The following is a 92,731-nucleotide window of genomic DNA, read 5'->3' as shown; positions in this document are numbered from 1 at the left end:
AGGCGCTTGAACATCGGCGCTCCTATCGGGGTGGCATGGACGGCACGGCCGCGCCGTTCCTCCAGCAATTCCCGTCGGATAGGGAAGTTTCGCGCGTCATTCCATGGCAGAGGGCCGGAGCGCCTTATGTTGCCCCACCGCGCCTGCGGGTTTCGGCTTTGTCACGCTGGCGATGACGGGAGGGTAAAATCAAAACGGGGGGAGCGATCGCCGCATCGCTCAACCCCCGTCCCGATCGTCCGCCGGTGCCGGTCTTCCCGGCGGCTTCCACTCCCGATTATCGATTCGTCTTTATATTGGCTGACGACGCACGCATTCCGTAGGGGAAATCGAGGCCAAAAAAAAGGCCGGTCTTGCGACCGGCCAAAAGTTTTTAGGAGAGGATGCCTGAAAGGCCCGATCCTTTTGCGCTGCAGCACGAACAGATGCAAATGCAAGGTGATCAAATACACTTGCAGGAAATGCAATCGTATGCCGCTAGCCGTTCGATCGGCCTGGCAGGGGAATGGCGGTGCTGTGCTTGATCTCCTCCATCGCGAAGGCGGCACTCACGTCGACCAGACGGACGCGGTCGATCAATCGCTTATAGACCCGGTCATAGGCCTTGATGTCCGCCACGCGGATCTTGAGCAGATAATCGATCTCGCCCGCCATGCGGTAGAATTCGACCACCTCGGGCATATCGCTGACGGCGCGGGCGAACTCGTCGAGCCAGGCGGCGCTATGCTCGGCGGTGCGCACGCTGACGAAGACCGTCATGCCCGCATCCAGCTTCTCGGGATCGAGCAGCGCGACGCGACGCAGGATGATCCCCTCCTCCTCCAGCCGCCGGATGCGCCGCCAGCAGGCGTTTTGCGAGAGGTTCACGCGCGCGGCGATCTCGGCGACCGACAGGTCGGCGTCCACCTGAAGCTGCGCCAGGATCGCGGTGTCAATTTTATCGATCATTGGCTTTCCATACGGGATTTTTACGCGATGATCACGCCATAGAACGCCAACTTTGGTATGATTTGGCGCGGCAGTTGGCATATCCTTTGGCACAGAAGGGATACCATCATGATCACGACCGCTCCGCCCCGCGCCAGCGCGCTACCCGCGCATGAGGCTCTGGGCATCACCATCGCGCAGCGTTCGGTCGATCAGGATTTCATCGCCACCGCGCTGGCCGTGCTCGATCGCGACCGCCGCCGCTGCCCCGAGACGCCGCTGCTGGCTCTCAACCTGCCCGCCGCGCCGCTGGTCGATTTGTATCTGAAGGACGAGTCCGCGCATCCGACCGGCAGCCTGAAGCATCGGCTGGCGCGGTCGCTGTTCACCAGCGGGATCGTCGCGGGAGTGATCCGCCAAGGCCGTCCATTGGTCGAGGCGTCGTCCGGATCGACCGCCGTGTCGGAAGCCTATTTCGCGCGGCTGCTCGCCCTGCCCTTCCATGCCGTCATGCCGATGACCACCGCGCGCGCCAAGATCCAGGCGATCGAAGCGCAGGGCGGGCAATGCCATCTGGTCGAGCCGCACCGCCTCTACGACGAAGCCCGCGACCTCGCCGACGCGCTGGGCGGCGTTTATATGGACCAGTTCACCAATGCGGCGCCCGCCACCGATTGGCGCTGCGACAATATCGCCTCCGCCATCCTGGCGCAGATGGCGGGCGAGCCGCATGCCATACCCGCATGGATCGTCGCGGGGGCGGGCACCGGCGGCACGGCCACGACGATCGGACGGCATTGCCGGTATCGCGGTGTCGCCACCCGGCTGTGCGTCGCCGATGTCGAGCATAGCGCCTTTTATCAGGGCTATCGCGATCAGGAGCCCTTGGCGCGCTGCCCCCTGCCCTCGCGGATCGAGGGCGTCGGCCGGCCGCGGGTCGAGCCGTCCTTCCTGCCCGGCACGGTGGACCGGATGATGAAGCTGCCCGATGCGGTGTCGATCGCCGGCATGCGGGTGGTCAGCGATCTGCTCGGCCGGCCGGTCGGTCCGTCGACCGGTGCGAACTTCGTCGCCGCCGCCCTCCTGGCGCTCGAGATGACCGCCGAGAGCCGGGCGGGATCGATCGCCACGCTGATCTGCGACCATGGCGCGCGCTATGCCGATTGTCACCACGACCGGCGCTGGCTGGACAGGCAGGGGCTTGCCGAAAGCGTCGACGCTGCCGAAATGGCCTTGCGAACCATGTTGCTCAAGGACGCCGAATGACGACCAACCCCCTTCTCGCCGATACCGATCTGCCCGACTTCGCCGCCGTGCGGCCCGAACATCTGGTGCCGGCGGTCGAGACGCTGATCGCCGACGCCCGCGCCGCCGCTGATCGTATCGGTGGATCGAATGCCAGCGACTTCGACGGCGTGGTGCTGGCCAGCGAGCGGGCGGGCTTCGCCATCGCGCGCGGCTGGTCGCCCGCCAGCCATCTTCATTCGGTCGCCGACACACCCGAACTGCGCACCGCCTATGCCGAGGCGCAGGCGATGCTGGCCGAATATGGCATGGAGGCGGGCCAGGACCCGCGCATGTTCGCCGCGTTCAACCGGGTCGATCTGGCCCCCCTGAGCGAGGCGGAAGCGCGCAGTGTCGAACTGACCCGCCGTGATTTCCGCCTGTCGGGCGTCGCGTTGGAGGAGGATGCCAAGGCCCGGTTCCGGGCGATCGGCGTCGAGCTGAACCGGCTGGCCACCGAATTCGGCAACGCCGTGCTCGATTCGACCGAGGCATGGAGCGAGCACATCACCGACGAGGCGATGCTCGCCGGCCTGACCGACAATGCCAAGGCGATCCTGGCGACCTATGCCGCCGAGAAGGCGTTGGACGGTTGGCTGGTGACGCTGCGCGAACCCAGCGTGCAGGCGATCCTGACCCAGGCGGACGATCGCGATCTGCGCGCCCGCGTCGCACGCGCCTTCGCCACCCGCGCCTCCGACCAGGCCGCCGATCCGAGCCATGACAATTCGGCGCGGATCGACGAGATCCTGGCGCTGCGTCACGAGGCGGCGCAGCTGCTCGGCTTCTCCGACGCCGCCGCACGCTCGGTCGAAACCAAGATGGCGCAATCGGCGGACGAGGCGCTGACGTTCCTCTCCGACCTCGCCGCCCGCGCGCGTCCGCTGGCGGAAGCCGAGATCGCCGAGGCGACCGCTTACGCCACCGAGACGTTCGGCATCACCAAGCTGCAGCCCTGGGACATGGGCTATGTCGCCGAGCATATGCGGCGCGAGCGGTTCGGCGTCGATCGCGAGGCGATCCGCGCCTATTTTCCCCTGCCCCGCGTCATGGACGGCACGGTGGCGCTGATCGAGCGGCTTTACGGTATCCGGCTGGTCGAGCGGGCCGATGTGTCAGTGTGGAACGACGATGTCCGCTATTATGACGTGCAGGACAAGGACGGTACCGTCGTCGCGGGCGTCTATTGCGACTTCTACGCGCGCGCCGGCAAGCGCGGCGGCGCCTGGATGGATGTGTGCCGGCCGCGTTTCCGCGATGCCGACCGGTTCCACCGCCCGATCGCCTATCTGGTCTGCAACTTCCCGCCGGTGACCGGGGACAAGCCCGCGCTGCTGGCGCACAGCGACGTCGTCACGCTGCTACACGAGTTCGGCCATGTGCTGCATCACCTGCTGACCGAGGTCGACCTGCCGTCGATCGGCGGCATTTCGGGTGTCGAATGGGATGCGGTCGAGCTGCCCAGCCAGTTCATGGAAAATTTCGCCTGGGATCGCGACACGCTGACCTCGCTGTCGGCGCATGTCGATACCGGCGAGTCGCTGCCCGAGGCGCTGTTCGCCAAGATGCTGGCGGCGCGGCGCTTCCAGGCGGGGCTGTTCCTGCTCCGCCAGATCGAGTTCGCGACCTTCGACCTGACGCTGCACCGCGATTACGACCCCGCCCGGGGCGGCCGGGTCATGGACATATTGAACGCCGTTCGTGCCCAGGTGGCGGTGATCCATCCGCCCGAATGGAACCGCTTCCCGCACAGCTTCAGCCATATCTTCGCGGGCGGCTATGCGGCGGGCTATTACAGCTATCTGTGGGCGGAACTGCTGTCGGCGGATGCCTTTGCCGCCTTTGCCGAGGAAGGTCAGGCGGCGGGCGATCGGTTCCGTCGCGAAGTGCTGGCGCGCGGGGCGAGCCGCCCCGCCGCCGAGAATTTCAAGGCGTTCCGCGGTCGCGCGCCGCAGCCGGACGCCCTGCTGCGCCATCACGGGCTGGCCGCCTGACCATCATGACGGGATGGGGTCGCAAGACCCTGTCCCGTCATTCAAAATCGAAAATTATTTTTTGTTCCCCGCGTTAACGCAGATTATGACAAAAAATCTGTAGGCGACGCGCCTTCTGTACCGCCCGTTAACCCTCCACAGCCCATTCTGCCGGCAGGAGGATGTGCCGTGAGCGGATCGGAACATATTGATTTTGAACAGAGACTTGCCGCGTTCGACTATAGCGCGGGGAGTTATCGGACCTTCCCCATGGTCAAGCGCGCGATCGAGCGCCATGCGCCCGCGGCGCTGACCGCGCTCTATCGCCACATCGCCGCCACTTCCCAGATACGCGGCCTGTTCGCATCGCAGGCGCGGATGGATCATGCGCGCGACAAGCAGATGGAGCATTGGCGCAAGCTGTTCTCGCGCCCGCTCGACCGCGACTATGCCGCGTCGTCGACGCATATCGGGCAGATCCATGCCAAGATCGGGCTGGCGCCGACCTGGTACATCAGCGGCTATGCGCGGATGCTGGAATATGTCCTGCCCAAGCTGATCCTCGGCCGCCTGCTCTGGCCCTTCGGCACTCGCCGCCGGGCGCAGGCGGCGACCGCGCTGGTCAAGGCGTCGCTGATCGACATGGACATCGCGCTCGCCGCCTATTTCGAGGCCGAGCAGGCTGGGCGTCGCGCCGTCATCCAGCGGTGCGAGGCCGTGTTCGAACGCATGGCGAAGGGCGACCTGACCGCCTCGCTCGACGGCCTGCCCGCCGAATATCAGGCGCTGGCCCATAGTTTCGAGGCGATGCGGACCCAGCTCTGCCAGACGCTGGGTGTCGTCACCCATTCGGGCGAGCAGATCCGCGTCGGCTCCGGCGACATCCGTCAGGCCTCCGACGACCTGTCCGACCGCACCAGGCAGCAGGCCGCCTCGCTGGAGGAAACCGCCGCCGCCATGCAGCAGATCACCACCACGGTCCGTCAGACCGCCGATGGCGCGTCGCAGGCCAACCGCATCGTCGGCGAGGCGCGCAGCGAAGCCGAGGAATCGGGCCAGATCGTCCGCCGCGCGGTCGAGGCGATGAGCGGGATCGAACGCGGCTCGGCCGAGATCAGCGAGATCATCTCGGTCATCGACGGCATCTCCTTCCAGACCAATCTCCTGGCGCTGAACGCGGGGGTCGAGGCCGCACGCGCCGGTGAGGCGGGCAAGGGCTTCGCCGTGGTGGCAAGCGAAGTGCGCGCGTTGGCGCAGCGCTCGGCCGAGGCCGCCAAGGACGTGAAGACCCGCATCATGGCCTCGTCCGATCAGGTCGCCGCCGGCGTCGCACTGGTAAACGAGACCGGAGAGGCGTTGCAGCGGATCATCGGCCGGATCGGCGAGATCAGCGAACTGGTCTCGCGCATCGCCGACTCTGCCGGCCAGCAATCGGTCGGGTTGCAGCAGGTCAACACCGCCGTCTCCGAAATGGATAGCGTGACCCAGCGCAACGCCGCCATGGTCGAGCAGGCCACCGACGCCGCACGCAGCCTGGCGCAGGAAGCGGAGATCCTGGCGACCGAAGTGGCACGCTTTCAGCTGTCGACCGTGCAGGGCGATCCGGCCAACCCCGTCCACCGGCTGCAACGGCGCCTGGCCGCCGCCTGATCGGCCGCGTTCCTTACCCCACCCCCTCTGGCCTCCGGCGAAACCCGGGGGCCGTTTTTTATCGTCTGTATGCGTTTCGCATCAGGCCAGCGAAGGCCGGGGCTAAGCGCGATGCGTCGGGTCTTACTGTAGCCGGAGAAGGCCGCCCTCGTTCCTCCCCTGCAAGGGGAGGGGGACCATCCGAAGGATGGTGGAGGGGTGTCCCCGGTCGCGAGTTTGTTCCTACCTCACCAGCCACGACACCCCTCCGTCAGGCCTTCGGCCTGCCACCTCCCCTTGCAGGGGAGAAATAGCGTGGATGTCGATCGGGCAGCGGGAAGGCATCGTTAGGGTGCGTCACGAACGATATTGAAAGCTGCAACGGCGCCTGGCCGCCGCCTGATCGGCTGCGTTCCTTACCCCACCCCCTCTGGCCTCCGGCGAAACCCGGGGGCCGTTTTTTTAATCCTCGGTATCCGTGTCGCACCAGGCCAGCGAAGGCCGGGGCTAAGCGCGATGCGTCGGGTCTTACCGTAGCCGGATAAGGCCGCCCTCGTTCCTCCCCTGCAAGGGGAGGGGGACCATCCGAAGGATGGTGGAGGGGTGTCCCCGGTCGCGAGTTTGTTCCTACCTCACCAGCCACGACACCCCTCCGTCAGGCCTTCGGCCTGCCACCTCCCCTTGCAGGGGAGGAATGGCATGGATGTCGATCGGGCAGCGAGAAGACGTCACAGGTTGCGTCACGAACGATACCCGGCCTTCGCGGGGGTGGTGCTGTAAGGTGAAGGTGCCGCGTATTCGCGATGGCCAACACGTCGAGACGAACGGCTCTCCCTCCACGCCACCAATAAATGGACCAGAACGCCAAAAACCGCCCTCCGGCATGGCCGTGGCGGTCATCGAGCATCATGCTGTCAAAAGGATGGTGGAGCCGAGGGGGATCGAACCCCTGACCTTCGCAATGCCATTGCGACGCTCTCCCAGCTGAGCTACGGCCCCATCGATATACACAGACCAGAGTGGGATCAGGTCTGGCGGTCAGCGTGTCGGGACACGCTGTATGTTCCGGCGGAATGGTGGAGCCGAGGGGGATCGAACCCCTGACCTTCGCAATGCCATTGCGACGCTCTCCCAGCTGAGCTACGGCCCCGTTCCGCTGTGGAGGCAGCCCACTAGCGGGGCTGTCGGGGCTCGGCAAGTACTTTTTTCAGGTCACTGCCGAACCCCGTCGAACCTCTTAGTGTTCGTCTTCCTCGCTGGACGTTTCCACGCCCAGGTCGTCGTCGCCACCCAGATCGACCTCATCGTCGGGCGAGGGCTCTTCGTCCTCACCGGTGATGTCCAGATCTTCGTCGTCACCGCCCGCCAGATCGCTGTCGGCTTCCTTGTTCTCGGGCTTGTTCTGCTCGAAGGGCAGAGGCTGCTTCGACTTCAGGATGGGCTCTGGCTCCCACTGCGTCCCGCAATTGATGCAGGTGACGGGGTCGTCCTTTTCGAGGTCGTAAAAGCGCGTCGCGCATTTCGGGCACGTACGCTTCGTGCCCCATTCCGGCTTGATCATGCCGTTCATCACCTTTCGGATTGGGTTTTCCGCCGGAGCGAAAAGTGGGCGCGCCTTGCCACAGCGCAAGGCCCCTGTCAAAAGCCCGCGCCATCATGGCGCATACCCTTCCCCAGCCTCGCACCGTGCGAGCCGCCGCCGCCCTTCGCGGCACCATCGCCGTTCCGGGCGACAAATCGATCAGCCACCGCTCGCTGATGCTCTCCGCACTCGCGGTCGGTGAAAGCCGGGTCGAGGGCCTGCTGGAGGGCGAGGACGTGCTCGCCACCGCCGCCGCCATGCGGGCGATGGGCGCGGACATCGTCCGGCAGGATGACGGGGTCTGGGTGATCCACGGCGTGGGCGTCGGCGGCCTGCTCCAGCCCGAGACCGCGCTCGACATGGGCAATTCGGGCACCTCGACGCGCCTGCTGATGGGGCTGATCGCCAGCCATCCGATCACCGCGACCTTCATCGGCGACGCCTCTCTGTCAAAGCGCCCGATGGGCCGTGTCATCGATCCGCTGTCGCAAATGGGCGCGCAGTTCCAGGATACGCCGGGCGGCCGCCTGCCGATGATGGTCCGGGGCATCAATCCGGCGGCGCCGATCCGCTACACCCTGCCCGTCGCCTCGGCGCAGGTGAAGTCGGCGATCCTGCTCGCGGGTCTCAACACGCCGGGCGAAACCACGGTGATCGAGCCGGTCGCGACCCGCGACCATAGCGAGCGGATGCTGGCCGGCTTCGGCGCTGACCTGACCGTCACCCCCTCGCCCGAAGGCCGGGTCATCACGATTCGTGGGGAAGCCGAACTGAAGCCGCAGAATATCGTCGTGCCGGGCGACCCCTCCTCGGCGGCGTTCTGGCTGGTCGCGGCCTCGATCGTGCCGGGCGCGGACGTGACCGTCACCAATGTCGGCATGAACCCCACCCGCACCGGCATCATCGCCGCGCTGAAGATGATGGGCGCCGACATCACCGAGTTGAACGCGCGCATCGTCGGTGGCGAGCCTGTCGCCGATCTGCGCATCCGCCACGCGCCCCTGTCGGCGATCGAGGTCCCGTCCGAGCTGACGCCGAGCATGATCGACGAATATCCCGTGCTGTTCGTCGCGGCGGCCTATGCCAAGGGCACGACCATCGCGCGCGGCGCGGAGGAATTGCGCGTCAAGGAATCCGACCGCATCACCGCCATGGCCGAGGCGCTCGGCGCGTGCGGCGTCGTTTGCAAGGAGTTCGAGGACGGCATGGCCGTGACCGGCACCGGTGGCGAGTCCATCCCCGGCGGCGCGACCATCGCCACGCTGCTCGACCACCGCATCGCGATGAGCATGACCATCGCCGCGCTCCATGCGCGCGAGCCGATCACGCTGGACGATGCCGCGCCGGTCGCGACCAGCTACCCGATCTTCTTCGACACGCTGGAAAAGCTGGGAGCGCTGGCATGATCATCGCCGTCGATGGCCCCGCTGCCAGCGGCAAGGGCACCATCGCCCGCGCGCTGGCCCGCCATTATGGCCTGCCGCATCTCGACACCGGTTTGCTCTACCGCGCGGTGGCGGCGACGGTGCGCAACATGCATCTCGACCCAACGCGCGAGGCCGATGCGGTCGCCGCTTGTAGCTTCGACGACAGCCTGCTCGCCGATCCGGCGTTGCGCGATGACGAGACGGGCAAGCTCGCCTCGGTCGTGTCGGCCCATCCGCTCGTCCGGTCCGCGCTGCTCCAGCGGCAGAAGCGGTTCGCGCAGCAACCGGGCGGCGCGATCCTCGACGGGCGCGACATCGGGACCGTCATCGCCCCCGACGCCGACGCCAAGCTGTTCGTGAAGGCCAGCCCGCAGGTGCGCGCGCGGCGGCGGCATAACGAGTTGGCGGCGAACGGCTCGACCGCCACCTTCGAACAGGTGCTGGCCGACATCCGCGCCCGCGACGAACGCGATAGCGGCCGGGCGACGGCGCCCCTCACCCAGGCGGCGGATGCGGCGGCGCTGGATACGTCCAGCCTGACGATCGACGCGGCGGTCGCCCGCGCGATCCAGTTTGTCGACGCGCAGGTCGCGGCGAAGGTGCGCCCCTGAAATTCCTCCCCTCCCAGGGGAGGGGGACCGCCGCGAAGCGGTGGTGGAGGGGTGTCCCGCTATCGAGAGGGTGACACCCCTCCGTCATCGCTGTCGCGATGCCACCTCCCCTTGCAGGGGAGGATTGTCCCGCCCCGCCCTCTCCTTGCGCCAAACCCCCTTTTCGGCTATAGGCGCCCCGCTCGCGGACCCTGTTCCGCGGAGAGGCTGACGCAGGGCCCTGCCCTCAGCGTCCTTTCCGCATTTGTCGCGGACCGCCGCTTTTCCGTGTTTCAGTCACATCTTCGGGCCTGGTGGCGTCGACATGGGGTCGGCGCGGCCATCGTCGAAGGTCTTGGGTTCGCCCGGGCCGGAGGCGAAAAACTCTCAGGAACCTAACCCTTTTATGGCAACCAACCCCCAGCCCACGCGCGACGATTTCGCGGCGATGCTCGATGACATGTTCGGCGGTGCCGACAGCTTCGAGGGTCGTGTCGTGCATGGCACCGTCACCGCGATCGAAAACGACATGGCCGTCATCGACGTCGGTCTGAAGTCGGAAGGCCGTGTGCCCCTCCGTGAATTCGCTGCCCCCGGCCAGAAGGCCGACCTGAAGGTCGGTGACGAGGTCGAGGTCTATGTCGACCGCGTCGAGAACATGCACGGCGAAGCGATGCTCAGCCGCGACCGCGCGCGCCGCGAAGCCGCCTGGGACAAGCTGGAGCTCGAATTTTCGAAGTCGGCCCGCGTCGAAGGCGTGATCTTCGGCCGCGTCAAGGGTGGCTTCACCGTCGACCTGAACGGCGCCGTGGCGTTCCTGCCCGGCTCGCAGGTTGATATCCGCCCCGTCCGCGACGTCACCCCGCTGATGGACATCCCGCAGCCGTTCCAGATCCTGAAGATGGACCGCAAGCGCGGCAACATCGTCGTGTCGCGTCGCGCAGTCCTGGAAGAGACCCGCGCCGAGCAGCGTTCGGGCCTGATCCAGAGCCTGGCCGAGGGCCAGATCATCGACGGCGTCGTCAAGAACATCACCGATTACGGTGCGTTCGTTGACCTGGGCGGCATCGACGGCCTGCTGCACGTCACCGACCTGTCGTACAAGCGCGTCAATCATCCGTCGGAGATGATCGCGATCGGCGACACCGTGCGCGTTCAGATCATCCGCATCAACAAGGACACGCAGCGCATCTCGCTCGGCATGAAGCAGCTCGAGAGCGATCCGTGGGATGGCGCCGGCGCCAAGTACCCGGTCGGAGCCAAGCTGTCGGGCCGCGTCACGAACATCACCGAGTACGGTGCGTTCGTCGAGCTGGAGCCGGGCATCGAAGGCCTGGTCCACGTGTCGGAAATGTCCTGGACCAAGAAGAACGTCCATCCGGGCAAGATCGTGTCGACCTCGCAGGAAGTCGATGTGGTCGTTCTCGAAGTCGATCAGGAAAAGCGCCGCATCAGCCTCGGCCTCAAGCAGGCTCAGGCCAATCCGTGGGAAGCGTTCGCCGCGGCCCATCCGATCGGCTCGACCGTCGAGGGCGAAGTCAAGAACGCGACCGAGTTCGGCCTGTTCATCGGCCTGGACAACGATGTCGACGGCATGGTCCACATGTCGGACATCGCCTGGGGCGTGTCGGGTGAGGACGCCCTCAACCTGCACCGCAAGGGCGAAGTCGTTCAGGCCGTGGTTCTGGACATCGATCCGGAGAAGGAGCGCATCTCGCTCGGCATGAAGCAGCTCGAGCGCGGCGGCCCGGTCGCCGGCGGCGTGGCTGCGGCTGGCGATCGCCTGAACAAGAACCAGGTCGTCACCGTGACGGTCCTCGAAGTCCGCGATGCGGGCCTCGAAGTCCAGGCGGGCGACGATGGTGCGACCGGCTTCATCAAGCGCACCGATCTGGGTCGCGACCGTGACGAGCAGCGCCCCGAGCGCTTCCAGGTCGGCCAGAAGTTCGACGCGATGGTCACCGGCTTCGATCGTTCGAAGAAGCCGACCTTCTCGGTCAAGGCGATGCAGATCGCCGAAGAGAAGCAGGCCGTGGCTCAGTACGGTTCGTCCGATTCGGGCGCATCGCTGGGCGACATCCTGGGCGAGGCTCTGAAGGCCCGCACCCAGAAGTAAGGTCCTGGAACCGGGGCATGTTTACGTTAACATGTCCCGGTTCTGTCCAAATCGGGCAGACAGAAGCCGATCGTATAATAAAATCGCTTTCAGGAGCGAGAAACACAGGTTAGGAACGGCCGGTCTGTAGCTTGGGACTAGACGATGATCCGTTCGGAATTGGTGCAAAAAATCGGTCAGCAAAATCCGGGTCTTAACCCGCGCGAAATCGAGCTGATCGTCACGATATTCTTCGATGAGATCACCAAGCGACTGGCGGCGAACGGCCGCGTCGAACTTCGCGGTTTTGGTGCCTTTTCCACCCGCGCCCGCGATGCCCGCACGGGCCGCAACCCCCGCACCGGCGAGGCGGTCGATGTCTGCGCCAAGCGCGTTCCCTATTTCAAGCCCGGCAAGGAAATGCGCGCCCGCCTGAACGTCGAGGGCTAACTGTACTGGCCCGGAACGGCAGAAAGCGCATCGCCGCGCCGATGACGTGTGCGCCACGGTCGCTCTTCGCTTGACCTGCGCGGCATCCTCGTCTCTTCCTATTCCCGTGCGCGGACGTGGCGAAACCGGTAGACGCTGCCGACTTAAAATCGGCTTCCTATGGAGTGCGGGTTCGAGTCCCGCCGTCCGCACCAACTCCTAACCGTATGGGGTTGCTGGCTTTTCTGAAAAACCGGCAACCCCATCTGAACCGTCGAATCAGCGGTCTGTGTAATTACCGTGTAATCGCTACGGGAAACGCCTTGTTGATGACGGCAATGCCCGCATCGATATGACTGCCATGGACATGCACGTATCGCATCACCATCGCCAAAGTTTTATGCCCGCTGATTTTTTGGATGGTGGGTATATCTACCCCCGCTTTCACCAAATTAGTGATGGCGGAATGACGCATAATGTGCGGCGTCACCTTGCTTGGCAGCAGCCCCGCTCGAATCACGGCACGCAGAAATTGCTTCGAAAGATTGGTTCGATGCGGTCCTTTGGCTCGAACGCTTTGACTCGGGAATAGCCAGTCCGCCGCAGCACCGTCCTTTTTTTCCTGCCTTTTTATCATATCAGTCAAGGCCAAGGTTATAGGCTGCTCACGCTCCCCCGCCTTCGCATCGGGTATAAAAATTCGCCGCGCTTCGTAGTCGACATGTTCGTATCGGACTTTCAGAATTTCGCTATGTCGCATGGCAGCGTTCAACCCGAACGCAACGAAGAGCCATAGACGCGGGTCACGATCTTCGACCGCCGCTGCCATCAGCTTGGTCGCGTCTGCCTCGGAAAGCACGGTGATCGGCTTTCGGGCTTCCGCACCCTTTTCAATTTCTGGAACATGCTCCGGCTTAATCCAGCCCCATTTCGCCATACGACGCATGCAGTGAGACAGGGTCGCCAGTTCGCGGTTGATTGTCGCTTGCCGCAATCCCGCCGAAAGGCGGCTCTTCACATAATCCTGCACAAGGGTGACCGTGATCCGATCTGCACGGTGCGCTCCGAAGAAGGGGATCAGCAGCGTAGGAATATGCTGGCGCTTCGCCTTCATATTTTTACCGCCAATTTCTTCCATGCGCTTCATATAGGCAGCAGCCTGTTCAGCAAATTTCGGGTGATTCTTACGCCGGACAGGAAGGTCCAATCGGCCTTCCCTTGCCTTGGTCCGAAGCCCTTCAATCGCCTTTTCAACGTCGCTCCGGGTAACGCCATCGCGTTCGCGCCCGATGACACGATGGATACGCTGCCCATCGACCATAACGTTAATAGCCCAGCGAATATCGCCGTGGATCGCACGTTCTGCCACGATTCCATGCTCGGACAGCTTTTCGCCGGGAGAAAGGAGTTTGAGCTTAGGCTCAGGACTCATTGATTGATCCAAAAGATGATGGATGCGGCGAGGGCAATGGCTGACATGAAGGCGTGAGCGCATCGGTCGTAGCGGGTGTGGATGCGTCGCCAGTCCTTGAGGCGGCCGAACATGTTCTCGATCCTGTGGCGACGCCGGTAGAGGGTGGCATCATGCGGGATTGGCACCTTGCGGCCCTTGCGTGACGGGATGCAGGCGGTGGTGCCGCGCGCGGCAAGCGCTTGGCGGAACCAGTCGGCGTCGTAGCCGCGATCTGCGAGCAGCACCGGTGCTCCGGGCATCGCTTCGAACATGAGCGCCGCGCCCTTATAGTCGCTCATCTGCCCTTCGGTAAGCAGCATGACGCGCGGGCGTCCCCGATCATCGCAGACGGCGTGCAGCTTGGAGTTCAAGCCGCCCCTGGTGCGCCCGATACATCGGGGAAGAGCCCCTTTTTGAGCAGGCTAGCGGCCGTGCGATGCGCCTTCAGGTGCGTGGCGTCGATCATCAACTGATCCGGTGGCCCGCCCTCGGCTGCCAGCCCGGCAAAGATACGGTTGAAGACACCCATCCGGCTCCAGCGGATGAAGCGGTTATAGATCGTCTTGGGCGGACCATAAGCCGCAGGGGTGTCGCGCCAGCGTAGGCCGTTGCGGATCACGAAGATGATCCCGCTGACGATCCGCCGATCATCCACTCGCGGCACGCCATGCGATAACGGGAAGTACGGCTCGATCCGGCGCATCTGCTCGTCCGTCAGCCAGAACAGGTCACTCATCTGCGGCTCCTCCACCGCCAATGAATCAACCCACCACCGCTCACGCAAGCGATTTAATAGGTCCTGAGCCTAGGAAGCGCCACCCTATCTCAAAGACGCGAAAAGAGATATTAAAGCATTTTCCTATCATTGAAGAATGGTGCAATTCCCATTTTGATTGGTCTGACCTATTCTTTATTGAAAGCCAGATCATAGCTGACTTAATCGAATGCCTCGTATTTGATCATCGAATTGCCGCGTTACCCATTCACGATTCTATTATTATCTCGAACGAATATGAAGGCATAACTAAAGCCCGTTTTAGTGATATGTTTTATAAGCACACTCAAATTAGACCTATAATAAAGTAACTCTACCCCCCCCTCTCCCCTCAACCCACCATACGAGTAGACGTTAGTGGGTTAAGGTTGAGGGAGGTATGTCGATTGTCTGTAGGGTCTGATAACTAAAAATGTCATGCCACGGCATTCATAAAGCGCTGATACAGCTTCACTACATGCAGGCGACAGCACCCTATTCCTGATATGCCGTTTTTCAATTTTAAGCGCCCTTGGAGCATGAATTTGTTACGCACGGTCCAGAGCCGTCCAAATTTTCAGATAGGCGCTCTGACAGGCTTTCAGCCCAAACTAAACGCATTCACGCACGCCATACGGATTATTAGGTAGACGAACGCCTATCTTACTATTCAAACTCTAAGTGTGAGGACAGGGTAATGCGGCACCTACACTATGAATTGACTGGTATGAGCCACCCCGGATTGTTTTAGGACATACCTCCGAAGTACAGGCCAACCGGTACAAAAATTTGCCTTTACATTGCATTTTGTTGGAGATTTGTAGGATAATTTTTGTGACAACATACCAATAAGAAGGGGAATTTGAGGTATGTTGCTTTTGGACATTGAGCGCTTCTTGCGAGCGACAAAAATGGCTCCAACGCGATTTGGGCGAAACGCCATAGGTGATCCATGGCTTGTAACACATTTGAGAAACGGTCGTATTCTAAGACCCGCTACCGCCGATCGCGTACGCGAATACCTCAAAATATCCGAAGAAAAATTTAAGTCATCGTACCAAGACTATATGTCTCATTATCTATAACTTAAAATTATCAACAATTAGAATGAACCCGTGTTCATATCGGCCTGCCTCTTCGCAGAAATTCTATCAATCAAGCGCAACAGAATCACATCCTGATATTGATTTCCGTCGCTCCAAAACTGGCGCATCGATTCTATATTCAATTTTACCGCCGGGCGATCTACTATAGGAATATCGCCGTTCCTCAAAAGATCGTCCATCCTTTTTATGCACATATAAGAATGATGACGCCCTTCCACAAAAGATAAGACAACTTTTCTTGCACTCTGCCATTGCGCGGACCCTATACTTTCAGTCAAATCCGCCGTCGCTCGCTCTGCATCAAACCGGTCGGCAAACCCTGACTTTTTAGGATATGTGACGCAATCTCTGGCCTGTTCGATGGCGTGTACCGCTACCGGTGTGGATGCAACCGGAGGGGCAGGCGGAGGGGGTGGGGTTGGGATAGTTTGGTCGGACTGCCCCGGCTTAGCTAAGGCAGGTGACGTCCAGGCCGCACAGGTAAGGCAGATTATAACACCCAACCTTTGTTTCATCGCGCTCATATAAGTTTCGCCTTATCTATTAATGGCGATAGTGTCATGGATAGGGCGACTGGTCAACGCACCACCCTTTTATGTCATTGAAACATAAGAATTATAATTCCTACAGCTTAGTAAGACACATGTAGGAAAACCTCGGCCATAGGCTGTCTGCGCCCTAGAACAAAACGGAAACATATTGTTCCGTGGTCTGGGTGGGGAGATTTTTGATGGCTACTACCGATATCGTCGTTGTTGGTCGGCGCATTACATCCGGTGGCGTGTTGCAGGAAAATTCGAGGGTTATCAGAGATACCAATTCGCCCGTCGAAGGTGGGTCAGGCGGCGGGGATGGCGTTCAGCCCGAGCCGAATGTTTTTACTGCAAGCGTCAACGTTCTGGTAGACGACCCAAACAATCGAGAGAAGGCATTGGAGGCAGCCAAAAACGTAGCAGCTGCCGTTGCTCAAATTATCGAAGGCGGTAGCAAGCTACCCTACGATACACTGATTCCACTGCCCAATGGTAAGACAATGAAGGTCGGGGATTTGGTCAATCTGGCTAAATCGACAAAGTTTGTTGTAACGGATCGCCAGCCTCCCGCCAATAGGCTTAACGGCGGTGTTGGAAGTGCTGATGCTCCAAACAAAACGGATACGCTCCAATTTGGTAGCTTTGTAGAGGGTCTAGAATTTAATACTTATAGCGCACCCGGCTATCAAGGGCAGGGCATGCTGGGTATCATGCTCCACGAATTAGGACACATGAGCCCGGAGGGGTACGCAAACTTTCTACTAGAAAGTAAAGCGCATACGCGAGAAATTACTGTGCACCGGCTTCCGCAAAACCCTTTCAGGAATTCTGATTATCACAAAGATAATGAAGCATTTGCGCACCAGTTTGCAATTTCTGCGGGCAGAGTTTTGAATATAGAGCTTGGAATCTACGATAATTACAACAAGCCGCCCGTTCCGTATTCCAGTGCCGAAGGGGTTAAGCGTCGTCGGGAAGAAGAAAATGGCTGGTAAAATGTAGTTAAACACAAAAAATCCATTGGGTGGGGGCGGGTAAACCCGCCCCCTTTCTCGTGTTTATAATGGGCAACCGCCCCGCTTATTCTTCCATGCTCACAATCCGCATGGTGCAGCCCGGCGTAACATGAGCAATGACCCGCCCGATGTTCATCCCGCCAAATCCATTCCGGGCGCGATAGATCATAATCAGGTAGTGGAAACCCTTGGAGTTGACGGGCGTGATGGTGGTTTTGACATGTTCAAAGCTACCGGGGTCACGGAGCGTCCCCTTGACAGCCTCCACCACGTCCGGTTCGCTGCCATCCCATGGGCTAAGGCAGTGAAAACCCTTCCGCTTATTTTCCGCATCCTCATCCGCTTGCTTCTTTGCGGCTTCGGCCTGTGCAACTCGCTGCTCCGCTTCGATCCGGTTTGAGCGCTGTTCCCACTTGACCATGACGAACAAGAAGCCCGCGATGAACAGCGCTACGAGAAAGCCACAACCGACAATTGGACCATTTTGACCGCCAAACGTCCGCGAAAGCCAATCCGGCTTAGGTTCACCTAAAACTTTCCGATCTTGTTGGGCTTCCTGTTCCGGCGTCGCGCCTTTGGATATGTAGACGATAAGGAACATGGCGATCGCCGCCATGGCGACGATGGATATGACTGGAATCACTGATTGCCTTCCCGATGCGTTACGGGAATGCTGATTACACGGTTTTTGTGTAGAATCTATCAGAGCCGACAGCAGCGCTATGACAGGCGCAGCTTCTACAACTGGCAAAGGCTTTTTCGACCCTCGTTATCGCGATTTGATCGGGTTGCTTGTAGAGGCTCGACAGCGGGAAGGGCTTAGCCAAGGTGCGCTTGCAAAGCGGCTAGGTCGCCATCAGCAATTTGTGTCGCGCTATGAAATTGGCGAACGGCGGTTGGACGTTGTTGAGTTCGCCGATATTGCAAGGTCGTTGGGCTGTGACCCGGCAGCGATGGTCGGCGCTATGCCCCACCCACCCTTACTCAAGCTTGACATCTAATATCATGTTATGGATTGATTTTTTATTTCTATCGTAAACCATGTTTACGGGCTTACCATCATCTATAAGGCAAGAGTGCTCTGTGCATTCGCCAACTTTTACGACTCGTGATTTCTCTAATTTTTCGATCTTGAACACATAGAGAGGTTCTTCCGGAAGTGCGCCAGGTCCGGTCCAGCGATAATTGATAATTATTCTTCCCTTTGCTTTCACTACCACAAAGCCTTGACGCTGACCGTCCTCAATTAGCGTTTGCAATTTGTTGTCCGGATATGACAGCGGGACATTTGCCTTACACTTCGTGCTCGACATTAAGTATCCGTATTCGTCTATGCCCCATACCACACCGCTTAGGGTGAGCGTTGCGCCGCGCCAACCCGCCAAGTTTTTAGGTAGGTCGCATATGGTGACATTGCGCAATTCTGGTGCGCAACCCGCGATTAAAAGCAATAGGGGGCATAAAGAGGAAGATATGCCGAAATGAGTAAATCTCTTTGGCCACCTATGCAAAAGAGCCTCCCCCAAACAAATCGCGTATCAATCCATGGACCGTGACTTACGACGACTTGCAAGCCCCATCACACGGGCCATTATGGCAAGCGATTTGGAATACGGCAACCAAGTCAGTCTGACCGGTGGACAGCCCTTGTGGAATTTCCACATAAATGCGCGGGGTCGCGGCCATGCCCCGTACAATCATTCATCCGGACATTAAGAATGATACCGCGATACCAACCGCTTCCATGTAATATCATCGGGATAAGGCGGTTGGTCATCGTCTGGACGATCACGGGTTATCCGCCAGCGTATTGCCCCTCTGTTTGCCGTTTTGGGGCAGCTAGAGCATCGAAAGCGCTTGGCGGCATCCGTCAGGCCATCGTCCCAATGCCGCTTCTCGAAGAGCCACCACAGGGCAACGGCATCGAACCGCCTTACCCTGTTGCACCGTAAGCAGGTAACCTCAATCGTTCGCCGATGAAGGGCGCAATGTTCTAGGTTCCGAAGTTTCCGGTTTAGGTGGTCGTATTCGTCGTCGTTCAGCACACAAGCTTATAGGACGGCGGTTAGCTGCAACTGTACTCCCGCATCGGACAACACCGCCCTTGCCCGCTGTGCTGCCCCTACCGCCTGTCGATAGTGGATCGTGCCGAACCGCTCGGCATCCTCGAACGGCAACGGACTCCACTCTTCGGAAGGGTAGACGGTTTCATAAATTGCCTTTGCCGCTGCCCTTAGCCGCGTATCGTGCTGCATGACCGATGCTCCGTTGTTCCAAAGAGGTTAGAACAGAGAGGGAACGATTCGCAATAGGTTGGCATACGTATGGATCGCGTCGCCGATCGGAGCGCCCCCATAATCAAGGCAACGCAATCCTACGGCATGGGCGACCGGTGAACCCGAAGCGACCTTACCGGTGGAGCAAAAGCTGTTCCGCTTTTTCCTTGATCGTGTCCCATCCCCAATATTCGAGGACGGGGAAGAATCCCCGGTCAGCTACCGTTCATTTCCGAACAATATCGTAGCCCCGAAGGATATGCTGCCCACCGTCACGCCAAATGATTGGCGAAGGACGATCATCGCTAGCGAGGTTTCCGAGTACCTGCCCATAATTTTTGATAGCAAGAATGTGCATGTATCCCTGCGCAAGCACAGTTCGATTTGCCAAAGCGGCTGGATCAGGATCAGTTCGCCCGTTCCAGTCGAGAAGCGCACCGCAAAAGCTTACGCGAACAGCGGGTGTGCCGGGCGGTGCCAATTGTAAAACTAGGGTCAGGACTCGTTGATCACAGCCAGAAGATGACCGTGGCAGCGAGGGCGACGGCGGAAAAGAAGGCTGTGGGGCAGCGATCGTAGCGGGTGGCGACGCGTCGCCAATCCTTGAGGCGGCCGAACATGATCTCGATGCGGCTGCGGCGTCGGTAGCGGCGCTTGTCATACCTGATCGGCTCGTTGCGTGATCGCCGACCTGGGATGCATGGCTGAATGCCCTTTGCCTGGAGAGCGTCCCTGAACCAGTCGGCGTCATAGCCGCGATCGCCAAGCAGCCACTGCGCCTTGGGCATGTCGTCGAGCAGCGCTGCCGCGCCGGTGTAGTCACTGACCTGGCCAGCGGTCATGAAGAAACTCAAGGGCCGGCCGTTCGCGTCGGCGACGGCGTGGAGCTTGGTGTTCATGCCGCCCTTGGTGCGCCCGATCAGGCGGCCGAGACCCCTTTTTTTACCCGCAGGCTTGAGGCCGTGCGGTGCGCCTTCAGGTAAGTCGCGTCGATCATGACCGTCTTCGGCTCGGCACCTTTTGCCGCCAGCCCCTCCATCATGCGCGTGAACACGCCTGCCTCACCCCAACGCTTCCACCGATTGTAGAGCGTCTTGTGCGAACCGTAGGCGGCGGGTGCATCTCGCCAGCGCAGCCCGTTCTTGTTGACGAACACGATGCCACTCAGCACCCGCCGGTCATCCACACGCGGCTTGCCGTGACTCCTGGGGAAGAACGGCCGCAACCGCTCCATCTGCACATCAGTCAGCCAAAACAGGTCGCTCATTCCGGTCTCCTTGCGGAGCCTGAATCAGATCGTGACGCTCACATCAATGGGTCCTGACCCTAGGGCATTGGCAGATGCGCTACCGATTATGGCGTCACGGTCATTCTTTAAATCAATTCCAAATCGCCGTGAGTCACCTGCTCTGACTACTTGCGCAAGGCCATTTGGTGAAAATGCCGAGTACCCCACTGCCGCCCCTTACACCGTTATACAATTTGCGTGTCGGCTTTAGACCGGACCGCTGATCAATCTCGAAGATTATATATAATTGCGCGTCTTTCAATTATTTATACGGCAGGGGCTGCTCGCCGGTGGGTCTTATCCTCTATGTTATGACGCATATGATTGCGGGTATAGCCAAAATGCCTGATCGCTTATTAGCCATCCTCCGCGAACAGCCGGTTGACGTATCAGTGGACAAGCTCGCCATTTGTACGTGTAAATTTCGTGTAATCGATCCGGGAAAATGGGGGTAAAAGCGGGTAATCCCGGTCACTCCCATTCACCACGGAAGAACGCTAAACGCATGAATCTAGGTCGAAAAGGGTACTTTAGGGCAAGTGCCCAGCATCGACTTAAAATCGGCTTCCTATGGAGTGCGGGTTCGAGTCCCGCCGTCCGCACCATCTTGCTCGGCGCCGCCCTGGTTTCCGCAACCGCCTGTGGGCGGCGCGCCGATACCGGGCCGGTCGTCGTCAGCGCCGTCGAACGCCACGATCCGAAGGTCGGCGCGTCCTTGTCGCCGATACCCGGCGATGGCGGCATGCCACACCGCCTGTTGCGGGATTCGCTGGCGCAAGGGCTGGTACGGTTCGACGCCAATGGCCAGATCGAACCGGGCCTCGCCGAGCGCTGGATCGTCATCGACGATGGCGGCAGCTATATCTTCCGGCTCCGTGATACGAAATGGAATGACGGCACGCCGGTGACCGCCGAGCAGGTGGTCGCGATCCTGCGCCGGATGGTGGCGGGCCGGTCGGCCAGCCCGCTCGCCCCCTTTCTGACCGCGATCGACGAGATCGTCGTCATGACGCCGCAGGTGATCGAGGTACGCCTGTCGCGCCCGCGCCCCGATCTGTTGAAGCTGTTCGCGCAGCCCGAAATGGCAATCATCGATCGCAGCCGGCATGGCACCGGGCCGTTTCGCATCATCCGGTCGGGCGTTCCGCTGATGCTGCGACCGATCGTCGATCCACGCCGGGCCGATCCCGATGACGACGACGCCCCCTCCCCCGAGGATGATGTCGCGCTGTTTTCCGAGTCGGCGGCGCGGGCGCTGCTTCGCTTTTCGCAAGGCCGCTCGGACGCGATGCTGGGCGGGCGGTTCAGCGACTGGCCGCTGCTCGACCAGCTACGGGTCAGCCCGGCCACGATCCGGGTCGACCCGGCGGCCGGACTGTTCGGCTTCTCCATCGCCAATCGCGACGGATTTTTGGCCGATCCCGCCAATCGTCAAGCGCTGTCCGCGCTGTTCGACCGACAGGCGATCCTGGGCGCCATCGCGCCCAATTGGGAGGCGACCGACCGGTTGCTGCCCGACACGCTGGACTCGGACGCGCCGCCGCAGGTGCCCAATTGGGCGTTGCTGACCCTCGACGCGCGGCGTGCCGCCGCCCGGGCGCGGGTCGTCGCCTGGGGACAGCCCGTGGCGCTGCGCATCGCCCTGCCACGCGGGCCGGGGGCCAATTTGCTCTATGGCCGGATCGGTGCGGCGTTACTGGGCGCCGGCATCACCCCCGAGCGGGTCGCTCAGGATGCCCCCGCCGACCTGCGACTGGTCGACGCGGTCGCACCGTTCGACAGCGCACGCTGGTATCTCGCTATGGCCTGTGCCCCCTGTGGTGACGCGGCGCGTATCGCGATCGATCGGGCCAGGCTCGCCCCAACGCTGGCCGAACGCAGCGCCGCCATCGCCGCCGCCGACGCCGCGGTGAACAGCGACGTATCCTATATACCGCTCGCCCGCCCCTTGCGCTGGTCGCTGGTCACCAACCGGCTGCGGCAATATCAGGCGAACAGCCGGGCCTGGCATCCATTGAACCGGCTGCGCGCCGACACCAATTGATCGGGATGGCCAAAGCTTCCCCGATCGACCCGACGACCTTCGATGCCCTGCCGCTCGACAAGAGCATCACCGCCAGCCGTCAGCGGATCGAGGCGATGGAAAGGCTGCTAGAGCGGGTGGTCGTGCTGCCCGGCATCAACCGCCCGATCGGGCTGGACGTGATGCTGGGACTGATCCCCATCGTCGGCGACATCGCGGCGGCGGCGCTGGGCAGCTATATCATCTGGGAAGCGCGCAATTTGGGCCTGTCGAAATTCCACATGGCGCGGATGATGGCCAATGTCGGGTTCGACGCGGTGCTGGGCTTCATCCCGATCGTCGGCGATGCCGCCGACGTCATGTTCCGCTCGAACACCCCGAAACCTGCGGATCATCCGCAAGCATCTGGACAAGCACCACCCCTCCACCGTGACGGTGGAGGGATAGGCCGATCGCTTCAGCGGCCGCCGCGCCAGATCTTGATCGGCGCGTTCGGCTGGAGCCCGCCCTGATGCGCCGGGCAGCGGGTGTAGCGGAACGCCTTGTTCAGGCAGATCCAGATTTCGTCGAGCCAGCCGTCGCGCGTGGCGGTCACGCGCATCATGTCCGCGCTCATGCCCCGGTTCGCCGAGGCGACCGCACTCGCCAGACCGCCAGCGGTCAGGCCATTGCGCCGCGACAGCGCGTTCATGTCGGGGAAGCGCAGCGCGTGGTAGAGCGCGTTCGACTGCTGGAAATAGCGCGCGGGGCTGTAGCCGGGCATGCAGGTGCCGTGCTTGGCCCATTCATGCTGCATCAGCTGCGCCGAGGGGGTCGCGCACATGTGGCGGCGGACCACGGCGGCGGGCAGGATCGCGGTCGGCTTGCAATATTGCGGCCATTCCTTGCCCTCACCATCGGGCCACAATCCATGCAACGTGAAGCCGAAGCGGTTGCCGGTCGCGCACTGAAAGCGACTGTCCCCCTTCGGATTCCGGCAATATTGCGGGCTCCAGGTAATGGCCAGCGTATAGCTGCCGATCGGCACGATCCGCGTCGGCTGGCTGGCGCTGGGCAGGTCGGGGCGGATACGCGGGATCGCGCCCGGCGCGCGGCACTCCAGCGCCTGTGCGCCGGCCAGTTGCGGTACGGCCAGCATCGCCAGCCCGATCAACATCGTCTTCATGCTTCGTCCACCTCCGCCATCGCGCGATACCAGGCCAGCGCGTTGGGCCGCATCAGCATGACGACCGCGACCAGCGACGCCGCCGCCTGCACCGCCGTCAATATGCCGAACAGTCCCTCGGCCACCGCGCCGACCGAAATCTGATACAGGAACCCGGCAAGGTTCAACACGGTCATCACCACCAGCAGCCCCAGGCCGAACCGGCTCGCCCGCTGCGTCGTCAGCAAGGTCGCGAGCAGGAACAGACCGATCAGCAGGCCATTGGCGAACAGGGCCACGCCGACCCCGGCCTGCGCGACAGTATCGCCCCAGCCCAGCACCGCCAGCACCAGCAGCAGTACGATGGCGAGCAGCGACAGGCGCTCGCCCAGGATCACCGATTTCGGTCGCACGCGTCCCCCCTCTTCATCTCAGAGCCACGGCCGGTCAGGCGGTGGCGAAATCCAGGCCGATATCCGCCGCCGGCGCCGACTGGGTCAAGCGACCGACGCTGACATAGGTCACGCCCGCCTCGGCAATGGCGCGGATCGTGTCGAGCCGGACGCCGCCCGACGCCTCGGTCGGCACACGTCCGGCGACCAGCGCCACGCCCCGCGCCAATTCGGCCGGCCCCATATTGTCGAGCAGCAAATGGGTTGCGCCAGCGGCCAGCGCCGGTTCGATCTGGTCGAGCGAATCCACCTCGACGATGATCCGCGCGATCCCCGCCGCCTTGGCCGCCGCGACCGCCGGACCGATGCCGCCCGCCACCGCGACGTGATTGTCCTTGATCATCGCCGCATCCCACAGCCCCATGCGATGGTTCTGCGCGCCGCCCATGCGGGTGGCGTATTTCTCCAGCAGGCGCAGGCCGGGGATGGTCTTGCGGGTGTCGAGCAGCGTCGCCCCCGTGCCCGCGATCGCCGCGACATAGGCCGCCGTCATCGTCGCGATCCCCGACAGATGCTGGACAGTGTTGAGCGCCGACCGCTCGGCCGTCAGCATCGCGCGCGCCTTGCCCGACAGGCGGAGGAGCGCGGTGCCGGGGGCGACGCTCGCCCCGTCCTCGACAAGCCGTTCGATCACGACATCGGCATCAAGCCGGCGGAAGAACGCCTCGGCGATAGGCAGGCCGGCGACGGTGATCGCGTCGCGGCTCGCCATGGTGCCGACGAAGCGCGCCCCGGCCGGGATGACCGCCGCCGAAGTGATGTCCCCGCCCGGCCCCAGATCCTCGGCCAGCGTCGCGGTGACGAAACCGTCGAGGTCGAAGCCCTCAATCATGAACGCGGGCCCAGATCGCCCTTGCCCACCGTGCCGCTGGCCAGCGTCAGCATGGCGTCGAGGCTCTTCTTGGCCTGGAGCCGCAGGCCTTCCTCGATCTCGACACGCGGGGTCAGGTCGCGGAGCGCCAGATACAGCTTCTCCATGGTGTTCAGCGCCATATACGGGCAGATATTGCAGTTGCAGTTGCCGTCCGCGCCCGGCGCACCGATGAAGGTCTTGCCCGGCATCGCCTTTTGCATCTGGTGGATGATGTGCGGCTCGGTCGCGACGATCAGCGTGTCGCCGGTGATGCTCTGCGCGAACTCCAGGATGCCGCGCGTCGAGCCGACATAATCGGCATGGTCGAGGATGACGGCAGGACATTCGGGGTGCGCGGCGATCGGCGCATCCGGGTGCTCGGCGCGCAGCTTCAGCAGTTCGGTCTCGCTGAACGCCTCATGCACGATGCACACGCCCGGCCAGAGCAGCATGTCGCGCCCAGTCTTGCGCGCCAGATAGCCGCCCAGATTGCGGTCGGGACCGAAGATGATCTTCTGATCGGGCGCGATCTGCGCCAGGATCTGCTCCGCCGACGAGGACGTCACGATGATGTCGGACAGCGCCTTCACCTCGGTCGAGCAGTTGATATAGGTCAGCGCGATGTGATCCGGGTGCTGCGCGCGGAACTCGGCGAATTGTTCGGGCGGGCAGCTATCCTCCAGGCTGCATCCGGCGGCCATGTCGGGCAGCACGACGATCTTGTCCGGCGACAGGATCTTGGCCGTCTCCGCCATGAAGCGCACCCCGCAAAAGGCGATGACGTCCGCGTCGGTCGCCTGCGCCTTGCGGCTGAGGTCCAGGCTGTCGCCGACGAAATCGGCCAGATCCTGAATCTCGGGCTTCTGGTAATAATGGGCGAGGATGACGGCATTGCGTTCCTTGCGGAGCCGGTCGATCTCGGCGCGCAGGTCGAGGCCCGTCAGATTCGTCTGGATGGTCATGGTCCCTCCCCTAGGAGCTTGGCCGTGCCCCGACAATCGGGGAGATGCATGGTCGTCAGCGGGCGTTGCCCAGAACCTCGTCGACGCGGCGCGTCGTGTCCCAGCGCTCGTCATTGGCGGCCTCGTCGGCGAAGCGGACGCGGACAGTCGCCTCCACCCCGACCGCACGCAACGGCATGGCGAAGCTGCGCTCGACCGCGCGGCGCGTCGCATCGCGGGCCAGCCGGATCGGTGCAGGCGCACGGGCCTGACGCAAAAGCTCGACCTGCCCCGCCGAACGATTGGCGGCGTCCAGCCGCTGTTCGGCATCGGTGAAGGTCGTCAGCACGCCACCCGAACCGTATTCGCGGATCGCCGCCATATCGACCTGTGGCCCATCGATCTCGATCGGCGGCAGCGTGACCGACAGCATATGGCTCGTCGCATCCCAGCGCACATCCTGTTGGCGCAGCTTGGCCAGATCGACCTCGTAACGGACCATGCCCGGCATGATCAGCGTGCGCTCGGTCGAAAAGCCCAGCTGCGACTGGCGCGAAGTGACGACCGCGACATAGCGCGCGGCGAAGGCCGACAGCCGGTTCTGCTCGCGAAGCCCCTCCAGGCTGGCGCGCGCAATCGTCGTCGGATCGGGGGTCAGCCGCTCGGCGACATAGCGCTGCACGCCCCACGCCACCAGCAAGCCCGCCAGCACCAGCAGGATCAGCACGCCAGCCACCTTGGTCAGGAACAGACCGACGCCGCCGCGACGCGCGGGTTCGGGTCGGGACGGTTCAGCCGGCCGGGTCACGCGATCGTCCATGTTGCTCCCTCCTCGCGGATCAGCCCGCGCGTGCGAAGGTCATAAAGATGCGCCAGCGTCGATCGTTCCGCCGCCGGAACCAGCTTGGGATTAAGGCCGACATACATGCGCGCGACCATGGCCTCGACCGGAAGGGGCGCCCTTTCCTTCAGCAGCCGCAATATCTGCCCTTCGCGCTGCTTGCGGTGCCCCAGCATGCCGCGCACCAGCCGCTGAGGATTGTCCACCGCCTCGCCATGCCCGGGATAATAGACCCGGTCGTCGCGCCCCATCAGCTTTTCGAGGCTGGCCATATATTCGGTCATGTCGCCGTCAGGTGGCGACACGATGCTGGTCGACCAGCCCATCACATGATCGCCCGAAAACAGCGCCCCGGTTTCGGGAAGCGCGAAGGCGAGATGTTGGGAGGTATGGCCGGGGGTGGCGATCGCCCGCAGGCTCCAGCCATGGCCCCGCACGACATCGCCCTCGGCCAGCACCCGGTCGGGGACATAGTCGCGGTCGAAGGCGGCGTCGGCCCGGCCATCCTCCCCGCCACGAACGCGGGGTGCCGACCCGACGATCGGGGCGCCCGTCGACCGGCTGAGCGGGCGGCTCGCTGGACTGTGGTCGCGGTGGTGATGGGTGATCAGGATCGCGCGGACCGGCCGGCCGGCAATTACCCGCTCCAGGACCGCGAGATGCGACGGATCATCGGGGCCGGGATCGATGATCGCGACATCGCTGTCCCCGACCACATAGCTCTGCGTTCCAGTGAACGTGAAGGGTGAGGGATTGGGGGCGAGCACGCGGGTGACCAGCGGCTCAAGCAGGATCGGAATGCCGGTCGGATGCTCAGCCATTCTTCGCCATGTGGGCGAGCACCCCGCCCAAGGCAAGCCCCGCGCCCGTTCGGACAGGCGCGGGGATGGTGCGCACCCAGCTCAATCGCGCGCCATGTCTGCCTTCAGATTGGCGGTCGCCTGGTCCAGGCCTTTCAGCGCGTCGCGGCGGGCGTCCTCCGACAGGTTGCGATCGCGAGCGATCGAATTGCGGGCATGGTCGATGCTCGCCAGCGCCATGGTCGCGTTCATCTTGGCCATCCGCGTCGCCGCTTCGGCGGAGAGCGCAGCACTTCGTGCCATATGCTCGATACGGTCGGTGCAGATGATGGTGACCTGCCGCCGGGTCTTGCCGTCGATGGTGGTGATGTTCGTGCGGGTATCCGACGATTTGGTGCCGCACGCCTCCGACCGGACGATCGGGACCGGGGGCATTGGCGGCATTTTGGGCATGTCCGCCATCGACATGACCCGCACACCGTGGGGTGCTACGATCCGCATCGTCTTCCCGTTGCGCAGGATGACGGTCTGGGGTGGCACGGGCGGGGCCGGCGGTGCGACCGGGGCATGAGCCACCTGCGGCGGCGTCGGAACGGTCGGCGGCGTCGCGGCGATCGCATCGCGGGTCATGGCCGGCGCGACGGGCGCACGCGGGGCGGTCGGCACGTCGGGGACTTCCGGCACGGTTTCGGGCGCGGCGACGGCCGGCATGACGGGCGCGTTGCTGGTCAGGTCGACGCCGATGGTCCGCTCGACCTTCTTGGTCAGCGCCGCCGCCGCCGGCGTGCCCGACGCGGTGATACCCAGCCCGCCGAGCACGAGCAGCGACACGGTCGCCCCGCCCACCGCCAGTTGGCGACGCGATTTCGGAGAAGTCGTCAACATCTTCAGCCTCCCTTTCAGATCGTCGATGGTATGGAGATGGCACGCGCCCGACAGTGCGCGGCCATGCGCGGCCTTTACGATGGCGCAGGCATAGACGTGCCGGTCGGCGCGGCTGCGCCCCTTCAGGACGCGGGCGTCGTTGGCCAGCTCCTGATCGGCGCGAAAGGCGTGGAAAGCGCGCCAGGCGACGGGGTTGAACCAGTGGAGCGCCAGCACGGCGAGTGCGATCCAGTTGGCGATCAGGTCACCACGCTCGTGGTGGCCCAGCTCATGCGCCAGCGCCAGATCGCGCTCATCGGCGTCATAACGCTCGTCGAAATCGCGCGGAAAGGCGACGTAACGGTGCCAGATGCCGAAGGCGAGCGGCCCCGGCGCGCCGTCGCTGGCGACGACCCGCACGCCCTTCACCGCCTCCAGCGTTTCGGCCGAGGCCAGCAGCCGGCTGCGGAACCGCCAATGCCGGAACAGTTGGAAGCCCAGGAACCCGGCCGCGCCGATGATCCAGAACAAGGCGATCCCCTGCCCCAGCATCGACCAGATGCTCGGACCAGCGAGTTGCGTGGGCAGCTGTTCGGCGACCGGCACCATGACATAGGTCGCGAACCGCTCGCTCGCGGCGGCCAGCGGCGGCGTCGCCTGTTCCGACAGCCCGCGCGGCAGGGGCGGCAGGACCAGCCTCAGCAGCGGCAAGGCCCAGAGCGCATAGGCGATCTGCGGACCGAACGCCTCGCGGACATGGCGGCGCGCCAGCAGGACCAGCGCCATCAGCAGCGTCGAGGCGATCATCGCCTCCACCGCCCAGCCAAGTTGCGCGCCGCTCACGCCTTCAGCTCCTTGAGCAGCGCCTCGATTTCCGAAATGTCCTGCGCGGTCAGTTCGTCGCGCTCCGCCAGATGCGCGACCAGCGGAGTCAGGCGGCCACCGAACAGCCGGTCGATCAGGCGGCGAGATTCGCCGACGACGTAATCGTCACGCTCGACCAGCGGCCGATAGAGATAGCGACGCCCCTGCTCCTCATGCGCGATGGCGTTCTTGGCAAGGAGGCGGCCGAGCAGCGTCTTGACGGTGTTGGTGCTCCACCCGCGTTCGGGATCGACCCGCTCGGCGACATCCTGCGCGGTGAGCGGCGCATCCTCCCATAGGACCTCCATCACCGCATGCTCGGCATCGCTGATCCGCTCGGCCATCGACTCGACTCCCCTTATGACTACAGACGTAATCCTATTCCGATTACAGACGTAGTCAATAGGGTCGGATCTTTCCTCCCCTGCAAAGGGAGGAATGAAAAAGGAGGCCGGATCGAAACCCGGCCTCCCTCTTTTTCAATCGTCAAAAACGGCGCTCAGGCCGTCTTCACGTCCTGCACCAGCTCGGCCAGTTCACCGCTCTCGTACATCTCCATCATGATGTCCGAGCCGCCGACGAACTCGCCCTTGACGTAAAGCTGGGGAATGGTCGGCCAGTCCGAATAGGCCTTGATACCCTGGCGGATGCCCTGATCCTGCAGCACGTCGACGCTCTCGAAGGGCACATCGAGATGGTTGAGGATCGCCACTGCCCGGCTGGAAAAGCCGCATTGTGGAAACAGGGGCGAGCCCTTCATGAACAGCAGGACGGGGTTGGCCTTTACCAGCGCGTCGATCCGCGCATTCGTGTCGTCGGTCATATCGGTCTTCCTTGGGAAAGGGTGTCAGGCGCTCGCGGCGTCGGCGGGCACCGCGGTGGTCAGTTGCAGGGCGTGAAGCTCGCCGCCCATGCGTCCCCCGAGCGCGGCATAGACGGCGCGGGTGCGGGCGACCCGGCTCATCCCTGCAAAGCTCGCGGCGGTGACATGCGCGGCATAGTGGTCGCCGTCACCGGCCAGATCGGTGATCTCCACCGTCGCGTCGGGAATGGCGGTACGGATCATCGCGGCAATATCGTCGGCGGCCATCGGCATGTCAGCGACTCTCCATCAATTGGCGGCGCGCCTCGACCAGTTGCTCGTCGAGCGCGCGGCGGACCTCGGCCTCGTCGACATCGATCCCGGCGGCGGTCAGATCGCCCAGCAGCTTGCGGATCACGTCCTCATCACCCGCTTCCTCGAAATCGGCTTGGACGACCGCCTTGGCATAGGCGTCGGTCTCGGCGGGGGTCAGCTTCATCCGCTCGGCCGCCCATTGCGCGACCAGCCGGTTGCGGCGCGCCGTGATGCGGAACATCATGTCCTGATCGGCCACGAACTTGGCCTCAAATCCACGCCGGCGTTCGTCAAAACTGTCCATCGATCCGCTTTCCCCCGGCCCTGTCACGGGCATTCGAACATGGACCTGAAATAGGCATGGCACGCCGCGCACGCAACCGATCCCGGGGCCGTATGACGCGACACTCGTTTCGATGCGTCAACGAGATCGGAACAGGATGGCGATTGAAACGTATGTAAGTGACATAACAGCAGGCGGATGGCCGACCCGTCGGACCCGAAAAACCGCCCAACATAGGAGAGAGCGTTATGCGTGACCCTCTGCCCATGCCGCCGCATGAGGATATGCGGCGATCGCCCCCGATGGCGGGGATCGTCAACGGCATGATCGGTTCGCTGGCCCTTTGGGCGATCATCGCCGGCGTCGTCGTCGCGGCGAACTGATCACAGCCGGGGGAACGGCGCCTCACGGCAGCGCGCCGTCCCGCCTTATCGAATCAGCCCTGGCTCGCCGCCAATCGCGTCCGCCCCTCGACCCAGGGACGCCCGGCCGCCAATTGCTTCTCATAGCCGCCGATCGCATCGGCCCGCTCCAGCGTCAGCCCGATCTCGTCTAGGCCGTTCATCAGGCATTCGCGACGAAAGGGATCGAGTTCGAACGAAAACCGATCCTGGAACGGCGTCGTAACCGTCATCGTCTCCAGATCGACCGTGATCGGCTGATCCTTCGCCACCTCGACCAAGCGGTCGATCGCTTCCTGCGGCAGGACGACGGGGACGATGCCGTTCTTAAAGGCATTGCCCGAGAAAATGTCCGAGAAGCTCGGCGCGATCACCGCGTGGATGCCCATATCCGCCAGGGCCCAGGCAGCATGTTCGCGGCTGGACCCGCAACCGAAATTGTCCCCCGCGATCAGGATCGGCGCGCCGGCATAGCGCGGGTCGTCGAAGATATTGCTCGGCTGCGCGCGCACCGTCTCGAACGCGCCGCGTCCCAAGCCGGCGCGGGTGATCGTCTTCAGCCAATGCGCCGGGATGATGACGTCGGTGTCAATATTCTTGGCACCCCATGGATAGGCGGTGCCGGATACGGTGGTAACCGGGTTCATTCCAATTCCTGTCCTTCCACCCCGCCCATATGCCGACGGGCGGCGAGGCTTAGCGCGGTTGTTCGGCCGTCGCGGGCTTCGAGGCGACCCCGGCGGCATAGGCCGCCGCACCGCAGAGCACCGCACCGGTGACCAGCAAGACCAATACATGCTTCATGATGCCGTCACTTCCCTGTTTTCATGACGTTATTCGTGGACCATCAACGTTCTAACATCGGAAAGGCGCCCGGTCACGGCCGCAGCGGCCGCCATGGCCGGTGACAGGAGATGCGTCCGCGCCCCCGGCCCCTGCCGCCCGACGAAGTTGCGATTGGAGGTCGAGGCGCAGCGCTCGCCCGGCGGCACCTTGTCGGGGTTCATCGCCAGGCACATCGAGCAGCCCGGCTCGCGCCATTCGAAGCCCGCCTGGACGAACACGCGGTCGAGCCCTTCCGCTTCGGCCTGGCGCTTGACCAGTCCCGAGCCGGGGACGACCAGCGCACGCACCCCGTCCGCCACCTTGCGGTCGCGCGCCACGGCGGCGGCGGCGCGAAGGTCCTCGATGCGGCTGTTGGTGCAGCTGCCGATGAAGACATGCTGAACGCTGATGTCCTGCATCGCGGTGCCGGGGGTCAAACCCATATAATCCAGCGACTTGCGCGCCGCTTCTCGCTTCGAGGGGTCGGCGAAGCTGTCGGGGTCGGGCACGACGCCGGTGATCGGCACCACATCCTCGGGGCTGGTGCCCCAGGTCAGGTTGGGCGCAATGTCGGCGGCATCGAGCGTCACGACCTTGTCGTACACCGCGCCCGGATCGGTCGGCAGCGTCTGCCACCAGGCGACCGCCTTGTCCCAATCCGCACCCTTGGGTGCCATCGGGCGATCCTTCAGATAGGCGAAGGTCGTCTCGTCCGGCGCGATCAGGCCGGCGCGCGCACCGCCCTCGATCGACATGTTGGCGATGGTCAGGCGACCCTCGACCGACAGGTTGCGGATGACGCTGCCGGTGAATTCGATGACATGGCCGGTCCCGCCCGCCGCACCGATCTTGCCGATGATCGCCAGCACGACGTCCTTCGCCGACACGCCGTGACCCAGCACGCCGTCGACGCGGACCTCCATCGTCTTGGACGGCGAGAGCAGCAAAGTCTGGGTCGCCAGCACATGCTCGACCTCCGACGTGCCGATGCCGAAGGCCAGCGCACCCAACGCGCCATGCGCCGAGGTATGGCTGTCGCCGCAGACGAGCGTCGTGCCCGGCAGGGTGAAGCCCTGTTCCGGCCCCACGACATGGACGATGCCCTGCGCCGCCGCCGTCGCATCGATATAGTCGACGCCGAATTCGGCCGTATTGCGGCGAAGTGCCTCCAGCTGCTGCGCACTCTCCGGATCGGAGATGGGCATCAGACGGCCGCTGGCGTCGGTACGCGGCGTCGTCGGCAGGTTGTGGTCGGGCACCGCCAGCGTCAGCTCGGGACGGCGCACCTTGCGCCCCGCCGCGCGCAGGCCTTCGAAAGCCTGCGGGCTGGTCACCTCGTGCACGAGGTGGCGGTCGATATAGATGAGGCAGGTGCCATCGGGCCGCCGTTCGACAACGTGCGCGGCCCAGATCTTCTCGTACAGAGTCTGGGGTCGTTGGGCCATGATGGGGGCGCTGTTATCCGAAAAGGTGCGGAACGCAAAGGCTTTGCGCAATGTTATTTCGCTTTGATCGGCGATTCCCTTGGCCTTCGACTTTGCTCAGGCTGAACGGCGTGAGGGAGTTGCCCTCTACAACCTCCGTTCAGGCTGAGCGAAGTCGAAGCCCACGCCCCGCCCTCACCCTTGGGCGCGGTAATCCGCCGTCACACCGCCACACTCGGCGAGTTCGATCTCATGATCCGGATCGCGCCACGTCTCGGCCAGCGCCTGCGCTTCCCATTCCATCATCGCCGGATGGGCCAAAACCGTCTCAACCCAAGCCGCCCCCGCCGCACCGACGTCGATGCCATAGGTCCGCACGCGGAACGCCACCGGCGCGTAAAAGGCATCCACCGCCGAAAAACGCTCGCCCGCCAGCCAAGGCCCGCCAAAGCGCGAAAGCCCCTCGCCCCACAATTCCGCCAGCCGCGCGACATCGCGCTCCAGCCGGGGCGAAGGCGGGTTCGCGTCCACCCGCACCCCGACATTCATCGTCCGCTCGGCCCGCAGCGCGCCGAGGCCGCCATGCATCTCCGCCACCGCGCACATCGCCCAGGCGCGCGCCGCTTCATCCTCCGGCCAGACACCCGAATGCCGCTCGGCGAGATAGAGCGTGATACCGAGCGAATCCCACACGGTCCGCGCGCCATCGAGCAACACCGGCACCTGCCCGGTCGGCGAGAAGGCGCGGAACGCCGCGTAATTCTCCGCCGCCGCGAACGGCTCGACACGATCTTCGAACGCGATCCCCAGCGCCTTCATCAGCAGCCAGGGACGCAGCGACCAGCTCGAATAATTCCGGTTCGCGGTGACGAGGGTGTACGTCATCAGCGCTCGAACTTCGCCGTCGTCTTGGCGGCGACCTCATCGGCGGTGACGCCGGGCGCACATTCGATCAGGCGGAAGGCGCTGTCGTGATCGGGGCGCTGGAACACCGCCAGATCGGTGACGATCATGTCGACGACGTTGCGCCCGGTCAGCGGCAGGGTGCATTCGGGGATAAACTTGGGGCTGCCGTCCTTGGCGCTATGCTCCATGACGACGATGATCTTCTTGACGCCCGCGACCAGATCCATCGCGCCGCCCATGCCCTTGATCATCTTGCCGGGGATCATCCAGTTGGCGATGTCGCCGCCTTCCGACACCTCCATCGCGCCCAGCACGGTCAGGTCGATATGCCCGCCCCGGATCATCGCGAAGCTGTCGGCGGACGAGAAATAGACCGAGTGCGGCAATTCGCTGATCGTCTGCTTGCCGGCATTGATCAGGTCGGGATCGACCTCGTCATCATAGGGAAACGGCCCGATGCCGAGCATGCCGTTTTCGGATTGCAACGTGACTTCAACCCCTTGCGGGATATGGTTGGCCACCAGTGTCGGGATGCCGATGCCAAGATTGACGTAGAAGCCGTCCTTCAGCTCCTTGGCGGCACGGGCGGCCATTTCGTCGCGGGTCCAGGCCATGGTTACTCTCCTGTCGGATGCCACCGCCGGTCGGCGGGGAAGATGTCGTCGGCCGCACCCTTCAGCGCCTTGCCGTAGACGGGATTGGGGAAGACGAACCAGCCGCGCCCCCACAGCGCGGCGATGCGCGGGCCCTCGGCGCGGGCGCGACGCTGCGCCACTGTGGCAGAGGTGTTGAACAACTCACTGAAATCGCCCAGCTGGTCGCCGCCCATGGCGATCACGCAATAGCGCTGGGCGATCTGCCAGCGGCGCGGGTCCTTATTGTCGCCGCTGCCCGTGTCGGGGCGCACGAACAGCGTGTCGCCATGCACCGCCGGGCCCAGCCCGGCCGCATCTATCACGCGCGCCGCCCCGGCAGGATCGTCGCGATTGGTGTTGAAAATGACGGTCACGCCCATCGCGCGCAGATCGGCGATGGCCGCCACCGCGCCGGGCGTCGGCAGGACGGCATGGCCATCGCTCTGCTCCCAGGCGCGCCAGCGACCGGGAAAGTCGCGGTCGGCGCGGCCGGTCAGATCGTCATATTCGAAGCCGAGATTCTGGAGGACCGTCTCGTCGACGTCGAAGACCGCCGCCGGGCGCTTGCCCATGCAAGGGACGAAGCGGGGGCTTTCGAGGCTGGAGCCCTGTGTCAGCACGACGCTGTCGGCCTGGGGACGGCGCACCCGGTCGGCGGCATAGGTGACGAGCGCGTTCCAAGCCTGACGCGAGATCGCGTCGGCTTCGGCCGAGCCGTAGAGATATTGCATCCCGGCGAGCTTGGGGTTGGTGGAGGCTGAGGGGGGCGGGGCCGGGCTGTTGTTGCCAACGGCGACGACGCAGCCGGATAGGGTCAAGGCGGCGGCGAGGGTCATGCCCAGCCTCAGGCCGGGGAGCCCTCCCCCAACCTCTCCCGCCTGTGGGAGGGGAGAGGATATGGGGCAGTCGTTTGGTTTTAATCGCCAGTTTCTCATTGCCACGCCCTCCGCCAAACACGCTCCCCCTCCCGCAGGCGGGAGGGGGTCGGGGGGAGGGCCAGCGCTCTCCGCATCCCCCGCCCCCCAGAAACTCAAGCCCGCTCGCGAACCGTACGGAACTCGATCTTCTTCTCGTATGGCGCGCCGACGATCATCCGCTTCACATAAATCCCCGGCAGATGGATCTGGTCGGGATCAAGCGAACCTACCGGCACCACCTCTTCGACCTCGGCGACGCAGATGCGGCCCGCCGTCGCCATCGGCTGGTTGAAGTTGCGCGCGGTCTTGCGGAAGATCAGGTTCCCGGCCTCATCGGCCTTCCAGCCCTTGATGATCGACAGGTCGGCGCGGATGCCGCGTTCGAGGATATAATCCTCCCCGTCGAAGCTCTTCACTTCCTTGCCTTCGGCGACCTTCGTGCCGACGCCGGTCTTTGTGTAGAAGCCCGGAATTCCTGCGCCCCCGGCCCGGCATCGCTCGGCGAGCGTGCCCTGCGGGCAGAACTCGACCTCAAGCTCGCCCGACAGATATTGCCGCTCGAACTCCTTGTTCTCGCCGACATAGGACGAGATCATCTTCCTGACCTGATGCGAACGGAGCAGCTTGCCGAGCCCCACGCCGTCGATCCCGGCATTGTTGCTGGCGATGGTCAGGTCCTTGACCCCGGCGGCCTCGATCGCGTCGATCAGCCGCTCCGGGATGCCGCACAGGCCAAAACCGCCGGCGCAGATCGTCATGCCGTCATGGAGCAGGCCGTCGAGCGCGGCGGCCGCGTCGGGATAAAGCTTCTGCATGGGCGTCCTCCCTGAATGTGCCGAAGCGTTAGGCGGAGGCACGGAGCCGGGTCAACCCAGCGTTTGCGCTTTGCGCGGGCCAGCGTTTGCGCTTTGCGCGGGCCAGCGTTTGCGCTTTGCGCGGGCCAGCGTTTGCGCTTTGTCACGAAGCGGGGTTAGGCTGTCCCCTATGACCTTGAAAACCGGCGGACGCCTGCTTGTCGATGCGCTTCTCGAACAGGGGTGCGACCGCATCTTCACCGTGCCGGGCGAGAGTTTCCTGGCGGTGCTCGACGCGCTGCACGACACCCCCGCCATCGATCTGGTGACGTGCCGGCAGGAGGGCGGCGCGACCTTCATGGCGTGCGCCGACGGCAAGCTGAGCGGGCGGCCGGGCATCGCCTTCGTCACGCGCGGGCCGGGCGCGACCAATGCGGCGATCGGCGTGCATGTCGCGCGACAGGATTCGCAGCCGATGATCCTGTTCATCGGCGATGTCGACCGGGGCACGCGTGATCGCGAGGCGTTTCAGGAGGTGGATTTCCAGGCGATGTTCGCGCCGCTCGCCAAATGGGCAGCACGGATCGACGACGCCGCGCGCATCCCCGAATATATTGCGCGCGCCTATGCCACCGCGATGAACGGGCGGCCCGGGCCGGTCGTCCTCGCCCTGCCCGAGGACATGCTGTGCGACATGGTGGAGGGCACGCCGCGCCCCCGGATCGCGCGGCCCGCGCAGGATGTGATGATCGAGGATGTGCTGGCCGCCCAAACCTTGATCGAACAGGCGACGCGGCCCGTCGCGATCATCGGCGGCGCCTATTGGGATGCCGAGACGGTCGCCGCCGTCGAACAATGGGGCGAGGCGGCCGGTATCCCGCTGGTTTCGGCGTTCCGGCGGCAGGATGCGGTGTCGGCCGGTTGCCCGGTCTATGCGGGCAATCTGGGCTATGGCCCCAACCCGGCGCTGGTGAAGCGGGTGCGCGAGGCCGATCTGCTGATCGTGCTCGGCGCGCGGTTGGGCGAGGCGACGACCGATGGCTATAGCGTCGTCACGCCCGATCATCCGGGTCAGACGCTGATCCACATCCATCCCGACCCGGAGGAGTTGAACAGCGTCTATCGCGCCGACCTGGCGCTATGCAGCGACGTGCACCGCGCGGTCGGGATGCTGGAACTGCAGGCGAGCGAGGCGGCCAACCCGCATCCATCGGGCGTGGAAGCGCATGCCGACTATCTTGCCTGGTCTGACCCCGCTCCACGCGATGGCGTGACGCTGGACCTTGGGCAATGCGTCGCCGCGATGCGGGGGGCGCTGCCGGCCGACACGATCATCTGCAACGGTGCGGGCAATTATTCGGGATGGTGGCACCGCTATTGGCGTTACGAGCCGGGAAGCCAACTCGCCCCGACCTGCGGCGCCATGGGCTATGGCGTCCCCGCCGCCACCGCCGCCGCCCTTCGCCATCCCGAGCGGATGGTGGTGGCGCTGGCGGGCGATGGCTGTTTCCTGATGAACGGACAGGAACTGGCAACCGCCGTGCAGCATGGCGCATCGATGCTGGTGATCGTCGTCGATAATGGCGGCTATGGCACGATCCGCATGCACCAGGAACGCGAATATCCCGGTCGCGTGGCGGCGACGCGCCTAGCCAATCCGGATTTCGCGGCGTTGGCCCGTGCCTATGGCTGCTGGAGCGAGACCGTCACGCGGACCGACGACTTTGCCCCCGCCCTTGCCCGCGCCATCGCCGAGACCGGCGTCCGTGTCCTGCATTTGAAGACCGATATCGAGGTGATCACCCCCGCCACCACGCTGTCGCGAATCGCGGGGCGCTGATCCGATACGGCCGTCTGTCCGCGATCCCGATCGGCACGACCGAACCAACCAATAACCACAGCGTTTAACGCGTTTTACACCAAATCAATGACATGCCGTTCATAGTACCGCTACCAATATATCACCTTTGGGCAGGCATGTCCGGCAGACAAAAGAAAACCGCCCCGGCATAACCGGGGCGGCTAGTTCGTTGCTGATTGCTTTAGTCAGATAACGATTAGCAGGATTAGATGTTGTCGCCAAGGGCACCCTTGACCGAACCCTTCATCTGCTGACCCTTGCCTTCGACCTGCTGGGCCTGGCCCTCGGCCTGCATGTCGGCGTCGTGGTTGTGTTCGCCAATCTTTTCCTTGGCCTTGCCAACCAGTTCGTTGACGTTGCCCTTGATCTTGTCGACGAGCTCACCCATAGCGGCCTCCATTTACTGGGGATCATCCGATCCCGTTGAACACTCGGGTAAAGAACGGTTCGTTACGCCCGAGGTTCCCTGAAATTAACGTCAGATAAGGCCGGCGAGCGGGCTGGACGGGTCGGCATAGCGCCGCATGCCCATGCGGCCGGCGCGGTACGCCATGCGCCCCGCCTCGACGCCGGCTTTCATCGCGCGCGCCATCAGCACGGGGTCCTTGGCCTCGGCGATCGCGGTGTTCATCAGCACGCCGTCACAGCCCAGTTCCATCGCGACGGCGGCTTCGGAGGCGGTGCCGACCCCGGCATCGACCAGCACCGGCACCTTGGCGCCCTCGACGATCAAGCGGATCGTCACCTTGTTCTGGATGCCCAGCCCCGATCCGATCGGCGCGCCCAGCGGCATGATCGCGACCGCCCCGACATCCTCCAGCCGCTTGGCCGCGATGGGATCATCGACGCAGTAGACCATCGGCTTGAAGCCTTCCTTGGCCAGGATTTCGGTCGCGCGCAGCGTCTCGTACATGTCGGGGTACAGTGTCTTGGCCTCGCCCAGCACCTCCAGCTTGACCAGCTCCCAGCCGCCCGCCTCACGCGCCAGCCGCAGCGTGCGGATCGCGTCCTCGGCGGTGAAGCAGCCCGCCGTGTTGGGCAGATAGGTGATCTTCTTCGGATCGATAAAGTCGGTCAGCATCGGCGCGTTGCGGTCCGACACGTTCACCCGGCGCACGGCGACCGTGACGATCTCCGCCCCCGCCGCCTCGACCGCCGCCGCATTCTGGGCGAAGTCCTTATACTTGCCGGTGCCGACGATCAGGCGCGAGCGAAAGCGCTGCCCCGCGACTTCCCACGAATCGTCGTCCGTGACGGGTGCGACATGGTCGCCGCCGCCGACGAAATGGACGATCTCGATCTCGTCGCCATCCTCGACCTCGACCTGCGCCAGCGTCGAGCGCGGCACCACCTCCAGGTTACGCTCGACCGCCACCTTTTCGGGCACCAGCCCCAGCTGGCTGGCCAGGTCGGCGAGCGACAGCCCGGCGGCGACCCGCTTATGTTCGCCATTCACGGTGATCGTCACGGTTCCATCGGTGTGGGGCATAGTCTCTCGTCACTCACCATGGTGTCGCTGCCCGCTCGACGTGGGATAGGGCATGCGGTTAAGGAAGGCCCTCGATCTAGGCCCGGCCACCCCGAGCCGCAACCATGGGAGTACGGATGCCCGCGACCGTCTATGTCCTCAACGGGCCGAACCTGAACCTGCTCGGCCTGCGCGAGCCCCATATCTATGGCCATGACACGCTGGACGATATTGCGGGGCTGCTGGAGGACCGGGCACGCGAACTCGATCTCGAGATCGACATGCGCCAGTCCAACCATGAAGGCCATCTGATCGACTGGCTGCACGAGGCCCAGGCCTATGAGGCGAAAGCCGTGCTGCTCAACGCCGGGGGCTTCACCCACACATCGATCGCGATCCATGACGCGATCAAGTCGGTGACGACCCCGGTGATCGAGGTTCACCTATCCAACCCTCATGCGCGGGAGCCATTCCGTCATGAGAGCTTCATCGGGCGTGCCGCAAAAGGCACAATTGCCGGTTTTGGCGCGCAATCCTATCTGCTCGCGCTTGAAGCCGCCGCCCGGTTCTGACAGGAGCGCGTCCCATGACCGAAAAGACTGAACAAGCGATGAAGGTCGATGTCGACCTCGTCCGTCAGCTCGCCGAGCTGCTCGACGCCACCGCCCTGACCGAGATCGAGGTCGAGCATGGCGACCGCAAGATCCGCGTCGCGCGCAAGGCCGCGGCCGTCGCCCAGATGGGTTACGCGCCAGCGCCCGTGGCGGCCCCTGCCCCGGCGGCCGCGCCCGTCGCCGCCGCCGCGACCGCCGAAGTCGGCGCCTCGGCACCGGCGGCGAACGCCAATGCGGTGAAGTCGCCGATGGTCGGCACCGTCTATCTGGCGGCCGAGCCGGGTGCCAAGCCCTTCGCCTCGGTCGGCCAGAAGGTCGCCGCCGGCGACACGCTGCTGATCGTGGAAGCCATGAAGGTGATGAACCCGATCACCGCGACAACGGCTGGCACCATCACCGCCGTCCTGGTCGAGAATGGCCAGCCGGTCGAATTCGACCAGCCCCTGGTCGTCGTCGAGTAAGCCGCCTTGGCGCAGATCAAGAAACTCCTGATCGCCAATCGCGGTGAGATTGCGCTTCGCATCCACCGCGCCTGTCACGAGATGGGGATCGAGACCGTCGCCGTGCATTCCACGGCCGACGCCGATGCCATGCATGTGCGCCTCGCCGACCAGGCGGTGTGCATCGGCCCGCCGGCCGCGGGCGACAGCTATCTCAACATCCCGAACATCATCTCGGCCGCCGAGATTTCGGGCGCGGACGCCATCCACCCCGGTTACGGCTTCCTCTCGGAGAACGCCAAGTTCGCCGAGATCGTCGAGGCGCACGGCCTGATCTTCGTCGGTCCCAAGCCCGAACATATCCGCATCATGGGCGACAAGGTGGAGGCCAAGCGTACCGCCGGTGCACTCGGCCTGCCGCTCGTCCCCGGTTCGGACGGCGCGATCTCCGATGTCGAGGAAGCCAAGGCGCTCGCGGCTGAGATCGGCTATCCGGTGCTCATCAAGGCGGCCAGCGGCGGCGGCGGTCGCGGCATGAAGGTCGTGCCGTCCGAAGACCAGCTCGAGACGCTGATGCAGCAGGCGGGTTCGGAGGCGAAGGCCGCGTTCGGCGACTCGACCGTCTACATGGAAAAATATCTGGGCAACCCCCGGCATATCGAATTCCAGGTGTTCGGCGACGGCAACGGCCAGGCGATCCATCTGGGCGAGCGCGACTGCTCGCTCCAGCGTCGCCATCAGAAGGTGCTGGAGGAAGCCCCCTCGCCGATCATCACCGCCGAGGAGCGCGCGCGCATGGGCGGCGTGGTCGCCAAGGCGATGGCCGATATGGGCTATCGCGGTGCGGGCACGATCGAATTCCTGTGGGAAGACGGCGAGTTCTATTTCATCGAAATGAACACCCGTCTACAGGTCGAGCATCCCGTCACCGAGATGATCACCGGCCTCGACCTGGTGCGCGAGCAGATCCGCATCGCGGAAGGCCATCCGCTGACACTGCGTCAGGAGGATGTCCAGTTCCGCGGCCATGCCATCGAGTGCCGCATCAACGCGGAAGACCCGCGCACCTTCGCCCCCTCGCCGGGCACGGTGAAGATGTACCACGCGCCGGGCGGCATGCATGTCCGCGTCGATAGCGGGCTGTACCAGGGCTATAAGGTCCCGCCTTATTACGACAGCATGATCGCCAAGCTGATCGTGTACGGCACGACCCGCGAAGGCGCGCTGCGTCGTCTGCGCCGCGCGCTGGAGGAGTTCGTGATCGAGGGGATGAAGACCACCATCCCGCTCCACCAGTCGCTGCTCGACGACCCCGAGTTCCAGAAGGGCGACTATACGATCAAGTGGCTGGAGGAATGGCTGGCCAAGCAGGGCGCGTAAGCCCTCCAGCCCCTCCACCACCGGGCTAACGCCCGGCGGTCCCCCTTCCCATCCAAGGATGGGGAGGATTTCAGCAAGCCCATTCCTCCCCATCTCTGATGGGGAGGGGGACCGCGCCCGAAGGGCGTGGTGGAGGGGCCCTCCCGACCCTCGTTTTTTCCGAATACCCCTCCACATTCCGCGCCGCCCATGGCACAAGCATCGGCGATGAAGGCGACGATCCTCCACAATCCGCGTTGCGGCACCTCCCGCCAGACGCTGACTTTGTTGAACGAAGCAGGGGTCGACGTCACGATCGTCGAATACCTCAAGACTCCGCCGAGCGCTGACGAGCTTCGCCGCCTGTACGCAAAGGCCGGGATTCCCCCACGCGACGGACTGCGAAAGACCGAGGCCGGGGCAGCGCAGCTGCTCGAGGCGGATGACGCGACCGTTCTCGCCGCGATGATCGCGGACCCGATCCTGATCCAGCGACCACTGGTCGAGACGGACAAGGGCGTCGTGCTCGCCCGGCCGCCGGAAGCCGTCCGGGGCATCCTGTGACCGCTGCCCGTTATTTGAGCAGCAAACCATATCCTGCCCGCTTTTCGGGCGCATTTGTTGACGAATTCCTGCCCTCCTACGAGGGCAAGGCAGTTGGCACGATCCCTGCTACGCAGGCGGTCGGGCGAGGGTTCGAACACCATCGGGGACAGTCAGGCGCGTGAAAAAGATTGAGGCGATCATCAAGCCCTTCAAGCTCGATGAGGTGAAGGAAGCGCTGCACGAGATCGGCGTATCCGGCATCACCGTCACCGAGGCCAAGGGCTTCGGCCGCCAGAAGGGCCATACCGAGCTGTATCGCGGCGCCGAATATGTCGTCGACTTCCTGCCGAAGGTGAAGCTGGAAGTGGTCGTCGAGGACGGTCTGGCCGAACGCGTGGTGGAGGCGATCGCCGCCGCTGCGCAGACCGGGCGGATCGGCGACGGCAAGATCTTCGTGATCCCGGTCGAGACGGCGCTGCGCATCCGCACGGGCGAACGCGACGACGCGGCGATCTGACGCATCCCGATCCCTTGAACGTCACCGGGCTGACACCCAGCCCGCCTAAAAACGTACCACCGGTCCCGGTCTTCTTCCGGGGCACGGATCAAAGCAGAGAGAGAACGGCACATGGCGAAAACGGCCAGCGACATTCTGAACCAGATCAAGGACGAAGAGATCGAGTGGGTCGATCTGCGCTTCACCGATCCGAAGGGCAAGTGGCAGCACCTGACCATGGTCGCCTCGATCCTGGGTGAGGACGAGCTGACCGACGGCCTGATGTTCGACGGTTCGTCGATCGAAGGCTGGAAGGCGATCAACGAGTCGGACATGGTCCTGAAGCCGGACCTCGACGCCGTCTACACCGATCCCTTCTCAGCCACCCCGATGCTGATCGTGTTCTGCGACGTGGTCGAGCCGTCGACCGGCGAGCTGTACGCCCGCGACCCGCGCTCGACCGCCAAGCGTGCCGAGGCGTTCGTGAAGACCACCGGCATCGGCGACACCGTCTATGTCGGCCCGGAAGCCGAATTCTTCATGTTCGACGACGTGCAGTTCGATACCAACTATTCGTCGTCCTATTTCAAGATCGACGATATCGAGCTGCCGACGAACACCGGCCGCGCCTATGAGGGCGGCAATCTCGGCCACCGTCCACGCGCCAAGGGCGGTTACTTCCCCGTCGCGCCGGTCGACTCGGCGGTCGACATCCGCGGCGAGATGGTCACAACCATGCTCGAAATGGGCCTGCCCTGCGACAAGCACCACCATGAGGTCGCCGCCGCACAGCACGAACTGGGCCTGACCTTCGGTACGCTGACCCAGACCGCCGACCGCATGCAGATCTACAAGTATGTCGTGCATCAGGTCGCCCATGCCTATGGCAAGACCGCGACCTTCATGCCGAAGCCGATCAAGGAAGATAACGGCTCGGGCATGCACACCCACTTCTCGATCTGGGAAGGCAAGACCCCGCTGTTCGCCGGCAACGGCTATGCGGGCCTGTCGGAAACCTGCCTGTACTTCATCGGCGGCATCATCAAGCATGCCAAGGCGCTGAACGCCTTCACCAACCCGTCGACCAACTCCTACAAGCGTCTGGTCCCGGGTTACGAAGCGCCGGTGCTGCTCGCCTATTCGGCGCGCAACCGCTCGGCGTCGTGCCGCATCCCGTACGGCACCGGCCCGAAGTCGAAGCGCGTCGAAGTGCGCTTCCCCGACGCGCTGGCCAACCCGTATCTCGCCTATGCCGCCCTGCTGATGGCGGGTCTGGACGGTATTCAGAACAAGATCCATCCGGGCGAGGCGATGGACAAGAACCTGTACGACCTGCCGCCCGCCGAGCTGGCCCAGGTTCCCACGGTCGCCGGTAGCTTGCGCGAAGCGCTCGACTCGCTGGCCGCCGATCACGACTTCCTGCTGAAGGGCGACGTGTTCACCAAGGACCAAATCGAGAGCTATATCGAGCTGAAGATGAGCGAAGTGATGCGCTGGGAAATGACCCCCAGCCCGGTCGAGTACGACATGTACTACAGCGGCTGATCCAGCCACTGACCGATGTCACTACGGGGAAAGGGGCCGCAAGGCCCCTTTCTTTTTGGGCGGCGGGAATGGCAATCGCGGTTAGCAGCCAGCCGCATCGCCTGGGCCCTACCTAGCCCGGATCGACATTCAGACTACCCTCCCTTCTTTGCTCGCTGGCAAGGGGATGAGGACCATCCGAACGATGGTGCAGGCATTTTCCCGGTCGCGGATGCGGTCCAATCTCTCGAACCAGGACACCCCTCCGTCAGGCCTTTCGGCCTGCCACCTCCCTTTCCATGGGAGGAATGAGATGAATCTCGATCCGGCCTAAGCATGGAGCTCACCGTGCGCCGTCAGACATCCGCTTTTTCCCGGGGCAACGCCTAGAGCGGGATGACGTCAGTTTGACCCAATCCGTCATTGCGAGCGTAGCGAAGCAATCCAGTGTCCGGGCGAGACGCTCTGGATTGCTTCGCTACGCTCGCAATGACGGATTCATCTCATGTCATCCTTCTCTAGCCGAACACGAAACCTGTGATCGTGGATGGCTCGAACAGATAAAATGTTCGGAAAATTCGCAACGAATGTCACGGACGAAGACATGCCCGACTTGCATCGTCAGGACATCATTTATTCCACAGATTCAGCGGCATCGCGCGCTGATCGCGTAATCCTGACCGCTGATCACGACGAGTTTGGCAAAAACTGTCACATTTTGCCTATGAAAATTGCAACCAAAACGACCCAAATGATCGGTAAGCACTGCCCGGACACATCAAAATCTCTGGGGGACTATCGTGAACCTGCATATCATCCGCGCGGCCGGAGCCGGTGGCGCTTGCCTGTTGCTCGTGGCGCCGCATGTCGTGCTGGCGCAGACCGCCGGGACCATCGCGGCGGAGGACAAGGCGGATAACGAGGTCATCGTGACCGCCGCCAAGCAGAACAGCACCGGCATTGAAATCCCCAATGCGCCCAAGGCGCGCGCGGTCGTAACGCGGGATTATATCGAGCATACCGTCCCCGGCCAGTCGATCTTCAACGCCATCAACATGGTGCCCGGCGTCAACTATGTCGCCAGCGATCCTTATGGCGGCAATGGCGGCACGATCCGCATCCGCGGTTTCGACCAGTCGCGCATCGCCTTCACCTTTGACGGCCTGCCACTGAACGACGCCGGCAATTATGCCATCTATTCCAGCCAGCAGATCGACCCCGAACTGGTCGAGTCGGTCAATGTCAGCTTCGGTTCGACCGATGTCGACACACCGACCGCCAGCGCGTCGGGCGGCACGGTCAATTACCGCACGATCATGCCCACCGAAAGGCCGAGCGCGACCACGGTCTATTCGCATGGCCGGGGCAACATGAACCGCATCTTCGGCATGATCAACACGGGCGACCTGAACGACAGCGGCACCCGCGCCTGGGTGTCGGCGAGCAACCAGCGTTACGCGCTCTTCCCCTATTCGTTCGCCCGCAAGAGCCAATATAATGCGCGCGTCTATCAGCCGCTGGGCGCGGGCAAGGACTTCATCTCGCTGGCGGGCTTCTTCTACCAGCATCGCAATGGCGGCTATGGCAACCCCTCGGTCGCGCAGATCAACCAAGCGCTAGGCAGCCCCTTCCCCGTCGCCTCGGCGACCACCGGCAACCCGGTGCGGATCGACCTGACGCAGCAGCAATATGACCGGATTCTGAAGGCGGGGGCCTTCCTGAATTCCCCCAATTGCGCGCTGGCATCGGCGACGCCCGGCGCGGGCACCGTGCAGGACGATCGCACGCTGTGCACCAATGCACGGACGATCAACATCAACCCGGTGGATACCGGCAATCTGCGCTTCAACAGCCTGTTCACGCTCAACGATCGCCTGACCTTCACCATCGATGGCGGCTATAGCTACACCCTGGCCAATGGCGGCGGCTCGACCGTGTTCGCCGAAAGCGATGCCAATGCGTCCAAATCCGGGGTGTCGCGCAACCAATATGGACGGGTCGGCGCGGGGCAGGCATCCGGTCGCGATCTGAATGGCGACGGCGACCTGCTCGACTATGTCCGCGTCTTCTACCCCTCCAACACCCAGACCCATCGCCTGATCGGGATCGCCGGCCTGCGATATGACATCGACGCGGGCAATCTCGTCCGCCTGACCTATACCTGGGACCGGGCGCGCACGCGCCAGACCGGTGAGGCGGGCTATCTCAATCCCGACGGCCGGCCCAAATCCTATTTCGGCATATCGAGCGACAGCGATAGCGCCGTGCTGGACGCCGCCGGCGGGGTGCTGAACAAGCGCAATCGCCTGACCTACTCGATCCTGCACCAGCTGTCGGGCGAATATCGCGGCCGTCCGATCGACGACAGCCTGTCGCTGACGGTGGGCCTGCGCGCCGCTTTCTATCGCCGCAACATGAGCAATGCCTGCTACACCATTCCGAACAGCGGCAGCGAAGCCTATTGCACCGGGCAGACCGCGCGACAGGTCGCCGCCGACAGCCGGACGGCGGGTTTCGGCCCGCCCTATTCGGGGCGCATCCGCGAATACCGCGCCTTCCTGCCCAATGTCGGGCTGGTGTGGCAGATGGACCCGGCGGCCAGCCTCTATGCCAGCTGGAACCGGGGCTTCTCGGCTCCGACGACCGACATCTATTCCTATGACGACAAGGTCATTTCACTAAAGGACAAGGAGGCGGTGCCCGAGCGGACCGACGCCTTCGACCTCGGCCTGCGCTATACCACCGGTATCGTCCAGGCCCAGTTGGGCGGCTGGTTCATCCGTTACGACAACCGCATCGTCACCACCACCGCGCCTCTGGAGGGCGGCGGGACGATCAGCGCCAGCCGCAATGTCGGGCGGGTCGAAAGCAAGGGCGTCGACGCCACCCTGTCGGTCAACCCGACGCCCTGGCTGTCGCTCTATGGCTTCGGCTCCTATCTGAAGTCGACGGTGAAGGAGAATATCCGGAACGGTGCCACCGGTGCGATCCTGATCGCGACCGAGGGCAAGCAGCTGGTCGACACGCCCAACTGGCAATATGGCACCCGGGCGCAGATCACCCTGCCCAGCCTGGTCCTGGGCATCAGCGCCAAGCATGTCGGCGATCGTTTCATCACCGACGAGAATGACGCGATCTCCGCCGGCTATACGCTGGTCGACCTCGACGCGCAGATCGGGCTGGCCGCGGTGGGGCTGCCCAAGACCTATTTTCAGCTCAACGTGACCAACCTGTTCGACCGGCCTTATTACAGCAATGTCTGGTCGGCACCGCGCGTCGGCAATGGCGGCTGGCTGAACTTCGGCAATGGCCGGACGGTCATCGGCAGCGTGCATTTCGAATTCTGATCGAGGGGACGCGCGGCGGCGAGTGACCGTCGCGCGCCTCTGAACCGGGACTTACTTCGCCGCCGCCACCCGCTTGGCCGACAGGATCTTGACCGGCGCGGCGAGCATCTCGCCCTTGAACGGGCCCTTGGCGGGGTCGGCGGGCTGGTCGAGGATCTTGTGGATCACGTCCATCCCCTCGACGACATGACCGAAGGCGGCATAGCCTAGATTGTCGCCGGGCTTCGACGGATCGGCGTCGAGCGAGGGCTGGTCGCCGACCATGATCGTGAAGTCGCCCCGCGCCGAGCCGGGGGCCAGCCGCGCGATCGAGATGGTACCGTCTTTATGCTTGATTCCGGTCCTGGTCGTCGGCTCATGCGCGATGGGAGGCAGGATGCGCTTGGGTTCGTTCTGGATGCCGAACTGGACGAAGCCGAAATCGGGCGCGACGCGGACCGAGCGGTAGAAGGTCACCCCGTCCAGCCGATGCTGGTCGACATAGCGAAGGAAATTGGCGGTGGTGATCGGCGCATGGGTGCGGTCGAGGTCGATGACCACGGGTCCGAGGCTGGTCTGCATCGCGACGCGGACCATCACGGGCTTGGGGGCTTCGGTCGTCGCCGGAGCCGAGGGTATGGCGGGCGCGGTCTGGGCGGCGAGGAGGGCGAGCGGGAGGAGCGCGATCATCTGGGTCTCCGAATGCGGATGTCGGTGTCAGGTTAGCGGGGTTTCGGGGCGGGGTGTATCCCTTGGCCTTCGACTGCGCTCAGGCTGAACGGCGTTTATGGTTGGGTCTTCCCCAACTTCCGTTCAGGCTGAGCGAAGTCGAAGCCCACGCCCCCACCCTCACGGGATCAGCACCGTACTCCCCACCGTCTCGCCCGCTTCGATCGCGCGGTGCGCCTCGGCGGCGTCGGTCAGCGCAAATTCCTGCCCGATCTCCGGCGTGATCGCGCCCTTGGCAAGCATCGCGAACACCCGCTCGGCCAGGTGCCGCTTGTCCTCGGGCGTCAGCGCATAGTCGAACAGCGTCGGGCGGGTGACGAACAGAGAGCCCTTGGCCGCCAATATGCCCAGATTGACGCCATCGACCGGTCCCGAGGCATTGCCGAAGCTGACCACCAGCCCGCGCCGGGCCGCGCTGTTCAGCGAAGCCTCCCAGGTCGCCTTACCGACGCCGTCGAGCACCACGGGCACCCCGGCCCCATCGGTGATCTCGCGAACGCGTGCCGCGACATCCTCGGTGCGGTTGAGGATGACATGATCGGCACCGGCGGCACGGGCACGCTCCGCCTTGGCCTCACTGCCCACCGTCGCGATCACCGTCGCGCCGATCGCCTTCAGCCAGCCGACCGCCAGATGGCCGACGCCTCCCGCCGCCGCATGGACCAAGACTGGCCAGCCCGCGTGCACCTGCGCGCAATCCTCGATCAGGAAGGCGGTCGTCGTGCCCTTCAGCAGGATCGCGGCCGCCGTGCGATCATCGACATCATCGGGCAGCGGTACAAGCAGATCGGCAGCGACGTTGCGCGCCGTCGCATAGGCGCCGCGCGCCGGGCCGAACACGCCCACCCGGTCGCCGACCTCGAACGCGGTCACACCCGCGCCCACCGCCTCAACGACGCCCGCTGCCTCCGATCCCAGCCCGCCGGGCAGGTCGATCGGGTACAGGCCGCTGCGGTGATAGGTGTCGATATAGTTCAGCCCGACCGCATGGTGGCGCATCCGCACCTCACCCGCGCCCGGCGGCGGCAGGTCGGCGTCGCGCCACTGGATCACGTCCGGCCCACCGGTCCGTTCGATGAAGGCGGTCTTTTCCATCGGCTCGCTCCTTATGCATTTCGGGGTCGTTCGGCTCGCGCCAACGCCTCAATAGTCCTTCGATATCCGCACGTTCACGCTCTGCCGCCCCAGGGTGGAGATGGTCGAAAGCAGCGACAGCCAGCGGGTGACCTGGAACTCGACCTGCGTCGCGCTATAGCCCTGTCCGTCGGTAATGATCTCGGCATAGAGTCGGCGGGTGATATACTTGCCCGCCGCGACCGAGGTGCCACGCCCCTGCTGCACATCGGCGGGCAGCACGCGCAGGCGATCCAGCCCCGCCGCACGCCGCACCGCGTTGATCGGGTTCAGCCCGTTGCCGCCATCCTGCAGCGCGGCCACGGCGGCGGCCAGTTGCAGCGCCTCGGGCGCGGACAGGCTGGCGATCGAGGTCCCGAAGAGCAGCCGCGAGAGCAGCTCATCATTGGGCAGCGCGGGCGTGCTGGAGAAGCCGATCTCGGGCTTGAGCGCGGTGCCGGTGACGCGGATCGTCGCGCTCAACCCTTGGACATTGGCATTGGCGGCGATGTCGAGCGCGGGGTTGGCCGGCACCTCGCCGCCGAACCGGATGACGCCGCGCGACAGGTCGAAGTCGCGGCCGGCGAACTCGAAATCGCCGCGGATCAGCGTCGCCTGGCCGGTGATCGCGGGATTGGCCGGCTCGCCGCCGATCTTCAGGTCGGCCGACCATTCGCTGTTCAGCCCCAGTCCGGTGACCAGCAGCCCGCCCGGTGCCCGCGCGCGGATCGCCAGCGTCCAGGGCTTGACCGGCACGTCATCCTCCTCGCCGCCGCCGGGTATATTGATCTCGCGGATGCTGAGCTGCGGCACCGCCGTCGCCGCCGTCGCGCGGCCCAGGCGATAGCGGCTGCTGTTGAGCAAGACGTCGCCCGAGATGGTGCCGCCCGATCCATCCGAATGGATGGTCAGCGGCCCGGAGACGGTCGCGGCGATGTCGTCGCGCGCGATCATCGCCGCCCGATCCGCCTGGAGCGACAGGTCGAGGCCGATGCCGTTGGCGGCGGCGAATTCGAACTGGCCGGTGCCGCTGACCCGACCATCGCGCCCGGCCTTGGCGGCGAAGCGATCAATGACCAGGCGCGACCCGCCGAACCGTCCGGTCGCCTGCACGTCGGTCAGGACCGTGCCGGTGGTCGCGCTCTCGATCCGCGCCCCCACCGCACGTACCGCGCCGCGAATGACCGGCACGGCGAGCGAGCCGCTGACGTCCGCACCGATCGCCACCGGCCCCGACAGGTCGAACATCTCGACCCGCGTCAGCCGCCACAGCGTATCGGCCGGCCCGGCATAGCGAAGCTGCGCGATCAATCGCCCATTCTGCAACCGCCCGGCCCAGTCGCCTGCCCCTGATGGCTGGATCAGCGCCTGTGCGCGCCCGATCACGCGGCCGCCCGACGCCATCACCGCGCGCACGCCCAGCCGGTCGGCGGACAGCACGCCCGCCACGCCCATGTCGATCGGCCGCGAGGTCAGGACGAGGCCGGCGCGGGTCAGCCCGCGAATGGTCAGGTCGACCTTGCCGGTCGGTGCGCCCGTCGTCTGGCGCAGGGTCAGCGTGCCGCTGGCGCTGCCTCCCAGCCCCAGCCCGGGATAGCCGATGTCGAGGACTGCGAGCGGCATCCGCGTCAGGCCGGCCTCGACCTCCATACCGTCGGCGTCGAGCCGCCCCGCGATTTTCGCCTCGCCGCCGGCAAAGCTCAGCCGGGTCGGCGCGAGCGTCCAGCCATCGTCGCTGCGCGTGATCTCGGCGGGCGACAGGAAGCGCAAGGGGCGGCCGTCGAGCGTGCCTTGCGCGGTCATCGACAACCGGCCCGGCGCGACCTGGGTCACGGTCTGGATCGCGAAGGCGCGGCCACGCGAGCCCGAGATGCCGACGCGCACCTCGCCCGTGCCGCCGCGCAGCGTGGCGGTGCCGTTCAGCCGGGCGATGTTGAACGCCCCGCGCCGCACCCCTTGCGCCACCGCGCTGCCCTCGACCGACGTGCCGGCGGGATCGAACAGCGCGACCATGTCGATCCGCCCCTGCCGGACGGTGACACCCGACAGCAGCGCCTGTTGCGCGGCCAGATGCGCCTCGATCCGCTGGATGTCGCCGGCCGGACGGAACAGCAACTCGCCCGACAGGCCGCCGCCCGCGACGCCCAGCTTTCCGGTAAAGCCGCCCTCGGCGACGGTTAGCGTCCCGGTGGCGCGCGTACCTGCGACCGCGATCGGCTGGAACTGGATGACGGCGTCCTGCCCCCTGGGCAGCAGGATCGCACCATTCGCCTGGAACGGCCCCAGTCGCGAACCACCGGCGGCGCGAAAGGCGAAGCCCTGATCATTGGGGTCGAGATGCGCGTGGACGTCGCGCAGACCCATCGCGGCATTGGGTGCGGCCAGGATCAGGTCCAGCGTCGGCCGGTCGATCCGCCCGTCGAGGATCATCCGCACCGGACCATAGCTCGCCTGCCGCCCGCCGCCGACGAAGCGGAAGGTGCCGTCGGTCCGGCGGATCGCCTCGCCGGTCAGGCGGATCTTGGGGCCGGTCAGGACCAGCCGGCGGAAATGGAAGATGCCGTCCGGCCCGCGCTCCAGATCGGTGGTCAGGTGCGGCAATCCCCCCGCCAGCGAGCGCAGGAAACCATTGTCGAGCCGCCGCACCTGCGCCTCGCCACGCCCGACGACCCGCGTGCCGCGACCATCGACGCCGGGCACCGCGCTCAGCGTCGAGCGGACGTCGACGATCCCCAGGCCAGGGATCAGAAAGCGTTGCAACGCGCCGTTGAGCCGGACGTCATAGCGCCCGATGCGCAGATCAATGGTCAGCCCGAGCTGCCCCGACAGCTTGTCCGATCGCAGCGCCAGATTTTGCCCGGTGATCGCCTGCGGGGTGATGCGCAGATCGCCCGCCGCGCTCAGCCCGCGCAGGATGCCGCCCGCCACCTCGCCCACGCCGGTCACCCGCGCGGCGGTGAAGCGCACCGGCAGGGTCAGCGGCCAGCCCCCGTTCAGCCGCCCGCGCCCGACCGCCTGCGCATTCTCGAACCCCGTCTGGCCGAAGGCGAAGCGCGTCGCGGCCAGGCGATAGTCGAACGCCGCGCGGTCGAACGCGCCGTCGAGCCGCAGCCTCAGGTCGATCGCCCGCCCACTCATATTGGCGAACAGCGCCTCGGGCCGGACCAGCGTGCCGTCGACCCGCAGCCCCTCGAACCGATTGTCGCCCAGATCGACCACTCCGCGCGCGCGCAACCGCAAGGCGGACGAACGGAGGGCGAGCGCGCCGTTCAACCGGCGATCGATGAAATCGGCCTCGCCCGCGACGGTGACGCGCGGCGCGGTCAGCCGCTGCAACCGCCCCTTGAGCAATAGCGACGGCGCGATCCGGCCCGCCAGCGCATAGCGCCCACTGCGCGCCGACAGGGTCAGGTCGACCGCCGATTGCGCGCCGATCCACCCGCGCGCGCGACCATTCCATGCCGCCCAGCGGCCAGCGCCACCGACCGCCAGCGAGACGGGCGCACGCGCGCCGATCGCACGGGCCAGCACGCCGTCGGCGCGCCCTTCCGCCCGCACGTCGAGATCGAACCGGTCGCGGTCAGGCTGTGCGTCGAGCCGCAGGCGAAGCTGATCGCTGCCCGCCACGATCCCGTCCAGCCGGACGAGCGCGCGGCCGTCGCGAATATCCGCACGCCCGTCGACCCGCGCCACCCGCTTCCGCCCCAGCACGGCGGGGGCCAGGATCAGCCGCTCAAGGTGCAACCGGTCGATGCGGATGTCGAAATCGGGCAGGATCGGACCCTGCCGTCCGGTCGGTCGGGTGCGCGGCACATGATAGAGCATCGCCACCGGCGCCTCGACCCGGCGGATGTCGAGCGCGCCCCTCGCCCAGCGCCAGGGCCGCCAGTCGAGCCGCGCGCTCGGCACGCGGACCAGCAGGCCGTCGAGGTCATAGACCCGCACATCGGTCAGCCGCATGTCCGCGTAGAGCGACCCCTCGATCCGCCCGACCGAGAAGCGCAGGCCGTTTTCGGTGCGGATGTTCCCGATCCGGTCCGCCACCCAGCGATGGCCGATCGGCGTGTCGACGATCAGCAGCGCCGCGACGACGATCCCCACCAGCGCCGCGACCATGATCGCCAGCCGCCACCACCAGCGTCGCCCGCGTGGTGGCGGGGTTGGCGCGGTTTCGGTCAGGTCTGGCGCGTCGGTCAAAAGGCCTGACCCAGCGAGACATAGACCGCGACCCGGCTGTCGCCGCGCTGCGGGTTGATCGGGGTGCCGACATCCAGGCGGATCGGGCCGAAATTGGAGTAATAGCGCACGCCGAGCCCGGTGCCGAAGCGCAGGCCCGTCAGGCGCGGCAGCGGCGAGGTCGAGATATTGCCCGCGTCGAGGAACGGCACGATGCCGAAATTGCCGAACGCCCGCACCCGCGCCTCGATCGAGAACTCGGCCAGGCTGCGCCCACCGATCGGATCGTTATTGGCATCGCGCGGCCCGATCGCCTGAAAACCGTAACCGCGCACCGAGGCACCGCCGCCGGCATAGAAGCGCCGCGACGGCGCGATCTGGTCACGCGGCGCGCCCAGGATCGTGCCCAGCCGCGTCCGCGCCGCCAGCACCACCCGCTCGCCAAAGGGGTGGTAGAGGCTGGCGTCGATCTGCGTCCGCGCATAGCCGAAGGCGGCGCCCTGCAACGACAATTCGGGGCTGAGCCGCCCGCCCAGGCGAAAGCCGCGCGTCGGGTTCAGCAGATCGTCCGAGCCATCGTAATTCAGGCTGGTCGGCAGTGCCCCGATGAAGAAGGTACGCCTGCGCGGTTGCCCGGTCGAGGCGATCACGTCACGCTCGTCCGAGGTCAGCAGCTCGGCGCCCAGCGACCAGGTCCAGGTCTTCTGGAAGAAGATATTGGTCTGCCGCTCCAGATTGCCCGACAGTGACAGCGTCTTGGCGTCGAAGGCGTCGCGGATGATGTGCGCGGCGGAGAATTGCGCGGTCAGCACCCGGTCGCGACCGTTGAAATTGTTGCGGCGGAAGACGACCGCGCCCAGCTGTTCGCGCGTGCCCAGGACGCTGCGCAGGGTCAGCGCGCCTTCGGGCGGGAAGAGATTGCGGTCGGTCCAGCTGATCGCGGCGCGCGCACCCTCGCCCGTGCCGTAACCCAGCTCGCCCGCGATGGTGTGCTGCGGCGCGGGTTCGAGCGTGACCGCGACATCGACCGTCTCGGGCGTGTTCCCCGGCACCGGCTTGACCTCGACCGACGACACCAGCCCCGTCTGCACCAGCGCGCGGCGAAGATCGTCGAGGCCAGTCGAGTCGTAGGGCTGGCCGGGGCGGAAGCGGGCGATATCCTGGATATGTCCGGCGTCGAACACCCGGTCGTTGGTCGCGACGATCCGGCCATAGCGACGCTCGGTCCCGGGTTGCAGCGCCAGGTCGATCGTCGCGGTGCCGGTCGCATGGTCGACCACGATCTGCGGATCGCCGACCTTGGCGAAGGGAAAGCCCGCCTCGCCGATCGCGGAGGACAGCGCCGCCTGGCCCGCGACGATTCGGTCGGCATCGACCGGGTCGCCGGGCTTGATGCCAAAAGCCTTGGTCAGCTCGCCCGCCTTGTCGCCGGTGGCGGTCACCCCGTCCAGCGTCACATCGGCGAAGCGATAGATCTTGCCGGGCACCGCCTGCAGCACGACGGTTGGCGTATCGCCCGGCTCGATCCGGGTCGCGACCTGCACGTCGTAATAGCCGGCGCCGCGCAGCAAATTGGTCAGGAGCGCCGCATCCTCGCGCGCGCGGCGGTCGAGCTGCGCGGCGTTGGCGGCATCGCGTTCGTTGGCGCTGAGAGTCGATAGCTGGTCGAACCGCTGGCGGACCAGATCGCCGGTATCGTCGATGCCCTCGATCCGCCAGCGATAGCGCCGCTCGGCCGCCGCATCGACGGTGGCGGCGATGGTCGCGGCGGGATCGGCGGGCGCGGTCGACAGGTCGGGCCAGGCGACGCCGATCTCGGGCAAGGGCGCAAGCGGTGCCGAGGGGTCGAGCATCATCGGATCGTCGAGCGCCTGCCCCGAAGGCGGCGTGGCGGTCGACGGTGCGGCATCCTGTCCGGCGGGCGCGGCCTGGGCCCTGGCGGCCGCCGTCCAGCCGGCGCTCCCCCAAGCCATTGCCATGAAAACGATAGCGGCCACATCGTGCGGCCGCCCGATGCGGACCCTCATGGCCCGATCCCTAGCGACGCGGAACGGTCCGCGACACCCCCAAGCGCGTTCGATTGAACAGATTTGCCGCGCCGGCCGCCGCGATCCGGGGCGGTCGTCGGCGCAAGGTGCCTCAATGGACGGTGTCGAACGCCTCTTCGAGCACCAGCAGGCCGATCAGCCGCTCGATCTGCCGCCAGCGGCAGAAATGGATATGGTTGCCCAGATCACGGCTGCGCCCGGCGCGCGCCGCCGCTTCGCCGCCGGCCGATTTGCCGAACGTCTCGATCATCTCGGACGCAGTCGCCACATCGGTATCGGTCACGAAGGGAACGACATAGCCGGTCGCCTCTCCACCGTCGTCGAACAGGAAATCGTCAGAACCGTACCGCTTCATGCCTCCCCCTAGGCCGGCCTCCGCCGCTTGACCAGTCCCGTTGCGTGTCCCCACCGCCCCGTGTCGGGACGGCTGGCCTGACGCCGCCGGGCATGGCAGGACAGCGGCCATGACCGATCCCGTACAGCCCCGACCGCCCCGCCCGACCTCCAGCGGCGGCGGCATCTTCATCGCCATCGGGATCGTTGGCGGGATCATCGCCGGCCTAGCGACGGGGGAAGTAACGGTGGCGGTGCTGGTCGGCCTGGGCATCGGCATCCTGGCCGCGCTGCTGCTCTGGTGGCGCAACCGCTGATCCGCTGGCCCGTGCGGCGTCAGGCCGGCAGTCGCATCTGCCAGACGACGCGCCCGACCACCGTGATCGGCCCATCGGGCACCGGCGGCGCGGCGGGGTTGTCGCTGGTCGCCACCAGCCCCTGCGGCGTGGCGCAGACGCGCTTGACCATCAACGCGTCGCCGATGCGGATGATGTAGAGACCGCCGCGCGCGCCGGGCCGCGTGTCCTTCTGATCGACGACCAGATGGTCGCCGTCCATCAGCCCCGGCGCCATCGAATCGCCGCGCACCCGAATGACCGAGGCGGTGCCATCGCTCAGCCCCAGCCGCCGCGCAAGTTGCCGGTCGAGCGCCTCGACCCCGATCATCACATCGTCATCGACCGTTGCCCCCGGCCCCGCCGACGCCGCGACCGCCAGACGCGGCATCAACAACGGCCCGGCCTCCTTCGGCGCGCCCAGCCGCGTCTCGGGCACGCCGAAAAACTCGGCCAGCTGTCGCCGATCGCCTTCCGCCAGGGTTCGTGGCGAGCCGCGATGGACGAATTGCTGGAGATAGGCGTCGTTGCGGCCGAGCATGCGCGACAGCGCGGCCAGGCTGACGCCCGCCTGCTCCGCCAGCGCCGGAAGCGCCGCCCTGACATCCTGTCCCATCATGACATCGATATAGGCATAGGATTTTTCCTAGACAAGTTGGAAAATAGAACAGATCAAGAACACAGAAGTAAGAATCGGACAATGGGAGAACGTCCATGGAATTGCTGGTGCTCATCGAGCGCTATCTGAAAACCAGCCACATGCCCGAAACCAAGTTCGGACGGCTGGCGGTCAACGACCCCAGGCTGGTCGGCGACTTGCGACGCGGGCGCGAGCCGGGGCCGGATACGATCCGGCGGGTGAAGACCTTCATCCGGGATCATCTGGCATGACCATGATGGAACGGATCGCGCGAACGCCGATGCCTGTCGCGCAGCCCCGGCTCCGGTCGAATGACGGGGTCGACCGCCTGACGCGCGTCCTGACCGCCCATGCCGCGCGGGCCGGCTGTGCCGTATCGATCGACATACGGTCGACCGAACCCTGGGCGTCGGCGACCTTCACCGGCACCGTGGCCACCCTGGCGCTGGCGTTCACACCGAGCCCGGCCGTGACCCGCTGGCTGGCGGATTTGCCGGAGGCGGACCTGCCGATCGGGCGCGACCTGGTCGCGGACATCGCGGTCGTGCCGGCGCCCGGCGACTGTTGCTTATCCGTCCTCATCTGTAACGATGCGGCGAACGGATGTGCGTGAGGGCATTTTTCTCTTGATATGATGTAACACTACGTTAGGCACGGGGCTTCGCCAACCATCGGAGCCCCGTCTTGCTGAAGCCCGCCCTGCTGTCCGGCCTGTCCGCCGCCGCCCTTGTCGTCCCGTTCAGCGCCGCCGTCGCGCAGACTGCGCCGCAGCCGACCAATCGTGGCCGCGAGATCGTCGTGACCGCGCCGGTGCTCCAGTCGGAGGCGGATGTGCTGTCGGGCACCTCGATCGTCACCGGCGACGAACTGGTCCGCTCGATCCGCCCGACCATCGGCGAGACGCTGGCGCGCCAGCCGGGCGTGTCGGCCACCTCCTTCGGCCCCAATGCCTCGCGCCCGGTGCTGCGCGGTTTCCAGGGCGAGCGTATCCGCGTGCTGACCGACGGCATCGGCTCGATCGACGTGTCGAACACCAGTGTCGACCATGCCGTGGTCATTAATCCCCTCCTCGCCGAGCGGGTCGAGGTGCTGCGTGGCCCCTCCGCCTTGTTGTTCGGATCGTCGGCGGTGGGCGGCGTCGTCAATGTGATCGACAGCCGCATCCCGCGCAGCGTGCCCGAGAATGGCTATCGCCTGTCGGGCATCGCCGGCTATGGCTCGGCCGCCAATGAACGCTCGGTGGCGGGCGCGACCGATGTCGCGATCGGCAAGCAGTTCGTCGTCCATGCCGATGGCTCGTATCTGAAGACCGACGACCTGAAGATCGGCGGCTATGTCCTGTCGCGCCGCGCGCGGGCCGAGGCGCTGGCATCGGCGGCGCAGGCGCCCAACGATCCGCTCGACTTCGCCAATACCGCCAATCTGCGCGGTCGCCTGCCCAACACCGCCAGCGAGACTTGGACCGCCGGTGTCGGCGGCGCGTTCATCGCCGACAATGGCTCGCTCGGCGTCTCGTACAGCCATTATGACAGCCTGTACGGCGTACCGATCCGCTATGCCCTGGCCCCCGGCGGCGAGGAACCGGAGGCCCCGCGCCTCAGCCTGGTTCAGAACCGCGTCGACCTGCGTGGCGAGATCGAGACGGGCGGCGGCTTCCTCGAGCGCATCCGCCTGCGCGCCGGCATGGCCGATTACCGCCATTTCGAGCTGGAAGAGGATGGCGAGGTCGGCACCGCTTTCTACAACAAGGGTATCGAGGGCCGGCTCGAGCTGGTTCAGGCGAAGCGTGACGGCTGGCAGGGCGCGTCGGGCGTGCAGTTCTTCAACCGCGACTTCGACGTGCAGGGCGAGGAAGCCTTCCTGCCGCGCAACAATACCGCGCAGGTCGGCCTGTTCACCCTGCAACAGCTGGATCGCGGCGCGTTCAAGATGGAGGCCGGTGCCCGTTACGAGCACACCTCGCTGACCGCGCGCACCGCCGTCACCGACGATCGCTTCTTCCGGGGGCAGCGCAGCTTCGACGCCTTTTCGGGGTCGATCGGCGCCAGCTATGGCTTCGCGCCCGACTGGCGCGCCGGCCTGAACCTGTCACGTACCGAACGCGCGCCGTCCGCCGAAGAGCTGTTCGCCAACGGCCCCCATGCCGGGACCGAGGCCTATGAGCTGGGCAATCCCGATTTCCGCAAGGAAAGCAGCTGGGGCATCGAAGCCACGCTGCACGGGCATGGCGAGGGCTATAGCTTCGACGCCTCGGCCTATTACAACCGCTTCTCCAACTATATCTATGACGCGTTCGTGCCGGCCGCCGCGTGCGTCAACGCCGCCGCGCCCTCGGGCCGCGATGTCGACCTGCCCTGCTTCCAATATGCGCAGGCCGATGCCCGCTATTACGGGATCGAGGCGGAGGGGTCGCTGCGCCTCGCCACCATCGGCACCTATGCGATCAACGCCGACCTGCTGGGCGATTATGTCAACGCCCAGATCCTGAACAACGGCCCAGCGCCGCGCATCCCGCCGCTGCGTCTGCTGGGCGGGCTCGAGGCGCAGTCGGACCGCGTGAACGCGCGCGTCGAGGTCGAGCGCAGCTTCAAGCAAAGCCGCGTCATGGGCGTGGAGACGCCGACCGACGGCTTCACCCTGGTCAACGCCTCGGTCCAGTTGAAGCCCTGGGGGCCGCTGAACCCGACGACGTTGACGCTGTCGGCGAACAACATCTTCGACGTCGATGCGCGCCGCCATGCCAGCGTGTTGAAGGACTTCGCCCCCCTGTCGGGCCGCGATCTGCGCGCGACGCTCAGCTTCAAGCTCTGACGCCCCCTCGGTCTGCGTCGGGTGACTGGCCCCCTTCCGCTCCGGCGGGAGGGGGCCTTTTTGTCATCCGCGATCGGGCTTGCGCCGTCGCGGCGCGGTGATAGCCTTTGGGGCGAGCATCGGAGGGGGAGCAGAGCATGACGAAGACATGGTGGCTGGCGGCCCTGGCGCTGGGGGCCGGTGCGGGCGCGGCCGAGGCCAAGGATACGACGCCCTGTCCCAAGGACCTGATCTGCGCCAGCGATCCCAACAGCGTCGGCGGCGCGATGATGCGCGCAGGGTATCAGGGGCTGGTCGACACCGATGGCGAGGGCGATCCGATGATCGTCAGCTCGGCCGCCGGCTACAAGTTCAACATCTATTTCTATGACTGCGAGGCGCACAAGCAATGCGCCTCGCTGCAATTCTCGATGCGGCTGACCCCGTCCGAGCGGCGTGACCTGAACTTCGTCAACACATGGAACAGCGAGAAGCGCTTCGCCCAGCTCGCGTTGATGAAGGACGGCGATCTGCGGCTGACGCACGACATGTCGACGGTGGGCGGCATCACCCGCGCCAATTTCACCGATGTCGTCGAATGGTGGTCCTCGACGATGGGCACGCTGGAGACCTTTCTGAAGGCCAATCCGCCGGCAGAGCCGATGCGCACCGTGCCCGCGCCGCCGGTCAAGACCACGACCTGACCGGCCCGGCGGGGGTGGACAAAGCCGCCCACCTTGCCGAGAAGCGGCGGACATAAGGAGAGAATTCCATGTCCCTGATGGGCAAGTTCGACTGGGCGGACCCGTTCCTGCTCGACGACCAGCTGAGCGATGACGAGCGGATGATCCGCGACACCGCGCGCGCCTATGCCGATGACCGGCTGGCCCCGCGCATCGTCGAGGCCTTTGCGCACGAACATACCGACCCCGAGATATTCCGCGAGATGGGGCAGCTCGGCCTGCTCGGCCCGACCATTCCGGAGGCGTTCGGCGGCGTCGGTGCATCCTATGTCGCCTATGGCCTGATCGCGCGTGAGGTGGAGCGGATCGACAGCGGATACCGCTCGATGATGAGCGTGCAGTCGAGCCTCGTCATGTATCCCATCCACGCCTATGGCTCGGACGAACAGAAGCATCGCTATCTGCCCAGACTGGCCAGCGGCGAATGGATCGGCTGTTTCGGCCTGACCGAACCCGATGCCGGCTCGGACCCCGGCGGCATGCGCACGACCGCGAAAAAGGTCGATGGCGGATACGTCCTGTCGGGGGCCAAGACCTGGATTTCCAACTCGCCGATCGCCGATGTCTTCGTCATCTGGGCCAAGTCGGACGCGCATGGCGGCGCGATCAGGGGTTTCGTGCTGGAAAAGGGCATGAAGGGCCTGTCCGCGCCCAAGATCGAGAACAAGCTGTCCCTGCGCGCGTCGATCACCGGCATGGTGATGATGGACGAGGTCGCGGTCGGCGAGGAGGCGCTGCTGCCGCATGTCGAGGGGCTGAAGGGGCCGTTCGGCTGTCTCAACCGCGCCCGCTACGGCATCAGCTGGGGCGCGATGGGCGCAGCGGAATTCTGCTTCCACGCCGCGCGCCAATATGGCCTCGACCGCAAGCAATTCGACCGCCCGCTGGCCGCGACGCAGCTGTTCCAGAAGAAGCTGGCCGATATGGAGACCGAAATCGCGTTGGGGCTTCAGGCCTCGTTGCGCGTCGGCCGGCTGATGGACGAGGGCCGGTTCGCGCCCGAGATGATCTCGATCGTCAAGCGCAACAATGTCGGCAAGGCGCTCGACATCGCGCGGGCCTCGCGCGACATGCATGGCGGCAACGGCATTTCGGGCGAGTATCAGGTGATGCGTCACCTGATGAACCTGGAGACGGTCAATACCTATGAAGGCGCCGCCGACGTCCACGCGCTGATCCTGGGCCGCGCAATCACGGGAATCGCGGCGTTTTGAGCCAGTCCCTATTCCTCCCCATCCCCGATGGGGAGGCGGACCGCGCCCGAAGGGCGTGGTGGAGGGGCATGGCGGGTCCGTCCAGCCCCTCCACCATCGCTGACGCGATGGTCCCCCTCCCCAAGCATAGCTTGGGGAGGAATGGATGACCAAACCCGCCCCCCTCGCCGGGCTCAAGGTCGTCGAACTCGCCCGTATCCTCGCCGGCCCCTGGGCGGGGCAGGTGCTGGCCGATCTCGGCGCGGAGGTGGTGAAGGTCGAAAGCCCGGAGGGTGACGATACCCGCCGCTGGGGACCGCCCTTCATCGCCAATCCGGACGGCAGCCAGGATGCCGCCTATTTCCATGCGGCCAATCGCGGCAAGTCCTCGGTCGTCGCCGACTTCGCGACCCCCGCGGGGCAGGCCAGGGTCCGCGCGCTGATCGCCGATGCCGATGTCGTGATCGAGAATTTCAAGTTTGGCGGCCTCGCCCGCTATGGCCTGGACTATGACAGCCTGTCGGCGATCAATCCGCGCCTGATCTACTGCTCGATCACCGGCTTCGGGCAGGACGGCCCCTATGCCGCCCGCGCCGGATACGACTTCATCGTCCAGGGGATGAGCGGCATCATGGACCTGACCGGCGAGCCCGGTGGCGCGCCGCAGAAGATCGGCGTGGCGCTCGCCGACATCATGACCGGGCTCTATGCCGTCATCGCGATCCAGGCGGCGCTGCATATGCGCGGGCGGACCGGGCGCGGCCAGCATATCGACATGGCGCTGCTCGACACGATGACGGGCGTGCTGGCCAATCAGGCGATGAACTATCTCACCTCGGGCATGACGCCCAGCCGGCTGGGCAATGCGCATCCCAATATCGTGCCCTATGCCGCCTTTCCCGCCAGCGACGGCTGGTTCATCCTGGCGGTGGGCAATGACGCGCAGTTCCGCCGCTTCGCGCATGTGGTCGGCATCGACGGCGACGATCCGCTCCATGCGACCAATGCCTTGCGCTGCGAACATCGCGCCACGCTCACCCCGATGATCGAGGCCGCCACCGCCCGCTGGCCGCGTGATAAGCTGCTCTCGGCGCTGGAGGCGGCCGGCGTTCCGGCGGGCCCGATCAACACGGTCGAACAGGCCTTTGCCGACCCGCAGGTGCTCGCACGCGGCCTCGCCATCCAGCCCGAGCGTCCCGATGGCTCCACCGTGCCGGGCGTACGCACCCCGATCCGCTTTTCCGACGCCGATCTCGTCCTCGACCGCGCCGCGCCAATGCTCGGGCGGTAGCTCTGCGCCCCTGCATCGACTAAGCGCCGCCTCAGGATGACCAGCCTCACCGTCAACAACCAGCCCGTCCGCTATCGCCTGCCGCCCGACACGCCGCTGCTCTGGGCGCTGCGCGACGCGTCCAATCTGACCGGCACCAAATATGGCTGCGGCACCGGCGAATGTGGGGCTTGCACGGTCGATATCGACGGCCGCGCCGTCCGCAGCTGTCAGGTGCCGATCGGCCGGATCGAGGGCAGCGTCGTCACCACCATCGAGGGACTGTCCCGCGACCGCTCGCACCCCGTGCAGCAAGCGTTCCTGGCCGCCAATGTCAGCCAGTGCGGCTATTGCATCCCCGGCATGGTGATGGCCGCCGCCGCGCTGATCCAGAAACATCCCGATCCGTCCGAAGAGCTGATCCGCGCGCAGATCACCAATCTGTGCCGCTGCGGCATCTATCCGCGCCTGGTCGAGGCGATCCAGCGCGCCGCGCGGGCGCAGCGGGGCGAGGAGACGATCCCCGGCGCGCCCCTGCCCGGCACCGATCCCGCCGATGCCGCGCGCGCGGTGCCGGCGCTGGTCCCCGGCGCGATGGTGCAAGACGGCCGCTGACATGATTCTTTCACTTGGCTGACAGTCGGGTTCAGCATCCACTCAACACGCGCATGGCAGGGTTCACCGCATGATCGGAGCCGGCATGTGCGCCGGCGCATGGGGTAAGTGGGTATGAAGAAGCATTGGATGGCGGTCCTGCTCGCGGCGTCGGCGGCAGTGGCACCGGGGATCGCCATGGCGCAGGACATCATGATGGATCGGGGGCCACGCGGCGGCCCCGAAGGGCGCCCCGGACCCGGTGGCCCCGGCGGCCCGCGCCCCGGTGGCCAATTGGAGCGCAGCGAAGGTCGCCCGATCTTCAACGACCGCGAGGCGTTTCCCGAAAACCGTCCCGCCTATCGCCCCGACCATGCCGAGGCGCCCCGGCCGCCCGCCCCCGAGCGGCGCCCTGACGGTCCCGGCCGCTGGGCGGGTCGTGGCGAGGCACGCCCCGATGGTCCCCGCCCCGATGATCGGCGCCCCGACGACCGACGCCCCGGCCGCGAAGAGTGGCGTCGTGACGATCGCCAGCCCGGCCAGTGGCGTGGCCAGCCCCGCCCCGAGGGTCAGTGGCGCGACCAGCAATGGCGCCGCGATCAGGGGCCGGACCAGCGCTGGCGCGACGACGAACGGCGGCGGCGCGAGGATCGCGATCGCTGGCGGCGCAACTATGGCGACTGGCGCGACCAGGACAATCAGGCCTACGGTTTCGCAGAGCGTCGCAACTGGGCGAACCAATGGGATCGCGGCTGGCGGCGGGATCGCCGCTATGACTGGCTGGGGTGGCGCTCGCTCAATCGCGGCGCCTATCACCTGCCACGCTATTACGGCCCGCAGGGCGGCTATGGCTATGAGCGCTTCTCCAGCGGCGTGATCCTCGAGCCGATGCTGTTCGGCCGGACCTATTGGCTGACCGACCCGTACGCCTATCGCCTGCCGCCGACCTACGGCCCCTATCGCTGGGTCCGATACTATAATGACGCGGTGCTGGTCGACACGCGCAGCGGGCTGGTCGTCGACATCGTCTACGACATTTTCTGGTAAGGCCGGGCGGGAGGGGGTTCGCCCCCTCCCCTCTTGTCTTTATCGGCGCTCCGTCGCACATCCGGCCCATGTCGTTCTTTTCGAGGAAGCCCAAGGGCAACCCCGCCGCCTCCCCCGTCCGCGCCCGGTTCGGGGTGAGCGTGCCCCAGCATCTGGACGCCAACCCGGCAGTCACGCGCGTCGCGACCGATGCGGCGCAGATCTATTATCAGGCCGATTTCCTGACACCGGCACAGTGCGACGCGCTGATCGCGATGATCGACGCCAATCGTCGCCCCTCGACCCTGCTGTCCGACCGACCCGATTACGGGTTCCGCACCTCGGAGAGTTGCGACATGAACCGCTGGTCGCCCGATGTGCAGCCGATCGACGAATCGATCGCCCGCCTGCTCGGCATCCCCCCCGAACAGGGCGAGACGATGCAGGGCCAGCGTTATGCCCCCGGCCAGCAATTCCGCGCGCATCACGACTATTTCCACGAAACCGAAAGCTATTGGGAAAAGGTCAAGGTGCATGGCGGCCAGCGCACCTGGACTGCGATGATCTATCTGAACGATGTGCCCGAGGGGGGTGCGACCTGGTTCCCGCAGGCCGGCATCCGCGTCGCCCCGCGCCGCGGCCTGCTGCTCGCCTGGAACAACATGCTGCTCGACGGCAGCCCGAACGACGCCACGCTGCATGAAGGCATGCCGGTGGTCGAGGGCGTCAAATATGTCATCACCAAGTGGTTTCGCGAAGGCAATTGGGTGAGCTGAGTATCTGGGGGGGCCGCCCCTCTTGCCCCGCCTCCGGCCGGCATGGCATGGCGTTCGCGTGACGTTCCTGCCCATCGCTGTCCGCCCATGACCGACGTCCTCGGCATCGCGCAATCCATTCTCGGCCAGCCCTGGCGCTGGCGTGCTTTGTCCGCCGACGCCCGCGACGGGCTGGGCCATGACGATCTGGTCACCCAGCTGCTGCTCTCGCGCGGATGCCCTCCGGAGGCGGTCGAAGAGCATAAGCAACCCTCGATCCGCAGCTTCATGCCCGACCCCTCGATCTTCCGAGACATGGACCGCGCCGCCGAACGGCTGGCCGATGCGGTGATCGCGGGCGAGCCGGTGGCGATCTTCGGCGATTATGACGTCGACGGCGCGACCTCTTCGGCGCTGATGGTGCGGCTGCTACGGTCGCTCGGCCTGTCGCCCCGCGCCTATATTCCCGACCGCCTGACCGAGGGCTATGGCCCGACCGAGGCGGCGCTGCTGCGGCTCCAGGCCGAAGGGGCGACGCTGATCGTTACCGTCGATTGCGGCGCGCAGGCGTTCGAGCCGCTCGCCGCCGCCCATGCCGCCGGGATCGAGGTGATGGTCGTCGATCATCACAAATGCGCGACCCAGCTTCCGCTGGCACATGCGGTGGTGAACCCCAATCGCCTGGACGAGGGGGAAGGCGCCGCGCATGGCCATCTGGCCGCTGTGGGCGTGTGCTTCCTGCTCGGCGCGGCACTGATCCGCACGCTGCGCCAGCGCGGCTTCTTCGCCGATCGGCCCGAGCCGCGCCTGCTCGACCTGCTCGACCTCGTCGCGCTGGGCACCGTAGCCGATGTCGCGCCACTCAAGGGCCTGAACCGTGCCTTCGTCGCGCAGGGGCTGAAGGTGATGGCGCAGCGCCGCAATATCGGGCTGGCCGCGCTGACCGAGGCGGCGCGGCTGACCCGTGCGCCGACCTGCTCCGACCTGGGCTTCGCGCTCGGCCCGCGCATCAATGCGGGCGGACGGGTCGGCCAGGCCGATCTCGGCGTCCGGCTGCTGACCACCGAGGACCCGGCCGAGGCACGCGCCATCGCCGAGGAGCTCAATTATTTCAACGATGAACGCCGCGCGATCGAGGCCGGGGTGCAGGCCACCGCCGAGGCGACTGCGGATCGCGGCCGCCAGGTCGTGCTGGTGTCTGGCGAGGGCTGGCACCCCGGCGTCATCGGCATCGTCGCCGGGCGCCTGAAGGAAAAGCTGGACCGCCCCGCCATCGTCATCGCCGTCGACGAGCATGGCATCGGCAAGGGCTCGGGCCGCTCGATCGCCGGCGTTGATCTGGGCGCGGCGATCCTGGCCGCCAAGGAGCATGGCCTGCTGATCGCGGGCGGCGGCCATGCGATGGCCGCCGGCCTGACCGTCGCCGCCGACCGCATTGCCGAACTGGCCGATTTCCTGGAGGAAAGGCTGGCGGAGGCCGTCGTCCGCGCCAGCGCGGGCCGCGCGCTGCTGGTCGATGCGGTACTGGCCCCCGGCGGCGTCAATCCGGCGCTGGTCGGGTCGATGGAGGCCGGTGGTCCATACGGCATGGGCTGGCCCGCCCCCCGCATCGCCGCCGGCCCGTTCCGCGTCATCCGCGCCGATCTGGTCGGCACCAACCATGTCCGCGCGATCGTCGCCGGGGCCGATGGCCGCAGCCTGAAGGCCATGGCCTTCCGCCACGCCGAAACCGCACTGGGCCAGGCGCTGCTCGCTGCCGGCAGCACCCGCCGCCTGTGGCTGGCCGGCCGCGCGAAGATCGACGACTGGTCGGGCCGCGACGTCGCCGAACTCCATATCGAAGACGCCGCATGGGCCGACTAAAAAAAGCGCTTGACGGTTTCACCACCCTCCCTTAGAGGCCCCTCCACGCCACCCGGCGGCCCCTTCGTCTAGCGGTTAGGACGCGGCCCTTTCACGGCTGAAACACGGGTTCGATTCCCGTAGGGGTCACCATTACAAGCCTATCAATGGCTTAGATGGTGACGATTCGAGAAAATCTCGTATCGAGATCTCATCCTTTTGTTCTGGTTTAACCTCCTTCGCCGCTACGATCGGCGGATGGACATACCGGCCCGCGATCCCACGTGGGAGCCGCGACGCGCAAATTCTTGCGCTCAATCTAATCGAACAAAATTAATTGGTCCGCCAGGGAAGCATCGCCGTTGCGGAACTGTCCCACCTTCTAAGCAAGTTGCGCCCCCCGAAGCGATAGGCCGCCCGCCGCCGACGTTCCTGCATCGATCGCGGTCGCGACCCGTTGCGCCAGTCAGGCAAGATCTTGGTCGAAGGAACCGGTCATCATCCATTGCGCAAAAACGGTGGCCACCCCTCATTGGTTGGATAGGATCAGCATATGGACATGGCCACGCTTCGCAACATTGCCGCTTTTGCCCCTATCCTATCAGAACCGGATTTCGTGACGGGCGCATGGACCGAACCCCGGCGATCCTCCGAAGGGGTTATCACCATGCCCTGGTTCCACTTCTCCGACCCCGCCGCCGCCTTCGTCACTGCGATCGCCAGGGAGGATGTCGCCGCCCATTACCTCAGGCCCGTGGATGACGAGGCCCGTTCCACGGCCATGCACATGATCGAGCATCCCCCGGCCATCGCCAATGCCAGCGTCGAACAGATCGGCTGGATTTTGACCTATCTGTTACGGGCGGACCGCTTCGTGGAGGGATCGCTGGCCCAAGCGTTCGACAAGGGCCTGATGCGCGCCATCGCGCAACGTGCGGCCATTCTCGGCAACGTCGAGCGGACATAACGAAAGCCCCGCTAAAGCAGATTAGCCTAGTGGGGTTTTTAATGCGCACCAAGGTCAGCGAGTACATTCGGATAGATCGTCAGCCGACCGAGGCCGCGATAGACATCAGCCGGGATGATACCCCCTCAATCTCGATGACGATCGCAATCCTCCGTATATAATCGACGACGCCGACTTCGTCGTTCGCGGCATGCCACGGGTTTCTCAGCGCGATGACGAAGACAAAGCCGAAACCCGGCGATATGAGCCGGCGATGGCCCGGTTGCTCCTGTTCAACAAACCCTTCGGGGTCCTGTCCCAATTCACGGATCGCGGATCACCCACGGTGCGATCGACCTTGTCGGACTTCATCGCCGTGAAGGGCGTCTACCCCGCCGGGCGGCTCGATCGGGACAGCGAAGGTCTGCTGCTGCTCTGCGATGACGGGAGACTGCAGGCGCGCATCGCCGATCCCCGCTTCAAGATGCCCAAGACCTATCTTGTTCAGGTCGAAGGCGATCCGCAGGAAGCAGATCTGGCCCGCTTGCGGCAGGGCGTGCTGCTCAAGGACGGCATGACCCTGCCCGCCGAGGTGGCGCGGATCGACGCGCCCGATCTATGGCTGCGCGATCCGCCGATCCGCCAGCGCAAGCTCATTCCCGACAACTGGCTGAGGATCACCATTCGCGAAGGCCGCAATCGGCAGGTCCGGCGGATGACGGCGGCGATCGGCTTGCCGACCTTGAGGCTCGTCCGCTGGTCGATCGGTGACTGGTCCGTCGCCGGGATCGCACCGGGCCAGTTCGAAGAGGTGTCGACCTCGGCACACGGTTCGCAGCGGCCCGCATGACCGATGGCTCCGCTCGACAGCATCGCGGTTCGAGATCGTCCCTGTTGCCGCCACCCCCAAAAGCTGGTTTGAGACGTCGCGCAAAGGGCCTTGACGGTCATCGCCCGGCGCCCTTGTCCTCCACCGCGTGCAAAAGCCAATCGGCAGGTTTTTGAATTTCCATGAATTATCGTCACTCCTTCCATGCCGGCAACAGCGCCGATGTCGTGAAGCACAGCCTGCTGATCGCGCTTATCCGCGCCCTGCAGCAGAAGCCGGGCGCCTTGACGCTGATCGACACCCATGCCGGCTGCGGCCTCTACGATCTGGGCGGCGAACAGGCCCAGCGCACCGGTGAGGCCGTGCACGGCGTGGTGCGGGCCTTTGCCGATGCGAACCCCCTGCTGGACGACTATCGCGCCGCCGTGCGCGCGGTGAATGCCGGGGCGGAGCCGCAACTCTATCCCGGCTCGCCGCAATTCCTGGCGCAGCTTCTGCGCCCGCAGGACGTGCTGATCCTCAACGAAAAGCATCCCGAGGACGCCCGCACCTTGCGCAGTGCGATGCGCGGCACGCCCGCCGCCGTGCACGAGCGCGATGCCTATGAGCTTTGGCTGGCGATGCTGCCGACCCGGACGGCGCGCGGCGTGGTGGTGGTCGATCCGCCCTATGAACAGACGGACGAGCGCACGCGCATCGCCACCACGCTCGCCGCGGCGCATCGCAAATGGGCGCATGGCGTGACGGTCATCTGGTATCCGCTGAAAGACCGCGAAACCCACGAGCGGTGGAAGCACCAGTTGCACCGGCTCGGCATCCCGAAATTTCTATCGGTCGAGCATTGGCTGTACGATGCCGATCAGCCCGGCATCTACAACGGCGCAGGCCTGTTCATCGTCAATCCGCCCTATGCCTTCACGCAAGTGCTACCGCCACTGTTGGATGCCCTCCGCGCCGCCTTGGCACCAGAAGGGCATCGCGGCGAGATCACGGCGGACTGGCTGAACGGCTGAAAGCTCGGCCGGATCGACATTCAGGCCGCCTTCCCTTCTTTCCGCCCCTTACAGGGGACGAATCAAAAAGGGCGGCGAGCCGAAGCCCACCGCCCTTTCCAAAACCTAGAATCAGACGATCAGGCCGTCACCGCCCCGTGGCAATGCTTGTACTTCAGCCCCGAGCCGCAGGGGCACGGCGCATTGCGGTTCACGCGGCCTTCCCACTGCGCCGGATCGGTGCCCAGGTCCGCACCCTCGGGCTGCGGGATCTGCATCGGCGGCATTTGCGGCTGGAGCAGACCGCGTGCGGCGGCATCCCAGTCGTTGGTGTTGTCCTCACCGGTGAACGGGTCGAAGTGCGAGGTGATGAAGTCCGGCAGTTCGGGCAGTTCCGGCGGCGCCTGAAGCTGGAACTGGGCATAGGCGATGGTGCGCGTCACATCCTCGCGAATATTGTCGAGCATCCGCTGGAACAGCGAAAACGCCTCATGCTTATACTCGTTGATCGGCGTCTTCTGCGCATAGGCGCGCAGATGGACGACCTGGCGCAGCGCGTCGAGCGTCGCCAGATGCTCCTTCCAATGATGGTCCAGATTCTGGAGCAGGATCGACTTCTCGACGCTGGTCCAGGTGTCGGGTTCCAGTTCCTTGGCCTTGGCCTCGACCATCGCATCGGCCTCGGCCGTCACGCGTTCCAGCACGATCTCGGGATCGATCGCTTCTTCGGTCAGCCAGTCGTCGATCGGCGGCTCGAGGTTCAGCAGGTCCTTCAGCTGCTGCTTCATGCCCGCGACATCCCACTGCTCGGGATAGCTGTTGGGCGGACAAGCCGTGCCGACGATCGCGTTCACCGTCTCGGCGCGCATGTCAGCGACGACCTCGCCCACCGTCTCGGCATCCATGATGTCGGCGCGCTGTTCGTAGATGACCTTGCGCTGATCGTTCATCACGTCATCATATTCGACGACCTGCTTGCGGATGTCGTAGTTGCGGGCCTCGACCTTCTTCTGCGCGGTCTCGATCGCCTTGGTCAGCCACTTGCTGCCGATCGCCTCGCCATCCTCGATATTGCTGCGCATCATCTTGGCGAACAGCGTGTCCGGCCCGAAGATGCGGAGCAGATCGTCGTCGAGGCTGAGGTAGAAGCGTGACAGGCCCGGATCGCCCTGACGGCCCGAACGACCGCGCAGCTGGTTGTCGATGCGGCGGCTCTCGTGCCGCTCGGTGCCCAGCACGAACAGGCCGCCGGCTTCCAGCACCTTCTGCTTTTCCTCCGCGATCTCGGCGCGGATGCGCGTCGCCGCCGCCTCATAGTCCGGCGTGCCCTCGACCAGATCGGGATGTTCGTCGAGCATGCGGAATTCGAGGTTGCCGCCGAGCTGAATGTCGGTGCCGCGACCCGCCATGTTGGTCGCGATCGTCACCGCGCTGAGGCGGCCGGCCTGCGCCACGATATGCGCTTCCATCTCGTGATAGCGCGCGTTCAACACCTTGTGCGGCACGCCCTCCTGGGTGAGGAATTCGCTCAGCAGTTCGGACTTTTCGATCGAGACGGTGCCGACCAGCACCGGCTGGCCCTTGGCGGCGTGGTCGCGGATTTTCTTGGCGATCGCCAGGAACTTGTCCTGGGTGTTCTTGTAGAACTCGTCCTCCTCGTCGACGCGCGCGATCGGCAGGTTCGTCGGGATGGTGACGACGTTGATCTTGTAGATGTCGTAGAATTCGCCCGCTTCGGTCGCGGCGGTGCCGGTCATGCCCGAAATCTTCGGGTACATGCGGAAATAATTCTGGAAGGTGATCGAGGCCATGGTCTGGTTCTCGGGCTCGATATTGACGCCCTCCTTTGCCTCGACGGCCTGGTGCAGGCCCTCCGACCAGCGACGCCCGTCCATCATGCGACCGGTGAACTCGTCGATGATGATGACCTTGCCGTCCTTCACGATATAGTCGGTGTCGCGCTTGAACATCATGTTCGCACGCAGCGCCTGGTTCAGGTGGTGGACGACCTGGGTATTCTCGAAGTCATACAGGTTCTCGCCCTGCAGCAACCCGGCCGCCTCCAGCAGGCGCTCGGCGCGCTCGGTGCCGTCCTCGGTCAGGATGATCGACTTCTGCTTCTCGTCCTTCTCATAATCGTCGGCGGTCAACTGCTTCACGATCGCGTCGACGCCGATATACAGCTCGGACTTGTCGTCGGTCGGACCGGAGATGATCAGCGGGGTGCGCGCCTCGTCGATCAGGATCGAGTCGACCTCGTCGACGATCGCGTAGTTGAAGGGACGCTGCACCATCGAGGAGCGCTCATACTTCATGTTGTCGCGCAGATAGTCGAAGCCGAACTCGTTGTTCGTGCCGTAGGTGATGTCGGCGTCATAGGCCGCGCGGCGCTGGCCATCGTCGAGATTCGGAATGATGGTGCCGGTGGTCAGGCCCAGGAAATTATACACCCGGCCCATGGTCGCGGCGTCGCGGCTGGCCAGATAGTCGTTGACGGTGACGACGTGCACGCCCTTGCCGGGCAGCGCGTTGAGATAGGTGGCGAGCGTCGCGACCAGCGTCTTGCCCTCGCCCGTACGCATTTCGGCGATCTCGCCGCGATGGAGCACGATGCCGCCGATCATCTGCACGTCATAGTGACGCTGGCCGAGCACGCGCTTGGCGGCTTCGCGGACGGTGGCGAAGGCTTCGGGCAGCAGGCTGTCGAGCGTCGCGCCGTTCGCCAGTTGCTCGCGGAACTTGACCGTCTGCGCGGCGAGCTGGTCGTCCGACATCGCCTCCATCTCGGGCTCGAACGCGGCAATCTTGGCGACGGTCGGCTTGAGCGACTTGACGTAGCGGTCGTTGGACGAACCGAACAGGGACTTGGCGAGGCCGCCGAACATAAGCGATTTCCTGACTGAAATATCGTGAGATGGGCGCAGCGCCGGTCGAAGCGAGGCGCGCGCGATCGAAATGGACTGGGGAATGGGGTCGGCCGATCGCCGACGCCTGTGCCTATTCGCGCCGGCGGCCCATGAACGGCGCCACGATCGGGCGCGGCATCGCGGCCAGGAACAGATCGCTCGGGCGGGCGATGTCGATCAGGCTGGCGAGCGGCTGCACTGGCCGGGTCGCGGCGCGCGCGACGGCGGCTTGCTTGGCGGCGGCGACAATGCTGCACTCTGCAACGACCCCACGCGCCTCCTGCCCACGCGCCGCCGACCCCACGCCGGTCAGCGCGGATAGAAGGGCGGAAAGGAGCAGAAGCAGGTTCATGCGAGGCTTGTCTTAGGCAGATACGCGCGGCGCGTCCATCCGTTGCAGCAACCTGCCAAATGGATGGCGTCAATCGCCATTCGCAAACATCCAACGCACCCTTGGCGACCAGTAGACGCCCGCCACCGCCCGCCCCTTTCGATTTCTGGCTGGATCAAATCGCGCCTTCTCGAGCATCAAGCGGCACGTTGATTGGTCCAGAAGCGCCTCGCCACTGCTTTGTAATACGACGCAACGACGAGGTTCGCCGGTGTTATCGACCAGCACCGCAACTCGAACACGCCCCCGCATGGGGAAGCGGGACTCTGTTATCTCGGTTCGAAATATTTCGGAAGGATCGGTTATCAATCGCGGCGGCGAGGCGCCGACTTTCGACAAACTCGCCGAAGGAGCTGAATGGCTGGGTGCCTGTCTCGGAACGGCAATGGCGTTCAATGTCGGTGCAAGGGTGAGGGCACATGTTCCTGCAATGGCCAACCAACCAATCCGAACGCCACGCCTCACCAGCCCACTTCCCCACATATTCCGCATTACATAGTGCAGTTCGAGGCGGTCTAATAGACCGCCGGAAGCGCTTGCCCCCGGTCCATGGTGGGCTATGTAGCTTGCCCTCATGAGCATCGCCACCTCTCCCCTCGCCCAGCCCTTTCCCGCCCTGCCCGCGATCGATGGCGTGACGCTGCGCGTCGCCCGTGCGCGGTACAAGAATTGGGAGCGCGCCGACCTGACCTTCGTGACGCTGCCCGAGGGGACCAGCGTCGCGGGCGTACTGACCACCAGCAAATGCCCCAGCCCGGAGGTCGAATGGTGCCGTCAGGCGCTGGTCCTGGGGCAGGCGCGCGCGCTGGTCGTCAATGCGGGCAACTCCAACGCCTTTACCGGCCATCGGGGCCGCGCCGCCGTCGAGGCGATCGCCGCGCGCACCGCCGCCGCGATGGAGTGCCAGCCCTCGGACGTGTTCGTCGCCTCGACCGGCGTGATCGGCGTGCCGCTGCCCATCGACAAGGCTGAAGCGGGCCTCGACGCCGCTTTCACCGCCGAGCCGTGCGGTTGGGAAGACGCCGCCGCGACGATCATGACCACCGACACCTTCGCCAAGGGCGCGACGACGACCGCAATCGTCGATGGCCGAACGGTGACGCTCGCCGGCATCATCAAGGGCTCGGGCATGATTGCGCCCGACATGGCGACGATGCTGGGTTTCATCTTCACCGACGCCGCCGTCGCGCCGGAGTTCCTGCAACGCGCGCTCGGCGCCGCCAATGGGCGCAGCTTTTCGTGCATCACGGTCGATGGCGACACCTCGACAAGCGATACGGTGCTGGCCTTTGCGACCGGCACGGCAGGCAATGCGCCGCTGGTCGATGACGACAGCGACGGGGCGGACGCCTTCCGCGCGGCGCTCGCCGATCTGTGCCATCAACTGGCGCTGCTCGTCGTTCGCGATGGAGAAGGCGCGACCAAGCTGATCGAGATCCGGGTCGAGGGCGCGGAGAGCGACCGCTCGGCGCATCGCATCGCCATGTCGATCGCCAATTCTCCGCTGGTGAAGACCGCCATTGCGGGTGAGGACGCCAATTGGGGCCGCGTCGTCATGGCGGTCGGCAAGGCGGGCGAACCGGCCGAGCGTGACAAGCTGTCGATCCGTTTCGGCGAGACGCTGGTGGCCAAGGATGGCCTGGCGGTGGAGGGCTATGACGAGGCCCCCGTCGCCGCGCATCTGAAGGGGCAGGAGATCGCGGTTGGCGTCGACCTCGGCCTGGGCGAAGGCGTCGCGACGGTTTGGACCTGCGACCTGACCCACGGCTATATCTCGATCAACGCCGATTACCGGAGCTGAGGGCGATGCTGACCATCTGGGGCCGGATCAACTCGCATAACGTCAAGAAGGTCGTCTGGCTGGCCGAGGAAATGGGGCTGACCTATGACCGGCGCGATGTCGGCGGGCCGTTCGGGATGGACGCGGGCTATCGCGCGCTCAATCCCAACGCACTGATCCCGACAATCGAGGATGATGGCTTCGCGCTCTGGGAGTCGAACAGCATCCTGCGCTATCTGGCGGCCAACCATGGCGGCGAGGCGTTCTATCCGGCCGATCGGAAGGCGCGGGCCTCGGTCGAGCGGTGGATGGACTGGGGCTTCACCTGGGCCGATGCGATCCGGCCGATCTTCTTTCAGATGGTGCGGACCGAGGCCGACAAGCGCGACACAGGCTTGGTCGAGCGGAGCGTCGCACGCGCGGCGGGGCTGTCGGCGATCCTCGACGATGTGCTGGGGCGGCAGGACTGGCTGTCGGGCGATGCGTTCGGGATCGGGGATATTCCCGTCGCCGCCTATGCGAATACCTGGTTCCAGCTGCCGGTCGAGCGACCGTCACGGCCGAATTTGGAGCGCTGGTATGCCGCGCTGCAAGCGCGTGCGCCATTTCGTGACGTGGTGATGATCCCGTTGAGTTGAGCCGTCTGCGGCTCAGGGCTCTGTGAGACACCTTGCCCTCCCCTCGATCCCCTCCCGCCTGCGGGAGGGGAGGAAGAAGGGGCGGCAGGTTATGAAGCCTTCTCGCGCCACTTGGCACGCCCCTCCCGCAAGCGGGAGGGGATGGGGGAGGGCACCGAGCCTCGCAGAGACCTACGCCGCATCTCTCCGCCCATATTTGGGATGGGCTACCGGCTTCGCCTTACAACGCCCCCTCAAGCCAAGCCTTGATCCGGCCCTTCGGCTCGGCGCCGACCTTGGTCGCGGCGGCGTTGCCGCCCTTGAACAGGATCATCGTCGGGATGCCGCGCACGCCGTAACGACCGGGGGCGTCGGGATTGTCGTCGATGTTCAGCTTGGCGATCGTCACCTGCTCGCCCAGTTCCTCGGACAGTTCCTCCAGCGACGGGCCGATCATCTTGCACGGTCCGCACCATTCGGCCCAGAAATCGACCAGCACCGGCTTGTCGGAGTTCAGGACGTCCGCTTCGAAGCTAGCGTCGGTGATCTGCTTGGTTGCCATGTTCGTTTCTCCTTGATCGCGTACATCTAGGTCGCGCGCTCCGGTCGCTCAACCACCAAGTGGCAAGCTTTGCTCCCCGTCGCGAAAGCCGGGCTTGTGCGCGGCCAGAACCGTGTCGGGCACCGGGATCAGACGCGGGCCGGCGGTATAGAGCAACGCCACGGAGACGCGCCGGCCGGGGAAGATGACCTCCAGCGCGGCGGCATAGCCCGCCATCTGCGCCAGATGGAACACCGGCACGTCCTCGATCCCGTTCGGTGCGCGCCGCCCGGTCTTGTAATCGATCAGCCGGACCTCGTGCGTCCCGATCAGCAACCGGTCGACCCGGCCCGACACCACCAGCCCGCTGTCCAGCGTCGCCGCGATCGGCGCCTCGGCCAGCGATCCCGGCCCGAACAGCTCGGCATAGGCCGGGTCGTCGAGGATACCGAACACCGCCTCGCTGACGTCGGCGCGCAGAGCGGCATCCTCGACCCCGGCGGCCTGCGTCAGCCAGCGCTCGGCCGCCCCCCGCCGCGCCTCGGGCGCCACCGGGGGCAGGCGTTCGAGCAGACAATGGATCAGCCGCCCGCGCTCGGCCGCCGCGCGCATCGCCGGGGTCGGCGGCGGATCGGCCACCAGATCTTCGCCCAGCGACGAAGGCGCCAGCGGACGCGGCGGACGCGACTCCTGCGGCGCGGGGCGGTGAATCCAGTCGGGCAAGGGCGCGTCCACGTCGGCTAGGGCACGGGGTGCGGCAACCCCAGCGCGCGGTGCGACCGGCTCCTGCGGCGCCACGCCATGGAAGGTCCGCGACTGGCCATCGCCCGGCTCGGTCTCCGGAACATTCAGCGCCGTCATGGCGCGCGCGCAGGCGGCGTACCAGCTGTGCATCGGCGGCACGCCCGCCGCCCGCTTGCCCAGCGCGCCGGCGACCACCAGCTGTTCCTCCGCCCGCGTCGCGGCGACGTAGAAGAGCCGCCAATGCTCGGCGAGTTCGCGCGCGGCGATCTCGGCGGCCACCGCATCGAGCGGCCCGCCCCGTTCGTCCGCGCGCGGCGGAAAGACCGGAATGGGCAGCGCGCCCGGCTCGGGCGTCCAACGCAGGATTGATCTTGGCGAGGCGGTCGGATCGGCGGTGGCGTCGGCCAGGATGACCAGAGGCGCCTGCAACCCCTTGGACCCATGCGCCGTCATCACCCGTACCGCGTCGAGCGGCGCGGACGGGTCGCGCACGATCTCGACATCGCCGCGATCGAACCAGTCGAGAAACCGCTGGAGCGACGGCGTCGTCGTGCTCTCAAAGGTCAGCGCGGCATTCAGCAGTTCCTCGATCGGATCGCGCGCCTCGGTCCCCAGCCGGCGGATCAGCTTGCGCCGCCCGTCGAGCGGCCCCGACAGCAGCTCCTCCAGAAACTGATAGGGCGTGAACACATCGGCGCGCCCCAGCATCTGCCGCAGAGGCGCCAGATCGTCGGCGGGAAGATTGCGCGTCAGATGCGCCCAGAGCGATCCGCGCTCGCGATGCCCGGCCTCCATCAACCGCTCCTGCGACCAGCCGATCAGCGGCGACACCAGCAGCGAGGCCAGCGACAGATCGTCCTCGGGTTGCAGCACGAAGCGGATCGCCGCCAGCAGGTCCTGCACCGCCAGCGGGGCGTTCAGCCGCAATCGGTCGACGCCAGCGACCGGCACCCCCTCGGCATAGAGCCGCGCGACGATCAGCGAGGCCAGGTCGCCGCGCCGCTTCACCAAGATCATGATGTCCTGCGGCTCCAGCCGGCGGCCCTTGCTCTCCAGCATCAGCCCGTCGTCAAGCCAACGGCGAACGGCGCGCGCGATGTCGGTCGCGACCTTGCGCACCGCATCGTCGATCCAGCCTTCCTCGTCCTCGTCGCTGCCCCCCGCCACGACCGGTGGCCACAGGGTGACGCGGCCGGGGCCCTTCACCTCGCTGGCATGACGCTCGACCTCACCGGCCAGCCCCATGCCCGGCTCCCCCAGCGCCTCGACCGCGGCATCGACGAATTCCAGGATCGGGCGCGTCGAGCGGAAGCTGTGCGTCAGCGACAGGCGGTTGAACGGCAGGCCGCGTTCCTCGGTCGGCCAGTCCTCCTCGCCCGCCACCTCCAATGCGCGGCGGTGGAAATGCTGCTCCGCCGCCTGGAAGTTGATCGGGTCGGTGCCCTGAAAGCCGAAGATCGCCTGCTTGTAATCGCCGACGGTGAACAGCGTGCGGGTCGAGGGCGCATAGAGCCCCCGGCCGACGAAGAACTCATCGGCCAGCGCGCGGACGATCAGCCACTGGTTGAGATTGGTGTCCTGCGCCTCGTCGATCAGAACATGCTCGGTCACCTGATCGAGCTTGTAGCGCACCCATTCGCCGATCCCCGGCCGCTCGAGCAGATCGACCGTGACGCGGATCAGATCGTCGAAATCGACCGCCCCGATCGCGCGCTTGGCCTGACCATAAGCACGGGCATAATCGCGCCCGACGCTCAGGCCATCGGCGAGCAGATCGGCATGGCGCGCGCGAGCGGCAAGACCGAGCAGATAGCGGCAGGCTTCGCCCACCTCGCTCGCCACATCCTCATAATCGGGGTCGGCATCGACCAGCTTCTTGGACGCCTTGCGCGGCTCGCCCTTGGCGGTGAAGACCGTGCCCATCAGGTCTTCGAGCAGCGCGACCCGCCCCGCCCGGTCGCTGGCCAGCCAGCGCTCCATCGCGGCGGCGGCCTTTTCGCCGGTCGCAGTGCCCCAGGCGCGATTGGCCCCCGCCAACCGGGCGACGGCGTCCTCGTCGATGTCCTCAACGCCGTCGGCGATCGCCTCGTCTATATCGCCCGAGGGCAGGTCGAGCGCGCGGCGAAGCCACGGCCCGATGCCGCTGGGCAAGGCCTCCAGCGCCGCCGGCGCACGCGCGCAGGCGGCAAGAAAGGACTCCGCCCCGCCCTCGCCCAGCCGTAGCGACAGCGCGCCGACCGTCTCGACCGGGCCGACACGGCCTTCGCGCTCGGCCATTTCCAGCATCCGCGCCAGCGCCTCGCGCGCCAGCACCGCCTCCTCACGCACTTCCAAGGGGCGAAAGCCGGGGGCCAGCCCCGCCTCGACCGGGAAGGCCGCGAGCAGGCCCTGGCAGAAGCCGTGAATGGTCTGGATTCGCAGCCCGCCCCCCGGCGCGTCGAGCACACGGGCAAACAGCGTGCGCGCGCGTTCGCGTCGTTCGGGATCAGCGGTTTCACCCAGCGCCTTCAGGTCGGCGAACAGCTCGGTCTCGGGCATCCGCACCCAGGCGGCGAGCCGGCCATTGATCCGCTGCGCCATTTCGGCTGCGCCCGCCTTGGTGAAGGTCAGGCACAGGATCGACTCGGGCGCGACGCCGCGCAGCAGCAGGCGGAACACGCGCGCGGCCAGCACCTGCGTCTTGCCGGTGCCAGCCGAGGCGGACAGCCATACATGCGCGGTGGGATCGCTGGCGGCGGCTTGATCGCCCTTCAGCGGGGGCAGGTTGGCCATGGGGCGGGCGCTCATGCGGTGTGCTCCGGGCGGGGGGCGGGGCGTGCGCTTCGACTTCGCTCAGCGTGAACGGAGGTGGTGGCGAGTACCCGCGAACGACCACCGCTTACCCGCCACCCCCGTTCAGCCTGAGCGAAGTCGAAGGCCACGCCCAAACGCCCGCCCCGGACGACGTGCATCCCGTGCGCTTCGACTTCGCTCAGCGCGAACGGATGTCGGGGTTCAACGCCCTCCCCCGCTACCACCGACATTTCACCGATCACGGCCATACCATTCATCCCGCCGCATCAGCTGATCATATTCCGCATAGGGTGCATATTCGGGCACCAGCTTGGCGGTGAACGGCGCGTCACCGGTCAGCCATTGCCCCGCCGCATCGGCAAAATTCGCCGCCGCGATCGATACGAACTCGTCGGTGCGGATGCGGTCGCGCTTGCCGTCGGGATCGACCGGCGTGGCGATATAGCCCAGCCCCTCGCGCCCCCGCCCCAGCGACCAATATTCGAAGCCGCAGGCCTTGCCGCCCACCCCCTCGAACCCGCCCCGCTCGGCGATCAGGCCGAGCAGGCCGAGCTGCAAACTGAACCCCTCGCGCACCGCGACCGCCGAGGGCGGCTTGCCGGTCTTATAGTCGATCACCACCAGCCCGCCGTCCTGGGTGCGGTCGATCCGGTCGAACCGGCCGGTCAGGGTGACGCCCGCGAGCTTCGCCTCGCCCTTGCCCTCCGCGCTCAGGACATGGCGCCCCTCGCCGGCCTTGGCGGCGACCTCGGCGGCAATCCAGTCGATCGCCTCGATCAGACGCGGCTGCCACAGCGCGCGCATCATCGGGTGCGTCCGCTGGTCGCGCAGCATGGCCAGCGCGCGCGGGCGCAGCGCCTCGACCGCGCAGCCGTCTTCCTTCCACCACGCTTCCAATATGTCGTGGACGGCGGTGCCGCGCCACGCCGCGCTGGGATCGGCATCGACCGGATCGAGCGGGGTCAGCCGCAACACGCGCCGCGCGTAAAAGGCGTAAGGATCGGCCTTCAGCCGGTCGACCTCGGTCACCGAGATGACGGTGGGACGAAGGCGCGCGAGCGGCTTGGGCGCGGGACGGTCGACGGGGACGTAATCGTCCGGCCGGTCGAGCCGTTCCGCCCATCCCGCCAGCGTCGGATGCCCTTCGAACCGCTCGCCCGCCATCGCCTGAAGCCGCAGCCAGAAGCGCGAGGCGAGCGTCGGACCGCTCGCATCGCGGCGCGCACGCGTCAGGATCGCGCGCGGCGCCCCCATCGCCTGCGCCAGATCATGCGCCGCGATGCCGATCCGCTGCTCCAGCCCGACCAGCCCCAGCTGCGCCCGGATGCGCGGCGCCAGCCACGGGTCGGGCGCGGGCCGGCCGGGCCACATCCCCTCGTTCAGCCCCGCCGCGATCATCAGGTCGGCGGTCTGGAGCCGCGCCTCGATCGGGCCGTAGATGGCGAGGCGCGGATTCTGACCCTCGCGCGGGATGGCGCGCACCGCGATCTCGTCGAGCAGACTGCGCATCAACCCTGGCAGATCGGCCGGATCGATCCGCGCCGGGCCGTGATCGGCCTGTTCTTCATAGCCCGACAGGAATTCGGCCGCCGCGCGCCCCGCCGGCCCGGTCCACAACGCATCGCCGCACAGCGCCTGCCCGCATTCGCGCAGACAGGCGAGCAGCCCGCGCAACGACTGCGCCCCATCGCCGAAGGTTCGGCCGACCGGCGCCAGCATCGGCGCGACCTTGGCCCAGAAGCCGGACGCGGTCGGTCGCTCGGCGATATGCGCGGCAATACCGTCCAGCCCCGGGGCCGGCCGTGGCCCGCGCAGCCCGCGATCGAGCGCCCGCACGCCGTCCAGCCAGTCGACCCGCTCCATATCGCCATGGATCAGCGGGTGCTTGAGCAGCGCCAGCAGCGGCAAAGGCGCGAAAGCTTGCGCCGCCGCCTCGGCAAGTTGCAACAGGAAGGTGCCGGGCAGCAGGATCGACAAAGGCCGTCCCGCCGTATCGTCGATCAGGATGTTCCAGCGGCGGCAATGCGCCGCGACGCGCCGGGCCAGCGCACGATCGGGGGTGACCAGCGCGGCCGTCCGCCCCGGCTCCTCCACCGCCTCGCGCAGTGCGATGGCGATGGCCTGCGCCTCTTCGGCGGGGGTGGCGAGTTCGATCGTCGACACGCCCGACAGGCGGCGGTCCTCGGCGGGCAGGTCGGTCCATTTGCCGGTGAAGTCCGCCGGCGCCATGGCATTGGCGATGGCCCGCCCGCGCGCCGGCCCGGCGTCATAATCGCCGCCGCCGCGCCACACCGTCACCTCGTCGCGCCCGACGCTCATGCGGTCGAGCAGCAGCTTCAACGCATATTGCGGATGCGTCTCGATCGACCGGCGCACCCGACCCGTCACGGGATCGGGCTTGTGCGGCCCCAGCGCGTCCCATTCCTCCGCCGGCATGGTCAGGTCCAGCCCGGCGAACACCACCGACCCGCCCGGCATCTCCGACACGCAGCGCAGCACCCGCGCGACCGCCGGTGCGGTATCGGTAACGCCCGCGGCACAGACGAAGCCGGCGGGCGGCTGCTCGCGCCAGCGGCCGACGACCCGGTCGAGCAATAGCGTCCGCCGCCGCGCGGCATCGATCCGCCCCATCCGCTTGAGTACCGCCGGCCAGCGATCGAGCACCACCGAAAAGGTCTGGAGCGCCGCCTGCCAATGCTCGGTCAGCTCCGGCCCCAGATCGAGCGCGGCCAGTTCGGAGGGCTCGACCTCCTCGACCAGCATCTGGTCAAGCGTGCGCGCCAGATCGCCCGCCAGCCGCACCGCCTCGGCCGCCGTCACCGGCTGGCCTGCGCGCTTGCGCTCCTCCTCGACCAGCCGCGCCAGGATCATGCGCCGCGCATGGGGTGCGATGGCGGGCGGCGGCGGCGCGTCGGCATCGGCGGGGTCGAGCGCCGAGCCGGCCGCCTCGCCCAGTTCGGGGTCGCCCAGCGCGACCATGCGCGGCAGGATCAGCCCGCCGCCGCTCGCGCGCACGAACGCCTCGGTCACCGCGCGCACGCCGCGATTGGTCGGCAACAGGATCATGCCCTGCGCCAGCGTCAGCGGATCGCCGCCGGTGCGGCGCATCAGCCCGGCGACCAGCGCGTCGGCAAAGCCGCGATGGGCAGGAATGGTATGGAGGCGGGGGCGGCGCGGCTCAGCCATCCGCCAGGATCAGCTCCGTCTGCGGAATGGCGCGCGGCGTTCCGACATCGAACCACAGGCCCTGATGCACCTGGCCGAAGGCACGGCCGGCCTCGATCGCGCGGTCCCAGAACAGATTGGTCGAAAATGGCCCTTCGGGCGCATCGACGATCAGACGCGGGTGAAGGATCTGCAATCCCGTATAGGAAAAGGGCGCGACCCGGTTGCGCGCGCGCCGCGCGGTGATCCGGCCATCGGGGCCGAGATGGAAGTCGCCATGCCCGTTGTGATTATGCGCCCGTGCCAACGGCACCATCAGCAGCAACGCGTCCATCGCCGCATCGTCCCAGCGCGAGGACAGCAGGCGGATGGCATCGACCGGTCCGTCGATCCATAGATTGTCGCTATTGACGACCAGCACCGGATCGTCCCCCAGCAGGGACCGCGCCTTGACCAGCCCGCCACCGGTTTCAAGCAATTGTTCGCGCTCGTCGGAGATGATGATCTCGACTTGCGGAAACCGGTCGCGCAGATGCGCCTCGAGCTGGTCGGCGAGATAATGGACGTTGACGACCGCGCGCTCGATCCCGGCCGCGATCAGCCGGTCGAAGACATGGTCGATCAACGGCTTGCCTGCCACCGACACCAGGGGCTTGGGACGCGTCGCGGTCAGCGGACGCATCCGCTTGCCAAGACCAGCGGCCATCACCATCGCGGTACGGGGCACGCGTCCGCCGGGTACGGGACGCAGCGAGAGCTGTCGGGTCATCAACCGTTTCCTTGTTGCGCCAGCATATGCGGATCGCCGCGCAATTCGGGGGGGACATTATCGTCGAACCATGCCGCGACCGGTGCCAGCACCGGGTGCGACAGGTCGCGCTCCAGATAGGCCCAGACGCGCGGACACAAAGCGGCATAGCGCGGCTTGCCGTCGCGCTTCCAAAGGCGGGTGAAGATGCCCAGGATCTTGGCGTTCCGCTGCGCGCCCAGCACGTGATAGGCGTTCAGGAACGCATCGCCCTCACCGGTCGCGGCCAGATAGCGTTCCAGCATCGCCTGCTCGATCGACGGCTCGACATCGCGGCGCGCGTCCTGCAGCAGCGAAACGAGGTCATAGGCGGCATGGCCGGCCAATGCGTCCTGGAAGTCGAGCAGGCCGAAGGTGCGCAGCGGCCCGACCAACATCAGATTCTCGACATGATAGTCGCGCAGCACGGTGACGGGATTGTCAGTGATGGCATGGGCGAATACCTGCTCCCAGGCGGCGCGATAGCCCTCGACATCGACATCCAGACCGACCGCCGGGCCATACCATTCGGGGAACAAGCCCGCCTCACGGTGCAGCACGGCGGCATCATAGGGGGCCAGACCCTCGGGCGCATGACCGCGCAGCGCCGCGAGCAGATCGACCGCGCCGCTATAGAGCGTCATGGCCTGATCCGGATCGGCCTCGATCGCCTCGCGCATCCGTTCGTCGCCGAAATCCTCGATCAGGACCAGCCCACGTGCCTCATCGGCGCCCAGGATCGCGGGCGCGGCAAAGCCCCGGCCGACCAGCCAGCGCGCGATGGCGATGAAGGGACGCGGGTCCTCATGCGGCGGCGGCGCGTCCATCAGGACAGCGCTGCGCCCGTCCAGCCTCACCCGGAAATAGCGGCGGAACGAGGCGTCACCGGCGAGCGGCGCGATGACCGCGCCCTCCCATCCGACGCTGGCAAGAAAGGCGGGCGCATCCGCCGGCGGGGTCATATCGGCCATCGCGCTTCCCAGCCCGAGGGCACCCTGGCTGTCAAGATACGACCGCCATCATCGTCCATCTCCAGCGTCAGCGCGAGCGCCTGCGGCCAGGCATCGGGGCCGGCGCGATCGGGCCATTCGACGACCAGCGCCGAGTCCCACAGCGCCTCGTCGAGCCCCAATTCGTCGAGCTGCTCCGGCCCGTCGAGGCGGTACAGATCGACATGCAGGATCGGGATGCGCGTCTCGGGCGGCGCATAGGGCTGGACGATCGCGAAGCTCGGGGACGGCGCCTCGCCGGGCAGGCCGAGGGCGGCGAGCAGCCCGCGCGCCAGGCTGGTCTTGCCCGCGCCCAGCGTGCCGGTCAGCGTCACGACGTCGCCGGGGCGGATATGCGCGGCGAGACGCCGGCCGAAATCCTCGGTCGCCGCGGCATCGGCCAGATGGATCGTCATGCCTTCTTCTCCACCACGCGGCGCGGCAGCTCGACCGTCACCAGCGTCCCCTGCTCCGGTTCGGACAGCAGCGTGATCGTGCCGCCATGCGCCTCGACGAACTGCTTGGCGAGCGGCAGGCCGAGCCCCAACGCGCGTTCGCCGGTCGCCTTGATCTCGGGCTCGGCGAACCGGTCGAAGGCGTGGGCGACCGCCTCAGCATCCATCCCCTGCCCGTCATCCGACACGATGATCCGCGCGCGCCCGGAATCGCCATCGGCGTGCAGCAGGATACGTCCGCCCTCGGGCGTCTGCTCGACCGCGTGGCGCAACAAATGCTCGATCACCTCCTGCAAGCGACGTCGGTCGCCGGTAACGCGCCCGACCGAGCGCTGGATCTCGACCGCGAAGTCCAGCCGCCGCCGCCCTACCACCGGCCGGATCGTGTCCGCCGCCGTCCGGGTGACGCGGGCCAAGTCGACATCCTCGCGCGCGATCTCCGCCCCCTCATCGCCGCGTGTCAGGTCGAGCACGTCGTCGACCAGCAGCCCCAACCGCTCGGTCGATTCCAGGATCGCCTCGACATAGCTGTTCGCCGTATCGGGCAACGGCCCGGCAAAGCCGCCATGCAGCATCTCGGCGAACCCGCTGATTGAGGTCAGCGGGGTGCGCAACTCATAGCTCATATTGGCGACGAAGGCGGTCTTCACCCGGTCCGCCGCCTCCAGCGCATTGGCGCGGTCGCGCAGCGCCTGCTCGGCGCGCCGGCTGTCGGTGATGTCGAGCAGCGTGATCAGCGCATTGCCATCGGGCAACGGCACGCCGGCGAACTCGTAATGACGGCCATCGGCCATCGCCACCCTTCCGCCGCGCTGCTGTCGCTCGATCGTCGCCGAGCGGACCAGATCGACGATCAGCGCCGAGCGATTGGGCGTCGCCAACCGGCCCGCGACCTTATCGGCGAAGACATCGACACGCGGATGGCTGGACAGAAATTCCTCCTCCAGCCCCCAGAGCGCGCGGAAGCGATTGTTCCACAGCTGCAACCGGCCATCGGCGGCGAAGACGCCCAGCGCCTCGAACAGATTGTCGAAGGTCGCGGTGCGGACGCGCAACAGCGTGTCGCGCGCGGAGGCGAGCTGAACCTCCTCGGTCCGGTCCTCGAAGATCAGCAGCAGGCCGCCATCGGGCAGCGGCTGCGCGACGACGCGCAAATGCGTGCCGCCGGGCAGATGCCATTGCTCCTCGATGCCGCCGCCCGCCTGGCGGAACCAGCCGACCCGCTCCGCCTTCCAGCCGGGGAAGTCGCGCACCTCGGGGCTGCGATTGGCCTCGCGCATCCGCTCGAGGATACGGTCGAATTCGGGATGATCGGCCAGCCATTCGGCGCGCATCGCGAACATGCGGCGGAAGGGCTGGTTGCAGAAAACGAGCTCGCGGTCCGGCCCGAAATGCGCCACCGCCGCCGACAGCCGGTCGAGCATCGCGCGCTGCGCTTCGGCGAAGCGCTTGGCCCCGGCGCGCGACTGTTCCAGATCCTCGATATCGACCGCGAAGCCCGCGATGCCGCCGGTGGTCAGCGGCACGTCGAAGATGCGCAGCGCCCGCCGCGCGCCATCGATCGTCGCGGGCAGCACCTGTTCGTGCGGCCGCCCCTGATCGCGCGCCGCAGCGGCCCCGGCCAGCGGCCCGCCGCGTCCCGACCCTTCAACCAGTTCCAGCCCGCGCGCCACCACATCGGCGGCATCGCGACCCTCCACCGCATCGACATAGGCGGTGTTGACCATAGCGAGCCGCAGATCGGTGCCGCGATACCACATGGGCAGTGGCGCCGCCTCGATCAGCCCGGTCAGCGCCTCGAGCGCGTCACCCAGCCGCTTCGTCTCGCCGTCCAGCCGTGCGATCTCGTCCTGCGCCTCGGTCATGTCGAGCGCCCAGACGACGACCGCGCCGCTCGCCCCCTGATCCTGCGGCGCGCGCGCGCCCTCCAGCACCAGCGTGCGCGACGAGCCCTGCGGCCGGACGATGCGGCGGAACCGGCGGCCGGTCTTCTGCGCGGCGGTCAGGTCGGCGGCGAGCAGCGCGGCATCCTCGGCAGTCAGGCCGCTCTGTTCAGCCGTCATCTCCTCCAGGAAGCGCGCGGGGTCGACCAGCCCCAGCCAGTCGGCCAGCCGCGCGGGCATATCGATACGGCCATCGGCGCAGACCAGCATCGCCTGCGCGGGCCCGGCGCGCAGCAGCCCGTCCAGCCGTTCGTGCTCGCGCCGCACCGCGCCGGCTTCCGCGCGGGCGCGCAGGCCAAGGAACAGCAGGAGTGTGCCGACCAGGATCAGCACACAGGCGCCAGCGCCCAGCAGAACCGCCTCGACGCTGTTGATCGTGATCATCCGCAAGGGTCCGGGGCAAGGCTGGCCATCCGCCATGCTCTAACCCGATCCGCAGGCGATACGCCAGTTGGCAGCCCAAAAGAAAAGGGGCCATCCTTTCGGACGGCCCCCTCCCCTTCGCGGATGATCGACGTGCGATCAGTAGCGATAGTGGTCCGGCTTGAACGGACCTTCGACCGGCACGCCGATATAGGCGGCCTGCTTCTCCGACAGCTTCGACAGCTGGACGCCCAGCTTTTCGAGGTGGAGCGCGGCGACCTTCTCGTCGAGGTGCTTCGGCAGGACGTACACTTCGTTCTTATAGTTCTCGCCCTTGGTCCACAGCTCGATCTGGGCGAGCGTCTGGTTGGTGAACGAGGCCGACATGACGAAGGACGGGTGGCCGGTCGCGCAGCCCAGGTTCACCAGGCGGCCCTTGGCCAGCACGATGATCTGCTTGCCGTCCGGGAACTCAACCAGGTCGGTGCCGGGCTTCACTTCGGTCCACTTGTAGTTCGACAGCGCCGCGATCTGGATCTCGGAGTCGAAGTGGCCGATGTTGCAGACGATCGACATGGGCTTCATCGCCTTCATGTGATCGGCGGTGATGACGTCGGCATTGCCGGTCGCGGTGACGAAGATGTCGGCGCGCTTGACGGCCTCATCCATGGTCACGACCTCGAAGCCCTCCATCGCCGCCTGCAGTGCGCAGATCGGGTCGATCTCGGTCACGAGCACGCGCGCGCCGCCGTTGCGGAGCGACTGGGCCGAGCCCTTGCCCACGTCGCCGAAACCGGCGACCGCGGCGACCTTGCCCGCCAGCATGACGTCGGTGGCGCGACGGATCGCGTCGACCAGCGATTCCTTGCAGCCGTACAGATTGTCGAACTTCGACTTGGTGACCGAGTCGTTGACGTTGATCGCCGGGAAGGGCAGCTCGCCCTTCTTCGCGATCTCGTACAGGCGGTGAACGCCGGTGGTCGTCTCTTCCGACACGCCCTTCAGGTTCTTGACGGTCTCGGTCAGATAGCCCGGCTTCTTGGCGATGAACGCCTTGACCGAACGCTGGAACTCGACCTCTTCCTCATTCTCCGGCTCGCCGAAGGTCTGGCCGGCTTCCAGCTTGGCGCCCCACAGCGCGAACATGGTCGCGTCGCCGCCATCGTCCAGGATGATGTTGGCGGTCGTGCCGTCACCATTCTTGTCCCAGTCGAAGATGTCGCCGACATAGTCCCAGTACTCGGCCAGCGTCTCACCCTTCACGGCGAAGACGGGGATGCCGGCGGCGGCGATCGCGGCGGCGGCATGGTCCTGGGTCGAGAAGATGTTGCAGGTCGCCCAGCGCACATCGGCGCCCAGCGCGGTCAGCGTCTCGATCAGCACGGCGGTCTGGATCGTCATGTGCAGCGAACCGGTGATGCGCGCGCCCTTCAGCGGCTGCGACGCGCCGAATTCCTCGCGCAGGGCCATCAGGCCGGGCATCTCGGTCTCGGCGATCTTGATCTCGGCGCGGCCGAAATCAGCGAGGCTGATGTCCTTGATGACATAATCGTTCTTGGTGGCGGCAGTCGTGGACACGACGGAACTCCGTGCAAAATGGGGCCGACCAAGACGTGGGGACACGCCGATCGGCACGGCCGACGCCTTAGCGGTGATCGCCTTAGGGATCAAATATAAAGATATCTTTATATGCTTTGAGCGGGTGTCAGCTGTCGACCGCTACCTCGTTCCTCCCCTGCAAGGGGAGGGGGACCAGCGAAGCTGGTGGAGGGGTGTAACCGCCTGTGAGGTTGAACTATCTTCGCCAAGGGGGACACCCCTCCGTCAGCCCTTCGGGCTGCCACCTCCCCTTGCAGGGGAGGAATTGAGGCTGGTCAGGCCGTCCCACCGCCTGTTACCAGCTGGCGCGGATCGATACCGGCGGTGCCGAACGCCGCCTGCCAGCGATGGTCCGGCTCCACGTCGAACAGGATGTCGCGCTCGCCGCCCACCGTGAACCAGCATCCCGGCTCGCGCAGCTCCTGCTCCAGTTGCCCGGTATCCCACCCGGCATAGCCGAGCGCCACGATCCAGCGCTTCGGCCCCGTGCCGTCGGCGATCGCGCGCAGCACGTCGACCGTAGACGACAGCACCCAGCGGCCGCTGACATCGACGCTGTCCTGCCCCTGCCAGTCATGGCTGTGCAGCACGAAGCCGCGCCGCGGTTCGACCGCGCCGCCATAATGGACGGGCGCGTCGGGCGCTTCGCCATGCGGAATCTCGAACTGGTCGAGCAGGGTGTGAAAGCCGATGCCGTCGATCGTCGCGCCCACGCCGATGCCCAGCGCGCCGCCTTCGTCATGCGCGCACATCGCGATGATCGCGTGATCGAAGCGGGAATCCGCCATGCCGGGCATGGCGAGCAGGAATTGGCCGGAAAGATAGGTCAGTTGATGCACATCCCGACTATAGGGATCACCGCTTCGCCTCGCCATGCTTGAAATGCGCGGGCGTTCCGCCGCATGAGGTCGCCGCCTAGCCCGGCATGGTGCCGGGTCCATTCCAAGGATTTGGGTGACATGACGATCAAGGTCGGAGACCGACTCCCCGCCACCACGCTGGTCAAGGTGACGCCGGATGGCCCCGAACAGGTGTCGACCACCGATTATTTCGCCGGCCGCCGCGTCGCGCTGTTCGCGGTGCCGGGCGCCTTCACCCCGACCTGTTCGGCGCAGCACCTGCCCGGCTTCGTCGCGCAAGCCGACGCGCTGAAGGCCAAGGGCGTGGACGAGATCGCCTGCACCTCGGTCAACGACGCCTTCGTCATGAAGGCCTGGGGCCAGACCAGCGGCTCGGCCGGCGTCACCATGCTGGCCGACGGCAATGCCGACTTCGCCAAGGCGGTGGGCCTGACCATGGACGGGTCGAAGTTCGGCATGGGCACGCGCAGCCAACGCTACACCATGCTCGTCAATGACGGCGTGGTCGAACAGCTGTTCGTCGAGGCTCCGGGCGAGTTCAAGGTCAGCTCGGCCGAGCATCTGCTCAGCGAAATCTGATGCCGAACCGCGCCGCTGGTCGGATCGCTGGTGGAACAGCGGCCATCGGCGGCGCGTTTTGGGGAGAGCCCATAGGATTGAGAGAGGAACCATGGTCATGACCACCTATGTCCCCCCCGAGAAGCAGGCTCAGGCCAAGAGCCTCGGTGAAAAGGCACAGGGTGCCGCCAAGGCCGCGACCGACAAGGTGAAGGGCCATCCCTATGCCGCCGCCGGTATCGCGGCGGGCGTCGCCGCCGCCGTCGCGGGCGCTGCCTTCGGCGCGGCCAAGCTGCGCGGCACGGGCGATGACGAGAATTCGGCGCAGGGCGCCTGATCCTCGACCGGGTGGAGGGCGGCATGCGCCTTCCGCCCCTGCCCCTGCCCCCCGCCTCGCCTCGCCTCGCCTCGCCTCGCCTTCTGGGCCGCTTGCCAGCGCTGACAACTGCGCTTAGCTCCTAGGGCATGACTCAAGCCGTTCAAATTGTCGAGGAACTCGACCGCCTTTATACCGCCTCCGTCACCCGTCTGAAGGACGCGCTGACCGCCTATCTCAAGGACGGCACCGCGCCCAGCCTGGAGGCCCGCGCGCAGGGCTGTTTCGCCTACCCCGAAATCCGCCTGGTCTATCGCGGCGAAGGCGGCCGCCCGACACCGATGCGCTCGTTCGGCCGGCTGGTGTCGGCGGGCGACTACCGGATCAGCGTCACCAAGCCCGCGCTGTTCAAGGACTATCTGGTCGAGCAGCTGACGCTGCTGATGGAGGATTATGACGTCACCGTCGAAGCGGTGCCGGGGCGTCAGGAAATCCCCTTCCCTTACGTGCTCGATCCCGGCCACGCGCTGAGCCTCGACACGGTGTCGGCGGCCGAGCTGGCGCGCTTCTTCCCGGCGACCGAGCTGGCGCATATCGGTGACGAGATCGCCGACGGGCTCTGGATGACGGCGGACGGCAACCGGCCGCTGGCGCTGTTCGACGGGCTGCGCACCGACTTCTCGCTGGCGCGCCTGCGCCACTATACCGGCACCCCGCCCGAGCATTGCCAACGCTATGTGCTGTTCACCAACTATCACCGCTATGTCGACGAATTCGTCCGCTGGGGCGCGTCGCAGCTGGGTGAGGGTTCGCGCTTCACCGCGCTATCGGGCGCCGGCGGCATCGTGATCGAGCGGCCCGAGGATGTCGACAAGATCGTCACCGACAGCGCGTGGCGGCGGCACCAGATGCCCGCCTATCATCTGGTCGCCAAGGACGGCACCGGCATCACGCTGGTGAATATCGGCGTCGGTCCATCGAACGCCAAGACGATCTGCGACCATCTCGCGGTGATGCGGCCCGAGGCGTGGCTGATGATCGGGCACTGCGGCGGGCTTCGTCCCAGCCAGCGGATCGGCGACTATGTGCTGGCGCACGCCTATCTGCGCGATGACCATGTGCTCGACGATGTCCTCCCGCCCGAAATCCCTGTGCCCGCCATCGCCGAGGTGCAGGTCGCGCTGGCCAAGGCGGCGGAGATCGTCTCGGGCCAGTCGGGCGACGAGCTGAAGCGCCGCCTGCGTACCGGCACCATCGTCACCACCGACGACCGCAACTGGGAGCTGCGCTATTCCAAGTCGGCGCTGCGCTTCTCGCTCAGCCGCGCGGTCGGCATCGACATGGAATCCGCCACGATCGCGGCGCAGGGCTATCGCTTCCGCGTGCCGTACGGGACGTTGCTCTGCGTCTCGGACAAGCCGCTGCATGGCGAATTGAAGCTGCCCGGCCAGGCCAATCGCTTCTACGAGCGCGCGATCAGCGAGCATATG

The 92,731-nt window shown here is 65.8% G+C and carries 84 protein-coding genes, 4 tRNA genes and 1 pseudogene (2 of these 89 running past the window's edge); 41 read left to right on the top strand and 48 right to left on the bottom strand.

The window, feature by feature from the left end:
* Positions 1–14, bottom strand: the 5' portion of a protein-coding gene (locus tag ACQHGV_RS05775) for a bile acid:sodium symporter family protein (RefSeq protein ID WP_440979769.1). It extends 967 nt beyond the left edge of the window; 14 of the gene's 981 nt are visible here — the first part of the coding sequence; it begins with the start codon at positions 12–14; its stop codon lies beyond the left edge, outside the window.
* A 463-nt stretch (positions 15–477) separates the two neighbouring features.
* Positions 478–948, bottom strand: a complete 471-nt coding sequence (locus ACQHGV_RS05770; RefSeq protein WP_183952212.1) for an Lrp/AsnC family transcriptional regulator — start codon at positions 946–948, stop codon at positions 478–480.
* Between the two features lie 108 nt (positions 949–1,056).
* Here ACQHGV_RS05770 and ACQHGV_RS05765 point away from each other — a divergent pair, with 108 nt between their 5' ends.
* The 3 genes from ACQHGV_RS05765 to ACQHGV_RS05755 all read left to right on the top strand — a co-directional run bounded on the left by ACQHGV_RS05765 (position 1,057) and on the right by ACQHGV_RS05755 (position 5,834).
* Entirely contained in the window at positions 1,057–2,193 is a 1,137-nt protein-coding gene (locus ACQHGV_RS05765) for a PLP-dependent cysteine synthase family protein (protein WP_440979768.1), read from the top strand.
* Positions 2,190–4,205: a M3 family metallopeptidase gene (locus ACQHGV_RS05760; RefSeq protein WP_440979767.1), complete on the top strand. Its 2,016-nt coding sequence runs from the start codon at positions 2,190–2,192 to the stop codon at positions 4,203–4,205. Before ACQHGV_RS05765 ends, ACQHGV_RS05760 begins: the two co-directional genes overlap by 4 nt.
* Before the next feature lie 168 nt (positions 4,206–4,373).
* Entirely contained in the window at positions 4,374–5,834 is a 1,461-nt protein-coding gene (locus ACQHGV_RS05755; RefSeq protein ID WP_440979766.1) for a methyl-accepting chemotaxis protein, read from the top strand.
* Positions 5,835–6,736: 902 nt separating this feature from the next.
* On the opposite strand, the gene ACQHGV_RS05750 is transcribed toward ACQHGV_RS05755, so the two are convergent.
* The 3 genes from ACQHGV_RS05750 to ACQHGV_RS05740 all read right to left on the bottom strand — a co-directional run bounded on the left by ACQHGV_RS05750 (position 6,737) and on the right by ACQHGV_RS05740 (position 7,374).
* Positions 6,737–6,812, bottom strand: a tRNA-Ala gene (locus tag ACQHGV_RS05750).
* 75 nt (positions 6,813–6,887) lie between these two features.
* Positions 6,888–6,963 (bottom strand) — tRNA-Ala (locus ACQHGV_RS05745).
* Positions 6,964–7,050: 87 nt separating this feature from the next.
* The gene (locus tag ACQHGV_RS05740) at positions 7,051–7,374 is read right to left on the bottom strand and encodes a TIGR02300 family protein (protein ID WP_037569181.1); all 324 of its coding nucleotides are present in this window, start codon (positions 7,372–7,374) and stop codon (positions 7,051–7,053) included.
* A 95-nt stretch (positions 7,375–7,469) separates the two neighbouring features.
* Here ACQHGV_RS05740 and aroA point away from each other — a divergent pair, with 95 nt between their 5' ends.
* From aroA to ACQHGV_RS05715, 5 genes are all read left to right on the top strand, one after another.
* Positions 7,470–8,801 (top strand): 3-phosphoshikimate 1-carboxyvinyltransferase, encoded by a 1,332-nt coding sequence (aroA, locus tag ACQHGV_RS05735; RefSeq protein WP_440979765.1) that lies wholly within the window; start codon positions 7,470–7,472, stop codon positions 8,799–8,801.
* A complete protein-coding gene (gene cmk, locus ACQHGV_RS05730) occupies positions 8,798–9,433 on the top strand; it encodes a (d)CMP kinase (protein WP_440979764.1) in 636 nt (211 codons plus the stop codon). The genes aroA and cmk overlap by 4 nt, the downstream gene beginning before the upstream one ends.
* Before the next feature lie 385 nt (positions 9,434–9,818).
* Entirely contained in the window at positions 9,819–11,528 is a 1,710-nt protein-coding gene (gene rpsA / locus ACQHGV_RS05725) for a 30S ribosomal protein S1 (protein WP_007405816.1), read from the top strand.
* Between the two features lie 144 nt (positions 11,529–11,672).
* The gene (locus tag ACQHGV_RS05720) at positions 11,673–11,957 is read left to right on the top strand and encodes an integration host factor subunit beta (protein WP_440979763.1); all 285 of its coding nucleotides are present in this window, start codon (positions 11,673–11,675) and stop codon (positions 11,955–11,957) included.
* Between the two features lie 110 nt (positions 11,958–12,067).
* A tRNA-Leu gene (locus ACQHGV_RS05715) sits at positions 12,068–12,151 on the top strand.
* 80 nt (positions 12,152–12,231) lie between these two features.
* Here ACQHGV_RS05715 and ACQHGV_RS05710 read toward each other — a convergent pair.
* From ACQHGV_RS05710 to ACQHGV_RS05700, 3 genes are all read right to left on the bottom strand, one after another.
* On the bottom strand, positions 12,232–13,368 hold the full coding sequence (locus ACQHGV_RS05710) for a tyrosine-type recombinase/integrase (protein WP_440979762.1): 1,137 nt from the start codon (positions 13,366–13,368) through the stop codon (positions 12,232–12,234).
* Positions 13,365–14,125, bottom strand: a protein-coding gene (locus ACQHGV_RS05705; protein ID WP_440978979.1) for an IS5 family transposase whose coding sequence is annotated in 2 segments (ribosomal slippage) — positions 13,365–13,792 and positions 13,792–14,125 — 762 coding nt in all. Because the reading frame shifts where the segments join, the coding sequence is not laid out codon by codon here. The genes ACQHGV_RS05710 and ACQHGV_RS05705 overlap by 4 nt, the downstream gene beginning before the upstream one ends.
* Before the next feature lie 1,120 nt (positions 14,126–15,245).
* Positions 15,246–15,773, bottom strand: coding sequence for a hypothetical protein (locus tag ACQHGV_RS05700; RefSeq protein ID WP_440979761.1), 528 nt, complete (start codon positions 15,771–15,773; stop codon positions 15,246–15,248).
* A gap of 206 nt (positions 15,774–15,979) precedes the next feature.
* Here ACQHGV_RS05700 and ACQHGV_RS05695 point away from each other — a divergent pair, with 206 nt between their 5' ends.
* The gene (locus ACQHGV_RS05695; RefSeq protein WP_440979760.1) at positions 15,980–16,777 is read left to right on the top strand and encodes a hypothetical protein; all 798 of its coding nucleotides are present in this window, start codon (positions 15,980–15,982) and stop codon (positions 16,775–16,777) included.
* Positions 16,778–16,862: 85 nt separating this feature from the next.
* On the opposite strand, the gene ACQHGV_RS05690 is transcribed toward ACQHGV_RS05695, so the two are convergent.
* On the bottom strand, positions 16,863–17,414 hold the full coding sequence (locus ACQHGV_RS05690) for a hypothetical protein (RefSeq protein ID WP_440979759.1): 552 nt from the start codon (positions 17,412–17,414) through the stop codon (positions 16,863–16,865).
* A gap of 106 nt (positions 17,415–17,520) precedes the next feature.
* Here ACQHGV_RS05690 and ACQHGV_RS05685 point away from each other — a divergent pair, with 106 nt between their 5' ends.
* A complete protein-coding gene (locus tag ACQHGV_RS05685; RefSeq protein ID WP_440979758.1) occupies positions 17,521–17,799 on the top strand; it encodes a helix-turn-helix domain-containing protein in 279 nt (92 codons plus the stop codon).
* Here the strand turns inward: ACQHGV_RS05685 and ACQHGV_RS05680 are convergent.
* Together ACQHGV_RS05680 and ACQHGV_RS05675 are read right to left on the bottom strand one after the other, a co-directional pair.
* Complete coding sequence (locus tag ACQHGV_RS05680) at positions 17,779–18,219, bottom strand: hypothetical protein (protein ID WP_440980230.1); 441 nt, start codon at positions 18,217–18,219, stop codon at positions 17,779–17,781. The two genes, ACQHGV_RS05685 and ACQHGV_RS05680, sit on opposite strands and share 21 nt — an antisense overlap.
* Positions 18,220–19,583: 1,364 nt before the next feature.
* Positions 19,584–20,341 (bottom strand): IS5 family transposase gene (locus tag ACQHGV_RS05675; RefSeq protein ID WP_440979757.1). Its coding sequence is split into 2 segments (ribosomal slippage): positions 19,584–20,011 and positions 20,011–20,341, totalling 759 coding nucleotides; the frame shifts between segments, so codons are not numbered across the junction.
* 628 nt (positions 20,342–20,969) lie between these two features.
* Between ACQHGV_RS05675 and ACQHGV_RS05670 the strand changes: the two genes are divergently transcribed.
* On the top strand, positions 20,970–22,406 hold the full coding sequence (locus ACQHGV_RS05670; protein ID WP_440979756.1) for an ABC transporter substrate-binding protein: 1,437 nt from the start codon (positions 20,970–20,972) through the stop codon (positions 22,404–22,406).
* A gap of 5 nt (positions 22,407–22,411) precedes the next feature.
* Positions 22,412–22,832, top strand: a pseudogene (locus tag ACQHGV_RS05665) (DUF4112 domain-containing protein).
* 10 nt (positions 22,833–22,842) lie between these two features.
* Here ACQHGV_RS05665 and ACQHGV_RS05660 read toward each other — a convergent pair.
* The 11 genes from ACQHGV_RS05660 to ACQHGV_RS05610 all read right to left on the bottom strand — a co-directional run bounded on the left by ACQHGV_RS05660 (position 22,843) and on the right by ACQHGV_RS05610 (position 30,565).
* Positions 22,843–23,550, bottom strand: a complete 708-nt coding sequence (locus ACQHGV_RS05660; RefSeq protein ID WP_440979755.1) for a ribonuclease T2 family protein — start codon at positions 23,548–23,550, stop codon at positions 22,843–22,845.
* The gene (locus ACQHGV_RS05655) at positions 23,547–23,942 is read right to left on the bottom strand and encodes a hypothetical protein (RefSeq protein ID WP_440979754.1); all 396 of its coding nucleotides are present in this window, start codon (positions 23,940–23,942) and stop codon (positions 23,547–23,549) included. The genes ACQHGV_RS05660 and ACQHGV_RS05655 overlap by 4 nt, the downstream gene beginning before the upstream one ends.
* 34 nt (positions 23,943–23,976) lie before the next feature.
* Positions 23,977–24,813, bottom strand: a complete 837-nt coding sequence (nadC, locus tag ACQHGV_RS05650) for a carboxylating nicotinate-nucleotide diphosphorylase (protein ID WP_183952202.1) — start codon at positions 24,811–24,813, stop codon at positions 23,977–23,979.
* On the bottom strand, positions 24,810–25,796 hold the full coding sequence (gene nadA / locus ACQHGV_RS05645; protein WP_409788437.1) for a quinolinate synthase NadA: 987 nt from the start codon (positions 25,794–25,796) through the stop codon (positions 24,810–24,812). Before nadA ends, nadC begins: the two co-directional genes overlap by 4 nt.
* Positions 25,797–25,851: 55 nt before the next feature.
* Positions 25,852–26,595: a DUF4230 domain-containing protein gene (locus ACQHGV_RS05640; RefSeq protein ID WP_440979753.1), complete on the bottom strand. Its 744-nt coding sequence runs from the start codon at positions 26,593–26,595 to the stop codon at positions 25,852–25,854.
* A complete protein-coding gene (locus tag ACQHGV_RS05635; protein WP_440979752.1) occupies positions 26,580–27,437 on the bottom strand; it encodes an MBL fold metallo-hydrolase in 858 nt (285 codons plus the stop codon). Before ACQHGV_RS05635 ends, ACQHGV_RS05640 begins: the two co-directional genes overlap by 16 nt.
* Positions 27,438–27,518: 81 nt before the next feature.
* The gene (locus tag ACQHGV_RS05630; protein ID WP_440979751.1) at positions 27,519–29,123 is read right to left on the bottom strand and encodes a M56 family metallopeptidase; all 1,605 of its coding nucleotides are present in this window, start codon (positions 29,121–29,123) and stop codon (positions 27,519–27,521) included.
* A complete protein-coding gene (locus ACQHGV_RS05625) occupies positions 29,120–29,488 on the bottom strand; it encodes a BlaI/MecI/CopY family transcriptional regulator (RefSeq protein WP_183952198.1) in 369 nt (122 codons plus the stop codon). The genes ACQHGV_RS05630 and ACQHGV_RS05625 overlap by 4 nt, the downstream gene beginning before the upstream one ends.
* Before the next feature lie 155 nt (positions 29,489–29,643).
* Positions 29,644–29,967: a Grx4 family monothiol glutaredoxin gene (gene grxD, locus ACQHGV_RS05620; protein ID WP_183952197.1), complete on the bottom strand. Its 324-nt coding sequence runs from the start codon at positions 29,965–29,967 to the stop codon at positions 29,644–29,646.
* Positions 29,968–29,991: 24 nt separating this feature from the next.
* The gene (locus ACQHGV_RS05615; protein WP_183952196.1) at positions 29,992–30,240 is read right to left on the bottom strand and encodes a BolA/IbaG family iron-sulfur metabolism protein; all 249 of its coding nucleotides are present in this window, start codon (positions 30,238–30,240) and stop codon (positions 29,992–29,994) included.
* Between the two features lies 1 nt (position 30,241).
* Positions 30,242–30,565 (bottom strand): DUF1476 domain-containing protein, encoded by a 324-nt coding sequence (locus tag ACQHGV_RS05610; protein WP_183952195.1) that lies wholly within the window; start codon positions 30,563–30,565, stop codon positions 30,242–30,244.
* Positions 30,566–30,792: 227 nt separating this feature from the next.
* Between ACQHGV_RS05610 and ACQHGV_RS05605 the strand changes: the two genes are divergently transcribed.
* Positions 30,793–30,927: a hypothetical protein gene (locus ACQHGV_RS05605; RefSeq protein ID WP_276208012.1), complete on the top strand. Its 135-nt coding sequence runs from the start codon at positions 30,793–30,795 to the stop codon at positions 30,925–30,927.
* A gap of 53 nt (positions 30,928–30,980) precedes the next feature.
* On the opposite strand, the gene leuD is transcribed toward ACQHGV_RS05605, so the two are convergent.
* The 6 genes from leuD to ACQHGV_RS05575 all read right to left on the bottom strand — a co-directional run bounded on the left by leuD (position 30,981) and on the right by ACQHGV_RS05575 (position 36,467).
* On the bottom strand, positions 30,981–31,592 hold the full coding sequence (leuD, locus tag ACQHGV_RS05600) for a 3-isopropylmalate dehydratase small subunit (protein WP_440979750.1): 612 nt from the start codon (positions 31,590–31,592) through the stop codon (positions 30,981–30,983).
* A gap of 186 nt (positions 31,593–31,778) precedes the next feature.
* A complete protein-coding gene (leuC, locus tag ACQHGV_RS05595) occupies positions 31,779–33,215 on the bottom strand; it encodes a 3-isopropylmalate dehydratase large subunit (protein ID WP_440979749.1) in 1,437 nt (478 codons plus the stop codon).
* Between the two features lie 174 nt (positions 33,216–33,389).
* The gene (locus tag ACQHGV_RS05590; protein WP_440979748.1) at positions 33,390–34,079 is read right to left on the bottom strand and encodes a glutathione S-transferase family protein; all 690 of its coding nucleotides are present in this window, start codon (positions 34,077–34,079) and stop codon (positions 33,390–33,392) included.
* Positions 34,079–34,714, bottom strand: coding sequence for a CoA transferase subunit B (locus ACQHGV_RS05585; RefSeq protein ID WP_440979747.1), 636 nt, complete (start codon positions 34,712–34,714; stop codon positions 34,079–34,081). Before ACQHGV_RS05585 ends, ACQHGV_RS05590 begins: the two co-directional genes overlap by 1 nt.
* Positions 34,715–34,716: 2 nt before the next feature.
* Positions 34,717–35,571: an HAD family acid phosphatase gene (locus ACQHGV_RS05580; RefSeq protein WP_440979746.1), complete on the bottom strand. Its 855-nt coding sequence runs from the start codon at positions 35,569–35,571 to the stop codon at positions 34,717–34,719.
* Positions 35,572–35,765: 194 nt separating this feature from the next.
* Positions 35,766–36,467 (bottom strand): CoA transferase subunit A, encoded by a 702-nt coding sequence (locus ACQHGV_RS05575; protein ID WP_183952189.1) that lies wholly within the window; start codon positions 36,465–36,467, stop codon positions 35,766–35,768.
* A gap of 169 nt (positions 36,468–36,636) precedes the next feature.
* Here ACQHGV_RS05575 and ACQHGV_RS05570 point away from each other — a divergent pair, with 169 nt between their 5' ends.
* Positions 36,637–38,286, top strand: coding sequence for a thiamine pyrophosphate-binding protein (locus tag ACQHGV_RS05570; protein WP_440979745.1), 1,650 nt, complete (start codon positions 36,637–36,639; stop codon positions 38,284–38,286).
* A 226-nt stretch (positions 38,287–38,512) separates the two neighbouring features.
* On the opposite strand, the gene ACQHGV_RS05565 is transcribed toward ACQHGV_RS05570, so the two are convergent.
* Together ACQHGV_RS05565 and thiS are read right to left on the bottom strand one after the other, a co-directional pair.
* Complete coding sequence (locus ACQHGV_RS05565; protein ID WP_183952187.1) at positions 38,513–38,695, bottom strand: CsbD family protein; 183 nt, start codon at positions 38,693–38,695, stop codon at positions 38,513–38,515.
* Positions 38,696–38,785: 90 nt separating this feature from the next.
* Positions 38,786–39,796 carry a sulfur carrier protein ThiS gene (gene thiS, locus ACQHGV_RS05560; protein ID WP_183952186.1) on the bottom strand — a complete coding sequence of 337 codons (1,011 nt, stop codon included), beginning with the start codon at positions 39,794–39,796 and terminating at the stop codon, positions 38,786–38,788.
* A 116-nt stretch (positions 39,797–39,912) separates the two neighbouring features.
* Between thiS and aroQ the strand changes: the two genes are divergently transcribed.
* The 7 genes from aroQ to ACQHGV_RS05525 all read left to right on the top strand — a co-directional run bounded on the left by aroQ (position 39,913) and on the right by ACQHGV_RS05525 (position 48,101).
* Positions 39,913–40,347 carry a type II 3-dehydroquinate dehydratase gene (gene aroQ, locus ACQHGV_RS05555; RefSeq protein ID WP_440979744.1) on the top strand — a complete coding sequence of 145 codons (435 nt, stop codon included), beginning with the start codon at positions 39,913–39,915 and terminating at the stop codon, positions 40,345–40,347.
* A 14-nt stretch (positions 40,348–40,361) separates the two neighbouring features.
* Positions 40,362–40,850 carry an acetyl-CoA carboxylase biotin carboxyl carrier protein gene (accB, locus tag ACQHGV_RS05550; RefSeq protein ID WP_183952184.1) on the top strand — a complete coding sequence of 163 codons (489 nt, stop codon included), beginning with the start codon at positions 40,362–40,364 and terminating at the stop codon, positions 40,848–40,850.
* Between the two features lie 6 nt (positions 40,851–40,856).
* Positions 40,857–42,209, top strand: a complete 1,353-nt coding sequence (accC, locus tag ACQHGV_RS05545) for an acetyl-CoA carboxylase biotin carboxylase subunit (RefSeq protein ID WP_183952183.1) — start codon at positions 40,857–40,859, stop codon at positions 42,207–42,209.
* A 207-nt stretch (positions 42,210–42,416) separates the two neighbouring features.
* Positions 42,417–42,752, top strand: coding sequence for an arsenate reductase family protein (locus tag ACQHGV_RS05540; RefSeq protein WP_440979743.1), 336 nt, complete (start codon positions 42,417–42,419; stop codon positions 42,750–42,752).
* A 160-nt stretch (positions 42,753–42,912) separates the two neighbouring features.
* On the top strand, positions 42,913–43,251 hold the full coding sequence (locus tag ACQHGV_RS05535; RefSeq protein WP_007405799.1) for a P-II family nitrogen regulator: 339 nt from the start codon (positions 42,913–42,915) through the stop codon (positions 43,249–43,251).
* 111 nt (positions 43,252–43,362) lie between these two features.
* The gene (gene glnA, locus ACQHGV_RS05530; protein ID WP_409788473.1) at positions 43,363–44,775 is read left to right on the top strand and encodes a type I glutamate--ammonia ligase; all 1,413 of its coding nucleotides are present in this window, start codon (positions 43,363–43,365) and stop codon (positions 44,773–44,775) included.
* 779 nt (positions 44,776–45,554) lie between these two features.
* Positions 45,555–48,101 carry a TonB-dependent receptor gene (locus ACQHGV_RS05525; RefSeq protein WP_440979742.1) on the top strand — a complete coding sequence of 849 codons (2,547 nt, stop codon included), beginning with the start codon at positions 45,555–45,557 and terminating at the stop codon, positions 48,099–48,101.
* A 51-nt stretch (positions 48,102–48,152) separates the two neighbouring features.
* On the opposite strand, the gene ACQHGV_RS05520 is transcribed toward ACQHGV_RS05525, so the two are convergent.
* The 5 genes from ACQHGV_RS05520 to ACQHGV_RS05500 all read right to left on the bottom strand — a co-directional run bounded on the left by ACQHGV_RS05520 (position 48,153) and on the right by ACQHGV_RS05500 (position 56,501).
* Positions 48,153–48,770, bottom strand: coding sequence for a peptidylprolyl isomerase (locus tag ACQHGV_RS05520; RefSeq protein WP_440979741.1), 618 nt, complete (start codon positions 48,768–48,770; stop codon positions 48,153–48,155).
* Between the two features lie 159 nt (positions 48,771–48,929).
* Complete coding sequence (locus tag ACQHGV_RS05515; RefSeq protein WP_440979740.1) at positions 48,930–49,904, bottom strand: quinone oxidoreductase family protein; 975 nt, start codon at positions 49,902–49,904, stop codon at positions 48,930–48,932.
* 48 nt (positions 49,905–49,952) lie between these two features.
* A complete protein-coding gene (locus ACQHGV_RS05510; protein ID WP_440979739.1) occupies positions 49,953–54,119 on the bottom strand; it encodes a translocation/assembly module TamB domain-containing protein in 4,167 nt (1,388 codons plus the stop codon).
* On the bottom strand, positions 54,116–56,077 hold the full coding sequence (locus tag ACQHGV_RS05505; protein ID WP_440979738.1) for an autotransporter assembly complex protein TamA: 1,962 nt from the start codon (positions 56,075–56,077) through the stop codon (positions 54,116–54,118). Before ACQHGV_RS05505 ends, ACQHGV_RS05510 begins: the two co-directional genes overlap by 4 nt.
* Positions 56,078–56,237: 160 nt before the next feature.
* Positions 56,238–56,501: a hypothetical protein gene (locus ACQHGV_RS05500; RefSeq protein ID WP_440980229.1), complete on the bottom strand. Its 264-nt coding sequence runs from the start codon at positions 56,499–56,501 to the stop codon at positions 56,238–56,240.
* A gap of 109 nt (positions 56,502–56,610) precedes the next feature.
* Here ACQHGV_RS05500 and ACQHGV_RS05495 point away from each other — a divergent pair, with 109 nt between their 5' ends.
* Positions 56,611–56,796 (top strand): hypothetical protein, encoded by a 186-nt coding sequence (locus ACQHGV_RS05495; RefSeq protein WP_409788480.1) that lies wholly within the window; start codon positions 56,611–56,613, stop codon positions 56,794–56,796.
* A 19-nt stretch (positions 56,797–56,815) separates the two neighbouring features.
* On the opposite strand, the gene ACQHGV_RS05490 is transcribed toward ACQHGV_RS05495, so the two are convergent.
* The gene (locus ACQHGV_RS05490) at positions 56,816–57,433 is read right to left on the bottom strand and encodes a S24 family peptidase (RefSeq protein ID WP_440979737.1); all 618 of its coding nucleotides are present in this window, start codon (positions 57,431–57,433) and stop codon (positions 56,816–56,818) included.
* 95 nt (positions 57,434–57,528) lie between these two features.
* Here ACQHGV_RS05490 and ACQHGV_RS05485 point away from each other — a divergent pair, with 95 nt between their 5' ends.
* The 14 genes from ACQHGV_RS05485 (at position 57,529) to ACQHGV_RS05420 (ending at position 70,455) form a co-directional block, all read left to right on the top strand.
* Positions 57,529–57,705 carry a hypothetical protein gene (locus ACQHGV_RS05485; protein ID WP_440979736.1) on the top strand — a complete coding sequence of 59 codons (177 nt, stop codon included), beginning with the start codon at positions 57,529–57,531 and terminating at the stop codon, positions 57,703–57,705.
* Positions 57,702–58,067 (top strand): hypothetical protein, encoded by a 366-nt coding sequence (locus ACQHGV_RS05480; RefSeq protein WP_440979735.1) that lies wholly within the window; start codon positions 57,702–57,704, stop codon positions 58,065–58,067. Before ACQHGV_RS05485 ends, ACQHGV_RS05480 begins: the two co-directional genes overlap by 4 nt.
* 71 nt (positions 58,068–58,138) lie before the next feature.
* Positions 58,139–60,265 (top strand): TonB-dependent receptor, encoded by a 2,127-nt coding sequence (locus ACQHGV_RS05475; protein ID WP_440979734.1) that lies wholly within the window; start codon positions 58,139–58,141, stop codon positions 60,263–60,265.
* Between the two features lie 137 nt (positions 60,266–60,402).
* Positions 60,403–60,948 carry a YbjN domain-containing protein gene (locus ACQHGV_RS05470; RefSeq protein WP_440979733.1) on the top strand — a complete coding sequence of 182 codons (546 nt, stop codon included), beginning with the start codon at positions 60,403–60,405 and terminating at the stop codon, positions 60,946–60,948.
* Positions 60,949–61,016: 68 nt separating this feature from the next.
* Positions 61,017–62,201 carry an acyl-CoA dehydrogenase gene (locus tag ACQHGV_RS05465; RefSeq protein WP_440979732.1) on the top strand — a complete coding sequence of 395 codons (1,185 nt, stop codon included), beginning with the start codon at positions 61,017–61,019 and terminating at the stop codon, positions 62,199–62,201.
* A gap of 145 nt (positions 62,202–62,346) precedes the next feature.
* On the top strand, positions 62,347–63,471 hold the full coding sequence (locus tag ACQHGV_RS05460) for a CaiB/BaiF CoA transferase family protein (protein WP_440979731.1): 1,125 nt from the start codon (positions 62,347–62,349) through the stop codon (positions 63,469–63,471).
* Between the two features lie 36 nt (positions 63,472–63,507).
* Positions 63,508–64,065, top strand: a complete 558-nt coding sequence (locus ACQHGV_RS05455; RefSeq protein ID WP_440979730.1) for a (2Fe-2S)-binding protein — start codon at positions 63,508–63,510, stop codon at positions 64,063–64,065.
* Between the two features lie 114 nt (positions 64,066–64,179).
* Positions 64,180–65,091 (top strand): RcnB family protein, encoded by a 912-nt coding sequence (locus ACQHGV_RS05450; RefSeq protein ID WP_440979729.1) that lies wholly within the window; start codon positions 64,180–64,182, stop codon positions 65,089–65,091.
* 68 nt (positions 65,092–65,159) lie between these two features.
* A complete protein-coding gene (locus tag ACQHGV_RS05445; protein WP_409788498.1) occupies positions 65,160–65,846 on the top strand; it encodes a prolyl hydroxylase family protein in 687 nt (228 codons plus the stop codon).
* A gap of 87 nt (positions 65,847–65,933) precedes the next feature.
* Entirely contained in the window at positions 65,934–67,688 is a 1,755-nt protein-coding gene (gene recJ / locus ACQHGV_RS05440) for a single-stranded-DNA-specific exonuclease RecJ (RefSeq protein ID WP_440979728.1), read from the top strand.
* A gap of 57 nt (positions 67,689–67,745) precedes the next feature.
* A tRNA-Glu gene (locus ACQHGV_RS05435) sits at positions 67,746–67,820 on the top strand.
* A gap of 400 nt (positions 67,821–68,220) precedes the next feature.
* Entirely contained in the window at positions 68,221–68,634 is a 414-nt protein-coding gene (locus ACQHGV_RS05430; RefSeq protein ID WP_440979727.1) for a DUF6508 domain-containing protein, read from the top strand.
* 253 nt (positions 68,635–68,887) lie between these two features.
* Positions 68,888–69,463, top strand: coding sequence for a pseudouridine synthase (locus tag ACQHGV_RS05425; RefSeq protein WP_440979726.1), 576 nt, complete (start codon positions 68,888–68,890; stop codon positions 69,461–69,463).
* 161 nt (positions 69,464–69,624) lie between these two features.
* Positions 69,625–70,455 (top strand): 23S rRNA (adenine(2030)-N(6))-methyltransferase RlmJ, encoded by an 831-nt coding sequence (locus ACQHGV_RS05420; protein ID WP_440979725.1) that lies wholly within the window; start codon positions 69,625–69,627, stop codon positions 70,453–70,455.
* Positions 70,456–70,574: 119 nt separating this feature from the next.
* On the opposite strand, the gene secA is transcribed toward ACQHGV_RS05420, so the two are convergent.
* From secA to ACQHGV_RS05405, 3 genes are all read right to left on the bottom strand, one after another.
* On the bottom strand, positions 70,575–73,319 hold the full coding sequence (secA, locus tag ACQHGV_RS05415) for a preprotein translocase subunit SecA (protein WP_440979724.1): 2,745 nt from the start codon (positions 73,317–73,319) through the stop codon (positions 70,575–70,577).
* Positions 73,320–73,431: 112 nt separating this feature from the next.
* On the bottom strand, positions 73,432–73,692 hold the full coding sequence (locus tag ACQHGV_RS05410) for a hypothetical protein (protein ID WP_440979723.1): 261 nt from the start codon (positions 73,690–73,692) through the stop codon (positions 73,432–73,434).
* Between the two features lie 69 nt (positions 73,693–73,761).
* A complete protein-coding gene (locus tag ACQHGV_RS05405; protein WP_440980150.1) occupies positions 73,762–73,983 on the bottom strand; it encodes a TonB family protein in 222 nt (73 codons plus the stop codon).
* A gap of 322 nt (positions 73,984–74,305) precedes the next feature.
* Here ACQHGV_RS05405 and argJ point away from each other — a divergent pair, with 322 nt between their 5' ends.
* Both argJ and ACQHGV_RS05395 read left to right on the top strand, forming a co-directional pair.
* Positions 74,306–75,532 (top strand): bifunctional glutamate N-acetyltransferase/amino-acid acetyltransferase ArgJ, encoded by a 1,227-nt coding sequence (argJ, locus tag ACQHGV_RS05400; protein ID WP_440979722.1) that lies wholly within the window; start codon positions 74,306–74,308, stop codon positions 75,530–75,532.
* 5 nt (positions 75,533–75,537) lie between these two features.
* A complete protein-coding gene (locus tag ACQHGV_RS05395; RefSeq protein ID WP_440979721.1) occupies positions 75,538–76,149 on the top strand; it encodes a glutathione S-transferase family protein in 612 nt (203 codons plus the stop codon).
* 220 nt (positions 76,150–76,369) lie between these two features.
* On the opposite strand, the gene trxA is transcribed toward ACQHGV_RS05395, so the two are convergent.
* The 9 genes from trxA to ACQHGV_RS05350 form a co-directional block, all read right to left on the bottom strand.
* Positions 76,370–76,690, bottom strand: a complete 321-nt coding sequence (trxA, locus tag ACQHGV_RS05390; protein ID WP_183952160.1) for a thioredoxin — start codon at positions 76,688–76,690, stop codon at positions 76,370–76,372.
* Between the two features lie 48 nt (positions 76,691–76,738).
* Positions 76,739–80,200, bottom strand: a complete 3,462-nt coding sequence (gene addA, locus ACQHGV_RS05385) for a double-strand break repair helicase AddA (protein WP_440979720.1) — start codon at positions 80,198–80,200, stop codon at positions 76,739–76,741.
* 237 nt (positions 80,201–80,437) lie between these two features.
* Entirely contained in the window at positions 80,438–83,392 is a 2,955-nt protein-coding gene (locus ACQHGV_RS05380; protein WP_440979719.1) for a PD-(D/E)XK nuclease family protein, read from the bottom strand.
* Positions 83,385–84,140, bottom strand: a complete 756-nt coding sequence (locus ACQHGV_RS05375; RefSeq protein ID WP_440979718.1) for a nucleotidyltransferase family protein — start codon at positions 84,138–84,140, stop codon at positions 83,385–83,387. The genes ACQHGV_RS05380 and ACQHGV_RS05375 overlap by 8 nt, the downstream gene beginning before the upstream one ends.
* Positions 84,140–85,120 carry an aminoglycoside phosphotransferase family protein gene (locus tag ACQHGV_RS05370; protein ID WP_440980149.1) on the bottom strand — a complete coding sequence of 327 codons (981 nt, stop codon included), beginning with the start codon at positions 85,118–85,120 and terminating at the stop codon, positions 84,140–84,142. Before ACQHGV_RS05370 ends, ACQHGV_RS05375 begins: the two co-directional genes overlap by 1 nt.
* The gene (gene tsaE, locus ACQHGV_RS05365; protein WP_440979717.1) at positions 85,117–85,563 is read right to left on the bottom strand and encodes a tRNA (adenosine(37)-N6)-threonylcarbamoyltransferase complex ATPase subunit type 1 TsaE; all 447 of its coding nucleotides are present in this window, start codon (positions 85,561–85,563) and stop codon (positions 85,117–85,119) included. The genes ACQHGV_RS05370 and tsaE overlap by 4 nt, the downstream gene beginning before the upstream one ends.
* Positions 85,560–87,929, bottom strand: coding sequence for a PAS-domain containing protein (locus ACQHGV_RS05360; protein ID WP_440979716.1), 2,370 nt, complete (start codon positions 87,927–87,929; stop codon positions 85,560–85,562). The genes tsaE and ACQHGV_RS05360 overlap by 4 nt, the downstream gene beginning before the upstream one ends.
* 138 nt (positions 87,930–88,067) lie before the next feature.
* Complete coding sequence (gene ahcY, locus ACQHGV_RS05355) at positions 88,068–89,486, bottom strand: adenosylhomocysteinase (RefSeq protein ID WP_183952154.1); 1,419 nt, start codon at positions 89,484–89,486, stop codon at positions 88,068–88,070.
* Between the two features lie 296 nt (positions 89,487–89,782).
* On the bottom strand, positions 89,783–90,346 hold the full coding sequence (locus tag ACQHGV_RS05350) for a YqgE/AlgH family protein (RefSeq protein WP_440979715.1): 564 nt from the start codon (positions 90,344–90,346) through the stop codon (positions 89,783–89,785).
* A gap of 120 nt (positions 90,347–90,466) precedes the next feature.
* Between ACQHGV_RS05350 and ACQHGV_RS05345 the strand changes: the two genes are divergently transcribed.
* From ACQHGV_RS05345 to ACQHGV_RS05335, 3 genes are all read left to right on the top strand, one after another.
* Complete coding sequence (locus ACQHGV_RS05345; RefSeq protein WP_440979714.1) at positions 90,467–90,946, top strand: peroxiredoxin; 480 nt, start codon at positions 90,467–90,469, stop codon at positions 90,944–90,946.
* A 97-nt stretch (positions 90,947–91,043) separates the two neighbouring features.
* The gene (locus ACQHGV_RS05340) at positions 91,044–91,262 is read left to right on the top strand and encodes a hypothetical protein (protein WP_240456051.1); all 219 of its coding nucleotides are present in this window, start codon (positions 91,044–91,046) and stop codon (positions 91,260–91,262) included.
* A gap of 128 nt (positions 91,263–91,390) precedes the next feature.
* Positions 91,391–92,731: the 5' portion of an AMP nucleosidase gene (locus tag ACQHGV_RS05335; protein ID WP_409789550.1), read on the top strand. It continues 96 nt past the right edge of the window; only the first 1,341 of its 1,437 coding nucleotides appear in the window; the start codon lies at positions 91,391–91,393; its stop codon lies off the right edge, out of view.

Source organism: Sphingomonas pseudosanguinis (assembly GCF_052056765.1).
Lineage (GTDB): Bacteria > Pseudomonadota > Alphaproteobacteria > Sphingomonadales > Sphingomonadaceae > Sphingomonas > Sphingomonas pseudosanguinis.
Note: the sequence above shows the minus strand (reverse complement) of the source record. Positions and strands in the feature narration are given on the sequence as shown.

What these genes read in the sequence shown, in the direction of transcription:
- ACQHGV_RS05770 (WP_183952212.1), bottom strand. Translation starts at nt 948, where the DNA reads ATGATCGATAAAATTGACACCGCGATCCTGGCGCAGCTTCAGGTGGAC.
- ACQHGV_RS05765 (WP_440979768.1), top strand. Translation starts at nt 1,057, where the DNA reads ATGATCACGACCGCTCCGCCCCGCGCCAGCGCGCTACCCGCGCATGAG.
- ACQHGV_RS05760 (WP_440979767.1), top strand. Translation starts at nt 2,190, where the DNA reads ATGACGACCAACCCCCTTCTCGCCGATACCGATCTGCCCGACTTCGCC.
- ACQHGV_RS05740 (WP_037569181.1), bottom strand. Translation starts at nt 7,374, where the DNA reads ATGATCAAGCCGGAATGGGGCACGAAGCGTACGTGCCCGAAATGCGCG.
- aroA (WP_440979765.1), top strand. Translation starts at nt 7,470, where the DNA reads ATGGCGCATACCCTTCCCCAGCCTCGCACCGTGCGAGCCGCCGCCGCC.
- cmk (WP_440979764.1), top strand. Translation starts at nt 8,798, where the DNA reads ATGATCATCGCCGTCGATGGCCCCGCTGCCAGCGGCAAGGGCACCATC.
- rpsA (WP_007405816.1), top strand. Translation starts at nt 9,819, where the DNA reads ATGGCAACCAACCCCCAGCCCACGCGCGACGATTTCGCGGCGATGCTC.
- ACQHGV_RS05720 (WP_440979763.1), top strand. Translation starts at nt 11,673, where the DNA reads ATGATCCGTTCGGAATTGGTGCAAAAAATCGGTCAGCAAAATCCGGGT.
- ACQHGV_RS05710 (WP_440979762.1), bottom strand. Translation starts at nt 13,368, where the DNA reads ATGAGTCCTGAGCCTAAGCTCAAACTCCTTTCTCCCGGCGAAAAGCTG.
- ACQHGV_RS05700 (WP_440979761.1), bottom strand. Translation starts at nt 15,773, where the DNA reads ATGAGCGCGATGAAACAAAGGTTGGGTGTTATAATCTGCCTTACCTGT.
- ACQHGV_RS05695 (WP_440979760.1), top strand. Translation starts at nt 15,980, where the DNA reads ATGGCTACTACCGATATCGTCGTTGTTGGTCGGCGCATTACATCCGGT.
- ACQHGV_RS05690 (WP_440979759.1), bottom strand. Translation starts at nt 17,414, where the DNA reads ATGGCGGCGATCGCCATGTTCCTTATCGTCTACATATCCAAAGGCGCG.
- ACQHGV_RS05685 (WP_440979758.1), top strand. Translation starts at nt 17,521, where the DNA reads ATGACAGGCGCAGCTTCTACAACTGGCAAAGGCTTTTTCGACCCTCGT.
- ACQHGV_RS05660 (WP_440979755.1), bottom strand. Translation starts at nt 23,550, where the DNA reads ATGAAGACGATGTTGATCGGGCTGGCGATGCTGGCCGTACCGCAACTG.
- nadC (WP_183952202.1), bottom strand. Translation starts at nt 24,813, where the DNA reads ATGATTGAGGGCTTCGACCTCGACGGTTTCGTCACCGCGACGCTGGCC.
- nadA (WP_409788437.1), bottom strand. Translation starts at nt 25,796, where the DNA reads ATGACCATCCAGACGAATCTGACGGGCCTCGACCTGCGCGCCGAGATC.
- ACQHGV_RS05640 (WP_440979753.1), bottom strand. Translation starts at nt 26,595, where the DNA reads ATGGACGATCGCGTGACCCGGCCGGCTGAACCGTCCCGACCCGAACCC.
- ACQHGV_RS05635 (WP_440979752.1), bottom strand. Translation starts at nt 27,437, where the DNA reads ATGGCTGAGCATCCGACCGGCATTCCGATCCTGCTTGAGCCGCTGGTC.
- ACQHGV_RS05625 (WP_183952198.1), bottom strand. Translation starts at nt 29,488, where the DNA reads ATGGCCGAGCGGATCAGCGATGCCGAGCATGCGGTGATGGAGGTCCTA.
- grxD (WP_183952197.1), bottom strand. Translation starts at nt 29,967, where the DNA reads ATGACCGACGACACGAATGCGCGGATCGACGCGCTGGTAAAGGCCAAC.
- ACQHGV_RS05615 (WP_183952196.1), bottom strand. Translation starts at nt 30,240, where the DNA reads ATGCCGATGGCCGCCGACGATATTGCCGCGATGATCCGTACCGCCATT.
- ACQHGV_RS05610 (WP_183952195.1), bottom strand. Translation starts at nt 30,565, where the DNA reads ATGGACAGTTTTGACGAACGCCGGCGTGGATTTGAGGCCAAGTTCGTG.
- ACQHGV_RS05605 (WP_276208012.1), top strand. Translation starts at nt 30,793, where the DNA reads ATGCGTGACCCTCTGCCCATGCCGCCGCATGAGGATATGCGGCGATCG.
- leuD (WP_440979750.1), bottom strand. Translation starts at nt 31,592, where the DNA reads ATGAACCCGGTTACCACCGTATCCGGCACCGCCTATCCATGGGGTGCC.
- leuC (WP_440979749.1), bottom strand. Translation starts at nt 33,215, where the DNA reads ATGGCCCAACGACCCCAGACTCTGTACGAGAAGATCTGGGCCGCGCAC.
- ACQHGV_RS05590 (WP_440979748.1), bottom strand. Translation starts at nt 34,079, where the DNA reads ATGACGTACACCCTCGTCACCGCGAACCGGAATTATTCGAGCTGGTCG.
- ACQHGV_RS05585 (WP_440979747.1), bottom strand. Translation starts at nt 34,714, where the DNA reads ATGGCCTGGACCCGCGACGAAATGGCCGCCCGTGCCGCCAAGGAGCTG.
- ACQHGV_RS05580 (WP_440979746.1), bottom strand. Translation starts at nt 35,571, where the DNA reads ATGACCCTCGCCGCCGCCTTGACCCTATCCGGCTGCGTCGTCGCCGTT.
- ACQHGV_RS05575 (WP_183952189.1), bottom strand. Translation starts at nt 36,467, where the DNA reads ATGCAGAAGCTTTATCCCGACGCGGCCGCCGCGCTCGACGGCCTGCTC.
- ACQHGV_RS05570 (WP_440979745.1), top strand. Translation starts at nt 36,637, where the DNA reads ATGACCTTGAAAACCGGCGGACGCCTGCTTGTCGATGCGCTTCTCGAA.
- ACQHGV_RS05565 (WP_183952187.1), bottom strand. Translation starts at nt 38,695, where the DNA reads ATGGGTGAGCTCGTCGACAAGATCAAGGGCAACGTCAACGAACTGGTT.
- thiS (WP_183952186.1), bottom strand. Translation starts at nt 39,796, where the DNA reads ATGCCCCACACCGATGGAACCGTGACGATCACCGTGAATGGCGAACAT.
- aroQ (WP_440979744.1), top strand. Translation starts at nt 39,913, where the DNA reads ATGCCCGCGACCGTCTATGTCCTCAACGGGCCGAACCTGAACCTGCTC.
- accB (WP_183952184.1), top strand. Translation starts at nt 40,362, where the DNA reads ATGACCGAAAAGACTGAACAAGCGATGAAGGTCGATGTCGACCTCGTC.
- ACQHGV_RS05540 (WP_440979743.1), top strand. Translation starts at nt 42,417, where the DNA reads ATGAAGGCGACGATCCTCCACAATCCGCGTTGCGGCACCTCCCGCCAG.
- glnA (WP_409788473.1), top strand. Translation starts at nt 43,363, where the DNA reads ATGGCGAAAACGGCCAGCGACATTCTGAACCAGATCAAGGACGAAGAG.
- ACQHGV_RS05520 (WP_440979741.1), bottom strand. Translation starts at nt 48,770, where the DNA reads ATGATCGCGCTCCTCCCGCTCGCCCTCCTCGCCGCCCAGACCGCGCCC.
- ACQHGV_RS05515 (WP_440979740.1), bottom strand. Translation starts at nt 49,904, where the DNA reads ATGGAAAAGACCGCCTTCATCGAACGGACCGGTGGGCCGGACGTGATC.
- ACQHGV_RS05505 (WP_440979738.1), bottom strand. Translation starts at nt 56,077, where the DNA reads ATGGCAATGGCTTGGGGGAGCGCCGGCTGGACGGCGGCCGCCAGGGCC.
- ACQHGV_RS05500 (WP_440980229.1), bottom strand. Translation starts at nt 56,501, where the DNA reads ATGAAGCGGTACGGTTCTGACGATTTCCTGTTCGACGACGGTGGAGAG.
- ACQHGV_RS05495 (WP_409788480.1), top strand. Translation starts at nt 56,611, where the DNA reads ATGACCGATCCCGTACAGCCCCGACCGCCCCGCCCGACCTCCAGCGGC.
- ACQHGV_RS05490 (WP_440979737.1), bottom strand. Translation starts at nt 57,433, where the DNA reads ATGATGGGACAGGATGTCAGGGCGGCGCTTCCGGCGCTGGCGGAGCAG.
- ACQHGV_RS05485 (WP_440979736.1), top strand. Translation starts at nt 57,529, where the DNA reads ATGGAATTGCTGGTGCTCATCGAGCGCTATCTGAAAACCAGCCACATG.
- ACQHGV_RS05480 (WP_440979735.1), top strand. Translation starts at nt 57,702, where the DNA reads ATGACCATGATGGAACGGATCGCGCGAACGCCGATGCCTGTCGCGCAG.
- ACQHGV_RS05470 (WP_440979733.1), top strand. Translation starts at nt 60,403, where the DNA reads ATGACGAAGACATGGTGGCTGGCGGCCCTGGCGCTGGGGGCCGGTGCG.
- ACQHGV_RS05465 (WP_440979732.1), top strand. Translation starts at nt 61,017, where the DNA reads ATGTCCCTGATGGGCAAGTTCGACTGGGCGGACCCGTTCCTGCTCGAC.
- ACQHGV_RS05460 (WP_440979731.1), top strand. Translation starts at nt 62,347, where the DNA reads ATGACCAAACCCGCCCCCCTCGCCGGGCTCAAGGTCGTCGAACTCGCC.
- ACQHGV_RS05455 (WP_440979730.1), top strand. Translation starts at nt 63,508, where the DNA reads ATGACCAGCCTCACCGTCAACAACCAGCCCGTCCGCTATCGCCTGCCG.
- ACQHGV_RS05450 (WP_440979729.1), top strand. Translation starts at nt 64,180, where the DNA reads ATGAAGAAGCATTGGATGGCGGTCCTGCTCGCGGCGTCGGCGGCAGTG.
- ACQHGV_RS05445 (WP_409788498.1), top strand. Translation starts at nt 65,160, where the DNA reads ATGTCGTTCTTTTCGAGGAAGCCCAAGGGCAACCCCGCCGCCTCCCCC.
- recJ (WP_440979728.1), top strand. Translation starts at nt 65,934, where the DNA reads ATGACCGACGTCCTCGGCATCGCGCAATCCATTCTCGGCCAGCCCTGG.
- ACQHGV_RS05430 (WP_440979727.1), top strand. Translation starts at nt 68,221, where the DNA reads ATGGACATGGCCACGCTTCGCAACATTGCCGCTTTTGCCCCTATCCTA.
- ACQHGV_RS05425 (WP_440979726.1), top strand. Translation starts at nt 68,888, where the DNA reads ATGGCCCGGTTGCTCCTGTTCAACAAACCCTTCGGGGTCCTGTCCCAA.
- ACQHGV_RS05420 (WP_440979725.1), top strand. Translation starts at nt 69,625, where the DNA reads ATGAATTATCGTCACTCCTTCCATGCCGGCAACAGCGCCGATGTCGTG.
- secA (WP_440979724.1), bottom strand. Translation starts at nt 73,319, where the DNA reads ATGTTCGGCGGCCTCGCCAAGTCCCTGTTCGGTTCGTCCAACGACCGC.
- ACQHGV_RS05410 (WP_440979723.1), bottom strand. Translation starts at nt 73,692, where the DNA reads ATGAACCTGCTTCTGCTCCTTTCCGCCCTTCTATCCGCGCTGACCGGC.
- ACQHGV_RS05405 (WP_440980150.1), bottom strand. Translation starts at nt 73,983, where the DNA reads ATGCGGGGGCGTGTTCGAGTTGCGGTGCTGGTCGATAACACCGGCGAA.
- argJ (WP_440979722.1), top strand. Translation starts at nt 74,306, where the DNA reads ATGAGCATCGCCACCTCTCCCCTCGCCCAGCCCTTTCCCGCCCTGCCC.
- ACQHGV_RS05395 (WP_440979721.1), top strand. Translation starts at nt 75,538, where the DNA reads ATGCTGACCATCTGGGGCCGGATCAACTCGCATAACGTCAAGAAGGTC.
- trxA (WP_183952160.1), bottom strand. Translation starts at nt 76,690, where the DNA reads ATGGCAACCAAGCAGATCACCGACGCTAGCTTCGAAGCGGACGTCCTG.
- addA (WP_440979720.1), bottom strand. Translation starts at nt 80,200, where the DNA reads ATGAGCGCCCGCCCCATGGCCAACCTGCCCCCGCTGAAGGGCGATCAA.
- ACQHGV_RS05380 (WP_440979719.1), bottom strand. Translation starts at nt 83,392, where the DNA reads ATGGCTGAGCCGCGCCGCCCCCGCCTCCATACCATTCCTGCCCATCGC.
- ACQHGV_RS05375 (WP_440979718.1), bottom strand. Translation starts at nt 84,140, where the DNA reads ATGACCCGACAGCTCTCGCTGCGTCCCGTACCCGGCGGACGCGTGCCC.
- ACQHGV_RS05370 (WP_440980149.1), bottom strand. Translation starts at nt 85,120, where the DNA reads ATGACCCCGCCGGCGGATGCGCCCGCCTTTCTTGCCAGCGTCGGATGG.
- tsaE (WP_440979717.1), bottom strand. Translation starts at nt 85,563, where the DNA reads ATGACGATCCATCTGGCCGATGCCGCGGCGACCGAGGATTTCGGCCGG.
- ACQHGV_RS05360 (WP_440979716.1), bottom strand. Translation starts at nt 87,929, where the DNA reads ATGATCACGATCAACAGCGTCGAGGCGGTTCTGCTGGGCGCTGGCGCC.
- ACQHGV_RS05345 (WP_440979714.1), top strand. Translation starts at nt 90,467, where the DNA reads ATGACGATCAAGGTCGGAGACCGACTCCCCGCCACCACGCTGGTCAAG.
- ACQHGV_RS05340 (WP_240456051.1), top strand. Translation starts at nt 91,044, where the DNA reads ATGACCACCTATGTCCCCCCCGAGAAGCAGGCTCAGGCCAAGAGCCTC.